Below are 115,343 nucleotides of genomic sequence, written 5' to 3' on the forward strand. Positions count from 1 at the left end.
ATACCGAGGGGGCGGTCGCCGGCGCCGGGGCCGCCGGCGCCGGCATCGCGACCGACGAGGACCCGGAGCCCGGACCCGCCGACGGGACGACGGCCGCCGGATCGAATCGGGCGGAACCCCTCGCCTCCGCCGAGGACACCGAGGCCGAGGAGCCTGCCTCCCCGCCGGAGGGCTGGGACCCGATGGATGAGCTCGCCGGGATCAGCGTCGATCAGATCGTCCCCGCACCGTCCTCGGGCTCCCGGGACGGCTCGCCGCTGCTGTATCGGGACTGCCAGGTCGAGGCCGCGGACGACACCGCCAAGCGCTGCGAGGACGGCGACCCGGACGCTGACACCACTGTCCTGCTGGTCGGTGACTCCCACGTCCACCACTGGTCTGAGGCGATCGTGGACGAGGCCCTCGAACGGGGATGGAACGTGGTCTCCTACGTCAAGGGCGCCTGCCCGATCACCACGCACACCGTGGAACTGTCCGAGGAGAACGGCGGACCGCGCCCGTTCACCGAATGCACCTCCTGGAACGAGAAGGTGATCAAGGAGGTCGAGGCCGAGCAGGCGGACGTCATCATCACCTCGGCGAGCTTCTACCGTGACGCGGACGGTTCCTCCGCCGCCGACGGCATGGCGGAGGGATGGAAGAAGCTCGTCGCCCACGCGGACCACACCGTGGTGCTGGCGGACCCGCCGCATGCGAGCCGGCCCGTGCCGGAGTGCGTCGAACGCCACAGCGACGACATCGCGGCCTGCTCCTGGGACCGCGAGGAGGGCCTGGCGGACTCCGGCACCCCGGACATCCTCGCCGCTGCCGAGCAGGTGCCCGAAGTCGAGGTGATCGACCTCAACGACTTCATCTGCCCGGGCCCGGTCTGCGCGCCCGTGGTCGGCAATGCCCTGGTCTACATGGACTCCCACCACATGACGGCGACCTTCTCCCATTCACTCGACGACGCGTTGTGGGAACGGCTCGACCGCGTCATCGCAGACTGACACCCCTCAGCAAAGAGAAGATGCGTTCCACTGATAAATGGATCTGTATCAGTAGAACGCTTCTTCGCTAGGGTCCTCGTTCGATCGGCGCCACCGTCGCGTCCGCAACCCGCACGAGGTCAGCGGGCGCGATCTCGATGTCCAGCCCCCGCTGCCCGCCGGACACGAACACCGTGGCCCAGTTCAGGGCGCTCTCGTCCACCAGCACCGGGCACCGCTGCCGCTGGCCGAACGGTGAGATCCCGCCGCGGACGTATCCGGTCCTGCGCTCGGCCTCCTCGCGGTCCGCCATCACGGCCTTCTTCGCCCCGAGGGCCTTCGCCGCGGCCCGCAGGTCAAGCCGCCCGGACACCGGGACCACGCAGGCCGCCAGCGAACCATCCGGCACCTGCACCATCAGAGTCTTGAACACGCGGGCCGGCTCCACGCCCAGCGCCGTGGCCATCCGCTCGCCCACGCCCACGGCGTCCGCGGCGGTGTGTCCGTCGTCGATCTCCACGCGGTGCAGGGTGTGAACGGCATCCGCCCGGGTCAGTGCGGCGACGGCCGGCGTCGGCGCATCCCCGGCGTCCTTCCTGCGCGCCATCGTCAGCCTTCGGCCGTCAGGTCCCTCACGTTGCGCTTGATGCGGCCGAGCATCGCGGACATGCCGCGCAGGCGAAGCGGCGTCAGCGCCTGGGCCAGGCCGAGGCGATTCGGGATGTCGTCCGGTACGCCGAGGATCTCGGCGGCGGTCAGCCCATCGAGTCCCTGCGAGAGCACGGAGGCGAAGCCCCGCGTGGTCGGCGCCTCCGGGGGTGCGGTGATGAACAGGCGCATCACGGACTGTCCGCCGGCGGGCTCGCCCTCGATCTCCACGGCCAGGAAGAGCGGGGACTGGCACTCCACGACCTGCTCCATCTCCTCCTCATGCCCGTCGTAGCGGGCCGGCAGTTCCGGCAGCTCGTCGGAGAACTCGAGCAGCAGCTCCAGCTTCTCCGGGTCCGGGACCGCGGTGAAGTCGTCGACGATCTCGGCCAGGGCGGTGGGCAGCGCGGTGTTCTCGGTCATGGCTCACCATCCTAGGACCCCATGCCGCCGCCGGCAGGCCCAGAGAACGTCAGCGGAGGCGTCCTTCAGCCCAGGGCCACCGGTTCTCCGGGCCGCAGACGGACGACGACGGCCGGTCACCTTCGTGCGGAAGGCGACCGGCCGCCGTCGGGAAGTCCCTGAGATCCCAGGCAGTGAGGCGGGGCAGGCGGACGCCGCTCCGGGCGAGTCCGCCGGGCGCAGGTCAGCGCTGCGGGGCCTGGCCGGGCTCGTCGCCCATGACGATCGGCACGCGCACGGCGTTGCCCCATTCGGTCCAGGAGCCGTCATAGTTGCGGACGTCCTCGTAGCCGAGCAGGTGCTTGAGCACGAACCAGGTGTGGGAGGAACGCTCGCCGATGCGGCAGTAGGCGATCACCTTGTCGGTCTCACCGAGTCCGGCCTCGTCGCGGTAGATCGTCTCGAGCTCGGCACGGGACTTGAAGGTGCCGTCCTCGTTGGCGGCCTTCGCCCACGGCACGGAGGCGGCGGTCGGGATGTGGCCGCCGCGGAGGGTGCCCTCCTGCGGGTAGCCGTCCATGTGGGTGGTCTCGCCGGTGTACTCCTTGGGGGAGCGCACGTCGATCAGCGGGGTGGAGCCGAGGGCGGCCAACACGTCCTCGCGGGCGGCGCGATCGGTGGTGTCGTCGCGGTCGGTCACCGGGTAGTCGACCGGGGTGACGGACGGGACCTCGCGGGTGGTCTCGCGGCCCTCGGCGATCCACTTGTCGCGGCCGCCGTTCATCAGGCGGGTGTCCCTGTGGCCGTAGAGGGTGAAGACCCAGAGGGCGTAGGCGGCCCACCAGTTGGACTTGTCGCCGTAGAACACCACGGTGGTGTCCGGGCCGATGCCCTTGGAGCCGAGCAGCTCCGCGAAGGCCTCCGGACCGACGAAGTCGCGGGTCACCGGGTCGTTGAGCTCGGTGTGCCAGTCGATCTTCACGGCACCGGGGATGTGACCGGTGGAGTAGAGCAGGGTGTCCTCGTTGGACTCGAGGACCACGACGTCCTCGTCGCCGATGTGCTCGGCGACCCAGGCGGTGGAGACGAGCTTCTCAGGGTGGGCGTACTCGGCGAACTCGGTGGAGGTCTCGGCCATCAGGGGCACCTCTTCCTGTCGATGGGGTCTGGCCTGCGGGCCCTCTCCGGTGCCGTCCTCCGTGCGGAGACGCCGCGTTCGGCGGCCGGCGTCCGGGCCGGGCCCTCGGCCGTCAGATTACGCGAGGGCGGCGGGTCCTAATAGGCAGGCTGTCCTAAACCGTCATCGTCGGTGCAGGCGGCGGACGGTACAGTGAACCGGGACAACGCACGCCGAAGGAAAGGGAGTCCGCCGTGGCCCAGACCGTCCATCTGTCCGAGCGCTCCCCGCAGGTCTCGGCAGACGAACTGCTCGCCGGCTTCCAGCCGTCCTACCGCTTCGGTGAGGTGTCCTTCGACACCTACATCCCGGACCCGGCCCATCCGTCGCAGGCGGAGGCCGTGAACCGGCTGAAGGACTTCGCGGCCTCGATCGGCGGCGGGCGCGGCGGGCATGGCGGCTCCGGAGGCCTGTTCGGCGGCCTGTTCGGCGGGAAGAAGCGGGCGGCGGGGCCGGCCGGCATCTACCTGGACGGCGGCTTCGGCGTCGGCAAGACCCACCTGCTCGCCTCCACCTGGCACGCCGCTCCGGGCCCGAAGGCCTTCGGCACCTTCGTGGAGTACACCAACCTGGTCGGCGCCCTGTCCTTCCGCAAGGCCGTGGACGTGCTCAAGGAGTACACCCTGGTCTGCATCGACGAGTTCGAGCTGGACGACCCGGGCGACACCGTCCTCATGTCCCGCCTCATGCGCGAGCTGGCCGACGCCGGTGTCCGCCTCGTGGCGACCTCCAACACCCTGCCCGGCGCCCTCGGCGAAGGCCGGTTCGCCGCACAGGACTTCAAGCGCGAGATCCAGGTGCTCGCCGAGCAGTTCGAGGTGATCCGCGTGGACGGCGAGGACTACCGCCACCGCGGCCTCTCCGAGGCCCCCGCCCCGCTCGACGACGCCGAGGTCATGGACACCGTGGCGAAGAACTTCCCGCACGTCGGTGTGGTGGCCGAGGACGACTTCGCCGACCTCACCGCCATGCTCTCCCGCGTGCACCCCTCGCGCTACCGGGAGCTCGTCAAGGACGTGGACGTCATCGCCCTCCACAACGTGGAGACCATCACCGAGCAGGCCACCGCGCTGCGCTTCGTGGTGTTCGCGGACCGGCTCTATGACAAGGACGTCCCAGTGGTCGCCTCCGGCACCGCCTTCGACGAGCTGTTCACGCACGAGATGATGCACGGCGGATACATGAAGAAGTACTTCCGCACCGTCTCCCGCATGACCGCGCTCGTCCGCGAGGGCCAGCTCGGCATCGCCGAGGAGAAGTGACGCCGCGGTGACCGGCGCGGGGGACCGCCGATGAGCGGCTCCGTGCCCTCGCCCGGCGGCACCGACCCGGACGGCAGGCAGGCCCTGTCGGCCGTCGAGGCCGCCGTCCGCCGTGCCCTCCGCGTCCCCGGCGTCCGCGTGGACCGGGAGCGATTCCTCCTCAGGCAGGCCCGGGGCCTGCTTCCCGACGACGGCGCACGCCGCCGGGTCCTGACCGAGGGCCTGGCCGCCGTGCTCACCGAGCCCGAGATGCGCGCCCTGGGCCTGCGGCGGGTCCTGCAGCTGACCGCCTGGTCCTCGTCGGCCGCCGTGGTGTCCGCCCTGCCTGCAGGGCCGGTGGCGATGACCGCCGGCGCCGGCGCCGATGTGATGCAGCAGCTCGTCTTCGGCCTGCGCCTGTCCCAGGAGCTCGCCTATCTCTACGGGCACCGGCTCTCCGGCACCGACCACGAGGGCGCCCCGCCGACCGACGCGGAGCTCGAGCAGCTTCTCCTGCTCTTCGGCGGCCTGCTGGAGGTGGAGGGCGCCGCGGCCGCCGTCCGGCTCACCGGTCCCCGCCTCGAGCGCGACGGACGTCCCGTCGGCTACGGCGACGGCGACTGGGGTCGACGCAGCGGAGGCGAGTCGACCGGCGGAGGGCTCGACGCCGATGCCGGCATCGGTGCTGACGCCGGCTTCGGTGCCCGGACGGGGGCTGGTGCCAGGGCAGGTGCCGCGGGCGCTGGGCTGCCGGCCGACCTGCTGGGCCGCAGCGTCATCGGACCGATCTGCCGACGGGTACTCGCCCGGTTCGCCTCCCGCATGCAGTCCGTGGTGCTGCGCCGCGGGGTACTGCGCGCTGTGCCGGTGCTCGGCGCGATCGGTGCCGGGGGAGCGGCCTTCTCCGCGCTCCAGGCCCAGGGGCGCATCCTCAACCACGAGCTGGCCGAGGGACTCGACTACACGCCGGACAAGGTGATGGACGATGTGGAGGCGCTGCGGCGGGCGCTGGGCGCCGGTTGACCGAGGACGTAAGAGGCCCTGCCGGCGTCGCCGGCAGGGCCTCGAAGATGAATGGAGCGGATGACGGGATTCGAACCCGCGACCTCCACCTTGGCAAGGTGGCGCTCTAGCCAACTGAGCTACATCCGCAGAACCGGTCGGCCACTGAAGACCACCGTCCGTGCGCGATACTGGGTTCGAACCAGTGACCTCTTCCGTGTCAAGGAAGCGCGCTACCACTGCGCCAATCGCGCTCATCAGCCTCACGACTGCTGAGTACAGGTCCTTCCATCTCTGGAGGAGCCGCGAGGTCGGGACGGGATTCGAACCCGCGTATACGGCTTTGCAGGCCGCTGCCTCGCCTCTCGGCCACCCGACCAGGGTTGAAAGGTCATGCGAGCGGATGACGGGATTCGAACCCGCGACCTCCACCTTGGCAAGGTGGCGCTCTAGCCAACTGAGCTACATCCGCATGGATCGACGCGGCGATCGTCTTCCTCATCGGAACCGCTCGCCGCGTTTTCCAACGAGAAAGAACTCTAGACCATGTCGTCGGCGGATGCCAAATCGGGGGCAAGCGCGCCCTGCAGGGCAGGAGGTGTCGGCCGTCTCACCTGTGGAGACCCGACGCCCCGTCCGGACCGCCTGCCAGAATGGTGGACCATGACCCAGCCACGCCTCGCCCACGCCACAGAGCGCGGGCGCATGTACTCGCGCAAGCTCGGCGGCCTGCCGGAGGTGCCGTCGATCACCACCGTCATCGGCCTGGAGAAGGCGGACCTGGACGGCTGGGTCGGTTGGATGGCCGCTGACGCCGCCACGAAGGACGCCCGGCTCGGACAGGCGCTGGGCTCCTCGGCACGGCTGCGCCAGATCGCTCGGCAGAACGCGGACGCCGCCGCCAAGTACCGTGACGCCGCCGCCGAGCGCGGTGACCGGGTCCACGACTACGCCGAGCAGGTCTCCCTCCGCGCCCTCGGCAGGCCGCACCGCATGGCCGAGTGCCGTCAGCGGCTGATCCAGCACGGCGAGGGCGCCTACGCCGACCGCTTCGACGAGTGGTGGGACCTCTACGGTGTGCAGCCCGTGGCGGCCGAGGTGACCGTGTGGAACGACTCCGTCGGCTACGCCGGCACCCTCGACCTCGTGGCGCGCATCGGCGGACGCCTGTGCCTGATCGACTTCAAGACCAAGACCACCGGCCGTGACGGCCGGGTCAAGCCGCTCGACGCCAAGGTGGTCATGCAGCTCGTGGCCGGCCTGCAGGCCGAGGAGTCCCTGGTCGACCCCGTGGCCGGCACCTGGGAGCCCTGGGCCCATGGGGGCGCCGAGATGCTGCTCGGCGTGGCCATCGGCGAGACCGAGGTGGCCGTGCACCAGGCCAACCCCGCCGTGCTCAGGCAGCACTGGCACAAGTTCTGGGCGCTCCGCCAGCTCTGGACCCACCAGGAGGCCGCAGCCGAGGCCGGCCCCGCCCTGCGCGAGATCGGCCCGCCGCCGGTGCAGCGTGCCGGTGCCGGCAACGGTGCCGATTCCGCAGCCCCCGGCAGCGGCGCACCGGCCGGCGGGGCGCCGTCCCGGGCCGGATCCCACGCCGCCACGGCAGCTCCGGCGGGAGCCGAGGGGCCGGCAGCCCGATGACCAGCCTGCCGGTCCGCACCGGGTCGGACCCCGCCCCGGGGCCGAGGACGAGGAGGTGCCGGAGCCGGGCGACGGCCTGCCGGACCCTGAGCCGGGTGACGGCGTGCCGGACCCCGAGCCGGGCGACTGACTGCCGGCTCGGTGCCTCCACCACGCGGTGGAGCACCTGGATGGCATGCTGTCCGTGGGCCGTCTCGTCGCCTCCGTCCTCGGAAGGCGCCGACGTCCCACGGCCACCGCAGCATCCGTGTCCGCACCGCCCGTCGGTGCGCCACCGGCCAGACACCCCAGGAGACCATGACTGACCACGCCGCCCCGCCCGCCGCGCAGGCGACTGCGCAGACCACCGCCCATCCGGCCGAGCCGGCGTCCGCCCAGGACGCGGGCGCACCGCTGCGTGTCCTCTACGCAGGCACCCCCGAGACCGCGGTGCCCGTGCTCGAGGCGCTCGTGGCCTCCCGCCACCGGGTCGTCGGCGTGCTGACCCGGCCGGACGCCCCGCTGGGCCGCAAGCGGGTGCTCACCCCGTCCCCGGTGGCCGCGGCCGCCGAGGCCCACGGCATCCCCACCGTCAAGGCCGACCGCCTCCGCGGGGAGGCCGGCGCCGAGGCCGCCGAGGCGATCCGTGCGCTGGGAGCGGACGTGGCCGTCGTCGTGGCCTACGGTGCGCTCGTGCCGGCCGAGCTGCTGGACGTGCCGAAGCACGGCTGGCTCAACCTGCACTTCTCCACGCTGCCCGCCTGGCGCGGCGCCGCCCCCGTGCAGCGCGCCATGATGGCCGGCGAAACCCGCATCGGCGCCGACGTGTTCCAGCTCGAGGAGGGCCTGGACACCGGTCCGGTCTTCGCCAGCATGCACCGGGACGTCGAACCCGGCCAGACCTCCGGAGACCTGCTCGCCGCGCTGGCCGTGGACGGGGGACCGCTGGTGGTCGAGGTGCTGGACGGACTCTCTGCCGGCACCGCCGTCGCCACGCCGCAGCAGGGCGAACCGACCCACGCCGAGAAGCTCTCCCACGCCGACGGGCTCGTCGACCCCGCCGGTGACGCGGACGCGGTGGGCGCGCTGGTCAACGGGGTCACCCCGGAGCCCGGCGCCTGGGGCTGGATGATCGCCGACCCCGCCGACGCCCCCACCCGCTTCAAGCTCGACGCCGTCCTGCCGCACGCCGAACAGACCCTGCCCGCCGAGGTGGCCGAGGCGTCCGCCGGAGACCTGCTCGTCGCCGCCCGGAAGGCGTGGCTGCGCACCGGCCCGGGTGCGCTCGAGCTCACCCGCGTCCAGCCGGCCGGCAAGAAGCTCATGGCCGCCGCCGACTGGGCCCGCGGCGCCAACGGCTCGCCCCGCCTGCTGGCCGGTCCCGAACTCGCCGCCCACACGGCTGGGCTGCAGGCCGCCCACGCGGCCCGGCTCGCCGCCCGCACCACCGCCGAAGGGAACACCCGCGCATGAGCGATCGACGACAGGGACACGGATCCGGCCGGGACGACCGGCGCGGCCGCGGGCGAGGGCGTCAGGACCGCCGCGACGCCCGGGGCCGTACCCGCAACCGCGGCCGCTCCGGCGCCGGGAAGCACTACTCGGCGGCGGCCCCGTCGCAGCGCTCGCGACAGGCCGACCCGGCCCGCGCCGTGGCCTACGAGGTGGTCCGCGCCGTCCACCAGGACGACTCCTACGCCAACCTCGTGCTTCCGCAGCGCATCCGCGCCCGCCGCCTGGACCGCCGCGACGCCGGCTTCGCCACCGAGCTGACCTACGGCACCCTGCGCGGCATCGGCCTGTACGACGCGATCCTCGCCGAGTGCGTCGACCGTCCGCTGGAGGACCTGGACGCCCCGGTGCTGGACGCCCTGCGCCTCGGCGCCCACCAGCTGCTCGGCATGCGGGTGCCCGCCCACGCCGCGCTCGACGCGACCGTCGCCCTGGTGCGCGAGAGGATCGGCGCCGGCCCCTCCGGCTTCGTCAACGCCGTCCTGCGCCGCATCTCCGAGACGCCACGCGAGCAGTGGCTCGACCGGGTCGCCCCGGAGGACGGGTCCGAGAAGTCCCTGGGCATCCGTCACTCGCACCCGGCGTGGATCGTGCGCGGCCTGCGCCAGGCCCTCGTCAGTCACGGCGCCGACGCCGCCGAACTCACCGATCTGCTCGAGGCGGACAACGCCGCCCCCGTCGTCAACCTCGTCGCGCTGCCCGGCCTCGGGGACATCGGCCCGGTGCTCGCCGCCGGCGCCGACCCCAGCCCCCTCGCGCCCGACGCCGCCCTCCACGCCGGCGGCGATGCGGCCCGCCTGCCCGGCGTCCGCGACGGCGTCGTCCGCGTCCAGGACGTCGGCTCCCAGCTCACCGCCCGTGCCCTGGCCGCCGTCCCGCTCGGGGGCCAGGCCCACGACGACGGCTCCGTCGCCGCCGGGGCGCCCGGCGCCTGCTCGTCGGCCTCCTCGCCGAGGGCCGAGCACTGGCTCGACCTCTGCGCCGGCCCCGGCGGCAAGGCCGCCCTGCTCGCGGCTCTGGCCGCCGAGCGCGGCGCCCACCTGCTCGCCAACGAGGTCGCCGAGCACCGTGCGGACCTGGTCCGCGGTGCCCTGACCGCGGTGCCGCAGCAGGCCTGGACCGTGCGCACCGGCGACGGCCGCCGGATCGGCGACGCCCCTGAGGGCGCGACCGGATTCGACCGCATCCTCGTCGACGCCCCGTGCACCGGCCTCGGCGCCCTGCGCCGCCGGCCGGAGTCCCGCTGGCGCCGCACCCCGGCCGACCTCGCCGTCCTCACCGACCTGCAGGCCGAGCTGCTCCACGCCGCGGTCGGCGTCCTGGCCCCCGGCGGCGTCCTCGCCTACGTGACCTGCTCGCCCCATCCGGCCGAGACCGTGGTGCAGGCCGACGACCTGCTGCGCCGCCATCCGAAGCTCGAGCAGCTCGACGCGGCCCAGGCCCTGCAGTCCGTGGCCGTCGGCGACCTCGGCCTTCCCGAGACGAAGACCGCCCAGCTGTGGCCTCACCGCCACGGCACCGACGCGATGTTCCTGGCCCTGTTCCGGAAGCCGGCCTGAGCCGGCCGGACCCACCCGCATACTCCGCCCGTCCCCACCACAGGAGCCCGCCATGACCGCGACGTCCCCGACCGTCCACCTGCACCCGTCGATCCTCTCGGCCGACTTCGCCCGGCTGGCGGACGAGCTGGGCCGGATCGGCACCGCCGACGCCGTCCACGTGGACGTCATGGACGGCCACTTCGTGCCGAACCTGACCCTGGGCCTGCCGGTGGTCAAGGCGATCGGCAAGGCGACCGACCTGCCGCTGGACCTGCACCTGATGATCGAGGACCCGGACCGCTGGGCCCCGGACTACGTGGACGCCGGCGCCGCCTCCGTGACCTTCCACGCCGAGGCCGCCAAGGCCCCGGTGCGCCTGGCCCGCGAGCTGCGCGCCCGCGGCGCAAAGGCCGCCATGGCGCTCAACCCCGGCACCGCCCTCGAACCCCACCTGGGCATGCTGGGGGAGCTGGACATGCTCCTGCTCATGACCGTCGAGCCCGGCTTCGGCGGCCAGCCGTTCCTGGACCTCGTGCTGCCGAAGATCCGTGCCGCCCGGAAGGCCGTCGACGACCTGGGCGGTCAGCTCGCCCTCCAGGTGGACGGCGGCGTCAACGCGGACACCATCCACCGCGCCGCCGAGGCCGGCGCCGACGTCTTCGTGGCGGGCTCCGCTGTCTACGGCGCGGACGACCCGGACGCGGCCATCCGCTTGCTGCGTGAGACGGCGGCCCGCGCCTGCGCCCACGGCAGGGCGTGACGTGGCATACTCGATCCCAGCTAACGTGCTCCGGGGTCGGTGAAAGTCCGAACCGGCGGTGACAGTCCGCGACCCGCGAGCGTGAGCCAGGCGAGAGCCCCGGCCCACGCGGACGGTTGAGCCGGTGGAATTCCGGCACCGACAGTAAGAGTCTGGATGGGAGAAGCACGCAGCCGACGCCTCGGCAGAGGTCTCTTCGCAGCACCCTGCCCTGTCCGTCCCCACATGCCCCCGGAGCGCGCCTCCGGGTGAGGGCCACCCGGAGCGCCGAGCGCACGGGAGGACGCAGATGGAGCACCTCACGGACGAGGCCGCCATGGACCTCGCCGTCGCCGCCGCCCTCGAGGGCGTCCGGGGCGCCAATCCGCTCGTCGGCGCCGTCCTGACCGCTCCCGACGGACAGCTCCTCGCCGTCGGCCGCCACCGCGGCGCCGGCACCCTGCACGCCGAGGCCGACGCCCTCGCCGCCTGGGCCGCCCTGCGCGAGACCGACCCGCAGGCCGCTGCGGTCGACCCGGCCGCCTGCACCCTCCACGTCACCCTCGAACCCTGCGACCACACCGGGCGGACCGGACCCTGCACCGGCGCCGTCCGCGCCGCCGGCATCGGCCGCCTCGTCTACGCCGTCGCCGATCCGACCGGCACCTCCGGCGGGGGAGCACAGACCCTCCGGGCCGCCGGCCTCGACGTGTCGGGCCCGACCGGACACGCCGGATCCCTCGCCCTCACCGACCGCTGGCGTCGCGCCCGCGCCGCGGGCCGTCCCTTCGTCACCGCGCACCTGGCGCAGTCCCTCGACGGCTGCGCCGCCGCCGCGGACGGCACCAGCCAGTGGATCACCTCGCCCGCCTCCCGCGCCCACGCCCACGCCGTGCGCGGTCGGGTGGACGCGATCGTCGTGGGCACCGGCACCGTGCTCGCGGACGACCCCCGGCTCACCGCCCGGGACGACGACGGCTCCCTCGCCTCCGTCCAGCCGGTCCCCGTGGTCATGGGGCACCGTCGGATCCCCGCGGGGGCCGCCCTGCGCGGCCACCCCGCCCTGGCGGCGGGGGAGGAGCCTCTGCACGTGCGCTCCCACGACCCCGCCGAGGTGCTCGCGGCGATCGCCGCCCACCCCGGCCCCTGGCCGCACGGCCGCGGCGGATGCGAGCACCTGCTGATCGAGGGCGGTCCCACCGTGCTGGCCGCCTGGATCGCCGCCGACCTCGTCGACGAGCTGCACGTCTACACCGCGCCGACGTTCCTCGGCGCCGGCCTGCCCGCCGTGTCCGGCCTGGCCGTGGACACCCTCGCCCACGCCGTGCGCTGGACCCCCGACTCCGCCGAGGGCGGCCCGGTCCGCCCGCTCGGCCCCGACACCTGGACCCATCTGCGACCGGCGACGGCCGCAGGGAAGGAGTGACACCGTGTTCACCGGGATCATCACGCACATCGGCACCGTCCGGGAGCTGGTGCACCGTCCGGAGGCGGACGTCGCGACGATCGTCGTGGACGCCCCCGGCGTGCTCGACGGCCTGCCCGAGGGCGGCTCGCTGGCCGTCGACGGCGTCTGCCTCACCGCGCTCCACGACGCCGACGCCGAGCCCGGCGTCTTCCGCGCCGACCTGATGGGCCAGACCCTGCGCATGACCGCCCTCGGCGACCTCGCGCCCGGCTCCCGCGTCAACCTGGAGCGGTGCCTGCTGCCCCACCAGCACCTGGACGGCCACCTGGTCCAGGGCCACGTGGACGGCGTCGGCACGGTGCTCGAGGTCGCGGACGAGGGCGCCTGGCATCGGGTGCGCGTCGGCGTCCCCGCCCGTCTCGCCCGATACCTGCCCGCCCAGGGGGCCGTCGCCCTCCAGGGCGCGTCCCTGACGATCACCGCGGTGTCCTCCCCGGACGCCGCCGAGCACTGGTTCGAGGTCGGTCTCATCCCGGCCACCCTCGCCGCCACGACCTTCGACGGGCTCGAGGCCGGCCGCCGGCTCAACGTCGAGACCGACGTGATGGCCCGCTATGCCGAGCGCCTCGCCCAGATCCCCGCACCGCGGGACGCCACGGCACCGGCAGACCAGGAGGAGCCGCCAGACCAGGCGCAGCCGGCAGAACAGGCGAAGCCGGCACACGAGGAGGAGCGCGCATGAGCCACGGACAGGACCTGCAGCAGACCGTCGGTGTCGACCCCGTCCGCCTCGACCCCGTCGAGGAGGCGATCGCCGCGATCGCCGCGGGACGGGCCGTCGTCGTGGTGGACGACGAGGACCGGGAGAACGAGGGCGACCTGATCTTCGCCGCCTCCCGGGCCACCGCCGAGCTGACCGCCTTCACGATCCGTCACACCTCCGGCGTGCTGTGCACCCCGATGCCGGCGGCCTGGGCCGAGCGGCTCGCGCTGCCGCCGATGACCGACACCAACGAGGACCCCAAGGGCACCGCCTACACCGTGTCCGTGGACGCGGCGGCAGGCGTCACCACCGGCATCAGCGCCGCCGACCGCGCCCGCACCCTCCGCGTGCTGGCCCACCCCGGCTCCGCGGCCGGCGACCTCACCCGCCCTGGCCACGTCTTCCCGCTGCGCGCGGTGGACGGCGGCGTCCGCGAGCGGGCCGGCCACACCGAGGCCGGCGTGGAGCTCTGCCGCCTGGCGGGCCTCGCCCCGGTGGCGGCCATCGCCGAACTCACCCACGACGACGGCACCATGATGCGACTGCCCGCCCTCCGCGAGTTCGCGGACGAGCACGGCCTCGTCCTTGTCTCCATCGAGGACCTGGCCGACTTCCTCACCCGGATCGACGACGTGCCCGCCGAGGCCTGCCTGCCCACGGCCCGCGGGCCCCTGCGGATCGCCGTGCACCCGGACCCCGCCACCGGCGCCGAGCACGTGCTGCTCACCTCCCCGGACCTCGATCCGTCCGCCGGCCCCGTGACCGTCCGCGTGCACTCCGAGTGCCTCACCGGCGACGTCCTCGGCTCCCTGCGCTGCGACTGCGGCCCCCAGCTGCAGCGGTCGCTGGAGGCCACCGCCCGGCACGGCGGCGCCGTCCTCTACCTGCGCGGCCACGAGGGGCGCGGCATCGGCCTGGCCAACAAGGTCCGCGCCTACCGTCTGCAGGAGCAGGGACTCGACACCGTAGACGCCAACCTCGCCCTCGGGCTGCCCGCCGAGGGCCGCGACTTCCGCGCCGCGGCCCGGATCCTCGCCGACGCCGGGATCACCTGCGTCCGGCTGGTGACCAACAACCCGGTGAAGCTCACGGCGCTGCGCCGGGCGGGCATCGACGTCGTCGAGCGCGTCCCCGCCCCGGCACCGGAGAACGAGCACAACCGCGCCTACCTCGCCGCCAAGCGCGAGCGCATGGGCCACCTGCCGGCCCTCGGCGAGAGCGCCCCGGAGATCCCCGGCCGCCCCGCAGACCCGCTGACGCCGTCCCCCGCGGACGCCGCCGGCGCCATCACCCGTCCCTCCGAGACCGAGGAGCACCACGCATGAGCGGAGCAGGAGCCCCGACCTTCACCCACGACCGCGAGGCCGCCGCCGGCCTGCGGGTCGCCATCGTCGCCGCCCAGTGGCACGAGCAGATCATGGACGGCCTCGTCTCCGGCGCACAGGCCGCTGCCGCGGACTTCGGCCTCGAGGCGGACCTCGTCCGCGTCCCCGGCACCGTCGAGCTCACCGTGGCCGCCGCCCGCCTGACCCGCACCCACGACGTCGTCGTGGTCCTGGGGGTCGTCGTCCGAGGGGACACCCCCCACTTCGACTACGTCTGCTCCGCCGTGACCCAGGGTGTCACCGAGGTCTCCGTCCGCACCGGCGTGCCGGTCGGCTTCGGCGTCCTCACCGTGGACACCGAGCAGCAGGCGATCGACCGGGCGGGCCTGCCCGGCTCCCGCGAGGACAAGGGCCGTGAGGCCCTCGAGGCCGCCGTGCTCACCGAGCTCGCCCTGCGAGCGGTCTCCGGCGCGGCCCCGGCCCCGCATGCCGGCGAGACCGCCCCCGGGCCGACGGCCGACGCCACCGCCGACGCCGAGGAGGCGACCGCCTGATGCAGTGGCTCGTGGACCTGTTCAACTGGTACATCCCCGTCGGCGGAGGCGGCCTGCTCGTCCGCGAGGTCGTCGGCAACGTCTTCGGGCTCGCCTCGGCCCTCGGCGGCATGCGCCGCAAGGTCTGGGCGTGGCCGGTGGGCATCATCGGCAACCTGATCCTGCTGACCGTGTTCCTGTCCTCCCTGTTCGGCGGCGCCGACCATGCCACGCTGCTCGGGCAGGCCGGCCGCCAGGTCATGTTCATCGCCGTCTCGGTCTACGGCTGGGTCCGCTGGCGCCGGTCCCAGGCACACGGCGGCGGTCAGGACGGCGGCGCCATCACCCCGGAGTGGGCCGGCTGGGGCGGCCGCACCTTCCTGGCGCTCGGCATGGTCGTGGGCACGATCGCCCTGACCCCGGTGTTCCGGGCCCTCGGCTCCTGGGAGCCGGTGTGGGCGGACGCCTGGACCTTCGTCGGCTCGCTGCTGGCCACCTACGGCATGGCCAAGGGCTGGGTCGAGTTCTGGCTCATCTGGGTGGCCGTGGACGTCGTGGGTGTGCCGCTGCTGTGGTCCTCCGGCTACTACGCCTCCGCCTTCATGTACCTCTTCTACGGGGTGTTCACCCTCATCGGGTTCTTCGTCTGGGTGCGCGCCAAGGCCCACGAGAAGCCCCACGTGGAGACGCTCCTGCCGGACGGTCCGGAGGAGGAGCGCGCCGCCCGCTGACCGGCGTTCTCGCTCCGCTGCGCGTCACATAGAGTCCGGGCACCGCACACGCGGTGCCCGGCCTCGCTACGCTGGCCCCCGTGAAGACCTTCGACACCCTCTTCGACGAACTGACCCGCAAGGCCCGGGAACGCCCCGCCGGCTCACAGACCGTGGCCGAGCTGGATGCCGGCATCCATCAGATCGGCAAGAAGGTCGTGGAGGAGGCCGCCGAGGTCTGGATGGCCTGCGAACACGAGACCGACGAGGCCGCCGCCGAGGAGATCTCGCAGCTGCTCTACCACCTGCAGGTGATGATGATCGCCAAGGGCCTCACCCTCGAGGACGTCTACCGCCACCTCTGAGTCCAGGAAGGACACCCCCATGCTCCGCATCGCCGTCCCCAACAAGGGCGCCCTGTCCGAACTGGCCATCGAGATCCTCACCGAGGCCGGCTACCACCAGCGCCGCTCGTCCCGCGAGCTCGTCCTCGTGGACCCGGAGAACCAGGTCGAGTTCTTCTACCTGCGTCCCCGCGACATCGCCGTGTACGTCGGCCAGGGGTCCCTCGACGTCGGCCTGACCGGCCGCGACCTGTTCGCCGACGCGCGCGTGAAGGACACGGCCGAGGAGATCATGGCCCTCGGCTTCGGCGCCTCCACCTTCCGTCTGGCCGCCCCGGCCGGCACCTTCACCGCCACCGCGGAGCTGACCGGGAAACGGATCGCCACCAGCTACGACGGCCTGCTCGCCGCCTACCTGGAGAAGATCGGCCTCGACGCCGAGATCGTCCACCTGGACGGCGCCGTCGAATCGGCCGTCTCCCTCGGCGTCGCCGACGCGATCGCCGACGTCGTGGAGACCGGCAACACCCTGCGTGCCGCCGGCATGGAGGTCTTCGGCGAGCCGATCCTCGCCTCCGAGGCCATCATGATCGGCCAGACCGGCAAGCACCCCGAGGGCCTCGACGTCCTCCTGCGCCGCCTGCAGGGCGTCCTGGTCGCCCGTCGCTGGCTGATGATCGACTACGACGTGGACAAGTCCCTGCTCGAGCAGGCCACCGCCGTCACCCCCGGGCTGGAGTCCCCGACCATCTCGCCGCTGCAGGACGAGTCCATGGTCGCCGTCCGCTCCATGGTCCAGAAGGACGACGTCCACCGCGTCATGGACGAGCTGTACGTTCTCGGCGCCCGCGCCATCCTCGTGTCCGAGATCCACGCCATCCGTCTCTGAGCCGCCGACCCACAGGAGCGCCACCATGACCGTCGCCGTCCGAGTCATCCCCTGCCTGGACGTGGACGCCGGCCGCGTCGTCAAGGGCGTCAACTTCGAGAACCTGCGGGACGCCGGCGACCCGGTGGAGCTGGCCCGCCGCTACAACGCCGCCGGCGCAGACGAGCTGACCTTCCTGGACGTCACCGCCTCCACCGCGGACCGGCAGACCACCGCCGACGTGGTGACCCGCACCGCCGAGGAGGTCTTCATCCCGCTCACCGTCGGCGGCGGAGTGCGCACGGAGCAGGACGTGGCCCGCCTGCTCCGCCTCGGCGCGGACAAGGCCTCCATCAACACCGCGGCCGTCGCCCGGCCGGAGGTCATCACGCAGATCACCCGTCGCTTCGGCTCCCAGGTGCTCGTGCTGTCCCTGGACGCCCGCCGCACCACGGACCCCGGCTGCCCCTCCGGCTACGAGGTCACCACCCACGGCGGCCGCACCGGCACCGGCCTGGACGCCGTCGCCTGGTGCCGCGAGGCCGCCGAGCGCGGCGTGGGGGAGATCCTCCTGAACTCGATCGACGCCGACGGCACCCGGGACGGCTTCGACCTCGAGATGATCCGCGACGTGCGCGCGGTGACCCGGGTGCCGCTCATCGCCTCCGGCGGCGCCGGCCGTCCGGAGCACTTCCCGCCGGCCGTCGCCGCGGGCGCCGACGCGGTCCTGGCCGCCTCCATCTTCCACTTCGGCCCGGACCACATGATGGGCTCCGTCAAGGACGCCCTGCGCAAGGCCGGGCACGTCGTGCGCTGAGCGCGTCGCGGCCTGCGTGGACGGACCCCGGCGGTCGCCGCGTCCACGCCGAGTGCCCTCGGCTCAGGCGTCGACGACGTCCTCGAGGACCAGGGCGGCCGTGCGGCGGCCGAAGGCGTGCATGACGAGCTCGCCGGCGGGGCCGGCCACGTGCACGGACCGGCCGTCGTCGCCGGGGGCCTTCACCATGACGGGGGAGTTGTCCACGCGCGAGGCCGGACGCGCCCGACGCTCCAGCTCGATCCCGGTCTCCTCGGACCGGTAGAGCAGCTTCGCGCGGCGCTTCAGATGCGTGTAGAGCATGTCCGCGTAGTCGTCGGCGAGGATGCGCGGGGCCCAGCGGTCCTTCGCACGGCGCACGTCCTCGGTGTGCACGAAGAACTCCAGCAGCTGCACCTCGTCGGCCACGGTCGAACCCACCGGGGTGCGGCGCAGCAGTGCCGCGGCACGGCTGACCAGGCCGGCGACGCGCCCTCGACTGCGACGACGGCCGCCCGCCTCCGGTGAGGCGTCGGCGGTGCCGTGGGCGCCGGAGTCGACGGGGCCGTCGTCCTGGGCCCGCTGCCCGAGGGAACCCTCCAGCGGGCCGGCGGCCACACGCTCCACCAGACGGGCGTAGCCGGCCTCGTCCGCGTGGGCGTCGCCGAGGGCGATCGTCTTCTCCTGCAGTCGCTTCGCCGCCGGTGGGAGCAGCAGTCCGACGGCCAGCGGGGAGGTCTCGCGCAGCACGATGTGCGCGGCCAGGTGTTCGGTCCGCCAGCCCTCGCAGAGCGTCGGCTGCCCCGGTCCGGCATGCGTCAGCGCCTCGACCAGGGCGGCGCGCGAGGCGGCGGCGTAGTCGGTCTCGGTCACGGCGTCGCCGGGACCCTGCTGGGGGCGGTCGGAGGCAGTCACCGCCTCAACGTAGCACGGTGTCTCCAGGCCCCGGCAGGGCCCGTCGACGCCCTTAGAATGGCGGGATGACCACCGCCTCCACGCCCCCGTCCGGCGACGACGTCGCCGCCCTGGTCGAGAGCCTGTCCTTCACCGCCGACGGGCTGGTGCCGGCCATCGCGCAGCAGCATGACACCGGTGAGGTCCTCATGATGGCGTGGATGGACGCCGAGTCCCTGCGGCTCACCCTGGAGACCGGCTGGGCCACCTACTGGTCCCGCTCCCGCGCAGAGCTCTGGCGCAAGGGCGCGACCTCCGGACACCTGCAGCGCGTGCTCTCCGTGGCCGCCGACTGCGACCGGGACACCCTGCTGCTGCAGGTGGACCAGACCGGGCCCGCCTGCCACACGGGGACCGCGTCCTGCTTCACCGGCCGCGTCGTCGCCGAGCCGGCCGACCCGCGGTCCGACCGATCCGCCGCCGACGAGAACCGAGGAGAGACCGCGTGAGCCAGCACACCGACACCCGCACCGACGCGACCGTCTCACAGGAGGCCCTCGCCGCCGCCCGCGTGCCCACCGGGGCCGTGCACCCGTCCCGCGAACGGTTCCTCGCCCTCGCCGGTGAGGCCCGCGTCATCCCCGTGATCCGCACCGTCCTGGCCGACGGCCTCACCCCGTTGGCCCTGTACCGCCGCCTTGCGGACGACCGGCCCGGCACCTTCCTCATGGAGTCCGCCGCACCCGGCGGCGTCTGGTCGCGCTACAGCTTCATCGGCGCCGGCTCCGTCGCCACCCTCACCGCCGTCGGACAGCAGGCCCACTGGCAGGGCACCCCGCCGGCCGGCCTGCCCGCCGAGGGAGACGCCCTGGAGGTCCTCGAGCAGACCCTGGCCGCCCTGGGCACCGGGGTGCGCTCTCGTGTGGGCGACGGGCTGCCCCACTTCCTCTCCGGCCTCACCGGCTTCCTCGGCTGGGACGTCATCCGCCACCTCGAGCACCTGCTGGACGGCCCGGAGGACCACCTGGGCCTGCCCGAGCTGGCGATGAACCTCGTCACCGACCTCGCGGTCCACGACGCCGCCGAGGGCACCATCACGCTCGTGGCCAACGCGATCAACGTGAACGGCCTGGCCACCGGCGCGGACGCCGCCTACGACGACGCCGTCGCCCGCCTGGAGGCCATGTCCGCGAAGCTCTCCGCCGGCGTGGACGACCCGGTCACCGCCGTCCCGGACCGCTGGCTGACGGCCACCGCCGAGCAGGTCGCGGCCGAGGCCGAGGACCGCTGGGGCGACGACGGCTTCACGGACGCCGTCGCGAAGGCCAAGGAGGCCATCGTGGACGGCGAGGTCTTCCAGGCCGTCGTCTCCCGCCGCTTCAGCGTGGACACGCAGGCCGACGGGCTGGCGGTCTACCGCGTGCTGCGCATGGTGAACCCGAGCCCCTACATGTACCTGTTCACCTTCGAGACCCCCGAGGGCGAGCCCTATCAGATCGTCGGATCCTCTCCGGAGGCCCTCGTGACCGTGCAGGACCGGCACGTGGTCACCCACCCGATCGCCGGCTCCCGGCGCCGCGGCCGCACCGCCGAGGACGATGCGCTGCTGTCCAAGGAGCTGGCCGAGGACGAGAAGGAGCGGGCCGAGCACGTCATGCTGGTGGACCTGTCCCGCAACGACCTCTCCCGGGTCTGCACGCCGGGCACGGTGAACGTCTCCCAGTTCATGCAGGTCGAGGCATTCAGCCACATCCTCCACCTCGTCTCCCACGTCGAGGGTGATGTGGCCGCCGGCCGCAGCTCCCTGGATGTGCTGAAGTCCGCCTTCCCGGCCGGGACCCTCTCCGGGGCGCCGAAGCCGCGTGCGCTGCGGCTGCTGGATCGGTGGGAGCCCACCCGGCGCGGCCCCTACGGCGGTGTGGTCGGATACTTCGACCTCGCCGGGAGCATGGACATGGCCATCAACATCCGTTCCGTGACCCTGCACCGCGGGCAGGCCCATGTGCAGGCCGGAGCCGGCATCGTGGCCGACTCCGTGCCCCAGTCCGAGGCCGACGAGACCGTCACCAAGGCCACGGCGCCGCTGCGTGCCGTGCTGACCGCGTCCGAGATGGAGGAGCTCGCATGAGCCTGGGCCGCCGCACCGTCGTCCTCGCCGCCCTGGCCGCCGGAGGACTCGTGTTGCTCGCCGCCGGGCAGACCTGGGTCCACGCCACGCGCCTGGGTTCCGGCGCCGTCGCCGAGGTCACCGCGGACGGATCCGACGCCTCGGGTGTCATCAGTGCCATGGCCTTCGTCGTCCTCGCCGCCGGACTCGCCCTGACCATCGCCCGCCGCATCGGCCGCTGGGTCGTGGGCATGCTGCTCGTCCTCGCCGGGGCCGCTCTCGCCGTCACGGCCGGGCAGGCGGTCCTCGACCCCGCCGCGGCCGCCGCGCCCGCCGTCTCCGCGGCCACCGGCACCACCGAGGCCGCCGCCGCCTACACCGTGACCTTCTGGCCGTGGATCGCCGTCGCCGGCGGCATCCTCGCCGTCCTCGCCGGCCTGGCCTCCCTGGTGGCCGGGGGCCGCTGGTCCCACAGCCGCCGCTTCGAGGCGCCCGCCGCGGAGGGCGGCGGTGCCCTGCCGACCGGCGACGGCGAGGCCCGGGCGGCGGGCGAGGGCCGGCGTCGGGGTGCCGGGGAAGGCAGCGGGGGAGCGGACGGCGACGAGGAGGAGCTCGATCCCATGGACGCCTGGGACGAGCTCTCGGCCGGCAACGACCCCACCGGCTGATCGCGTCCGCCTGCGCGGGAGGCCGTGCGCCCTGACACCGGCCGACGCGCATTCGCGCCCCGCCGTGCCCGGCGTGGCACAATGAGAGACAGTCATCCGTCGCCGACATCGATCCACAGGGAGAGTGCCCGATGAGCCACCCCGCCCAGTCCGCCCAGACCGCCACCACCCAGGTGACCGTCACCGAGGACGGCCGCGTGCTGAACGACCCGACCCACGCCGAGGTGCCGGGCCACGGCAACTCCCCGGGCGCCTGGGCCATGTGCGCCCTCGTGGTGGTCGGCTTCGCCGCCGGGGCCATCGGCCTGTTCATCGACCAGATGATGATCGTCTGGATCGGGATCGCCGTCGCCCTGGTCGGCGTCGTGGTGGGCGTGGTGTCCGGCAGCGCCGGCTCCGGCTCGCGCCACTGAGCTCGGCCGTCGTGACCGTACTCGACGACATCATCGCAGGAGTCCGCGAGGACCTCGCCGCGCGTGAAGCAGCCGTGCCGCTGCCGGAGATGATCCGCCGCGCGGCGCAGGTGGCCCCGGCGCGCGACGCCGTGGCCGCCCTCGTCGGCGGCCGCGCCGACCCGGAGGGCATCCGGGTCATCTCCGAGGTGAAGCGGTCCAGCCCCTCCAAGGGCGCGCTGGCCGACATCGCCGAGCCCGCCGAGCTGGGCCGCGCCTACGAGCGCGGCGGCGCGTCAGCGGTGTCCGTGCTCACCGAGCGGCGGCGCTTCAACGGCAGCCTCGCCGACTTCGACGCCGTTCGCGCCGCGATCGACCTGCCCATGCTCCGCAAGGACTTCACCGTCGCGGAGTACCAGATCCACGAGGCCCGCGCCCATGGCGCCGACCTCGTGCTGCTCATCGTGGCCGCCCTGGACGACGCACAGCTGCGCGACTTCCTCCAGCTCACCCACGAGCTCGGCATGAACGCCCTCGTCGAGGCCCACACCCACGAGGAGATCGCCCGTGCCGTGGACGTGGACGCCCGCATCCTCGGCGTCAACGTGCGCAACCTGAAGACCCTCGACGTCGACCCGGACCGCTATGCCCGACTCGCCGCAGACCTGCCCGAGCACGTCGTGCGCGTCGCCGAGTCCGGCGTCGAGTCCGCTGCCCAGGTGGAGCAGTACGCCGCCGCAGGCGCCGACGCGATCCTCGTCGGCGAGGCCCTCGTCAGGCACGGCGCCCCCGAGCAGGCCCTGCAGCAGTTCCGCGCCGCCTCGGTGCGCGCCCGCTGACCCAGACACCACCCACGCAGGAGGACCCGCCTTGTCCACCGACCCCGCCGGCACCCCCGAGCGCCCCGAGAGTCCCGAGCGCCCCGAGAGCCCCGAGAGCCTCGGCGACCAGCCGGGCCCCTACTTCGGCCGGTACGGCGGCACGTGGATGCCCGAGTCGCTCATGGCCGCCCTCGCCCAGGTCACCGAGACCTACGAGGCCGCCCGCAGAGACCCGGAGTTCCGGGCCGAGCTGAAGGACCTCTACCGGGACTACATCGGCCGCCCGTCCCTGCTCACCGAGGTGCCGCGCTTCGGCGCGGACCTGCCGGGCGTGCGGATCTTCCTCAAGCGCGAAGACCTCAACCACACCGGCTCGCACAAGATCAACAACGTCATCGGCCAGGCGCTGCTGGCCCGTCGCATGGGCAAGACCCGTCTCATCGCGGAGACCGGCGCCGGCCAGCACGGCGTGGCCACCGCCACCGCGGCGGCCCTGTTCGGCATGGAGTGCACCGTCTACATGGGCGAACAGGACACGCGTCGCCAGGCCCTCAACGTGGCCCGCATGCAGATGCTCGGCGCGGAGGTGGTCCCCGTGACCATCGGTGCCCGCACCCTCAAGGACGCCATCAACGAGGCGCTCCGAGACTGGGTGGCCTCGGTGGACACCACCCACTACCTTCTCGGCACCGTGACCGGCCCGCATCCGTTCCCCGCGATGGTCCGCTGGTTCCACTCGGTGATCGGCGAGGAGGCCCGCGCACAGGTGCTCGAGCAGACCGGCCGACTGCCGCACGCGGTGGCCGCCTGCGTCGGCGGCGGCTCCAACGCCATGGGCCTGTTCGCCGGCTTCCTGGACGACCCCGAGGTGGAGCTGTACGGCTTCGAGGCCGGCGGCGACGGCGTCGAGACCGGCCGCCACGCCGCCTCCATCACCCTGGGCCGCACCGGCGTCCTCCACGGCGCCCGCACCTACCTGATGCAGGACGAAGACGGCCAGACGATCGACTCGCACTCGATCTCGGCCGGCCTGGACTACCCGGCGGTCGGCCCCGAGCACGCCTGGCTCAACGACACCGGCCGGGCCTGCTACGAGCCCGTGACGGACACCGCCTGCATGGACGCCATGCTGCGCCTGACCCGCACCGAGGGCATCATGCCGGCGATCGAGTCCGCCCATGCGCTGGCCGGCGCCCTGTCCCTGGGCCAGCGCTGGATCGACGCCGGCGAGGTGGGAGAGCACACCCCGGCCGGCGAGGAGCGCATCATCGTCGTGAACCTCTCCGGCCGCGGCGACAAGGACGTCTCCACCGCCGCCGCCTGGTTCGGCCTCGGCACGGCCTCCGCTGCCCCGGCCTCCGACGGCGAGGACGACGGCGACGCGGATGAGACCATCCGCACCGAGGCCGGGCTCGCGCCGGGCGAGGATCCCGCCGGAGACCAGGACGACGCCCGCACCGACGCCGACGAGGAGGTCCAGCGATGAGCACCGAGACCATGTCCGGCACCGCGGCAGCCGGCGAATCCAAGACCGCGGCCGCGATCGAGCGGGCGCGCGCCGCCGGCCGCACCGCCTTCATCGGCTATCTTCCGGCCGGCTACCCGTCCGTGGACGAGTGCGTCGAGGCCGCCGTGGCCCTGGTCGAGAACGGCGCCGACGTCGTCGAGATCGGCCTGCCCTACACCGACCCGGTCATGGACGGCCCGGTCATCCAGGCCGCCACGCAGGCGTCCCTGGCTGCCGGCTTCCGGGTGTCCCAGGTGTTCGACATCGTCCGCCGGATCACCGAGCGCACCGACGCGGCCGTGCTGGTCATGACCTACTGGAACCTCGTGGACCGCATGGGCGCCGACGAGTTCGCCCGCCGCCTGGCCGCCGCCGGCGGCGCCGGGCTGATCACCCCGGACCTCGTGCCGGAGGAGGCCGCCGAGTGGCTGGCCGCCTCCGACCGCCACGGACTGGACCGCGTCTTCCTCACCGCCCCGTCCTCCCCGCAGTCCCGGGTGGAGCGCACGGTGGCCGACTCCCGCGGCTTCGTCTACGCCGTCTCCGTCATGGGCGTCACCGGCGCCCGCAAGGACATCTCGGACGCCGCCGCCGAGGTGGTCACGCACGCCAAGGCCGCCGGCGCGGAGAACGTCTGTGTGGGCCTGGGCATCTCCCGCCCGGAGCACATCGCCCAGATCGGCGAGTACGCCGACGGTGCGATCGTCGGCACCGCCCTGGTCAAGGCCCTCGGGGAGGGCGGCCCCGAGGCCGTGGGCCGTCTGGCCGCCGAGCTCGCCGCCGGCTGCGTCCGGGACGCCGCCGGCACCGCCGCCGATCCGAAGGCAGGAGAGTGACCTCCATGACCGGAGTCCCGACGACGGCCGCCTCCCGGGCCGACACCCTCGCCTCGCCGTTGCTCGCCATCCCGTCCCCCGGCTGGTCCGGCTTCGAGATCGGGCCGCTGACGATCCACGCCTACGCACTGTGCATCATCGCCGGCGTCATCGCCGCGCTCTGGCTGGGCTCGATCCGGTGGCGCCGCCGCGGCGGCCCGGCCGGCCGTGTGCTGGACGTCGCCATCTGGGCGATCCCGTTCGGCTTCGTGGGCGGACGCCTCTACCACGTGTTCTCCTCGCCGGACCGGTACTTCGGGCCGAACTATGACGGCACGGGCGACCCGATCCAGATCCTCTACGTCTGGAACGGCGGTCTCGGCATCTGGGGCGCGATCGCCCTCGGCGCGGTCGGCGCGTGGATCGGGACGCGCCGCTACGGGTATCGGCTCACGGCCTTCGGCGACGCCGTCGCCCCGGGCATCCTGCTCGCCCAGGCGATCGGCCGGTGGGGCAACTGGTTCAACCAGGAGCTCTTCGGCGGACCCACCGACCAGCCCTGGGGCCTGCAGGTCGATCCCGAGCACATCCCCTCCGGCTACGCCGAGGACACCCTGTTCCACCCGACCTTCCTGTACGAGAGCCTGTGGAACGTGATCGGCGTCGGGGTGTTGCTCCTGCTGGACCGCCGCCTGCGCCTGCGCCGTGGAGCGATGATCTGGGCCTACGTCGCCTGGTACACCCTGGGCCGCGTGTGGATCGAGATGATGCGCATCGACGACGCCCAGATGATCACCCTGTTCGGCACCACCCAGCGTCTCAACGTGTGGACGTCACTGCTGCTGCTCGCGATCGCCCTGGTCATGTTCGCCGTCTGCCGGGTCCGGGCCCGCCGTCTCACCCAGGCCGAGGCGGACGACGTGTGGCTGCCGGGCCGCCGCGCCGAGGCGGAGGCGGCAGACCAGGACGAGCCGCGTGCCGTCGTCGGGACGAGCACCGACGAGCGGAACGACGGGGATGCGGACGACGGATCCGCGACGGGCGGCTCCCACGCGGCCGACCGCGGCTGAGGACCGGACGCCGCAGCAGCGCCGACGGCGACGCACACCTGGACCGGGTCGGTCCGTCCTCTGGCGGGGCGGGCCGACCCGGTCCACATTCTGGGACCGGTGCCGTCACCGCGCGGTCTCGCGGCCTGAGGGGAGTAACGTCACTCACATCGCGGACGGACTTCGCCGTCTGGACCACCACCGCCTCTGAGGGGCCAGCGTCGTCCCCTTCCACCGCCACGCACACCGTGGCCGTCAGGAAGGAAGCGTCATGCACGACGTGCTCGACCCGTTTCTCCGGTACTCGGCTCTGCCCCCGGCGCAGGGTCTGTACGACCCCGCGAACGAGAAGGACGCCTGCGGACTCGCCGTCGTGGCCACCCTGCGCGGCACCCCGGGCCACGACATCGTCGAGCACGCCCTCACCGCCCTGCGCGCCCTGGAGCACCGCGGCGCCGTCGGTGCCGACGAGGGCACCGGCGACGGCGCAGGCCTGATCACCCAGATCCCCGACGCCTTCTTCCGGGAGGTCTCCGGCATCGAGCTGCCGGCCGCGGGTGAGTACGCCGCCGGCACCGCCTTCCTGCCGACGGACGAGGAGCGCTGCGCGGCGGCGAAAGCGGAGATCGGCCTGCTCGCCGAACGCGAGGGCCTCCAGGTCCTGGGCTGGCGCACTGTCCCCACGGACGACTCTGTGATCGGTGACGGCGCCCGCAGCGTCATGCCCGCCTTCGAACAGCTCTTCGTCTGCCGCCTGGACGACGGCGAGCTCGACGAGTCGGGGCAGTCCCTCGACGCCCGCGCCTGGCGCCTGCGCCGTCGCGCGCAGACCGCCGGCGTGTACTTCCCCTCCCTGTCCTCGAAGACGATCGTCTACAAGGGCATGCTCTCCACCGCGCAGCTCGAGCCGTTCTACCCGGACCTGTCCGATGACCGGTACACCACCACGCTCGGCATCGTGCACTCGCGCTTCTCCACGAACACGTTCCCCTCCTGGCCGCTGGCCCAGCCGTTCCGCACGATCGCGCACAACGGCGAGATCAACACCGTGAAGGGCAACCGCAACTGGATGCGCGCCCGGCAGGGCGAGCTGCGCCACCCGCTGCTCGGGGAGGTGCCGGAGGAGATGTTCCCGCTGGTCACCGGACACGGCTCCGACTCCGCGTCCTTCGACGAGGTCGCCGAGCTGCTCATGCTCGCCGGGCGCCCCCTCTCCCACGCGATCATGATGATGGTGCCGGAGGCGTGGGAGAACCATCCCACCATGGACCCGGCCCGCAAGGCGTTCTACCAGTACCACTCGATGCTCATGGAGCCGTGGGACGGTCCGGCGGCCATCGCCTTCACCGACGGTGTCCAGGTCGGCTCCGTCCTGGACCGCAACGGCCTGCGACCCGCCCGCTACTGGCAGACCGAGGACGGCCTCGTGGTGCTCGCCTCCGAGGTCGGCGTGCTGCCGATCGACCCGGCCACCGTGGTCCGCAAGGGCCGCGTGAAGCCCGGCCGCATGTTCCTGCTGGACACCGAACAGGGCCGGATCATCCCGGACACCGAGCTCAAGGCCGAGATCGCCGCGTCCCAGCCGTGGGCGCAGTGGGTGCAGGAGTCGCTCCTGGACCTGGACTGCCTGCCGGCCCGCGAGCGCGTCAGCCACGGCGCCGACTCCGTCCGCCTGCGCCAGCGCATCTTCGGCTACACGCTCGAGGACCTGCGCCTGCTCATCAAGCCGATGGCCACCACCGGCGCCGAGCCGCTGGGCGCCATGGGTACGGACACCCCGATCGCCGCGATCGCCGAGCGCCCCCGCCTGCTCTTCGACTACTTCACGCAGTCCTTCGCGCAGGTGACCAACCCGCCGCTGGACGCCATCCGCGAGGAGCAGGTCACCTCCATGCGCACCTGCATCGGCCCGCAGGCGAACCTGCTGGCGCAGGGCCAGTCGCGCACCACGGCGATCGACCTGCCGTTCCCCGTGATCGACAACGATCAGCTGGCCCGCATCGCCCATGTGCGCTCCTCCGACGGCACCCGCCGCGCCCTGAAGGTCAAGGGCCTCTACCGGGTGGCCGGCGGCGCCGAGGAGATGCGCACCCGCATCAAGGAGATCTGCGAGCAGGTCTCCGCAGCCGTCCAGCGCGGCATCGCGTACGTGATCCTCTCCGACCGGGACGCCAACGCACAGTGGGCGCCCATCCCGTCCCTGCTGCTGACCTCCGCCGTGCACCACCACCTGCTCGCCTCCGCCTCCCGCACCCGCACCTCGCTGCTGGTCGAGGCCGGCGACGTCCGCGAGGTCCATCACGTGGCCGTACTCATCGGCTACGGCGCCTCCGCCGTCAACCCGTACCTGGCCATGGAGTCCGCCGAGGAGCTCGTGCGGGACGGGTCCCTGCCGGGCGTCACCGCTCAGCAGGCCGTGAACAACCTCATCACGGGCCTCGGCAAGGGCGTGCAGAAGATCATGTCCAAGATGGGCATCTCCACCGTGGCCTCCTACTGCGGCGCCCAGACCTTCGAGGCGGTCGGCCTGTCCCGGCGCTTCGTGGACCGCTACTTCACCGGGACCAGCTCACCGATGGACGGCGTGGGCCTGGCGTACATCGCCTCGGAGGTCGAGGCCCGCCACGCGGACGCATTCCCGGCCGACGGCAACGACCCGCGGCCGGACGCCCCGCTGGACGCCGGCGGCGAGTACCAGTGGCGCCGCGAGGGCCCGCCGCACCTGTTCGACCCGGAGACCGTCTTCCGGCTGCAGCACTCCACGCGCGAGCGCCGCTACGACGTGTTCAAGGACTACACGCGCCGGGTGGACGACCAATCCGCAGAGCTCATGACCCTGCGCGGCCTGATGCGGCTGAAGACCGGACAGCGCCCGCCCGTGCCGGTCGCCGAGGTCGAGCCGGTCGAGTCGATCGTCACGCGCTTCTCCACCGGCGCCATGTCCTACGGCTCCATCTCCCAGGAGGCCCACGAGACCCTGGCGATCGCCATGAACCGCCTCGGCGCCCGCTCCAACTCCGGCGAGGGCGGCGAGGACCCGGAGCGCCTTCTGGACCCCGAGCGCCGCTCGGCCATCAAGCAGATCGCCTCCGGCCGCTTCGGCGTCACCAGCCTCTACCTGGCCACCGCCTCGGACCTGCAGATCAAGATGGCCCAGGGCGCCAAGCCCGGCGAGGGCGGCCAGCTCATGGGCTCCAAGGTCTATCCGTGGGTGGCGACCACCCGGCACTCCACCCCGGGCGTCTCCCTGGTCTCCCCGCCGCCGCACCACGACATCTACTCCATCGAGGACCTGGCGCAGCTGATCCACGACCTGAAGCGCTCCAACCCGAAGGCGCGCGTCCACGTGAAGCTCGTCTCCGAGTCCGGCGTGGGCACCGTGGCCGCGGGCGTGACCAAGGCGAAGGCCGACGTCGTGCTCATCTCCGGCCACGACGGCGGCACCGGCGCCTCCCCGCTGAACTCCCTCAAGCACGCCGGCACCCCCTGGGAGCTCGGCCTGGCCGAGGCGCAGCAGACCCTCATGCTCAACGGGCTGCGCGACCGCGTCACCGTGCAGGTGGACGGCCAGCTCAAGACCGGCCGCGACGTGGTGGTGGCCGCCCTGCTCGGCGCCGAGGAGTTCGGCTTCGCCACCGCCCCGCTGGTGGTCTCCGGATGCATCATGATGCGCGTCTGCCACCTGGACACCTGCCCGGTGGGCGTGGCCACCCAGAACCCGGAGCTGCGCACGCGGTTCACCGGCAGGCCCGAGTTCGTGGTCAACTTCTTCGAGTACATCGCCCAGGAGGTGCGCGAGCTGCTCGCCGAGCTCGGCTTCCGGAGCCTGGACGAGGCCATCGGACACCGCGAGCTGCTCGAGGTGGACGAGGCGCTGCGCCACTTCAAGACCCGCGGCCTCGACCTGTCCGGGGTGCTGGGCTCCGGCGCCGCCGACTCCTTCGACGAGTCCGTGGCCCACCGCCGCACCGGAGGCCAGGACCACGGACTCGCCGAGCAGCTGGACAACAGGTGGCTCGAGGCGGTCGCCCCCGCCGTCGAGACCGGCGAGGCGGTGTCCGTGGAGGACACCGTGAAGAACACGGACCGCTCCGTCGGCACCCTGCTCGGCTACCACGTGACGAGTGCCCGGCTGCAGGACGAGCTGGCCGAGGACACCATCACGGTGTCCCTGACCGGCGAGGCCGGCCAGTCCTTCGGAGCCTTCATCCCGTCCGGCGTCACCCTGCACCTGGAGGGCGACGCCAATGACTACGTGGGCAAGGGCCTGTCCGGCGGGCGCATCGTGCTCCGCCCGGACCGCCGCGCCCCGCTGGTGGCGGAGGACAACATCATCGCCGGCAATGTGGTCGGCTACGGCGCCACGAGCGGCGAGATGTTCCTGCGCGGCCGCGTGGGCGAGCGCTTCCTGGTCCGCAACTCAGGCGCCACGGCGGTGGCCGAGGGCATCGGCGACCACGGGCTGGAGTACATGACCGGCGGCCGAGCCCTCGTGCTCGGCCCGACCGGCCGCAACGTGGCCGCGGGCATGTCCGGCGGCGTGGCCTGGATCCTGGACCTGGACGAGACGCGGATCAACCCGCTGGCCGTCAAGGAGTCCGGGCTGCTGCTCGGCGTCCCCGAGGAGGCGGACCGGGAGCAGATCACGCAGCTGCTGCGCCGGCACCACGAGCTCACCGGCTCCGCCGTGGCGGCCGCGATACTCGAGACGATCGACGGCGGCGACGCCGACGCGGTCGAGGCGCTGTGGCAGCGGTTCACCACGGTGCTGCCCCGGCAGTACGCGGCCGTGCAGGCCCTGCGCGCCGAGTGCGAAGACAACGGCATGGACCCGGACGGCGACGCCGCCTGGGCTCGGATCCTGGAGGTGACCCGTGGCTGACCCGCGCGGATTCCTGAACCATCGCGAGCGCCAGGAGCGCCCGACCCGGCCGGTGCCGGTGCGCATCATGGACTACAAGGACGTCTACGTCCGCCAGGACGAGGCGATCGTGCGCACGCAGGCCACACGCTGCATGGACTGCGGCGTCCCGTTCTGCCACGCCGGCTGCCCCCTGGGCAACCTCATCCCGGACTGGAACGACCTGGTGCACCGCGGCCGCTGGGAGGAGGCGGCCGCGCGCCTGCATGCGACGAACAACTTCCCGGAGATCACCGGGCGCATCTGCCCGGCGCCCTGCGAGTCCTCGTGCGTGCTCGGCATCAACCAGCCGGCCGTGACCATCAAGCAGGTCGAGGTCTCCATCGCCGAGCAGATCTTCGAGAACGACTGGCTGCCCCCGCACCGGCCGCACCGCCAGAACGGGCACACGGTGGCCGTCGTCGGCTCGGGCCCGGCCGGCCTGGCCGCCGCCCAGCAGCTCACCCGCGCCGGCTACACGGTCGCCGTGTACGAGCGCGACGACCGCGTCGGCGGCCTGCTGCGCTACGGCATCCCGGACTTCAAGCTGGAGAAGGACGTCATCGACCGCCGCATCGCCCAGATGGAGGCCGAGGGCACCCGCTTCCGCACCGGTGTGGAGATCGGCACGGACATCGCCTGGGACGAGCTGAAGGACTCCTTCGACGCGGTCGTGGTGGCCACCGGCGCCCCGGTCGGCCGCGACCTGCCCATCCCGGGCCGGGGCCTCGAGGGCATCCACCTGGCCATGGACTACCTGGTCCCCGTCAACCGGCGGGTGGCCGGCGACGAGCAGGAGCAGATCAGCGCCGAGGGCCGCCACGTGGTCATCCTCGGCGGCGGCGACACCGGCGCCGACTGCATCGGTACCGCCCACCGCCAGGGCGCCGCCTCGGTCACCACCCTGGCGATCGGCAGGCAGCCGCCGTCGCAGCGCCCGTCCCACCAGCCGTGGCCGACCGTCCCGACCCCGTTCGAGGTCGCCTCGGCCCACGCCGAGGGCGGCGGGCGGACCTACCTCGCCAGCACCGTCGAGTTCCTCGGAGACGAGCGGGGCCGCGTGCGCGCACTGAAGGTCGCCGAGACCGAGTACCTGCCGGACGGCTCCCGCTCCCCGAAGGCCGGCACCGAGCATGAGATCCCGGCGGACCTGGTCCTGCTCGCCCTCGGCTTCACCGGCGTGGAGCAGGAGGCCATCACGGAGCAGACCGGGGTGCAGGTCATGCGCGGCGTGCTCGGCCGCGACGACGCCTTCCAGACCGCCGAGCCGGGCGTCTTCGTCTGCGGCGACGCCGGCCGCGGCGCCTCCCTGGTGGTCTGGGCCATCGCCGAGGGCCGTGCCACCGCCACAGCCGTGGACGAGTTCCTCACCGGCGAGCCCTCGGACCTGCCGGCCCCCGTGAAGCCGCGCGACCGCGGCCTCGTCCTCGGCTGAGCCGAGCCCGGCCGTCGGGCTGACCTGGTCCCTTCCGTCCCGGTCCGCCCGCAGGCCGGCCCCGTCCCGACGACGGCCGCGCGCCCCGGCGCGGGGCCGTCGTCGCCGTCTTCGCCCGCGGCGGAAATCGCCCGGGCGCGGACGGTGCCCCCTCCGTCCCTCGACTCGTAGGCTGGTGCCCATGCGACACGCGAAGATCATCGCCACCTTCGGACCCGCGACCGACTCCGACGACGTGACCCGACGACTCATCGAGTCCGGCATCGACGTCGCCCGACTGAACATGAGCCATGGCGACCATGCCATGCACGAGACGACCTACGAGCGGGTCCGCCGCCTCTCCGTCGAGGTGAAGCACCCGGTGGCGATCTTCGCGGACCTCCAGGGGCCGAAGATCCGCCTCGGCCGCTTCGCCGACGGGCCGCACCAGCTCGAGCAGGGGGACCGCTTCACCATCACCACCCGGGACGTGGAGGGCACCGCCGAGATCTGCGGCACCACCCACAAGGGCCTGCCCGGCGATGTGGACCCGGGGGACGTGCTGCTCGTGGACGACGGCAGGGTGCGCCTGCGCGCCGTCGAGGTCACCGACACCGACGTGGTCACCGAGGTGGAGGTGGCCGGCCCCGTCAGCAACAACAAGGGCATCAATCTGCCGGGGGTGGCCGTCAACGTGCCGGCCCTCTCCGAGAAGGACGAGACCGACCTGCGTTGGGCGCTGCGCACGGGGGTGGACATGATCGCCCTGTCCTTCGTGCGCGACGCCGCAGACATCGAGCGCGTGCACGAGATCATGGACGAGGAGAACCGCCGCATCCCGGTGATCGCGAAGATCGAGAAGCCGCAGGCGGTGGAGAACCTGGAATCGATCGTGGACGCCTTCGATGCCGTCATGATCGCCCGCGGAGACCTCGGGGTGGAGCTTCCGCTCGAGGACGTGCCCGTGGTGCAGAAGCGGGCCATCGAGCTGGCCCGCCGCTGGGCCAAGCCGACCATCGTGGCCACCCAGGTCCTCGAGTCCATGATCGAGAATCCGCGCCCGACCCGCGCCGAGGCCTCCGACTGCGCCAACGCGGTCCTGGACGGGGCGGACGCCGTCATGCTCTCCGGCGAGACCTCCGTGGGCGCCTACCCGGTGGAGACGGTCCAGACCATGGCCCGCATCATCGAGTCGACCGAGACGAACGGCCTGGACCGCATCGACCCGCTGACCGCCCAGCCGCGCACCCGCGGCGGTGCCATCACCCGCGCCGCGGTGGACATCGCCCACCAGCTGGACATCCCGTTCCTGGCGACCTTCACCCGCACCGGCGACTCGGCCCGCCGCATCTCCCGCCTGCGTCCGAAGCAGCCGGTGTACGCGTACACGCACGTGGAGCACACCCACAACATCCTCTGCCTCGCCTGGGGCGTGTTCCCCAAGATGGTGCCGTTCGCGGAGACGACGGACGAGATGACGGGCCAGGTGGACCGCTCCCTGCTCTCCGAGGGCATCGCGAAGGAGGGGCAGTTCGTCATCATCGCGGCCGGCTCGCCCCCGGGCCAGGCCGGCACCACCAACACCCTCAAGGTGCACAAGGTGGGCGACCCGCACGACGCCGGCGGCACCCTCGACGACTCGGACCGCGAACCCGTGGGCAAGTGGGAGCTGGACCCTCAGGGCTGACCGGCTGACAGCACCGGGCCCCGACCGGATCGATCCGGTCGGGGCCCTGGCGTGCAGGCGACGGCGTTCCTCGCGCGTAGGCGCGGAGGTCTCAGCCCAGCTGGTCCACCACGGTCTGGGCGACCTCACGCATGGTCAGCCGGCGGTCCATGGAGGTCTTCTGGATCCACCGGAAGGCCTCGGGCTCGCTGAGGTCCATGTGCGACTGCAGCAGGGCCTTGGCGCGCTCGACGAGCTTGCGGGTCTCGAACCGCTCGGTCAGGTCCTTGACCTCCTCCTCGAGGCTGCGCAGCTCGTCGAAGCGGGCGACGGCCAGCTCGATGGCAGGCACCAGGTCCGCCTCGGTGAACGGCTTGACCACGTAGGCCATGGCGCCGGCGGTGCGGGCGCGCTCCACGAGCTCGCGCTGGGAGAACGCGGTCAGCATCACCACGGGGGCCAGGCGCTCGGAGGCGATCTCCTCGGCGGCGGACAGGCCGTCCATGACGGGCATCTTCACGTCCATGACCACCACGTCCGGACGGTGCTCGCGGACGGCGTCGACGGCGGCGCGGCCGTCCCCGGCCTGGGCGACGACCTCGTAGCCGGCGGCGGTGAGCGACTCGACGATGTCCAAGCGGATGAGGGCCTCGTCCTCGGCGACGACGGCGCGGACCCCGGGCCGGCCGGCGTCACCCGGCGCGGCGGAGTCCTCGGCGGCGGGGGAGTCCTGGGGGCGGTCTGCGGATTCCGGGGTGTTCGCGGTGTTCGCGGCGGTCATCGGGTGACGGCTCCTTCTCGGCGCACGGTCCTGGTGCGCCCTACGGCGTCGGCGCACACGGGCGGCGGGCACGCCGACGCGTGACGGTGCGCTGGGGTCTTTCGTCCCACTCTAGTCGCGCTGCCACCGCGCCCGTTCGCGACGGTCCGGCGGCCGCGCACGCGCTGGTACTGTGGAGTCCTCCACGCCGCCGCGTGGCCGCGCCCGAATGGTGGAATCGGTAGACACGCCGCACTCAAAATGCGGTATCGAGAGATGTGTGGGTTCGAGTCCCACTTCGGGCACGGGCCGTCCCCGTCCTCAAGGGGAGCCATGGCCGCGGCCGCCCATCCGGCAGGGTGGGCGGCCGTCGTCGTGGGACCGGCGGGCGCAGCCCGGCGTCAGCGCGGCTGCAGGACCATGTTGGTCATGCGGACGGTGGACAGGCGCCGCCCCTGCTCGTCCGAGACCACGATCTCGTGGCTGGTCAGCGTGCGGCCCAGGGAGATCGCGGTGCAGACGGCGCGGACGGTGCCGGAGGTCACGGCACGGTGGTGCGTGGCACCGATCTCGATGCCGACCACGTTCAGGTCCGGGCCGGCGTGGACCTTCGCGGCCACGGACCCGAGGGTCTCGCCGAGGACCAGGTGGGCGCCGCCGTGCAGCAGGCCGACCGGCTGCTCGTTGCCGGCCACGGGCATGGTGGCGACGATCCGCTCGGCCGAGACCTCCTCGAACACGATGCCCATCTTCACGGCCAGCGGGCTGATGCCCGCACTGCCGAGGGCCCTCCTCATGCCTTCGGGGATGCCGGCGGCCTCGGCGAGGCGCTCGACCTGCTCGGGGGAGAACTCGGGGGTGACGCCGGGGTGGAAGCAGAAGCCGGACAGCGGATGGGCGGCGTCGGCCGTGGCGCGCGTGTTGTCGGTCATGGCCACTAGGCTTGCACAGTCAGCCCTCGAGAGGAGCATCATGCCCAGCGACGAGACCGCCGCGCCCGCCGCAGGACCGCACCGCCTGCTGGTGCTGGACGGCCACTCCATGGCCTTCCGTGCCTTCTACGCCCTGCCCGCCGAGAACTTCGCCACGGACACCGGCCAGCACACCAATGCGGTCTACGGCTTCACCTCGATGCTGCTGACCATGATCCGCCAGCAGCGGCCCACACACGTGGCGGTCGCCTTCGACCTGTCCGGCCCGACGTTCCGCTCCGAGGAGTACACGGAGTACAAGGCCGGCCGCTCCGAGACTCCGGAGGAGTTCCACGGCCAGATCGACCTGATCGGCAAGGTCATGGAGGCCCTCGGCATCCCCACCGTCACCATGGAGGGCTACGAGGCCGACGACATCGTGGCGACCCTGGCCGCCCGCGCCGACGCCGCCGGCTGGCAGACCTGCGTGGTCTCCGGCGACCGGGACGCGTTCCAGCTCATCTCCGACACCACCACCGTGCTCTACCCGAAGAAGGGCGTCTCCGACATCCCTCCGATGAAGGCCGCGGACGTGGAGGCCAAGTACGGCGTGCGGCCGGAGCTCTACCCGGACCTCGCGGCGCTGGTGGGCGAGAAGGCGGACAACCTGCCCGGCGTCCCCGGCGTGGGTGCCGGCTTCGCCGCCAAGTGGCTCGAGAAGTACGGGGACCTGGACGGCGTGATCGCCCACGCGGACGAGATCACCGGCAAGAAGGGCCAGGCCCTGCGGGAGCACCTGGACGACGTGCGCCGCAACCGCCGCCTCAACGCGCTCGTGCGGGACCTGGACCTGCCGGTGACCGACGAGGCCATGCAGCTGTCCATGCCGGACCGCGCTTCGGTGGCCGAGCTCTTCGACGCCCTGCAGTTCAACCGCATCCGCGAGCGCGTCTTCGAGGTGTTCTCCGAGCGCCTCTGGGCCGACGCACCCGCCGATCACGTCGAGGAGGCCCCCGCTGCCGTGGTGGTCACGGACCGGGCCGGGCTCGAGGAGTTCGTCTCCCGCCACGCCGGCTCCCTGCTCGGCGTCCACGTTCAGGTGGACGGTCCCGCGCTGCTGCCCAGGCGCAAGGTCCCGGTGCCGGGGGAGTACGGCGTGCCCGTGACCCTCGGCCTGGCCGTCGAGGACGACGCCGTCGCGGTGGACCTCACGGCCGTCGGCGAGGATCTCGCCGCCGCCGTCCGCGAGCTGCTCGAAGACGCGGCCGTCACCAAGGCCGTCCACGACCTCAAGCGTGCCCTCAAGGCCCTGCGCACCGCCGGCGTGGGCGGGCAGCCCTGCGACGTGCTCGGCGTGGAGGACGACGTCTTCCTCGGCGCCTACCTGATCCAGCCGGACCGCCGGGACATCGGCCTGGACTCCCTGGCAGGCGAGGACCTGCACACCCCGCTCGAGGCGCCGGCCGACGACGACGAGGGCCCGGCCCAGGGCGAGCTCGACCTGGACGGCGCCGCCGGCGCCGCCGAGGCGGCGGCCCGCGCCCGCAACGCCGTGCGCGCCGCCTGGATCGTCCGCCGCCTGTCCGAGGACTACACCCCGCGCCTGGTGGACCGCGGCGCCCAGGCGCTGCTGCGCGAGATCGAGATCCCGCTGTCCCGACTGCTGGCGGACATGGAGCTCGAGGGCATCGCCGTGGACCGCGAGCACCTCGAGGCCCTGCGCGCCGACTTCACCGCGGCCGCCGACGCCGCCAAGGAGTCCGCCTGGGCGTCCGTGGCGGAGGAGACCGGCGGAATGCAGGTCAACCTCGGCTCGCCCAAGCAGCTCCAGACCGTGCTGTTCGAGCACCTGGACATGCCGAAGACCCGCAAGACGAAGACGGGCTACTCCACGGACGTGGACTCCCTGAACTCGCTGCTGGAGCAGACCGGCCACCCGTTCCTGGAGAACCTCATGGCCCACCGCGACGCCACCAAGCTGCGCCAGACCGTGGACGGCCTGCTGGAGACCGTGGCGGAGGACGGCCGCATCCACACCACCTACTCGCAGACCGTGGCCACCACCGGCCGGCTGTCCTCTCTGCACCCGAACCTGCAGAACATCCCGGTCCGCACCACGGAGGGCCGCCGCATCCGCGAGACCTTCGTGGCCGGCGAGGGCAACGTGCTGCTCTCGGCGGACTACTCCCAGATCGAGATGCGGATCATGGCGCACCTGTCCGAGGACGCCGGCCTGATCGAGGCGTTCCGCACCGGCGAGGACCTCCACGACTTCGTGGGCGCCCAGGTGTTCGGCTGCGAGCCGTCCGAGGTGACCGCCGAGCAGCGCTCCAAGGTCAAGGCCATGAGCTACGGCCTGGCCTACGGCCTGTCCTCGTTCGGCCTGTCCAAGCAGCTGAACATCGGCGTGGACGAGGCCCGCACGCTGATGAAGGGCTACTTCGACCGCTTCGGCGGCGTCCGCGACTACCTCCGCCACGTCGTGGCACAGGCCCGCCGGGACGGCTTCACCGCCACCATCGAGGGCCGCCGGCGCTACCTGCCGGACCTGAACTCGGACAACCGCCAGCTGCGGGACATGGCCGAGCGCGCGGCCCTCAACGCTCCCATCCAGGGCTCGGCGGCCGACATCATCAAGCGCGCCATGCTGGACGTCGCCGCCGGCCTGGCCGAGGAGCGGCTGCGATCCCGCCTGCTGCTGCAGGTGCACGACGAGCTCATCCTGGAGGTCCCCGCTGACGAGCTGGAGGCCGCCACCGCACTGCTGAAGGAGCGCATGGGCCGGGCCGCCGAGCTGTCCGTGCCGCTGGACGTCCACGTCGGACAGGGGGAGAGCTGGCATGCCGCAGCACACTGACACGGTCGGCGGCGTCGCCGCCGCGGACACCACGACGACGGCCGCGCGCCCGGGTGCGTCCGGAGCCTCGGCCGTGGGCTCGCATCAGGCGGCCCTCGCCGCCCACGGGCTGCGGCTGGAGGTCCTTCCCACCCCGGTGCGTCCGGCCGACGGGTCCGACCCGAAGGCCGCCGACGTCCCGGCCCAGGCCCTGTTCACCCGCGCCGTGGAGAAGGGCTTCTACGAGAAGGTCCCGGACGGCAGGGCCATGGACCAGTCGCTGGGCATGGACGCGGACGACGCCAAGCGCAGCCTCGGCGTCTACGCGGACGGAGACGACCCGGCCGCCCGCGAGCCGGTCGGCACGTTCGTGGACTGGGCCTCGACGCTCACCGTCTCCCCGGGCATCGAGCTGCCGGCGTGGCTGATCAGCAACGTCACCGTGTCGCCGGGACACCGCCGCCGCGGGATCCTCAGGGCGATGATGGGGCGCTCCCTGACCGACGCCGTCGCGGCCGGCATGCCCGTGGCCGCGCTGACGGTCTCCGAGTCCGCCATCTACGGCCGCTTCGGCTTCGGCGTCTGCTGCCACGCCCGCCGGGCGCAGGTCCGCACCACCGGGCATGTGCAGATGCGCGGCCCGGCCGCGACCGGCACCGTCACCCGTGAGGACCCGCGCGAGGTGATCGATCAGGTCGACGCGCTGCAGCGCGAGCTGCAGCTGCTCACGCCCGGCAGCCCGCGCCGGCCCCAGACGCACCGCGTGATGTGGAAGGACGCGCTGGCCTCGGAGAACGACGGCAAGGCCGAGGGCTCCTTCGTCGGCCTGTACCGGGACGCCGAGGGCCGGGCGCGCGGAGCCGTGGTCTACCGGTTCAAGGGCTGGGAGACTGAGCCCGCCACCGTCCGGGTGCAGGCGTTCATGGCCGCCGACCCGGAGGCCTGGCGCGGCCTTGTCCGCTACCTGCTGGACCTCGACCTGATCGAACGCGTCGAGTTCGCCCGCCTGCCGGACGACGGGGCCCTGGAGGCCGTGCTGGAGAACGCGCGCCTGGTGACGGTCACCGACCACTGGGACGACCTCTACCTGCGCATCCTCGACGTGCCGGCCTGCCTCGAGGGGCGGGCCTACGTCCCCGGCGTCGCCGGTGGTCTCACCCTGGCCGTGTCCGACCGGCACGGGTTCGCCGACGGCACGTGGCGGCTCACGGTGGCGGAGGGCCGCGGCCGGGTGGAGCGGCTGGCCGACGGTGCACAGGAACAGGCCGATCTCGCCCTCGACGTCGCGGAGCTGTCCGGCCTGTGGCTGGGCGGGGTCTGTGCCGTCACCGGCGTCCGCGCCGGCACGGTCCGGGAACGGACCCCCGGCGGGGCGGTCCTGCTGGACACGCTGCTGTCCTCCGCGGCACCCGTTCACCTGCTCACGGGATTCTGATAGGCTGGACGAGCACTTTCGTGCGCTCACAGTATTGTCCGTTTTCAACCCATGCCGGGTCGCAGGCGCCGCTGTGTGTCCAGCTGCCTCGGCATGATCCACAACCCATCGGAGTCCCTCCTACATGACCACCACCTCCCACGCCCCGCAGGTCGCCATCAACGACATCGGCACCTCCGAGGAGCTGCTCGCCGCCATCGACGCGACCATCAAGTACTTCAACGATGGCGATCTCGTCGAGGGCACCGTCGTCAAGGTCGACCGCGACGAGGTCCTGCTCGACATCGGGTACAAGACCGAGGGCGTCATCCCGTCCCGCGAGCTGTCCATCAAGCACGACGTCGACCCGGACGAGGTCGTCGCCGTCGGTGACTCCGTCGAAGCCCTGGTCCTCACCAAGGAGGACAAGGAGGGACGCCTGATCCTGTCCAAGAAGCGTGCCCAGTACGAGCGCGCCTGGGGCGACATCGAGAAGATCAAGGACGAGGACGGCGTCGTCGAGGGCACCGTCATCGAGGTCGTCAAGGGCGGCCTCATCCTGGACATCGGCCTGCGCGGCTTCCTGCCGGCCTCCCTGGTCGAGATGCGCCGCGTCCGCGACCTGGCCCCGTACATCGGCCAGAAGCTCGAGGCCAAGATCATCGAGCTGGACAAGAACCGCAACAACGTGGTGCTGTCCCGCCGCGCCTGGCTCGAGCAGACCCAGTCCGAGGTCCGCTCCAACTTCCTCCACAAGCTGGAGAAGGGCCAGGTCCGCCAGGGCACCGTGTCGTCCATCGTCAACTTCGGCGCCTTCGTCGACCTGGGTGGCGTGGACGGGCTCGTGCACGTCTCCGAGCTGTCCTGGAAGCACATCGACCACCCGTCCGAGGTCGTCGAGGTGGGCCAGGAGGTCACCGTCGAGGTCCTCGAGGTGGACATGGACCGCGAGCGCGTCTCCCTGTCGCTGAAGGCGACCCAGGAGGACCCGTGGCAGCTGTTCGCCCGCACCCACGCCCTCGGCCAGGTCGTGCCGGGCAAGGTCACCAAGCTCGTCCCGTTCGGCGCGTTCGTGCGCGTCGAGGACGGCATCGAGGGCCTGGTGCACATCTCCGAGCTGGCCTCGCGCCACATCGACACCGCCGAGCAGGTCGTGTCGGTCAACGACGAGCTGTTCGTGAAGGTCATCGACATCGACCTCGAGCGTCGCCGCATCTCCCTGTCCCTCAAGCAGGCCAACGACGGTGTGGACCCGGACGGCACCGAGTTCGACCCGGCCCTGTACGGCATGGCCGCCGAGTACGACGACGAGGGCAACTACAAGTACCCCGAGGGCTTCGACGTCGAGACCAACGAGTGGATGGAGGGCTACGAGGCCGAGCGTGCCGCCTGGGAGCAGCAGTACGCCGACGCCCAGGCCCGCTGGGAGGCCCACAAGGAGCAGGTGCGCCGCGCCCTCGAGGAGGACGCCAACGCCGGCGCCTCGCACGACACCGGGGCCTCCTCCTACGTCTCCGAGGCTCCGGCCTCCGACGGCGGCACCCTGGCCTCCGACGAGGCCCTCGCCGCCCTGCGCGAGAAGCTCACCGGCAACTGATCCGCATCGGTTCGACAGGTCCTCGCTGAGGTCCTGACCGGACAGACGGCGCCCCGTCCCTCCTTGTGAGGGACGGGGCGCCGTCGTCGTGTGCCGACGGAGACGATCAGGCCCGGGTGGAGACGGTGACCGTGAAGGTGCGGTCGCGGGCCACCTGCCGCGTCGGGCCCACGGCGGACTCGAGCACCGGGCGGTGGCGCAGGTGCGAGTTCCACACGCACCACAGCTGGCCGCCCGGTGCCAGCACGCGTCCGGCGGCGGCGATCATCCGGTGGGCGACCGTCGGGTCGACCGCCGTGCCGTCGTGGAACGGGGGATTGAGCAGCGCCAGGCGCACCGAGGCGTCCGGCACGGTGGACAGGGCGTCGTCCTGCTCCACCCTGATGCGGTCCTGCAGGCCGTTCGCCGCCGTCGTCGCCGACGTCGAAGCCACGGCATCGGCCGACTGGTCCGAGGCCAGCACGGTCGCCTCCGGCCAGAGCAGCGCCGCCACCGCGGCCAGGGCGCCGTTGCCGCAGCCCGCGTCCAGGACGTCCGGTGCCGGAACACCGGTGCGGTCCACCGGGGCGGTCCACGGCACCTGCACGCTCAGGCCGGAGTCGGTTCTCACCACGCGGCTGTGCGGTTCGGGGACCGGCGGGCGGCGCTCGGCCAGTGTCTCGGCGAGCAGCCTGCTGCCCGGGTCCAGTGCGGCGCCGCCGAAGGTGGCCGGCCCGCCGACGAGCGTGAGCGGGCCGAGTCCCTTCACCCGATGGACGCCGGTGGCCGGCCCCGGGACCGCCACCTCCCGCCGGGGCCCGGCCGCCGTGAGCACCCGGGACTTGGACCGACCGCGGCCGGGCACCACCGTGGTGAAGCAGCCGGCGAGCACCTCGTTCATGGACGGGCTCATGTGCTTGTCGCGGCCTCCGGCCAGCACGAGCACGTCGGCCGCGGCCCAGCGGGCGATCCGCGCCGCCGTCAGGCGCAGCGCGTCCAGGGAGCGGGGCAGTGCCATCACCACCGTGTCGGCGCCGGACAGGGTCTGCCGGTCCACGCCGCCGATCGTCAGCCGTCCCCAGCCCTCGGCGCGCAGACGCTCCAGGTTCCCCGCCGAGGACGCAGCGGCCGAGGCCTCGTCCACACCGAGCCGCACGTCACGGCCGGCGGCGAGCAGCGGCAGTGCGAGCGCCCCATGCTGGTCGTGGAGCACCACGATGCGTCCGGACTGGCGGCCGGTCGCCTCCCAGCCGGCCAGGGTGTCCAGCAGAAGCAGGTCGGCCGCGTCGTGGGCCTGCCGCTGGCGGGAGCCGTGCAGCGGCTCGCGGCTGAGCCGGCCGAAGTCGAAGTCCGCGGTGAAGGCGTCCGGGAGGGCACCCAGGACGACGTCCGGGGTGCGGAGGCGGCCGTCGTCGGGGCGGGAAGCGGCGCGGGGCGCGGCGCCGTGCGAGGCAGGGCCGGAGGGGGCGGCGGAGGTCTCGGGCATGTCCTCCATCCTAGGAACCGGCAGGTGTGCGCTGTGCCCCGCTGACGGGCCCACGAGGGGTTGTGGACGTCACAGCGTCCCCCTACGGTGGGGCAGAGGTTTTCACAGAATCGCACGTCAACTCCACCTTCTGGAAGGCAGCTGAATGCTCACGAGACTGCACAACAGCCTCGGACTGCGGACCAACCCGCAGATCTTCTTCGTCTCGGCGGCCATCGTGGTCGTCTTCTCCGCGCTCATGGTGCTCGTCCCCGGCGCCATGCAGGCCGGATTCGGCGCGGTCGCCGCGTGGATCGCCGGCAATCTCGGCTGGTTCTACGTCCTGGCCATCACCGGCATGATCCTCTTCGCGTTCGGCATCGCCTTCAGCCGCTACGGCCGGCTGAAGCTCGGCGACGACGACGCCACCCCGGAGTACTCCGGCCTCGCCTGGTTCGGCATGCTCTTCGCCGCGGGCATGGGCGCGACCCTCATGTTCTGGGGCGTGGCCGAGCCGGTCAGCCACTTCGCCGACCCGCCCATGTACGGCACCGAGCCGGAGACCGTCCAGGCCGCGTCCGAGGCCATGGGCATCGCGAACTTCCACCTCGGACTGCACATGTGGGGCATCTTCATCGTCCCCGCGCTGGCCTTCGCGTACTTCACGTACAAGCGCAAGCTCCCGCCGCGCATGTCCTCGGCCTTCCAGCCGCTGATCGGCGAGAAGATCCACGGACCGATCGGCAAGGCCATCGACATCCTCGCCGTCGTCGCCACCATCTTCGGCATCTCCGTGTCCGTGGGCCAGGGAGCCCTGCAGATCAACAGCGGCGCCAACATCATGTTCGGCGTCCCGATCGCCGGCTGGGTGCAGGCGGCGATCCTCGCGATCATCACCGCCGTCGCCCTGATGTCCGTGGTCGCCGGCCTGGACAAGGGTGTCAAGCGCCTGTCCTACATCAACATCACCATCGCCATCGCCCTGCTGATCTACATCCTCATGTTCGGCGCGACCACGCAGGCCGTGCAGGGCACCGTGGAGTCCATCGGCCAGTACCTGACGATGATCCCGGCGCTGGCGTTCTTCAACACCACCTGGAGCGAGTCCGACTGGACCGGCGACTGGGCCGTGTTCTACTTCGCCTGGACCGCCACCTGGGCGCCGTTCGTGGGCATGTTCATCGCCCGCATCTCCCGCGGCCGCACCATCCGCCAGTTCGTGCTCGGCGTGCTGCTGCTGCCGACCGCCTTCACCTTCATCTGGCTCGGGGTCATGGGTGTGAACGCCTTCAAGCTCGAGCTGGCCGGCGAGGCGAACTTCGTGGAGACCATCGTGGAGGAGGGGGACATCCCCGGCTCCCTGTTCCAGTTCCTCGGCCACTTCCCGCTGCTCGAGGTCACCTCGATGGTGGCGCTGATCTGCATCACCGTCTTCTTCATCACCTCCATCGACTCGGCCGCCCTGGTGATCGATTCGATGTCCTCCGGCTACGACGACGTGGGGCCGACCCGCCAGCGCGTGTTCTGGGCCATCTCCATCGGCCTGGTCTGCACCGTGCTGCTGACCACCACCGGCGAGGAGTCGCTCTCCGCGCTGCAGGAGGTCATCAAGGTGATCGGCCTGCCCGTCACGATGATGATGTTCCTGCAGGCGCTCTGCCTGGTGCGCGCGGTCCGCGAGGACTACGGCGGACTCGCCCCGATCCGCACCCGCCAGTGGAAGCCGGTGATCCCGATCGAGGAGTATCACCGCCGTGCCGGGGAGGACGAGCACGACATCAGCGACTACTCCATGCGACCGGCCTACGAGGAGGGCACCGAGCCCGAGTTCGACCGCTGGGAGCCCAGAGGCGTGCCGACCGCCGGCCCCGCCGACCGGGTCCGCAGCGAGCACCCGACCGGCAGCGACGCCGCGGACAAGACCAGCGGCTGAGCGCAGCGGCAGTCGGACGACGACGGCCCCGCACCGTCACGGTGCGGGGCCGTCGGGGCGTGTCAGGTCGGGTCCGCTCCGTCCACGTCCACCCAGTCGTGGCCGACCGGCACGGCCGTGCCGGCGCCGGAGGTGACCGAGGCGAGTGAGGCCTGAAGGGACTCGATGCGGGTGGGGGAGTCCGGCACGGCGACGCACAGCACGGCGGCGTCCGCCTCGTAGCGCACGTCGTGGACGTGATGCCCGGCGGAGTCCAGCTCGTGCTGCCAGCGGCCGGCCTCGGCGTGGGGGGCATCCACCTCGAACAGGGCCATGCGGGAGCGGGTGACCAGGGGTGCGGCGTCGAGGGTCGCGCTCACCGTGTCCGAGTAGGCGCGCACCAGCCCGCCGGCGCCGAGCTTGACGCCCCCGAAGTAGCGGACCACCACGGCGCAGACGTCGGTGAGGTCGCGAGCGCCGTCCGGACCGGTCTGGCGCTGCATCAGGGCCTCGAGCATGGGTACACCGGCGGTGCCGGCCGGTTCGCCGTCGTCGTTGGAGCGGGCCTGGCGACGGTCCGGCCCGAGCACGAACGCGCTGCACACGTGCCGGGAGTCGTGGAAGCGCCGGCGCAGGGCCGAGATCATCTCGCGTGCGTCGTCCTCGGAGTCCACGCGGGCCACGAAGCCCAGGAACCGGGAACGCCTGATCTCCAGCTCCACATGGGTCCACCCGTCCTCCGGGCGGGTCCGCGCGGCGGGCACCGTGCAGCGCACCACGCCGGCGGCGGCGTCGGATGCGGCAGGGGAGACGGCTGGGTCTGAGGCGGACATGGGCTCCACTCTAGGGCGGCTCCACTCTAGGCCCGTGACACCCCGGCCTGACACAGCCGGTCTCGACCTGTGCCGAGCTTCTGCCTAGGATCGTCGGCAGTGCTCTTCCGGCACCGCACCCGGCCGCGGGCCCTTTGGACCGGCCGCCCCGGGTTTCGACGACACCACCCCACTCGAATGAACTCATTCCTGACGCGCCTTCACGACCGCCTGGGGCTGCGCACCTCGCCCGCGATCTTCTTCGCCTCGGCCCTGGTCATCATCGTCTTCACCGTCGCCATGGGAGCGTTCCCGGGCCCGGTCCAGCAGGTCTTCGGCGTGGCCGCCCAGTGGCTGCGCTATGACATCGGCTGGTTCTACACCGCCTCGGCGACCTGCCTGGTGGTCTTCGCCTTCGGTCTCGCGTTCTCCCGCTTCGGCCGCGTCAAGCTCGGCGACGACGACGCCACCCCGGAACACTCCGGCATCGCCTGGTTCGGCATGCTCTTCGCCGCAGGCGTCGGCGCCGTGCTCATGTTCTGGGGCATCGCCGAGCCGATGAACCACTACGCCAACCCCCCGCTGGAGGGCACCGATCCCTACACGGACCAGGCCCTGATGCAGGCGATCAACTTCGCCAACCTGCACTTCGGCATCCACATGTGGGGCATCCTCCTGGTGCCGGGCCTGTGCTTCGGGTACTTCACGTACAAGCGCAAGCTTCCCCCGCGCGTGTCCTCCGCCTTCCAGCCGATCCTCGGCGACGGCATCCACGGACCCATCGGCAAGACCATCGACGTCGTCACCATCGTCTCCACGGTGTTCGGCATCGGCGTGTCCACCGGCCTGGGCGCCCTGCAGATCAACGCGGGCATGAACTACGTGTTCGGCACCCCGATCGCCGGCTGGGTCCAGGCGCTGATCATGGCCGTGATCACCGCCGCCGCGCTCACCTCCGTGCTGGCCGGCATGGACAAGGGCGTCAAGCGCCTGTCCTACATCAACATCTGCATGGCTGTGGCCTTCATGCTCTACTGCCTGATGTGGGCGGAGTCCTCGCTCAACGTCCTGCGCGGCATGGTCGAGTCCGTCGGCCGCTACGTGCAGGCGCTGCCCATGCTCACCACCTTCAGCGACACCCTGGGCGGCGGCGCCTGGTCCGGTGACTGGACCGTCTTCTACTGGGCGTGGACCGTGTCCTGGGCACCGTTCGTCGGCCTGTTCGTCGCGAAGATCTCCCGCGGCCGCACCATCCGCGAGTTCGTCTTCGCCGGCATCGGCATCCCGACCGCCTTCGTGATCATCTGGATGGGGGTCTACGGCTTCTCCTCCTACCAGCTGGACCGGTCCACCGCGTCGGCGCCCGGCGCCCCGGGTGAGATGACCCAGACCATCGTGGTGGACGGCAACGTCCAGGCCGCGCTGTTCCAGTACCTGCAGCACATGCCGCTGTACCTGCCGGTCGCCACGTTCGCCCTGCTGATCATCGTCATCTTCTTCGTCACCTCCATCGACTCCGGCGCCCTCGTCATGGACGCCATGGCCTCCGGGCACGAGGAGGAGACCACCCGGCGCCAGCGTGTGTTCTGGGGCCTGTCCATCGGCCTGGTCTGCACGGCCATCATCACCACCGCCGGCGAGGACGGCCTGGACGCCCTGCAGGAGGTCATCATCGTCATCGGCTTCCCGGTGATGGTCCTGACCCTCATGCAGGCCGCCCTGCTGCTGCGCGCCCTGCGCGAGGACGCCGGCTCCCTCAAGCCGATGCGCACCCGTCAGTGGAAGCCCGTGCTCCCCGCGGAGGAGTACCACCGCCGTGCCCAGGAGGGCGGCGTGGACATCACCGACTACTCCATCCGCCCGCAGTTCGAGGTCGGCACCGAGCCGGAGTACGACACGCACACCCCGAACACCTGGCACCAGCAGAAGACGGTCGCCGAACGCGCCGCCGTCACCATCGGCATGTCCGGTGCCGTGGCGTCCGGCAAGTCCCTCGTGGCCTCTGAGTTCGCGCGCCACGGTGCCGTCGTCGTGGACTACGACGACCTCATGCACGAACTGCTCGTGGCCGGCCACCCCGCCGTCCGGGAACTCGGCGGCGTGTTCGGCGAGGACATGGTCCGCGCGGACGGCTCCGTGGACTGGACCGCCGTGGACGCCCTGACCGCTGAGTCCACCGCCGCCCGCACCCGCCTCTACGAGGTCGTCGACCCGCACGTGAAGGCCGAGGCGAACCGCCGGGCCGCCGCGATCGGCGACGACGCGGTCCTCGTGGTGGACCTGGCCCTGCTGGACGAGTCCTCCTCGGCCCGCGACTTCGACCGCGTGATCGTGGTCGAGTCCTCGGTGGAGTCCCGCGTGGAGCGGCTCATGGCCGAACTCGGCCTCACCCGCGAGCAGGCCTGGGCCGAGATCGACGCGGATGCCCAGGACGCGGACCCCAGCGACGCTCCCGGCTGGACCACCATCGAGAACTCCGGCACCCGTGAGGAGCTCTCCGCTGCGGTGGACGCCTACTGGTCCGAACATGTCCAGCCCGTGCTGGACCAGGTGAAGGCGGCGTCCACCGACGCCTGATCCGCCGCCGTCCCGGACACCGGGACGAAACGCCGCCGGCCGGTGTCGCCCTCGGGCGGCCCCGGCCGGTAGCGTGCTGTGGGCCGGAGCACAGCGGCCCGCCTCGCGCGCGGCCTCTCGGGGACGGCGCCCTTGACGACGACGGCCCCCTCGCCTCCGCCTTCCGACCCACCGAGGAGAGACTTCCGTGACCGAGACCGTCGCACCCCACCCCTCCCGTCCCCGTCTGCACGTGGGCCTGACCGGCGGCATCGCCGCCGGCAAGTCGACGGTGGCCCGGGTGTTCGCCGAGCGCGGCGCCATCCTGGTGGACGCGGACAAGATCGCCCGCGACGTGCTCGCCCGAGGCACCGAGGGCCTCGCCGCCGTCCAGGACGAGTTCGGCGACCGCGTCATCACCGCCGAAGGGGACCTGGACCGTGCCGCCATGGCCGAGATCGTCTTCACCGACCCGGCCGCCCGCGAGCGCCTCAACCGGATCGTCCACCCGCGCATCCGCGCCTTCGGCCGCCGGCTCGTGGCGGAGGCCGGCCCGGACGCCGTGGTGGTCCAGGACGTGCCGTTGCTCGTCGAGTCCGGCCAGGCCTCCGCCTACGACCTGGTCGTCGTCGTCGAGTCGCCGGTGCAGGAGCGCATCCGCCGCATGGTGGAGGACCGCGGCATGACCGTGGAGGACGCCCAGAACCGCATCGCCGCCCAGGCGAGCGACGAGGAGCGCCGCAAGGCCGCCGACGTGCTCCTGGTCAACGACGCCGACCTGGATGCGCTGAAGCGCGCGGCGAACAAGGTCTGGGACCGCTTCATCGCCGTCGACGGCGACGGCTTCGACCCGGACTCCACCCAGGGCCGGGACGAGCCGGCCGGCGAGGCACCGGCTGCCGACGCCGCCGAGCCGGCCGAGGACCGCGGCGAGGGGCGCGCCCAAGGCCGGTGACGTCGTCGGGACGGCGGGCGAGGACCGCACCGCGTCCGCCGACCCGCGTAGGCTGGCTGGCATGAGCCTGGCCCAGCAGATCAACCGCGTCGTCGCACCCTTCGAGGTCGTCAGCCCCTACCAGCCCTCGGGGGACCAGCCGACGGCGATCGCCGAGCTGACCGAGAGGATCCAGGCCGGCGAGAAGGACGTCGTCCTCATGGGAGCCACCGGCACCGGCAAGTCCGCCACCACCGCGTGGCTGATCGAGTCCCTGCAGCGGCCCACCCTGGTGATGGTCCAGAACAAGACGCTCGCCGCGCAGCTGGCCAACGAGTTCCGCGATCTGCTGCCGCACAACGCGGTTGAGTACTTCGTCTCCTACTACGACTACTACCAGCCGGAGGCATACGTCCCGCAGACGGACACCTTCATCGAGAAGGACTCCTCCATCAACGAGGAGGTCGAGCGTCTGCGCCACTCGGCCACCAACGCGCTGCTGACCCGCCGTGATGTGGTCGTGGTCGCCACCGTCTCCTGCATCTACGGCCTCGGCACACCGGAGGAGTACATCGAGCAGATGGTCACCCTCCGGCAGGGGCAGGAGATGGACAGGGACGCGCTGCTGCGCCAGTTCGTGGCCATGCAGTACGTCCGCAACGACACCGACTTCCACCGCGGCACCTTCCGCGTGCGCGGCGACGTGGTCGAGATCATCCCCATGTACGAGGAGCTGGCCGTGCGCATCGAGTTCTTCGGCGATGAGATCGAGTCCATCCAGACACTCCACCCGCTCACCGGCCAGGTGATCCGGGAGGAGGACGAGATGTACATCTTCCCGGCCTCCCACTACGTGGCCGGCGACGAGCGCATGGCGAAGGCCATCACGTCCATCGAGGACGAGCTGCGCGAGCGCCTGCAGGAGCTGGAGTCCCAGGACAAGCTCCTCGAGGCCCAGCGGCTGCGGATGCGCACCACCTACGACCTCGAGATGATGCAGCAGATGGGCTACTGCAACGGCATCGAGAACTACTCCCGGCACATCGACGGCCGACCCGCCGGCTCCGCCCCGCACTGCCTGCTGGACTACTTCCCGGACGACTTCCTCCTGGTGGTCGACGAGTCCCACGTGACCATCCCGCAGATCGGCGCGATGTACGAGGGGGACATGTCACGCAAGCGGACCCTGGTGGAGCACGGGTTCCGGCTGCCGTCGGCCATGGACAACCGGCCGCTGAAGTGGGACGAGTACCTCGAGCGCATCGGCCAGACCGTGTACCTGTCCGCGACCCCCGGACCCTACGAGCTCTCGCAGGCCGACGGCTACGTGGAGCAGATCATCCGCCCCACCGGCCTGGTGGACCCCAAGGTGGTGGTCAAGCCCGTGCAGGGGCAGATCGACGACCTGCTCGAGCAGATCCGCATCCGCACGGCCAAGGACGAGCGCGTCCTCGTCACCACGCTGACCAAGCGCATGGCCGAGGACCTCACCGAGTACCTGCTCGAGCACGGCGTGAAGGTCGAGTACCTGCACTCGGACGTGGACACCCTCCGGCGTGTGGAGCTGCTGCGTGAGCTGCGCAAGGGCACCTTCGACGTGCTCGTGGGCATCAACCTGCTCCGCGAGGGCCTCGACCTGCCCGAGGTGTCCCTGGTGTCCATCCTCGACGCGGACAAGGAGGGCTTCCTGCGCTCCACCACCTCGCTCATCCAGACCATCGGCCGCGCCGCCCGCAACGTCTCCGGCGAAGTCCACATGTACGCGGACAACGTCACGGACTCCATGCGCCGGGCCATCGACGAGACCGAGCGCCGCCGGGCCGTGCAGATCGCGTACAACCGGGAGCACGGGATCGACCCGCAGCCGCTGCGCAAGCGCATCGCGGACATCACGGACCAGCTGGCCCGCGAGGACGCGGACACCGCGGACTTCCTCTCCGGCATGGGCGGCGTGAAGTCCGGCTTCGACTTCGGCATGGGCCGCCGCGGCATCACCTCCGCGCGCGCCGACGCCGCCGAGCAGGGCGAGGGCGAGGACGGAGCGAGCCCTGCCGTGGACGCCGCCACGCTGCCGGCGAAGGACCTCGAGGACCTCATCACCCAGATGTCCCGGCAGATGCACCAGGCCGCCGCCGAGCTGCAGTTCGAGCTGGCCGCGCGCCTGCGCGACGAGGTCGCAGAGCTGAAGAAGGAGCTGCGTCAGATGAAGCGGGAGGGCTGAGCATGGGCCGGGACCACGGGGTCGCCCGGGCACGTCATCAGCGCAGGGTCGTCACCACCCTGTCCCTGAGCCAGGTCTTCTCCGGCATCGGCAACGGCGCCGCCCTGGCCGTCGGCTCCCTCATGGCGGCCGAGCTCTCGGGCAGCGACGCGCTGGCGGGCACGACCACCATGGCGCTGTCCCTCGCCGGTGCGCTGTCGGCGCTGCCGCTGGCCCGGCTGGCCCTGGCCAAGGGGCGGCGCATCACGCTGTCCACGGCCTACGGCATCGCGGCGTTCGGTGCGCTGGGCATGATCGTGGCCCCCATGCTCGAGGGGCCGTTGCCGGGGATCGGCTACCCGGTGCTGGTGCTCGCGGCGCTGCTCATCGGCCTCGGGGGTGCCGGCAACCTGCAGGCGCGCTTCGCGGCCACCGACCTGGCCGAGGACCGCACCCGCGGGCGGGACCTGGGCATCGTGGTCTGGTCCATCACCGTCGGCGCCGTCTCCGGGCCGAATCTCATCGGACCCGGCTCGGCTGTCGCCGAGGCGCTCGGGCTGCCGGAGACCTCCGGACCCTTCCTGTTCTCCCTGGTCGGCATGGTCCTTGCGGTGACCGTCCTGCAGATCGGGCTGCGGCCGGACCCCCTGCACCTGCGCCCGGACGTGGAGGTGGGTCAGGAGGCCGCCGAGAAGGTCGCCGCACCCCGGCTCCGCGACGGCCTCAAGGTGACCGTGGCGAGCCGCAGGCTCCTGCTCGGCGTGGGCTCCGTGGTCGCCGCGCACACCGTGATGGTCGGCATCATGGCCATGACCTCGGTGCACCTGTCCCAGCTGGCCGCCGCCGAGCACGCGGGGCATGCCGGTCAGGCGGCGGCCGGACACCATCACACGGACGCGGACACCCTCGTGGTGATCGGGCTGGTCATCTCGCTGCACATCGCCGGCATGTACGCGCTGTCCCCGCTCGTGGGCCTGCTCGCCGACCGTTGGGGGCGGCTCAGGACCATGGCGCTGGGCGAGGGCGTGCTGCTGGGCTCCTGCGTGACGGCCTTCGCCTGGCCGGGCAGCCGGGGGGCCGTGACGGTCGCGCTCATCCTCCTGGGTCTGGGGTGGTCCCTGGTGACGGTGGCAGGCTCCGCCTACGTGTCCGAGCATGCGGCCGGCCCGCGCAGGGTGCTGGTCCAGGGCGTCACGGATGCCGGGATGGGTGCCGGTGCCGCGGTGGCGGCAGCGCTGTCCGGGCTGATCATGGCCGTCATCGGATTCCACGGGCTCGCCGTGGTGGGCGGTGTGATCTGCCTGGCGGGCCTCGCGGGAGTGCTCGCCACCCTGCGCCATGATCGTCATGCTTATACTAATGTCAGTATCAGTCAGGAAGTGATGTCATGACCGAGCAGGGGGCCGTGCCGGCCGTGGCGGTGATCGCGGATCTGGTCGGGTCGCGGCTGCTCCCGGACCGTGCATCCGCGCAGGAGCAGGTGCTGCACGCCTGGGCCGAGGCCCATGGGCAGGTCTGCGGATCGGCTTCGTCGCATGCGGACGGGCAGGCGGGGACGGACGAGACGAGTGCCGGTACAGCCGGGGACCAGCCCCCGGCCCCGGGCGCGGGGCAGGTCCCGCCGTGGGCGACCGTCGGCGACGAGTTCCAGGCCGTCTACCCGGACCTGCCCACCGCACTGCGCGCCCTGCTCCGGGTGATGCTGGCCCTTCGGGAGCCGGTGCGCCTGCGCTTCGGCATCGGGCTCGGACATGTGACCGCGCTGGCCGACGGCCAGGGCGGACCGATCCAGGACGGCGACGCCTGGTGGTCCGCGCGCGCCGCGATCGAGGCCGGGCACGAACGGGATGCGAAGGCGGCCACGCTCGAGGTGCGCTCCGCCGCCGGGGACGCTGCGGAGGACGGGGAGGCGGTGCCCGGACTGGAGGCGGCGGCGGCCCGCCTGCTGGAGCACCTCATCGGAGCGATGAAGCCGCGGGAGCGGCGGATCGTCCGCGCCACCTTGGACGGCGTCTACCAGAAGGACGTGGCCGAGGCCGAGGGCATCAGCCAGTCCGCCGTGTCGCAGTCGCTGACCCGCTCCGGCGGGCGGATGCTCGTGGACGTGGACCATCTGCTGGCGCAGGCCGCCGGACGGCCGGCCCGGACGGGGCAGGAGCACCGATGATCGGCGTCGTCCTGCTGTGCCTGGCCGCCACCGAGTTCACCGTGGCCCTGCTGGCCGGTCGCGGGCCTGGGGCGGTCCCCACCGCACGCCACCGGCTCATCGGTCTCGGCGTCGGCGCGGTGGTCGTCCTGCTGACCCTGGTGTTCGTGGCCCTCACCTCGTCCCTCGGAGGGCACGGCGGCTCCGGAGGAGCCGACGCCGCCCCCGTCCTCCTCGCCGGCGCCCTGGCCCTGGCGGCGGGCTGCGCCTGGACGGCCGCCGGGACACGCGCCTGGGCCTCGCCCGTCCTCGTGGCGGTGCTCGTCCTGCTGGCCGGCCTCGAGCTGGTGGCCTACGGCGGCCTCCACGTGGCGCTGGGGTCCGGATGGCCGGTGGTGCTCGGCGCCTTGGCGTTCCTCATCGAGCCGGGCAACCGGATCACCCGTGACGTCCTCGTCCTCGCCGGCCGTCCGTCCACCCAGGACGGGCCGCCAGCCCCCGCCCAGGCACCTGCAGACGACCCTCGCGACGACGCCGTATCCGAGACCACCGGCGAGGCCGCCGTCGCGGCCGCCGTCGAGGTGCCCCCGGACGCTCCCACAGCCGGGGCCGACGCGTCCACCGGCACCACAGAAGAGTCCGGCGCCCCGGACTCCGGCCTGCGCGGCGGCCGCTGGATCGGCCCGGTCGAGCGTCTGCTCCTGGCAGGTCTGGGCCTGGCCGGCGCCTATCAGGTGGTGGCGGCACTCATGGCCGCCAAGGGAATCGTCCGCTTCCCGGAGATCTCCGCGGACGCGGGCAAGGGCTCCCGCGCCGAGGAGTTCCTCGTCGGGTCCCTGACCAGCTGGGGCCTGGCCTTCGTCTCCGCACTGCTGATCTTCGCGGCCGCCCACGGCCCGCTTCTGGAGGTGCCCTCCCCATGACCGACCCGTACACGTCCGCCGCCGACGCCCTCGCACAGGAGCCGCAGGCCGCCTCCGAGGCGCCCGCCGCCCATCGCGCTCGCTTCCGGGGCGGCCTCGTCCGGCCCACCTCGGGCCTGGCACCGGGGTTCACCCAGGCGAACTTGATCGTCCTGCCCGCGGACTGGGCCTACGAGATGCTCCTGTTCGCCCAGCGCAACCCAGCCCCCATGCCGCTGCTGGACGTCACCGACGCGGGCGATCCCACCACGCCGTGGGCACCGGGCGCGGACCTGCGCACGGACCTGCCGCTGTACCGGCTCTGGCGGGACGGTGAACTCGTGGGCGAGGTGGCGGACGCCACCTCCCACTGGACCGGGGACGCCGTGGCCTTCCTCATCGGCTGCAGCTTCGGGTTCGAGTCGGCGTTGCAGGCGGCCGGCGTGCCGGTGCGGAACATCGACCAGGGCCGCAACGTCGCCATGTACCGGACCGACGTGCCGCTGCGCTCGGCCGGCCGCATGAGGGGGGAGCTGGTGGTGTCCATGAGGCCGGTGCCGCCGCGGCTGGTGGCGCGGGCGGCCGTCGTGTCCGCCGGCGTGCCGCGGGCCCACGGTGAGCCGGTGCACGTCGGCGATCCGGCGGCCCTCGGCATCGCAGACCTGGATGCCCCGGACTATGGCGACCCCACCGAGATGCACCCGGGTGACGTCCCCGTGTTCTGGCCCTGCGGCGTCACCCCGCAGCGCGCGCTCGAGCTGTCACGCCCTCCGTGGGCGATCACGCACGCCCCGGGGCACATGTTCGTCACGGACCAGCCGGACGGGCGGCGCCCCGCCTGAGCGGTTTCCGTGAACCTGCGCCGACCTGACCACCGCACGCGGAGCGCTTCGCTACACTGGTCGGCGTCGTAGGGGAGTATCCCGAACACTGCGGACGTCAGCACGCGACCGGAACGCGTGACCATGGACGGTCACCTGTCGCCGGGAGCCGGACGCAGCGGCCTGAGAGCGCCATGGAGCGCCGGGCGGAGAGACTTGCGGTCGTTTCCACCTGTCCTGGAGCTGAAAGGCACCGACGATCATGGAGATCAACGGATTGACGTGGGGGCTGACGATCGCACTGATCGTCGGCCTGCTCGCGTTCGACTACTTCGCCCACGTGCGCAAGGCGCACACCCCCACCATCCGCGAGGCCGCGGTCTGGTCCGCCATCTACATCGGAGCGGCCCTCGTGTTCGGCCTCGTGTTCTTCGCCTTCGGCGACACACAGCACGCGGTCGAGTACTACACCGGCTACATCCTGGAGAAGGCGCTCAGCGTCGACAACCTCTTCGTGTTCCTGGTGATCATGGCGTCCTTCAAGGTGCCCCGCGACTACCAGCAGAAGGTGCTCCTGTTCGGCATCACCTTCGCCCTGATCTCGCGCACAGTGTTCATCCTGCTCGGTGCGGCGATCATCAACGCCTGGTCGGACGTCTTCTACATCTTCGGCATCTTCCTGCTCCTCGTGGCCGGCTCCCAGCTGAAGGGGGAGCTCGCCGGCGACGAGGCCGAGGACGAGGCGGACAACATCATGGTCCGCCTGGCCAAGCGCTTCCTCCCGGCGTCCGAGAACTACGACGGCGACAGGCTCTTCAGCATGGTCGACGGCAAGAAGGTCATGACCCCGATGCTGCTGGTCATGGTGGCCATCGGTGCGACCGACATCCTCTTCGCCTTCGACTCCATCCCGGCGATCTTCGGCGTGACGCAGGAGGCGTACATCGTCTTCAGCGCCACCGCGTTCTCTCTCATGGGCCTGCGCCAGCTGTACTTCCTCATCGACGGCCTGCTGGACCGTCTCGTGTACCTCGCCTACGGCCTGTCGGCGATCCTCGGCTTCATCGGCGTGAAGCTCATCCTCCATGCCCTGCATGAGAACAACCTGCCGTTCATCAACGGCGGCGAGAACGTGCCGGTCGCCGAGATCCCGACCACCGTGTCCCTGCTCGTCGTCGTCGGCGTCCTCGCACTGACCGTGGTCGTGTCCCTGTACTCCCCGAAGGGCAAGGCGCTCATCGCGCTGCAGAACGCCGAGAAGTTCGCGCACCGGTACTCCAAGCTGCCGGCGGACGCCCCCGCCGAGGAGCGCCGCAGGGCGGAGGAGAAGATGGACGAGTGGACCGAGCGGGCCGAGAACCTGGACCAGAAGTGGAAGGACGAGCTGCTCGACCACAAGGACACGTTCTCCTCGATCATCCGCTCCGCCCACGAGGCCCGGCTGCAGGACGCCTCGGCCACGGACTCGCGCGGCGTGTCCCGGAAGATCGTGGCCCAGGACGGCCCGGACGTCTGAGGCCCGCACCGGCTCCGCCGGCTGCACGACGACGGCCGCCCACCTGCTCGAGGTGGGCGGCCGCTTGCGTCATGGGTGAGTCGCGGGGGTCAGGACGTCGTGTCGGTGGGGTCGTCGTTCGGGGCGGGGCGTCCGCCGGCGAGTTCGAGGAGCTCACGGAGGATCCGTGCGCCCTCGTCGCCGATGCCGTCGTGGTGGAACTCGCCGTACTCCTTGACCTTCAGCCCCTGCACGGCCTCGGCGGTCTCCAGGGAGAGGTCGCGGTCCACGTACACGTCGTCGGTGTACACGGCGGCGGCCACCGGCACGGTGTTCTCCGCCAGGGCCTCGACGTCGTAGAGCGGGCCCCAGTCCTGCTTGGCGGCGAGGATCTGCGTGGCCTCGGCCAGTGGGGCGAGGTCGGAGTCCGCGGCGACCTGCCAGGCGAACACGTGCTCGCCGGTGGGCACCGGGGCGGCGTTCTCGGCGGCGGTGGCCTCGGGGTCGAAGTCAGGGTGCTCGGCGAGCACACGCGCGGCCGCCCAGTCCGTGGCGGCGGAGCCGGTGGCCTCGCTGACGGCGTCGGGCTGTGCATAGATCGCCTCGTGCAGCACGGTGTAGAGCGGATGGGTGCGGCGCTCGACCATGCCGGCCACCGCCGCGCGGAACGCCTCGGACAGGCGAGGGGTGCCGCCGGTGGTGTCCAGCCCCTCGGTGAGCAGGTACACGAGCGTGTCCAGGCGGGTGTTGCCACCGAAGTACATGCCGAGCATCTGGGCGCGGGCCACGGTCAGCTCGCTGCCGTCCGGGAGCATCTCCGGCTCTCCTGCGGCGGCCCGGGAACGCAGGTGGGCCACGATGCGCTTCCAGCCGTCCTCGGCCTGCGGCACTCGGCCGAAGAACTCCTCGGCGCGGGCGCGCATCCGGGCGTAGGTGGCGCGGTAGACCCGGTCCGCGTGACCGGTCACGGGGGCGAGTCCGCCGGTGACCAGCGAACGCTCGAGGGACTCCGGGTACCAGGACAGGTAGGACAGCGTGCAGAACCCGCCGAAGGACTGGCCGAGCGTGGTCCAGCGCTCGACCCCCAGGGCCAGGCGCATCATCTCCGCGTCCCGCACGATCCCCGGGGCACGCAGGTGGACCAGGTAGTCGGCCTGGGCCTGCGGGGACAGGGCGGACAGGGAGGCCACGGTGGCCGGGGTGGAGGCGCCGGTGCCACGCTGGTCCAGCATGAGCACCCGGTGGGTGCGGCACGCCTCCTTCATCCATCCGCCCAGGCGTGCCGGACGGGTGCCGCCGGAGCCCGGACCTCCCTGCAGGTAGAGCAGCCACGGCTTCTCGGCGTCCTCCGCCGAGTCCGAGGCACGGAACTCCCGGGCGAACACGGTGAGGGTTCCGGCGCCGCCGGGGCCCGGGCCCGTGCCGTCCGCGGTGTGCTCCCGGGCCTCGGCCAGGGTCTGGGAGTGGTCCACCGGCACCGTGAAGCGGTGCTCCACGGTCACAGTGCCGTCCAGCAGTGCGATCGTGTCGCCCTGCTCGTGGGCGGCGGGCTCGAGCGCGGCGAAGCCGCGCGGATCGCCGGGCACGAAGGTCTGCTCGGTCATGGTGCTCCTTCTGTCGCCTCGGCCGGGCGAGCGCGACGGTCGATGGGGCGGGGGGCGAGGGGCCGTCGTCGGGAGGGAAAGGGGGAGGGACGGGCGGCCGGTGCCGGTCAGCGGGTCTGCCAGCCGGACTCCGGGCGGCCGACGGAGACGACCGTGATGACGGGGCCGGCGGCCTCGTCCGAGGCGTCCAGGTCCACGACGGCGTTGATGCCGTGGTCCAGGTCCCCGTCGCGGTCCACGAGGACCTGGCGCACGCCCCACCAGCGGGAGCCGGTGAGCTCCACCGGGGACGGCACCTCGGGGGAGCGGTCCACCAGGAAGTACTGGGGGCCGCGGGCCCCGGGGCCGTCGTCGATGTCCTCGTGGTCCTCGAAGAAGTCGTCGAGGGCATCGGCCCAGTCGTCGGCAGACAGGTCACCGGAGAGCTCGGCGAGCGCGTGGTCCTGTTCGTCGCCGAAGAGGCGGACCCGGTGGAACATGGCGTTGCGGACCATGACGCCGAAGATCTGTTCGTTGTCGGTCAACCGCGGCGGGGTCGGCGGGGCGATGGACTCGTGGTCCTTGCGGAGTTCGTCGATGTCCCCGGCCACGAGGTCCTCCCACTCCTCGAGGAGGGAGGAGTCGGTCTGCTTCACGGTCTCGTCCAGCCAGTCGAGCATGATCTGCAGTTCGTCCGTGCGGGCCTCCTGCGGGACGGTGTGCCGCAGGGCCTTCACGGCGTCGGTCAGGTAGCGCAGCAGCACGCCCTCGGAGCGGGCCAGGCCGTAGAACTGCACGTAGTCGCCGAATCCCATGGCCCGCTCGAACATGTCCCGGACCACGGACTTGGGGGTGAGTTCGAACTCGGCGAGCCACGGGGCGCCGGCCCGGTAGGTCTCGAACTGCTGTTCGAGCAGCTCGGCCAACGGCATGGGGTAGGTGACCTCGTCGAGGGCGCGCATGCGCTCGGTGTACTCCATGCCCTCGGCCTTCATGGCGGCCACGGCCTCCGTCTTGGCGCGCTTGACCTGGCCGGTGAGCACCTGGCGTGGCGGGTCCAGGGTGGCCTCGATGACCGAGACCACGTCCAGCGCGTGGTTCGGGTCGGCCGGGTCCAGCAGGTCCAGGGCGGCCAGGGCGAAGGGGGACAGCGGCTGGTTCAGTGCGAAGTCCGGCTGCAGGTCCACCGTGAGGTCCACGGTGCGGCCCTCGGCGTCGGGCTCGGGCAGGCGTTCGACGACGCCGGTGGCCAGCAGCTCGCGGAAGATGCCCAGGGCGCGGCGCATGAGGATGGCCTGGCGGGCCGGCGTCTCGTGGGTGCTGCGCAGCAGGCGGCGGACGGCGAGGACGGGGTCGCCGGGGCGGTCGAGGATGTTCAGCAGCATGGAGTGCGTGATCTGCATGCGGGAGACCAGCGGCTCGGGCTCGGCGGCCACGAGCTTGTCGAAGGTGGCCGGTCCCCAGGAGACGAAGCCGGCCGGCGGGGTCTTCTTCTTGGATCCCTTCATGGACTGCTTCATGCGCTTGGCGCGCTCGGCCTCGTCCTTGACGTTCGCGAACTTGGCGGCGGCCTTGCGCTCGGCCGCCTTGTTCTCGATCACGTGCTCCGGGGCCTGGACCACCACGTAGCCCTGCGTGTCGAAGCCGGCGCGCCCGGCGCGGCCGGCGATCTGGTGGAACTCCCGGGCCTGCAGGATGCGGGTCCTCTCCCCGTCGAACTTGGACAGGGCTGTCAGGAGCACGGTGCGGATGGGCACGTTGATGCCCACACCGAGGGTGTCCGTGCCGCAGATGACCTTCAGCAGTCCGTCCTGGGCCAGCTTCTCCACCAGGCGGCGGTACTTCGGCAGCATGCCGGCGTGGTGGACACCGATGCCGTTGCGGACCAGACGGTTCAGGGTCTTGCCGAAGCCGGCGGAGAACCGGAACCCGGCGATCCGCGCGGCGATGGCCTCCTTCTCCTCCTTGGAGGCCACGGAAACGGACGCCAGACCCTGCGCCGTCTCCACGGCGTCCAGCTGGGAGAAGTGCACGATGTACACCGGCGCCTGGTGTGTGGCGACCAGCTCCTCCACCTTCTCCTGCAGCGGGGTCTCGGAGTACTCGAAGCTCAGTGGGATGGGCCGTTCGGCGTGGGCGACGACGGCGACCTCGCGTCCGGTGCGCTCGTTCAGGTCCGCCTCGAGGCGGCTGGTGTCGCCGAGGGTGGCGGACATCAACAGGAACCGGGCCTGGGGCAGCTCCAGCAGGGGGACCTGCCAGGCCCAGCCGCGGGAGGGGTCCGCGTAGTAGTGGAACTCGTCCATCACCACGGTGCCGATCTCCATGCCCGAGCCCTCGCGCAGGGCCCGGTTGGCGAGGATCTCGGCGGTGCAGCAGATGATCGGGGCGTCCCCGTTGACGGTGGAGTCGCCCGTGACCATGCCGACGTTGTCCGCGCCGAACACGTCCACCAGGGCGAAGAACTTCTCCGAGACCAGCGCCTTGATCGGCGCCGTGTAGTAGGAGACGGCGCCGTGGGCGAGCGCGTCCGCGTGGGCGGCCAGCGCCACCATCGACTTCCCGGAGCCGGTGGGGGTGGCCAGGATGACGTTGTGTCCCTGGACCAGCTCCATCACGGCCTCCTCCTGGGCCGGGTAGAGGGTGATGCCCCGGGACGTGGTCCAGTCCGTGAAGGCGCCGAACACCGCGTCCGGCTCGGGGGAGGAGCCGAGGGACGTCAGGGTGTCTGTGAAGGAAGAAGTCGCGGAGCTCATCGCGCTCTACCCTATCGGCGGCGGGCGGACCTACGGTGGGGCCATGGCCGATCAGCATGCTTCCGCCGGCACCGCCTCCCACGACGACGGCCCGGTCCCCTCCGGTGCCCCCGGCGCCGGCTTCCGCTGGGATCCGGCGCAGTACGAGGTGTTCGCCGACCACCGCAGACGCCCCTTCGCGGACCTCACCGCCCGCATCGGTGCCACGCACCCGCGCCGTGTGGTGGACCTGGGCTGCGGCCCCGGCACCATGACCGAGGCCCTGGCCTGCCGCTGGCCCGAGGCCGAGGTGGTCGGCCTGGACTCCTCGCAGGAGATGGTGGACGCCGCGAACGCCCGTGCGGACCGGCCGGCGAACCTCCGCTACGCCACCGTGGACGCCCGCGCCTGGTCCCCGGAGCCGGACACCGACGTCCTCGTCACCAACGCGATGCTCCAGTGGATCCCGGAACACCGCGAGCTCGTCCGCGGCTGGCTGGCCGACCTGCCCGCCGGCGCCTGGTTCGCCGCCCAGGTCCCGGCCCAGCACCGCAACCCCTCGCACGCCGAGCTGCACCGCCTCGCCGCCGAGGAGCCCTTCGCCGCCGTGGTGTCCGGCGAGCGCTCCACGGACACCGTGGCGGAGCCGGCCGACTACGCCGGTGACCTGCTCGCCGCCGGCTGGGAGGCCGACGTCTGGGAGACCACCTACCAGCAGGTGATGCGCGGCCCGGACCCGGTCCCGGCGTTCACCGGCGCCACCGTGGCCAAGCCGTTCGTCCACGCCCTCACCGCCCACGACGAGGCCCACGGCCTCACCGGCACGCCCGAGGCCCTCGCTCCGCGGTACCGCGCCGCCTACGCCGAGCGCATGCGTGCGGCCTACCCGCGTGTGCCCGGCACCGGCGAGGGAGACGATGCCGCCGTGCTCTTCGCCTTCCGCCGGATCTTCCTGGTGGGCCACCGCCCCGGCTGAGGCCGTGGGCGCGCATCCCGGATCCGGCGGAACGTCGTGAGCGGTCTGACGTCCCGCGGCCCGATGCCCGTCCGACCGAGTCCGGGGCGACGTGGCCGATAGTGTGGAGCCCATGCCCACGACCGCCTCGGCGCCCCCACGCCCCCGTCTGCTCTGGATGGACGTCTACCGCGGCCTCGCCGTGCTGCTCGTGGTCCTCCTGCATGCGCAGACGGCCCTGGTGGACTCGGGCCTGGAACGCTCGCCCGTACTGTCGGCGGTGAACGCCGCGGTCGGCTCGTTCCGCATGCCGGGCCTGCTGCTGGTGTCCGGCATGCTGCTGACCCTCTCGCTGCGCCGCCCTGCCGGGGAGTACCTTGCCGGGAAGCTGCGGCGCATCGCGTGGCCGTGGCTGCTCTGGACGGCCGTGATGCTGCCCCTGTTCGGCTGGGAGGCGGGCCTCGAGCCCACCTGGTGGTTGAACGGCGCCCACACCTGGTTCCTGACCGTGGTGTTCGTCGGCTACGTGCTGGGACTGCTCCTGAAGCCCGTCCCGCCGTTCGTCATCGCCGCTATGCTCTTCGGCGCCGCCATGCTGGTGGACCCGGAGGCCGCCGCGGGCAGTGCCGGCGAGTGGCTGCTGGTGCTCGAGCGCATGACCTGGTTCGGCGGCTTCTTCTTCGTCGGTGCCGGGCTCGGCCGGTGGCGCGAGGACCTGCCGCGCATCCCGTGGCCGTTCATGGTGCTCCCGCTGATCGTCACCGGGGACTGGGCACGCCGCGCCGTGGAGGCGGGACGGTTCCCGGCCGAGGAGACCTGGCCGGTGATGACCATGTCCGTCATCGGCGTGGTCTCGATCCTCTGGCTGCTCGCGCAGATCCCGGACAACCCGGTCATGCGGGCCTTCGCCTGGGTCGGCCGCCACTCGATCGTGCTGTTCGTGGTCCACTACCCGGTGATCCGTCTGCTCCGCCGAGTCGAGGCCATCCCGGACGGACTGCCCGGTGCGCTGCTGCTCTTCGGCGCAGGCACCGGCGTGTCCCTGCTGCTCGCCGCGGCCTATCCGTGGACCAGGTACCTGTTCGAGTGGCCCCAGCGTTCGGGGACCTCCGGGGCTTCCCGACGACGGACGCGCACCTCAGCCTGACCCCTCTCTGTTGTCCGGTGCCGGGTACCGTGGCCCGCCCCTCCGTCAGCGGCGCGTGCCCAGGGCCAGCAGATGGGCGGACAGGTCGGCGACCCCCGGCCGGGCCTGACCGCCGTCCGCGTGCAGCACGTCCAGTCGGTCGGCCAGGGCCACGGCTGCGCCGGAGAGCTCGGCGTCAGGTGCCTCGGACTGCAGGGCGACGGCCGTCGGCGCCTCGAGTCCGCGCACGGAGACGTCCGCGAACCCGGCGGCGCGCAGCTCGTCCGCCAGTTCCGAGGAGCTGTGGAAGTGCCCGCCGGGGAACCCGGGGCCAGGATTGGTCCAGGCGCCGTCATTGAGCAGGGCCACATCGTCGGCGTCCACGTGGGGGTCACGGGAGGCGACGCGCTCGAGCACGCCGTCGAGGAACGCCCCGAGCCGGCTGATGCCCGCGGCGAAGACCAGGCCGCCGGAACGCAGCACGCGGTGGGCCTCGGCCAGGGCGCGCAGCCGGTCCGCGCGCGAGGGCAGGTGGTAGAGCGACCCGAAGAGCAGGACGGCGTCCGCAGAGGCGTCGGGGAAGGGCAGGTCGCGGGCGTCGCCGACCAGGGCCTCGACGCCAGACAGGGTGGCGGCCGCGGCGACCTGTTCCGGGACCGGGTCCAGGAGCGTCACCGCGTGCCCGTCCTGGGCGAGCCACTCGGCGTGCACACCGGTTGCACCGCCGACGTCGAGCACGCGGGAGCCGGGGGCGAGGCGGCTCCGCAGCAGGGACTGCACGCGGAGGAGCTCGACGGCGCTCTGCGCGCTCTGGGTCCGTAGCCGGGCGTCCTCGTCGAAGTCCTGTCCGTAGAAGCGCAGGACCTTGTCCTCGAGGCGTTCGTGCCGGCGTCCGTCCTCGGCCGCGCCGGCGGTGCTCACGCGGTCACCAGCCACGCTCGGCCCACTCGTCCAGGTGCGGGCGCTCGGCGCCGAGGGTGGTGGAGTTGCCGTGACCGGGGTGGACGACCGTGTCGTCCTCGTAGACGCCGAAGAGGCGCTCCGTCACGTCCGCCAGCAGGGAGCGGAAGTCCTCGTCCGACCAGGTCTTCCCCACACCGCCCGGGAACTGGCTGTCGCCGGAGAAGACCACCGGCGGCTCGTCCGGGCAGGGCTGCAGCACCAGCGCGACGGAGCCGGGGGTGTGGCCGCGCAGGCCGATCACGTCCAGGTCGATGCCGTCCACGCCCACCGTGTCGCCGTGCTCCAGGCGCTCGGTGACCTCGGTGCCGGTCTCCTTCTCGATCTCCTCGGCGTCCGCCGCGCCGGCGGCGCTGCGCGGGGAGTGGCGCTCCACCACGGCGGCGGTGGCACGGATGTGGTCCCAGTGCCGGTGCGTGGTGATCAGCAGGTCCAGGTGCGGCTCGCACGGGGTGTCGTCCGCCGCCGCGGCCAGCAGCGCCTCGATCGACTCCGGCTCGTCCGCCGCGTCGATGAGGATCTGCGCGCCCGTGGTCTTGGAGGTCAGCAGGAACACGTTGTTCTGCATCTCGGAGACGACGCACGTGCGCACCGTGACGGCGGGCAGATCGTGCAGGAGACGGGGAGCGGCGGGGGACGCGGACATGAGCTCGAGTCTACGTGCGGACTGTGCTGCAGGACAGCTCGATCTCCCGGACCGCCACGGCGGGCGAGGGCAGAGGCGAAGGGCGCGCGGCCGTCGTCGGGAAGCGGCCGGCGGGAGCCGCGGCGGGCGGCAGCGACGTCCGCCCTGGGCGGAACAGTCGGCAGGATCACGCCTGCGGGCCCTGGCGGGGGCCGCGTCCGCCCCTAGACTGGAGCGCGTGTCGAACACAAATACGAACAGCCCCGCCCCCACCGGACTCGCCGCAGGACCGCACGGCCACGCGGGCGGCACGGCCGACCCGGACCGGATCGTGGTCCAGGGAGCGCGCGAGCACAACCTCAAGGACGTGGACGTCTCCCTGCCCCGCGACTCCATGGTCGTGTTCACCGGCCTGTCCGGCTCCGGCAAGTCCTCCCTGGCGTTCGACACGATCTTCGCCGAGGGCCAGCGCCGGTACGTCGAGTCGCTGTCCTCCTACGCCCGCATGTTCCTCGGACGGGTGGACAAGCCGGCCGTCGACTTCATCGAGGGCCTGTCCCCGGCCGTGTCGATCGACCAGAAGTCGACGAACCGCAACCCGCGCTCGACCGTGGGCACCATCACCGAGATCTACGACTACATGCGCCTGCTCTGGGCCCGCATCGGCGTGCCCCACTGCGCGGACTGCGGCGAACCGGTGGACCGGCAGACCCCTCAGCAGATCGTGGACCGGCTGCTCGAGCTGCCCGAACGCACCCGCTTCCAGATCCTCGCCCCGGTCGTCCGCGGCCGCAAGGGCGAGTTCGTGGACCTGTTCTCCTCCCTCTCCGCGCAGGGCTACGCCCGTGCCGTGGTGGACGGCGAGCTCGTCCAGCTCTCGGACCCTCCGACACTGAAGAAGCAGGTCAAGCACACCATCGCCGTGGTGGTGGACCGCCTCGCCATGAAGGAGGGCATCCGCCAGCGCCTCACCGACTCGGTGGAGACGGCGCTGAAGCTCGCCGACGGGCTCGTGATCGCCGACTTCGTGGACGTGGAGGTCGTCGAGGAGAAGGGCAAGAAGAACACCGGAGAGTTCTCCGGCCGCGGCGCGGACGGCACCCCGCGCTACCGCCCCTTCTCCGAGAAGCTGTCCTGCCCGAACGGCCACGAGCAGACCGTGGACGAGATCGAGCCGCGCTCCTTCTCCTTCAACAACCCGTTCGGCGCCTGCTCCGAGTGCACCGGCATCGGCTCCCGTCTGCAGGTGGACGAGGAGCTCGTGGTCCCCAACGACGAGCTGTCGCTGGCCGAGGGGGCCATCGCCCCCTGGTCACTGGGCAAGTCCACCGCCGAGTACTGGCAGCGCATCCTCGCCGGGGTGGCCAAGGACGTGGGCTTCTCGCTCACCACGCCCTGGAGGGACCTGCCGGAGAAGGCCCGTCACGCGGTCCTGCACGGCAAGGACTTCAAGGTGGAGGTCGCCTTCCGGAACCGCTTCGGCCGCGAGCGCCGCTACACCACAGGCTTCGAGGGCGTCATGCCGTACATCGAGCGCAAGCACGGGGAGACCGAGTCGGACTCGGCCCGCGAGCGCTACGAGTCCTACATGCGCCAGATCCCGTGCCCGGCCTGCGGCGGCGCGCGCCTGAACCCCACCGTGCTCAACGTGCTGGTGGAGGGCCGGTCCATCGCGGATGCCACGGGCCTGCCGCTGCGCGAGCTGCTGGACTTCTTCGAGTCCCTGGAGCTGACCGAGCGTGAGCGTCGCATCGCCGATCAGGTCCTCAAGGAGCTGCTGGCCCGCCTGAGCTTCCTGCTGGACGTGGGCCTGGAGTACCTGAACCTGGAACGCTCCGCCGGCACCCTCTCCGGCGGCGAGGCCCAGCGCATCCGCCTGGCCACCCAGATCGGCTCCGGCCTGGTGGGTGTGCTCTATGTGCTGGACGAGCCGTCCATCGGCCTGCACCAGCGGGACAACCGGCGCCTGATCGACACGCTCCTGCGCCTGCGCGACCTCGGCAACACCCTGATCGTGGTGGAGCACGACGAGGACACGATCGCCGAGGCGGACTGGATCGTGGACATCGGCCCCCACGCCGGCGAGCGGGGCGGCGAGGTCGTCCATTCCGGCTTCCTGGAGGACCTGAAGGCCAACACCCGCTCCATCACCGGCGACTATCTGGCCGGCCGACGGAGCATCCCGGTGCCGGCCCAGCGCCGCGAGATCGACCCGGACCGCGTCATCACCGTGCGCGGCGCCCGAGAGAACAACCTGCAGGACGTGGACGTCACCATCCCGCTCGGCGTCCTCACCGCGGTCACCGGCGTCTCCGGATCCGGCAAGTCCACGCTGATCAACGAGATCCTCTACAAGGTGATGGCCAACCGCCTCAACGGGGCCAAGCAGGTGCCGGGCCGCCATCGCAGTGTGGAGGGGCTGGACCACCTGGACAAGGTGGTGCACGTGGACCAGAGCCCCATCGGCCGCACCCCGCGCTCGAATCCGGCCACCTACACCGGTGTGTTCGACGCGATCCGCAAGCTCTTCGCCGAGACCCCCGAGGCGAAGGTCCGCGGGTATCAGCAGGGCCGCTTCTCCTTCAACATCAAGGGCGGCCGCTGCGAGGCCTGCGCCGGGGACGGCACCCTGAAGATCGAGATGAACTTCCTTCCGGACGTCTACGTCCCCTGCGAGGTCTGCCACGGTGCGCGCTACAACCGCGAGACCCTCGAGGTCCACTACAAGGGCAAGAACATCGCCGAGGTCCTGGACATGCCGATCGAGCAGGCCGCGGAGTTCTTCAGCTCCTACACGAAGATCTCGCGCTACCTGAACACCCTCGTGGACGTCGGTCTCGGCTATGTGCGCCTGGGGCAGCCGGCCACCACGCTCTCCGGCGGCGAGGCCCAGCGCGTGAAGCTGGCCGCCGAGCTGCAGCGTCGCTCCAACGGGCGCACCGTCTATGTGCTGGACGAGCCCACCACCGGCCTGCACTTCGAGGACATCCGGAAGCTGCTGCACGTGCTCCAGTCCCTCGTGGACAAGGGCAACACCGTGATCACCATCGAGCACAACCTGGACGTCATCAAATGCGCAGACCACATCGTCGACCTCGGCCCCGAGGGCGGCTCCGGCGGCGGCGAGGTGGTGGCCGTCGGCACCCCGGAGGAGGTCGCACGGGTGCAGGCCAGCCACACCGGACGGTTCCTGAAGGAACTGCTCGGCTGACCCGCCCCGCCGCCTGTGTCGTCGGCCGACCGCGCTGACGTAGCATGACGGGGACCACTGACGGGGCGGACCCAGCCGCCCGCCGTCGGGAAGCACCATGACCGGGAGGGACGGCTCGATGGCCACGACGTCGGATCCGCTGCGCCGAAGCGCCGGCCTCGGGATCAGGGCCGTGTGCCGCCCCACCGTGGAGGGGGTGGCGAACGTCCCCGCGGCCGGGCCGTTCATCGTCGCCTCCAACCACCTGTCCTTCCTGGACTCCGTGATCCTGCAGGCGCTGTCCCCTCGCATGGTGCACTTCTTCGCCAAGGCCGAGTACTTCACCGCGCCCGGCCTGAAGGGCAAGGCGATGAAGTGGTTCTTCGAGTCGGTCGGCTCCATCCCCGTCCAGCGCGGTGAGCAGGCGGCCTCCGTGGCCGCCCTCGACTCCCTCGTGGAGCTGCTGGAGACCGGCAGCGGGGTCGGTATCTACCCCGAGGGCACCCGGTCCCGCGACGGCCGCCTCTACCGCGGCCGCACCGGCGTCGGCTGGCTGACCCTGACCACCGGCGCCCCGGTCGTGCCGGTCGGGCTGATCGGCACCGAGCGGCTCCAGGCCCCGGACGACCGCCTCCCGAAGCCGCATCGGTTCACCGTGCGCTTCGGCGAGCCCCTGCACTTCGGCCACCCCGGCCGCCGGCACACCCTGCCGGCGCGCCGCGAGGCCACCGCCGCCGTCATGGACGCGATCGCCGCGCTCACCGGCCAGGAGCGGGTGGACTCGTACAACGCTCCGCCTGCGTCCCGTGGCTGACCCGGCCTCCTACCGTCCCGCCGCCGGCGAGATCCCCACCCGTCCCGGCGTCTACCGCTTCCGGGACCGGGACCGCCGCGTCATCTACGTGGGCAAGGCGAAGAACCTGCGCGCCCGCCTGTCCTCCTACTTCCAGGACCCCGCCCGCCTGGCCACGAAGACCCGCACGATGGTGTTCACCGCTCAGGCCGTGGAGTGGACCGTGGTGGGCTCCGAGGTGGAGGCCATCCAGCTCGAGTACTCCTGGATCAAGGAGTTCCGGCCCCGGTTCAACATCATGTACCGGGACGACAAGTCCTACCCGTACCTGGCGGTCACCATGAACGAGCAGTTCCCACGCGTGCAGGTGATGCGCGGGGACAAGCGCCCGGGCGTGAAGTACTTCGGCCCGTTCCATCCCGCCAAGGCCATCCGCGAGACCGTGGACCTGATGCTGCGCGTGTTCCCCGTGCGCACCTGCTCCGCCGGCGTCTTCCGCCGTGCGCAGGCCCAGGACCGGCCGTGCCTGCTCGGCTACATCGGCAAGTGCTCGGCGCCCTGCGTCGGGCGGATCTCCCCGAGCGAGCACCGGGCGCTGGCCCAGGACTTCTGTGACTTCATGGCCGGGGACGCCGGCCGCTTCATCCGCGAGCTGGAGAAGGCCATGGCCTCCGCCGTGGAGGACCTGCGCTACGAGGACGCCGCCCGGCTGCGGGACGACATCGCCGCCCTGAAGCGCGTGTTCGAGCGCAACGCCGTGGTGCTGGCCGAGAACACCGAGGCGGACATCTACGCGTTCCACTCGGATGAGCTGGAGACCGCCGTCCAGGTGTTCCACGTCCGCCAGGGCCGTATCCGTGGCCAGCGCGGCTGGGTGATGGAACGCGTGGAGGACGTGGACGACGCCGCCATGGTCCAGCAGCTGCTCCAGCAGGTCTACGGCGACGCCGCAGACGAGGACGTCATCCCGCACGAGGTCCTCGTCCCCGTGCTGCCCGAGGAGCCGGAGGAGACGGCCGCCTGGCTGTCCGGCCGCCGCGGCTCCAGGGTCCACATCCGGGTGCCCCGGCGCGGGGACAAGGCCGAGCTGATGGACACCGTCCGTCAGAACGCCGAGATGGCCCTGAGCCTGCACAAGTCCCGGCGCACCGGCGACCTGACGGCGCGCTCGGCTGCGCTGAAGGAGCTGCAGGAGGCGTTGGAGCTGGACGAGCCGCTGCTGCGCATCGAGTGCTACGACATCTCCCACTCCCAGGGCACCAACGTGGTCGGCTCCATGGTGGTCGTCGAGGACGGCCTGCCGAAGAAGTCCGACTACCGCCGGTTCAACGTCACCGGCGAGGCGGCCAGGGACGACACCGCCTCCCTGCGGGACGTGCTCCGCCGCCGCTTCGCGCGGCTCGCCGCCGAGCGCGCCGAGGGTGCCCCGCTCACCGGCCAGGTGGAGGAGGGGGACGACGACGGCGCCCGCCGCTTCTCCTATCCGCCCTCCCTGGTCGTGGTCGACGGCGGTCCGCCGCAGGTGGCCGCCGCCGTGGCCGTGCTCGCGGAGCTGGGCCTGGACGACCTTCCCGTGGTGGGCCTGGCCAAGCGGCTCGAGGAGGTCTGGCTGCCGGACGACGAGTTCCCGCTCGTGCTGCCGCGGAGCTCGCAGGGCCTCTACCTGCTGCAGCGGCTGCGCGACGAGTCCCACCGCTTCGCCATCGCCGGCCATCGCAAGCGCCGGTCCAAGGCGATGACCGAGTCAGCCCTGGACGGGGTGCCCGGCCTCGGCCCGGCGAAGCGGGCCGCTCTGATCACCCACTTCGGCTCGGTCGCGAAGGTGCGCCGCGCCGGGGTCGACCGGCTGACCGAGGTCGCCGGCGTCGGCCCGAAGCTGGCCGCGGCGATCGACGCCGCCCTGAACCCGGGGACGGGCGACGCGGCGTTGAACCCGGGGACGAGCGACGCGGACGAGGTGGCGGGGTCGTCGTCGGCAGGCGCGGAGGCGGGCGACGCGGACGAGGCGGCGGGGTCGTCGTCGGCAGGCGCGGAGGCGGGCGACGACGGCTGAGGCCGGCGTGGACCCGGGGGAGTGGGCGCGGCGGCGCGCGGATAGAGTGGAGGCATGAGCGAGCAGCCCCTGCCCCCGGCCGCGTCGGAGACGAGCGACTCGTCTGCGGCGGTGGACAAGCCCCAGCATCCCGAGGTCCTCGTCATCACCGGCATGTCCGGCGCCGGGCGGACCACCTCCGCCCATGCGCTGGAGGACCACGGCTGGTACGTGGTGGAGAACCTCCCGCCGCAGCTGCTGCCGACCCTCTCGGCGCTCGTGGCCAAGTCGCCTGAGGCGTTCGCCAGGCTGGCGATCGTGGTGGACGTCCGTTCCCGCACGCATCTGCCGGACATGCGCCAGGCCTTGAACAATCTGCAGAACCAGGGGCTCGAGTACCGCATCCTCTTCCTGGAGGCCGACGACGACGTGCTGGTCCGCCGCTTCGAGGCCGGGCGGCGTCCTCACCCGCTCCAGGGCAACGGCACGCTTCTGGACGGCATCCGCGCCGAGCGTCAGCTGCTGCGGGACCTGCGCTCCCACGCCGACCTCGTCCTGGACACCACCGCGCTCAACGTCCACGGCCTGGCCGGCCAGGTCACCCAGCTCTTCTCGGACGACGGTCCGCTGCGCCTGCGGCTGAACCTCGTCAGCTTCGGCTTCAAGTACGGACTGCCCACGGACGCGAGCTTCGTGGCAGACATGCGCTTCATACCGAACCCCCACTGGGTGCCGAAGCTGCGGCCGCACACGGGGCTGGACTCCGCCGTCAGCCGGTACGTGCTCGGCCGTGAGGGCGTCATGGACTTCGTGGAGACCTACGCACGCATGCTGGAGCCCGTCTTCGAAGGCTATCTGCGGGAGAACAAGCACTATGCGACCATCGCCATCGGCTGCACCGGAGGCAAGCACCGCTCGGTGGCCGTCACCGAGGAGCTGGCCCGCCGCCTGCGCCTGCTCGACCAGGTGACGGTGGAGGTCAAGCACCGGGACATGGGGCGCGAATGACCGAGCACCACACCTCCCAGCTGCCCCTGCCCCCTGTTCTCGGGAGTCGCCCCCGCCCCGTGGACGGACAGCCGCCCGCGCCGGCCCGTGGCGTCGGGGAGTCTCGCGGGGCCTCCGGTCCGAACGTCGTCGCCCTCGGCGGCGGTCACGGGCTGTCGGCCTCTCTGCGGGCCCTGCGCCACGTGGCCGGGGACCTGACCGCGGTGGTCACCGTGGCCGACGACGGCGGCTCGTCGGGCACCATCCGCCGCGAGATGGACGTCCTGCCTCCGGGTGACCTGCGCATGGCGCTGGCCGCCCTCTGCGACGACAACGACTGGGGACGCACCTGGGCGGCCGCGATGCAGCATCGATTCCGTGCGACCAAGGTGCCCGCCGAGGAGGCCACGCTCGAGAACCACGCCCTCGGCAACCTGCTGATCGTGGCGCTCTGGGAGCTGCTCGGCGACCCGGTGGACGGTCTGCTCTGGGCCGGAGCGCTGCTCCGGGCCGAGGGACGTGTGCTGCCGGCCTCCCGCACTCCGCTGACGATCGCGGGTACGGTCCTGACCGAGGCGAACGGGTCTCTGCGTCGGCAGCAGGTGGAGGGCCAGGTCTCCCTCGCCGAGGCCGCGCGCACAGGCCAGGTGCTGGGCGTGCGTCTGACCCCGGAGGACGCCGACCCGACCGCTGAGGCCCTGACGGCCATCGCCGAGGCGGATCTCCTGGTGCTGGGACCGGGCTCCCTGTACACCTCGGTGCTGCCCCACCTGCTCATGCCGGCCATGCGGGAGGCGCTCACCGCCTCCGCGGCGAAGAAGGTGTTCGTCACCAACCTGCACACCGGAACACAGGAGACCACCGGCATGACGCATGCGGACCAGCTGCGTGTGATCCGCTCCTATGCGCCGGAGCTCTCGTTCGACGCGATCCTGGCCTGCCCGCGCTCCGTGCGGGATCGCGAGGACTTCGAGGCCGTGGCCGCCGAAATGGGCGCCCAGACCCTGTTTAGTAAAGTGTCCCGAGGCCGCGACCGGGCCGTCCACGACCCGCTGCTGCTCGCCGTGGCCTTTGAGGAGGCCATGCACCGGATCCGCTGCGCCGGTGACGCCGCCCGCCCCGACACGAGCCCTGAAGGAGACGACCCCGCATGGCCCTGACCACCGACCTGAAGGACGAGCTGGCGCGCGTGCCGGTGACGACCACGTCGGAGCGTCGGGCCGAGGTCGCCGCGCTGCTGCGCTTCGCCGGGGGACTGCACATCATCTCCGGCCGCATCGTGGTGGAGGCCGAGCTCGATCACGGCGCCACCGCTCGCCGCCTGCGCCAGTTGATCGTCGAGCTGTTCGGCTACGCGACCGAGGTCGTGGTCGTCTCCGGCGGCAACCTGCGCCGCGGCCAGCGCTACGTCATCCGCGTGGTGGAGGACGGCGAGGCACTGGCCCGCCAGACCGGACTGCTCGATCAGCGCGGCCGCCCCGTCCGCGGACTGCCCTCCGCCCTGGTCAACGGGTCCCTCGCGGACACCGCCGCCGTCTGGCGCGGGACCCTGCTCGCCCACGGCTCGCTCACCGAGCCGGGACGCTCCGCCAGCCTCGAGGTCACCTGTCCCGGGTCGGAGGCCGCCCTCGCCCTGGTCGGCGCGGCCCGTCGTCTCGGTGTGGCGGCCAAGGCCCGCGAGGTGCGTCAGGCCGACCGCGTGGTGGTCCGCGACGGCGAGGCCATCGCCTCCCTGCTCGCCCGCGTCGGCGCGGGGCAGACCGCACAGAAGTGGCAGGAGCGCCGCACTCGCAAGGAGGTGCGCGCCACCGCGAACCGCCTCGCCAACTTCGACGACGCCAACCTGCGCCGTTCCGCCCAGGCGGCGGTGGCCGCCGGGGCGCGCGTGCAGCGGGCCCTGGAGATCCTGGACGAGGACGCGCCGGAGCACCTGCGCTACGCCGGCATGCTGCGCATCCAGCACAAGCAGGCCTCGCTCGACGAGCTGGGCCGGCTCGCCGACCCGCCGATGACCAAGGACGCCATCGCCGGCCGCATCCGCCGCCTGCTCGCCACCGCGGACAAGCGGGCGGCCGAGCAGGGCATCCCGGGCACCGCCGAGGCCGTCGTGCCGGAGCTCGAGGACGTCCTGGACGAGGACACCGCACTTCACGACTGACCGCCTGCCGTTCGCGGTGCGCGGAAGCCGTGCACGCCCGCCGACCGAGGCTGGCGTGCACGGCCGAGGCGTACAAGGATGGACGCGGAAGGGATGCCGCAGGCGCCCGGGCACGCGTCCCGGACGGCGGCATCGGACCGTACACAACCGAGGAGGACTCATGGCTGAATTCACCCTGCCGGAGCTGGACTACGACTACGCCGCCCTGGAGCCGCACATCTCTGCGCGCATCATGGAGCTGCACCACTCCAAGCACCACGCCACCTACGTGAAGGGTGCCAACACCGCCCTCGAGAAGCTGGCCGCCGCCCGCGAGGCCGAGGACTTCGGCGCGATCAACCAGCTGTCGAAGGACCTCGCCTTCAACCTGGGCGGCCACACCAACCACTCGATCTTCTGGAAGAACCTCTCCCCGGACGGCGGCGACAAGCCGACCGGTGAGCTCGCCGCCGCGATCGACGAGTACTTCGGGTCCTTCGAGAAGTTCCAGGCGCACTTCACCGCCGCGGCCCTCGGCATCCAGGGCTCCGGCTGGGCCGTCCTGGCCTACGAGCCGGTCGGCGGCAACCTGGTCATCGAGCAGTTCTACGACCAGCAGAACGGCGTGCCGGTGGCCACCATCCCGCTGTTCCAGCTGGACATGTGGGAGCACGCCTTCTACCTCGACTACCAGAACGTGAAGGCCGACTACGTCAAGGCCGTCTGGAACATCGTGAACTGGGAGGACGTGCAGGCCCGCTTCGAGGCGGCCCGCAACGGCGCCTCGGGCCTGGTCCTGCCGGCCTGATCCGACGCACCGCTCGCGACCCCGGGGCATGCCACCGCCCCGGGGTCCGGGCGGACCCGCAACCGGCGCCGCCCGCCGGCGCAGCCCCACGTCCGTCCCCACCGTCAACAACCAGCATGCGCCCGTCCGAGGGCGCGAGGAACAGAGGCACGCATGACCAAGATCGCCATCAACGGATTCGGACGCATCGGACGCAACGCCCTCCGCGTCATCCTGGACCGCACTCCCGACCTCGAGCTCGTGGCCATCAACGATCTGGCCGACAATGAGGACCTGTTCTACCTGACCAAGTACGACACCATCCTCGGCACCTTCCCGGGGGAGCTCGAGCTGGCCGACGACGGCCTGGTCGTCAACGGCCGGACCGTCAAGATGTTCGCCGAACCGGACCCGTCTGCGCTGCCGTGGGGCGAGCTGGGGGTCGAGATCGTGATCGACTGCACCGGCATCTTCACCTCCGGCGAGAAGGCCAAGGCCCACCTGGACGCCGGCGCCAAGAAGGTCGTCATCTCCGCCCCGGGCAAGGACGTGGACGGCACCTTCGTCATGGGCGTGAACGAGGACAAGTATGACCCGCAGACCATGCACATCGTCTCCAACGCCTCCTGCACCACCAACTGCCTGGCCCCGATGGTGAAGGTGCTGAACGACGAGTTCGGCATCGTCGACGGCATCATGACCACCATCCACGCCTACACCGGCGACCAGAACCTGCACGACAACGTCCACAAGAAGGACCGCCGCCGTGCCCGCGCCGCCGCGCAGAACATGGTGCCGACCTCCACCGGTGCAGCCAAGGCGATCGGCGCGGTCATCCCGGAGCTCGAGGGCAAGCTGGACGGCTTCGCCATGCGCGTGCCGACCATCACCGGCTCCGCCACCGACCTCACCGTCGAGCTGACCCGCCACGTGGACGTCGACGAGGTCAACGCCGCCTTCAAGAAGGCCGCCGAGAGCGAGAAGATGAAGGGCCGCCTGGTGTACTCCGAGGACCCGATCGTCTCCTCGGACATCGTCACCACCGAGGCCGCCTGCACCTTCGACGCCCCGCTGACCAAGTCGATCGGCCAGACCGTCAAGATCATCGGCTGGTACGACAACGAGTACGGCTACACCTGCCAGCTGCTCGACCTCACCTCGCACATCGCCGCCACCCTCTGAGCGCGGCAGTGACAGCCACGGCCCGCACCGACCGCACGTCGGTGCGGGCCGTTGCCTAGACTCGACCTGACGGCACCGTCGCCGACGAGCGCGCGTGTGCCCCCTCACGACCCCATCCCGGTTCCCGTCGCGCCAAGGAGGACGCCCGATGACCGCCCAGACCCTGAACGACCTGCTCTCCGCGGGAGTGCGCGGACGCACCGTGCTCATCCGGTCCGATCTGAACGTGCCGCTGGACGGCTCGACCGTCACCGACGACGGCCGCATCCGTGCGTCCCTGCCGGCCATCAAGGAGCTCGCCGACGCCGGCGCCAAGGTGATCGTCATGGCCCACCTCGGCCGCCCCAAGGGCGAGCCGGATCCGACGTTCTCCCTCGCCCCGGTGGCCGCCCGCATGAGCGAGCTGCTCCGCGCCGAGGTCGCCCTGGCCGACGACGTCACGGGCTCCTCCGCCCGGCAGAAGGCCGCAGCCCTGGCCGAGGGCGAGGTCCTCTTGGTGGAGAACGTGCGCTTCGACGCCCGCGAGACCTCCAAGGATGCAGCCGAGCGGCAGGAGCTCGCGAAGGAGATGGCCGCCCTCGCCGGCGCGGACGGCGCCTACGTGGGCGACGCCTTCGGCGCCGTGCACCGAGCCCACGCCTCCGTGGCGGACATCGCCTCCCTGCTGCCGGCCTACCAGGGCCCGCTCGTGGCGACCGAGCTGGAGGTCCTCACCCGTCTCACCGAGTCCCCGGAGCGCCCGTACGTGGTGGTCCTGGGCGGGTCGAAGGTGTCGGACAAGCTCGCCGTGATCGACAACCTGCTGGAGAAGGCGGACACCCTGCTCATCGGGGGCGGGATGCTCTTCACCTTCCTCAAGGCCCAGGGGCATGAGGTCGGCTCCTCCCTGCTCGAGGAGGACCAGCTGGACACCGTCAAGGGCTACCTGGAGCGCTCCGGCAAGGGCGCGGCCACCATCGTGCTGCCCACCGACATCGTGATGGCCTCCGGCTTCGCCAAGGACGCCGAGCACGAGGTCCTCCCGGTGGACGCCCTGGCCTCCGGGACTCACGGCGACAAGGCCATGGGCCTGGACATCGGCCCCGCGACCGCCCAGGCCTATGCCGCCGAGGTCGCCGGCGCCAAGACCGTGTTCTGGAACGGTCCGATGGGCGTGTTCGAGTTCCCGGCCTTCGCCGAGGGCACCCGCGCCGTGGCCCAGGGTCTCACCGAGGCCACGGCGGCCGGCGGCCTGTCCGTGGTCGGCGGCGGCGACTCGGCCGCGGCCGTGCGCACCCTGGGCTTCGAGGACGGCCAGTTCGGCCACATCTCCACCGGCGGCGGCGCCTCCCTGGAGTACCTCGAGGGCAAGGAGCTGCCGGGCGTGTCGGCCCTGTCCGGCGGGAAGGCCTGAGCCATGGCAGGGCAGACTGCGCGCATCCCGCTGATCGCGGGCAACTGGAAGATGAACCTGGACCACATGCAGGCCGTGGACCTCGTCCAGAAGGTCGCCTGGGGCCTGAAGGACGCCGGCCACGACCAGGACCGGGTGGAGGTGGCGGTCTTCCCGCCGTTCACCGACCTGCGCAGCGTCCAGACCCTCGTCAAGGGCGACCGCCTCGAGCTCGCCTACGGCGGCCAGGACCTGTCCCCGCACGCCTCCGGCGCCTACACCGGCGACGTCTCCGGCGCCTTCCTCGCCAGGCTGGACTGCACCTACGTGATCGTGGGGCACTCGGAGCGACGCGAGATCCACGCTGAGGACGACGCCGTGGTGGCCTCCAAGGTGGCCGCCGCGCTCGAGCACGGCCTGGTGCCGGTGCTCTGCGTCGGCGAGGGCCTGGAGGTCCGCCAGGCAGGCCGGCACGTGGACCACACCGTGGCCCAGCTGACGGCGGCCCTGGACGGGCTGTCCGCCGAGCAGATCGGCCGGGTCGTGGTGGCCTACGAGCCGGTGTGGGCCATCGGCACCGGCGAGGTCGCCGGCGCCGACGACGCCCAGCAGATGTGCGCCGCCCTGCGTGCCGAGCTCGAGCGCCTCGCCGGGGAGGAGACCGCCGCGTCGGTCCGCATCCTCTACGGCGGCTCCGTCAAGGCGGCCTCCGCGCCCGAGCTGCTCGCGCAGCCGGACGTGGACGGCGCGCTGGTCGGCGGTGCCAGCCTCGACGCGGACGAGTTTGTTAGGATCGTCCAGTTCGACTCCGCCTCCTGAGCAGGCGGGATTCCCGAGCCGAGAACATCACGGCGCAGGGGCCGGATGTGGTCCCTCCGCCCTCTCACGAGGAGTGATCCGTGGACATCCTGATGGTGATCCTGCAGGTCCTGGTGGCGCTGTCCAGCGTCCTGCTGATCCTGCTGGTGCTGCTGCACAAGGGCCGCGGCGGCGGCGTCTCCGACATGTTCGGCGGCGGTGTGTCCTCCTCGATGTCCGCCTCGGGGGCCTCGCAGAAGCTGCTGGCGCGCGTCACCGTGACGACCGCGGTGCTCTGGGCGGTGATGATCGTCCTGATCGGACTAATCGCCCGCCTCAACGTGGAGTTCTGACCGAAGGACCTCGACGACGGCCCCCTCCGTGCCCGGCGCTCTCGCCGCGCACGGAGGGGGCCTTCGCGTCTGTCAGCGCTCACTGGCCTGCACAGCCTCCAGATCGGTCCGGGGCAGGCCTTCCGAGAGGACCCGGCCCAGGATCTCGTCCGGGTCCAGGCGGCGTAGCTCCTCGGCCAGGCAGTCCTGGTCGGTGCGGCGGGGCAGAGAGATGCGCTGCACGGGACGGCCGGCCTGGTAGAGCCTGGCCACCGCGGACTGTGAACGCGAGAGCACGATGTCACCGCGGTGGCGGCGCAGGCGGACGGCGCGGATGCCGTGGCCGCGCTTCGTGTGGGCGATGGTCACCGGGACCCGCAGCGCCTGGGTGAGCCAGGCGGCCAGCAGCAGCGTCGAGGGGGAGTCCGGGGCGCCGTCCACGGTGACTGACCGGATCTCGCGCGGATCCTGGTCGTCCAGGATCGCGGCGAGCTGGTTCCGCCACAGGGTGAGGCGGGTCCACGCCAGGTCGGTGTCCCCGGCCCGATGGCCGTCTCGGCGGGCCCAGAGGGCGCGTTCGGCATAGGGGGACGCGGCGGTGTCCGTGATGCGGCGGTGCGCCAGCCGGCCCAGCGGGGTCTCGGAGGGCACGTGCGGAGCGACCCCCGGCCACCAGACCACGATCGGCGCGTCCGGCAGCAGCAGGGCGGAGACGAGGGCCTCGGTCGGCTCTGCATTGGCGCCGTGGCACGCCAGCACCACCACGTCCGAGGCGCCGGCGTCCCCGCCGACGCGGATCTCGGCGTCGAGCCGGTTCTGCGCGGTGCGGTCGCCGAGGGCCAGCACGATGATGCGGCAGGGGTGTTCGAGGGACGCGGCGTTCGCGGCATCGAGCGCCTTCTCGACGCCGTCGAGATCCGTGCTGATCACGAGGGTCAGCACGCGGCCGAGGGTGACCACCCCGCCGGCCTCGCGCAGCCGGGTGATGCGCTTGGCCACCTCCGAGGTGGTGGTGTCCTCCATGCGGATCTTCACGGGCGCCTCCATTGCCGGCCGTCGCGGATGAGCAGGTCGTGTGCCGAGGGCGGCCCCCAGGAGCCGGGGTCGTAGGGCTCGGGCTGGCCGGGCATCGATTCCCAGTGCTTCACGAAGGGGTCCACGATGCGCCAGGACAGCTCCACCTCGGCCTGGCGGGGGAACAGCGGCGGCTCGCCCAGCAGGACGTCCAGGATCAGCCGCTCGTAGGCCTCCGGCGAGTCCTCGGTGAAGGCGTGGCCGTAGCCGAAGTCCATGGTCACGTCACGGACCTCGGACTGGGTGCCGGGCACCTTGGAGGCGAATCGCAGGGTCACGCCCTCGTCCGGCTGCACGCGGATCACCACGACGTTCTGGCCGAACTCGTCACCCGGGCGCACGGGGAACAGCAGGTGCGGCGGCTGCTTGAAGACCACGGCGATCTCGGTGACGCGGCGCCCCAGGCGTTTGCCGGCGCGCAGGTAGAACGGCACGCCCTGCCAGCGGCGGGTCCGGATGCCGACCTTGAGGGCGGCGTAGGTCTCGGTGGTCGATGCGGGGTTGAAGCCCTCCTCGTCCAGGAAGCCGGTGACCTGCTCGCCGCCCTGCCAGCCGGAGGTGTACTGGCCGCGTGCCGAGGCGGCCTCGATCTCCCGCGGATCGGAGGGCACCTCGACCGCGGCGAGGACCTTCTCCTTCTCGGCCCGCAGGTGGTCCGCGTCGAAGGAGAGGGGCTCCTCCATGGCAGTCAGGGCGAGCAGCTGCAGCAGATGGTTCTGGATGACGTCGCGGGCGGCGCCCACGCCGTCGTAGTAGGAGGCGCGGCCGCCGATGCCGATGTCCTCGGCCATCGTGATCTGCACGTGGTCCACGTGCTCGGCGGACCAGAGCGGCTCGAAGATCCGGTTCGCGAAGCGGAAGGCGAGGATGTTCTGGACCGTCTCCTTGCCCAGGTAGTGGTCGATGCGGAACACCGACTCGGGCGGGAACACGCGCTCGATGACCTCGTTCAGCTCGCGGGCGCTGTCCAGGTCATGGCCGAAGGGCTTCTCGATCACCACCCGACGCCAGGCGGCGTCCCGGTCCCCGGAGTCCTCTGCCAGGCCGACCTCCGCCAGCTGGCGGCAGACTTCCTCGAACCAGCTCGGAGGGATGGAGAGGTAGAACGCCGTGTTGGCCCGGGTGCCGCGCGAGGACTCCAGCTCCGTCAGGACCTCCACGAGCCGCTCGTAGGCCGCGTCGTCGTCGAAGGCCCCGGAGATGAACCGCAGGCCGCCGGAGAACTGCTGCCAGACGGTCTCGTTGAACGGCGTGCGGGCCCCGGCCTCCACGGCGGCGCGCACGTACTCGGCGAACTCGGCGTCGGACCACTCACGGCGGCCGAAGCCGACCAGCGAGAATCCCGGGGGCAGCAGGCCCCGGCCGGCGAGGTCGTACATCGCCGGGAGCAGCTTCTTGCGGGCCAGGTCGCCCGTGACGCCGAAGAGCACGAGGGACGACGGACCCGCGATACGGGTCAGCCGGCGGTCCAGCGGGTCGCGGAGCGGGTTGGACACGGTGGCCCAGCGCTGCGCGCGGGAGGGCTCAGAGCGCATCTGCGGCGGTGCGCAGGGCGGCGATGCCCGCGGTGCGGTCGGTCAGGTGCAGGCGGACCACCGGCAGGCCGTGGTCGGCGAGCACGGCGGCGTCGCCCGAGGCCTGGGCGGCGATGAGACGGCCGAGGGTGAACGGACGCTCCGGGACGTCGAGGTCCGCGGCGGCATCGGCGGTCAGCTGGAGCACCACGGCGTTCGGCCTGCCGCCCTTGTGCAGCTGGCCGGTCGAATGGAGGAAGCGGGGGCCCCAGCCGAACGTGACCGGACGGCCGGAGGCCTGCGCCAGGACGGGGCGCAGGGCCTCCAGATCGGCGTCGGCGTGGCGGTCCATGTAGGCCTGGACGGTCAGGTAGCCGTCCTCGGGCAGCAGGGCCAGGGTGGAGCGCAGGACGTCGGTGAGCGAGCCGGCGTCGGCGTCGGCGGGCAGGCCGGAGACGGCGATGCCCTCCACCTCGTCGCCGCGCTCCTCGGCGACGACGGGGGAGTCCAGCAGCTCACGGGCGGCGGCCTTGGCGGCCTCCACGTCCGGCTGGTCGAACGGGTTGATGCCCAGCAGTCGGCCGGCGACGGCGGTGGCCACCTCGAAGACGAGCAGCAGGGCGCCGAGCGAGCCGGAGACGACCACGCCGTGGGCCGGGGCGGCGACGCCGTCCAGGTCTCCGGCGAGGACCACCTGGAGCAGGTCCGCGGCGTCCGACGAGGTCTCCGGGGCGCCGTCGTCGACGACGACCGGCACCAGGCCCACGCCCTGCTTGCCCGTGGACTCGGCGATGAGCTGCTCGGCCCAGTCGCCGAAGCCGACGATGCCCGAACCGGCGTCCGAGACGATCAGCTTGTCCCTCAGCGGCAGGGTGCCGCCGAGCGCGGCGCCGAGCTGCAGGCCCGGGTTGTCCTCGTCGTCCTCGGTGAGCAGGTCGAGCACGGATTCGGCGTCGTCGAGCAGGGTCTCGACGTCCACCCCGGCGAGCCCGGCCGGGACGAGGCCGAAGGCGGTGAGCGCGGAGTAGCGTCCGCCGACGGTCGGATCGGCCGTGAAGACAGCCCGGTAGCCGGCCTCCACGGCGGTCTGCTCGAGCGGCGAGCCCGGGTCGGTGACCACGACGATCCGGGAGGCCGCGTCGATGCCCGCGGCGGTGAACGCCTCGGCCATGATGCGGCGCTGGGAGTCGGTCTCCACTGTGGAGCCGGACTTGGAGGAGACCACCAGGACGGTGCGGTCCAGGTCGGTCAGTGCCGCGCGCACCTGGTCCGGGTCGGTGGAGTCCAGCACGGTGAGCTCCTTGCCGGCGGTGCCGGCGATGACCTCCGGGGCCAGGGACGAGCCGCCCATGCCGGCGAGGACGACCCGGTCCACGCCCTCGCCGCGCAGCGTCTCCGCCAGCTCGGAGATCTGCGGCAGCAGCGGACGGGAACGGGCGACCGCATCGATCCAGCCCAGACGCTTTGAGGACTCCTCCTCGGCGGCCGGCCCCCAGAGCGTCGGGTCCTCTGCGGCGAGGCGGGAGGCGAAGCGCTCCTCGACGAGGGTGGGGACGTGGCGGTCGACGGCGTCGAGTGCGGCGCCGGTGGCGCTCAGTCCGAGGGTGCTCATGGCGTGCTCCTTCTGGTTGCGCGGTGCGCGTGGCGAGTCGGTGCGGGCGGTGGGCGGTCAGCGGGTGCGGCGGGAGGCCAGGCCCTCGGACACGGAGTCCAGGAGCTGTTCCCAGGCGGTCTCGAACTTCTCCAGGCCCTCGGCCTCGAGGACGTCCACGACCTCACGATAGGAGACCCCGGCGTGGCCGATCGCGTCGAGGTGGGCGTCGGCGTCGGCATAGCCGCCGGGGATGACCGCCGGGACGATCTCACCGTGGTCGGCGACGGCCTCCAGGGTGGCCGCGGGCATGGTGTTCACGCAGCGCTCGGCGACGAGCTCGGTGACGTAGAGCGTGTCCGGCAGCGCGGGGTCCTTCACACCGGTCGAGGCCCAGAGCGGGCGCTGCACCGGGGCGCCGGCGGCCTCGAGGAGGCGCCAGCGCTCGGTCTGCAGGGACTCGTCGAAGATGCGGTAGGCCAGGCGGGCGTTCGCCACCCCGGCCCTGCCCTTCAGGCGCACGGCGTCGCCGCCGATCTGCTCGAGGCGGCGGTCCACCTCCGTGTCCACGCGGGAGACGAAGAACGAGGCCACCGAGTGGATCCGGGACAGGTCCCGGCCCCGGGAGCGGGCCTGCTCGAGTCCTGACATCCAGGCGTTGACGACCTCTCGGTAGCGTGGCAGCGAGAAGATCAGCGTGACGTTGACGCTGATGCCCTCGGCCAGCACGGCGGTGACGGCCGGCAGACCCTCCACGGTCGCGGGGATCTTGATCATGACGTTCTGCCGCCCGATCCTCTCGGCGAGCTCGCGCGCCTGGCGGATGGTGCCGGAGGTGTCCCGGGCCAGCCGGGGGTCGACTTCGATGGACACGAAGCCGTCGGCCCCCTCCGTGGCGGCGTGGACGGGCGCGAGCACTTCGGCGGCGCCGGCCACGTCGCGGGTCGTCAGGGCGGTGACGGCGGCGTCCACGTCCGCCCCGGCCGCGGCGAGCTCGTCCAGCTGCGCGGCGTAGACGTCGGCGTCCTCGAGGGCCTTCTGGAAGATCGCCGGGTTGGTGGTCACGCCGGTCACCGACCGGGTCGCCACCAGGTCCGCCAGCGAGCCGTCCACAAGGCGGGCGCGGGACAGATCGTCCAGCCAGACGGAGACGCCCGCGGCCGCGAGGGCCGCGGTGTTCGGGTTCTGTGCTGCCTGCTCGACCATGCTCAGGACTCCTTCCGCTCCGCCAGCAGATTCTGCGCGACGGAGACGATGTTCTCGGCGGTGAAGCCGTACTTCTCGAAGAGGCGCTCACCGGAGGCGGACTCGCCGTAGTGCTCGAGGCTGATCCTGGCGCCTCGGGAGCCTGCGGTGACGGTGTGCTCGAACCAGGGCTGGGCCACGCCGGCCTCGACGGACACGCGCACGGGGGCGTCCGGCCCGTCCGGCAGCACGGCGTTGCGGTACTCCTCGTCCTGCTCGGCGAACCACTCCAGGCACGGTGCGGACACCACGCGGGTGGGGATGCCGGCGGCCTGCAGCTGTTCGCGGGCCGCAACGGCGAGCTTCACCTCGGAGCCGGTGGCGATCAGCAGCACCCGGGCGTCGGCGGCGTTGCCCTCGGCATCGGCGCCGTCCACGAGCACGTAGGCGCCGCGGGCGACCTCGGAGGCCTCCGCGAATCCGTCGCCGCGGGGCAGGACCGGCAGGCTCTGGCGGGAGAGGACGAGGCCGGCGGGACGGTCCGGACGGTTCAGCACCGTGTGCCAGGCCCAGGCGGTCTCGTTCGCGTCGGCCGGGCGGACGACGTCCAGGTTCGGGATGGCCCGGAGGGAGGCGAGGTGTTCGACCGGCTGGTGGGTGGGTCCGTCCTCGCCCAGTCCGATGGAGTCATGGGTCCACACGAAGACGGAGCCGACGCCCATCAGGGCCGCCAGGCGCGCCGCGGGGCGCTGATAGTCGGAGAAGGTGAGGAACGTGCCGGCATAGGCGCGGGTGAGGCCGCCGAGGGCGATGCCGTTGACGATGCATCCGGCGGCGAACTCGCGGATGCCGAAGTGCAGGGTGCGGCCGTACGGGTGTCCGGTCCAGGCCTTCGTGGACCTGTCGGCCGGGATGAAGGAGGGCTCGCCCTTCATGGTGGTGTTGTTGGAGCCGGCGAGGTCAGCGGAGCCGCCCCAGAGCTCGGGCATGACGTCGGCGAGCGCGGTGAGCACCTCTCCGGACGCGGCCCGGGTGGCGACCTCCTTCGAGCCGGGCTCCCACCTGGGCAGCGCGTCCTCCAGGCCCTCCGGCGTCCGGCCGTCGGCGAGGCGGTCGTAGAGCCGGGCGTTCTCCGGGCACGCCTCACGCCAGGCAGCGAAGGCCTGGTCCCACATCGCGCGGTAGGCCGCGGACCGTTCGCCGATCGATCGGGCGTGCTCGAGGAGCCCCGGGTCCACCGCGAACATGGTGTCCGGGTCGAAGCCGAGCTGCTCCTTGACGGCGCGCAGCTCGTCCTCGCCGAGCTTGGAACCGTGGATGCCGCCGGTGTTCTTCTTCGTGGGGGCGGGCCAGCCGATGACGGTCCGCAGGATGATGATCGAGGGCTTGCCGGTCTCGGCCTTGGCCGCGACGAGTGCCTCGTGGAGGGCGGCGGTGTCCTCGGTGTACTCGGTGACCTCATGACCGTCGGCGCCGTTGGTCCAGTCCACCTCCTGCACGTGCCAGCCGTAGGCGCGGTAGCGGGCGGCGACGTCCTCGGTGAAGGCGATGGATGTGTCGTCCTCGATGGAGATGCGGTTCGCGTCGTAGACGACGACCAGGTTCCCCAGCTCCTGGGTGCCGGCGAGCGAGGACGCCTCGGAGGTGACACCCTCCTGGATGTCGCCGTCGCCGGCGACGACGAAGACGTGGTGGTCGAAGGGCGAGGTTCCGGCCGGAGCGTCCGGGTCCAGCAGGCCGCGCACGCGACGCTGGTCGTAGGCGAAGCCCACGGCGGAGGCGAGACCCTGGCCGAGCGGACCGGTGGTCATCTCGACGTGGTCGGTGGTGTGGTTGACCTCGGGGTGGCCCGGGGTCTTGGAGCCCTCGGTGCGCAGTGCTTCGATGTCCTCGAGCTCGAGTCCTGCGCCGGCGGCGAACAGCTGCAGGTACAGCGTCAGCGAGGAGTGGCCGGCGGAGAGGATGAAGCGGTCCCGGCCGGCCCAGTGCGGGTCGGACGGGTCGATGTGAAGGACGTTCTGGAAGATCTCCCAGGCCACGGGGGCCAGGGACATCGCGGTGCCGGGGTGGCCGTGGCCGGCCTTCTCCACGGCGTCGGCGGCGAGCACGCGCAGCGTGTCCACCATGGCCCGGTCCTTCTCCCCGTAGACGTGGCCGCGGGCCGGCCGGGTACGGTCGCGGGCGGGGCGGGCGATGGACTCGTTCACGTCGGAACTCCTCACGGGCGGGCGATCTCTGTCCACGGCGCTCCCACCGGTCGCTCGGCCGGTGCGGACACGCCGCCGCGGCAAGCCTATCCCCCGAGACGGCGCGGAATCGCCCCCTGCCCGCCCGGCGGACACCATCCGCGGTACACTGGAGGTTGGCCCATCTGCACCCACCGCGCCTGCACGCCGGGAGCGCGTTCAGCGGGCCGCCCCCGTCCCCGCCCCGTGAAGAAGTCGATGTCATCCACCGTGGAGTCGCCCGTGACCGCCGTTGACCGCACCGCCGAAGCCGAGCAGCACCCCGGCCGCGTCGCCGGCGAGCCCGTGGGCTTCAAGCGCAAGGCGCGCGCCTACTGGGAGCTCACCAAGCCGCGTGTCATCGAGCTGCTGCTGGTGACCACGCTGCCGACCATGATCTTCGCCCAGCGCGGCTTCCCGGACGTGTTCGTCATGCTCTCCACCCTGGTGGGCGGCGCGATGGCCGCAGGCGCCTCGGGCGCGTTCAACTGCTACATCGACCGGGACATCGACCGCGTCATGAAGCGCACCGAGCGTCGTCCGCTGGTGACCGGTGAGGTGTCACCGCGCGAGGCCCTGGTGTTCTCGTGGGTGCTCACCGTCCTGTCCCTGGTGATCCTCACCTTCGGCGCCAACTGGCTCGCCGGCCTGCTGGGCGCGGCGGCGATCTTCTTCTACGTAGTCGTCTACTCGCTGATCCTCAAGCGCCGCACCGAGCAGAACATCGTGTGGGGCGGCATCGCCGGGTGCTTCCCGGTGCTCATCGCCTGGGCCGCGGTCCGCGAGACGATCGAGTGGCCCGCGATCATTCTGTTCGTGGTGATCTTCCTGTGGACTCCGCCGCACTACTGGCCGCTGTCCATGAAGTACAAGCGCGACTACCAGGCCGCCGACGTCCCGATGCTCGGCGCCACCGCCTCCGCGCACCACGTCTCCAACCAGGTCGTCCTCTACGCGTGGGCCACCGTGGCCTGCTCGCTGCTGCTCGTCCCGCTGGGCTGGGCCGGCATCGTGTACACGGTGGTGGCCGTGGGCGTGGGCGGCTGGTTCGTCTGGGAGTCGCATGTGCTGCAGCGTCAGGCGACCCGCAGCGACTTCGAGGACCGCAAGGCCATGAAGGTCTTCCACCTCTCGATCTCCTACCTGACCCTGCTGTTCATCGCGCTGGCCGTGGACCCGTTCGTGGGCGCCCCGCTGATGACCTTCGGCGGCTGAACCGCCCCTCCTGATCCCCGACGACGGCCCCCTCGCCTCCCGCAGGCAGGGGGCCGTCGCGTGTCCCCGACCCCCTGGAAGCCCTCGTTCCGAAACAGCGCACTCCTCGCATGCCCAGGATCGGATCGAGGGCAACCGGCCTGGCGCCGCAGACACGGCCCGGCGTCTTCGATCCGAAGGGGAGCGACCCTTGCATGCCCCGGATCGGATCGAGCGCACGTGTGTGGCGGGGCTGGGGTGGCACGGTGCCTTCGATCCGAAGGGGAGCGACCCTTGCATGCCCCGGATCGGATCGAGGGCACAGGTGTGGGAGGGCAGGCTGGGGCGGGTCGGTGCTCACCCCCCCCAACACACACGGACGGCGGTCAGCCTCCGGACGCGGACCCCCGGACGCGGGACGGCCCCTCAGCCGGGTGTGGGTGAGAGGCCGTCCTGCGGAGGTCGGAGCGCCGGCCTCAGGCGAGCGGGGCGCCCGGGGTGACGTAGCGGCTGGTCTGGCGCTGCCAGAAGGAGACGACGGCGCCGATGGTCAGCACGGAGCCGAGCAGGTGCAGGATCACGACGCCCTCGGGCAGTCCGGTCAGGTGCTGCCAGTACCCGACGGCGCCCTGGTAGACGATGACGCCGAGCACCATCAGGATCGTGGTGCGCTGGGCCTGGGAGGCGCCCGCGGTCTTGAGGACGAGCACGGCGGTGACGACGCAGGCGAACACCAGCGGGTAGACCGGCAGCGCGTGGAAGCGGGTCACGACGAGGGCGTCGAATCCGTGTCGCACGGCGTCCGGGTCCCCGGAGTGCGGACCGGTGCCCGTGACCACAGTGCCGAGGACGACCATGAGCACGGAGAGGGCGAGGATCGCCCAGGCGCCGCGGCGTGTGGCGGAGGTGGTGGTGCCGTCCACCAACGCGTACCCGGCGCCGTGGCGGTGCTCGTCGCGGACGCGCTGGCACAGCATCGCGGCGATCGCGATCATGATGCCGGAGACGATGAAGTGGCCGCCCACGATCCACGGGTTGAGCCGGGTCAGCACGGTGATGCCGCCCAGCACGGCCTGGAACACCACGCCCGCGAGGATGCCGACGGAGAGCAGGAAGACCTCACGGTGGCTCTGCCGCAGCCGCCACACCCAGGCGACCAGCAGAAGCGCGAGGATCCCGAGGACGCCGGTCAGGGTCCGGTTGCCGAACTCGATGACGCCGTGGATGCCCATCTCCGCGGTGTTCACGAGCGACTCGGGGGTGCACTTCGGCCAGGTGGGGCAGCCCAGCCCCGAGCCGGTGAGCCGGACGGCGCCGCCGGTGAGCACGATGCCCATGTTCGCGACCAGGTTGGCCACGGCCAGCACAACGGTGCTCTTGGTGATCGCCGAGGGCAGCCAATCGGGTCCGGAGGCGAGCCCGGCACCGTGGAGCGGTGCGGCGGGGCGGTCGGTGACGGTCACGTCTGCCGTCCTTTCGTGTCGGGTGCGGCGCTCGTGCACGCCGCGGTGGTCTGTTCGTTGGGGGCGCCGTCGTCAGGGGCGCCAGCGGAAGAGTCTTAGGCACAGCAGCACGCCGGCCGCGGACCAGAGGATCAGGACGGCCAGGGCGCCGAGGTCCCAGGCGCCGTCGAGGAACGCCGTGCGCAGACCCTGGCCGAGGGCGCCGGAGGGCAGCAGCCCGATCCAGTCCCAGCGCGGCGGGAAGACGGTGCCGCCGAGGGCGCCGAAGAGCACCCAGAGCAGGTTCGCCGCGGCCAGGGTCGCCTCGGGGCGTGCCGTTCCCGCCAGGAGCAGGGCCAGTGCGGTGAACGCCACGGCGCCCGTGCCGACGGTCACCAGGCCGGGGAGGACGCCGGACAGTGCGGGCGACCAGCCGAGGGCCAGCGCCACGCCGCCGATCACGACGACCTGCACCGCCAGCTGGGCCAGCACGGCCAGCGCCTTGCCGAGCACGAGCCCGGCGGTGCCCAGCGGGGTGGTGGCCAGGGCGGCGAGCACGTCGTAGCGGCGCTCGAAGCCGGTGGCGATCGCCGTCGAGGTGAAGGCCGAGCTCATGACGGCCAGCGCCAGCACACCCGGGGCGGCGACGTCCACGCCGCTGCGCCCCGGGGTGTCCAGCAGGCCGGTGACGTGGACGCCGAGCAGGGCCAGCAGCGGCAGCACGAGCGTGACCAGGAGCTGCTCGCCGTTGCGCAGCGCCGTCCCGGCCTCCAGGCGTGCCTGGGCGAGGATGCGGGCCGGCAGCGAGGCGGGGGCGGCCGTCGACGAGAAGGCGACGGGACCGTCGTCGTGCCTGAGGCGGTCACGGGCGGGGGCGCTCATCGGCTGACCTCCTCGAGGACGGCCTCCAGGCGCTGGGAGGCGCGGTCCCAGCGGCGCGGGAACAGGTCGTGACTGGCCCATCCGGCGGCCACGGCGGCCATGGCGGCGGGGGAGTCCACACCAACCACCCGGGCGGTGGTCCCGTCCTGCCCCAGGCGCACCTGGACCGCGGCGTGCGGGTCCTCGGCCCAGGCGGCCACGGTGCGCGGGTCCGCGTCGCCGAAGTCCACGTCCACCACGTCACCGGCGCCGATGCGGGTGAGCTCCGCGAGCGTGCCGCGGCGGACGATCCGGCCGTCGGCGAGGATGGCGACGTCGTCGGCCAGGCGTTCGGCATCGTCCAGCAGGTGGGTGGTGAGCACGACGGCGGCACCGCGCTCGGTCTGCTCGCGCACCACGTCCAGCACGAGCGGACGGGTCTGCGGGTCGAGGCCGGCGGTGGGCTCGTCCAGAAACAGCAGATCCGGCCGGCCGATCAGGGCGGCGGCGAGGGCCACACGCTGGCGTTGGCCGCCGGAGAGGCGGCGGATGCCGCGGTCGGCACAGGAGGTGAGGTCGAGGCGCTCGAAGAGGTCGCGGGCCGGGATCGGGTCCCGGTGGAGCCTGCCGACATGCTCCACGAACCGTCGCGCGGACAGCGACGGCGGCAGCCCGCCGTCCTGCCACATCACGCCCACCCGTGCGCGCAGGTCGGCTCCCGCCCGCCAGGGGTCACGGCCGAAGACCCGGACGGTGCCGCCGTCGGGCCGGTCGGTGCCGTGGCAGATCGCCAGGATGGTCGACTTGCCGGCACCGTTGGGTCCCAGCAGCACGGTGACCGTGCCTCGGCGCGCGGTGAGGTCGACGCCGTGGAGCACAGCGGTCCGACGCCGGCCGCGGCCCAGCGTGCGCTGCACGTCGTGCAGGCGCAGGGCGGGCTCGGCTGAGGGGACGTCCGAGGTCAGGGCGACAGAGGGCACCCACCCAGTCTACGTTCACCCTCCCGCGCGGGCGGGTGTGGGCCGCTGGTGTGGCAGGTCTCACGAAGGCCCCGCCGACCGGCGCGCTCACTCACCGCCGACTGGCGCGCTCACTCCCCGCCGCCGTCCGGTCGACCCTGCCACGGGCCGCCACACCGCCCCGCCGAGGGGATAGGCGCTCCTTACTTGGGCGACCCCCGTCGAATAGGCCACTATGGACTTGTGTATTCGGACGAGTCTGCCCCCATGCCGGGACCGTTTCCCGCGGAAGGCACGCGTGAGCGTGTCCTGCAGCTCGTGCTCACCCGCGGACCGGTCAGTGCGGCCGAGATCGGGCGTGAGCTCGAGCTGACCGCCGCCGCGGTCCGACGCCACCTCGACGCCCTCGAGACCGAGGGCCTGGTCGAGGTCAAGCTGGTCAAGCCCTCCCGGGGCGCCGGGCGTCCCTCGCGGCGCTACGTCGTCACCGAGCGGGCCCAGACCAGGCTGGCGGACGCCCATCTCGCCGTCGCCACCGACGCCCTCGCGCGTCTGGCTGAGCTCGGCGGGGAAGAGGAGCTGCGTGCCGTGGCCCGCCGGTCCTTCGCTGACGTCGAGGAGCGCTTCCTCGCCGCCGTCGGGGACCGGGACCCGGACCTGGGTGAGCGCACCGAGATCCTGACCCGGGTGCTGGACGGGCTCGGCTACGCCAGCTCGCTGCGCCATGTGGGCGAGGGCATGGCACCCACCCTGCGCGCCGCACAGGTCTGCCAGGGACACTGTCCCCTGCAGGGCCTGCCCACCCGGTTCCCGGAGTTCTGCGACGAGGAGACCGCGCTGTTCGCGCGCCTGCTCGACGTGGACGTCCGGCGCCTGTCCACCCTCGCGACCGGCGGCCACGTGTGCACCACGCACGTGCCCACCGGCCGCCACCTGACCGCCCCCGCCCACGACTGACCCGAGAAGAAGACGAGGAGAGGCTGAGATGACCGATCAGATCCTCCAGAAGGACGTCTCGGAGACCACCGATCCCGGTGTGATCCAAGAGGTCCTCGAGAAGAACCCCGAGCTGAACGCCATCGGCGCGTACCAGTACGGCTGGCACGACGCCGACGCCGCGGGCGAGGCCGCCCGTCGCGGCCTGAACGAGGAGGTCGTGCGCGACATCTCCGGCAAGAAGGACGAGCCGGAGTGGATGCTCAAGACCCGCCTCAAGGGCCTGAAGTACTTCGACCGCAAGCCGATGCCCGCCTGGGGCCCGGACCTGAGCGGCATCGACTTCGACCAGATCAAGTACTTCGTGCGGTCCACCGAAGGCCAGGCGAAGACCTGGGAGGACCTGCCGGAGGACATCCGCAACACCTACGAGCGCCTGGGCATCCCGGAGGCCGAGCGCGACCGCCTGGTCGCCGGCGTCGCCGCCCAGTACGAGTCCGAGGTCGTCTACCACCAGATCCGTGAGGACCTGGAGGAGCAGGGCGTCATCTTCCTGGACACGGACACCGGCCTGAAGGAGCACCCGGAGATCTTCGAGGAGTTCTTCGGCTCCGTGATCCCGGTGGGCGACAACAAGTTCGCCTCCCTGAACACCGCCGTGTGGTCCGGCGGCTCCTTCGTGTACGTCCCCAAGGGCGTCCACGTGGAGATTCCGCTGCAGGCCTACTTCCGCATCAACACGGAGAACATGGGCCAGTTCGAGCGCACCCTGATCATCGCCGACGAGGACTCGTACGTGCACTACATCGAGGGCTGCACCGCGCCGATCTACAACTCCGACTCGCTGCACTCGGCGGTCGTGGAGATCGTGGTGAAGAAGAACGCCCGCGTCCGCTACACCACCATCCAGAACTGGTCCACCAACGTGTACAACCTGGTGACCAAGCGTGCCGTCGTCGAGGCCGGCGGCACCATGGAGTGGATCGACGGCAACATCGGCTCCAAGGTGACCATGAAGTATCCGGCCGTGTACCTCACGGGCGAGCACGCCACCGGCGAGACCCTCTCGGTCGCCTTCGCCGGCAAGGACCAGCACCAGGACACCGGTTCCAAGATGGTCCACATGGCCCCGCACACCTCCAGCGCCATCGTGTCCAAGTCCGTGGCCCGCAACGGCGGCCGCGCGGCCTACCGCGGCCTCGTCCAGGTCAACGAGGGGGCGACGAGCTCCGCCAACTCGGTGGTCTGCGACGCCCTGCTGGTGGACACGATCTCCCGCTCGGACACGTACCCGTACATCGACATCCGCGAGGACGACGTCACCCTCGGCCACGAGGCCACCGTCTCCCGCGTCTCCGAGGAGCAGCTCTTCTACCTGATGAGCCGCGGCCTCTCCGAGGACGAGGCCATGGCGATGATCGTGCGCGGCTTCATCGAGCCGATCGCGCGCGAACTGCCCATGGAGTACGCCCTCGAGCTGAACAAGCTGATCGAGCTGCAGATGGAAGGATCGGTGGGCTGAGCCATGACCACGACCGACAACACCACCCTCGGCGCCGAGTCGCCGCTGATCCCGGGCATGGGCGAGGAGGGCGAGAAGCTCACCGTCACCCAGGCCACGGCCGCCCCGGCCCGTCGTGCCACCCAGGGTGTGGACTCCCGCGGCTCCCGCCCGGTGTCCCGCGAGCTCTCCGCCTTCCCGGTGCTCACCGGCCGCGAGGAGGACTGGCGCTTCACCCCGCTCAAGCGCCTGCAGGGCCTGCACCTGCCGGACGGCGATGAGGGCCGCCTCACCGGTGCCGCCCCGTCCGTGACCGTCTCCGAGCTGGAGGGCGTCCGCGTGGAGACCGTCTCCCGCGACGACTCCCGTCTGGGCACCGTCCACACCCCGGAGGACCGGGTCTCCGCCGCCGCGTGGAACTCGTTCTCCGAGGCCACCGTCGTGACCGTCTCCGGTGAGGTCTCCGCCCCGGTGCGCATCGACGTGGTCGGCACCGGCACCGAGGCCGCCGCCTCCCACCTCAAGGTGGTCGTGGAGGCGAACCGCCGTGCCGACGTGGTGATCACCCACAAGGGCTCCGCCGTGCTGGCCCAGAACGTCGAGTTCGAGCTGGCCCGCGATGCGGCACTGAACGTCACCTCCATCCAGGCCTGGGACGCCGGCTCCGTGCACGTGTCCTCCCAGCAGGCCTCGGTGGACACCGGCGCGCACTTCAAGCACGTCGCGGTGACCTACGGCGGCGACCTGGTGCGCCTGACCCCGACCGCCCGTTTCGCCGACGAGCGCGGCGAGGCCGAGCTCTACGGCCTCTACTACGCGGACGCCGGCCAGCACCTCGAGCAGCGTCTGTTCGTGGACCACAACCGTCCGAACTGCGTCTCCAACGTGCTCTACAAGGGAGCGTTGCAGGGCCAGGACGCCCACACCGTGTGGGTCGGCGACGTGCTGATCCGAGCCGAGGCCGAGGGCACGGACACCTATGAGAAGAACCAGAACCTGCTGCTGACCGACGGCGCCCGCGCCGACTCGGTGCCGAACCTGGAGATCGAAACCGGCGTCATCGAGGGCGCCGGCCACGCCTCCGCCACCGGCCGCTTCGACGAGACGCAGCTGTTCTACCTCATGGCCCGCGGCATCGGCGAGGACGAGGCCCGCAAGCTCATCGTGCGCGGCTTCCTGAACGAGATCATCCAGAAGGTCGGCGTGGCAGACGTGGAGCAGGAGCTCACGGACGTCATGGAGGCCGAGCTCAAGATCGCCTCGCTCTGAGGCCGCCCTCCCCACCACACACTTTCTTCAGAATCAGGAGTACACACACATGGCAACCCTGGAGATCAAGGACCTCCACGTCCAGATCGAGACCGAGAACGGCCCCAAGGAGATCCTCAAGGGCCTGACCCTCACCCTGAACACCGGCGAGACCCACGCCATCATGGGCCCGAACGGTTCGGGCAAGTCCACCCTCGCCGCCACCATCGCCGGCCACCCGCGCTACGAGGTCACCTCGGGCTCCATCACGCTGGACGGCGAGGACGTCCTGGAGATGGAGGTCGACGAGCGCGCCCAGGCCGGCCTGTTCCTGGCCATGCAGTACCCGGTCGAGATCCCGGGCGTCACCATGACGAACTTCCTGCGCACCGCCAAGACCGCCCTGGACGGCGAGGCCCCGTCGCTGCGCCACTGGACCAAGGACGTCAAGGGTGCCTTCGAGGCCCTGCAGATCGACCCGGCCTTCATGAACCGCAACGTGAACGAGGGCTTCTCCGGCGGCGAGAAGAAGCGCGCCGAGATCCTGCAGCTCGAGCTGTTCAAGCCGAAGTTCGCCGTCCTCGACGAGACCGACTCCGGCCTCGACGTGGACGCCCTGCGCATCGTGTCCGAGGGCGTGAACCGCGCCCAGGCCGCGAACGAGATGGGCACCCTGCTCATCACCCACTACACCCGCATCCTCAACTACATCAAGCCCGACCACGTGCACGTGATGGTCGACGGCCGTGTAGTGGAGTCGGGCGGCCCGGAGCTCGCCGACCAGCTCGAGGCCGAGGGCTACGCCCGCTTCGAGCAGGCCGTGGCCGCGGGGGCCTGACATGACTGCTGACCGTACCCCCGTCGAGGACGTGCGCGAGGCGATCAAGGACGTCATCGACCCGGAGCTGGGCGTGAACGTGGTGGACCTCGGTCTGCTGTACGGCCTCCACTATGCGGACGACGGCGCCCTGATCGTGGACATGACACTGACCACCGCGGCGTGCCCGCTCACCGACGAGATCGAGGACCAGGTCTCCCGGGCGATCGGCACGATGGTGGACGAGTGGCGCCTGAACTGGGTCTGGATGCCGCCGTGGGGTCCGGAGCGGATCACCGAGGACGGCAAGGACCAGATGCGCGCCCTGGGCTTCAACATCTGAGTGACCGCGTCACGACGACGGCCCCTCGCCTTCCAGCCGAAGGCGAGGGGCCGTCTCGTCGTCGGGCGGGCACAGCGACCTCGGTCCCGTGGCGGCGGCAGGTGTCGGGCCGTCGTCGTCCGGGGCCCGTCAGGGCCGGCTCAGAGCTGGTCTGCCGGGATGGAGAGGGTGTCGCACTGGTTGATGTCCGGGTTCGACCGGCCGGACTCGTAGCCGCGCATGAACCAGCGCTGGCGCTGCTCCGAGGTGCCGTGGGTGAAGGCCTCGGGGCGGACCTGGCCGGTGGAGGCCTGCTGGATGCGGTCGTCGCCGACGCTGGCGGCGGCGTCCAGGGCCTGGCGCAGCTGCTCGTCGGAGATCGGCTTGAGGAAGGTCTCCCCGGACTCTGGGTCCACGGTGTGCGCGGCGGAGCCGGCCCACATGCCGGCCATGCAGTCGGCCTGCAGCTCGACGCGCACGATGCCCGAGTCCGGGCCGGTGCGGCCGTCCTGGGAGTAGCGCAGCCAGCCGATGACCTGCTGGATGTGGTGGGCGTACTCGTGGGCCACGATGTACTGCTCGGCCAGCGGGCCGCCCTCGGCGCCGAAGTCGGTCTGCAGGGTGGAGAAGAAGTCGGTGTCGAAGTACATCGACTCGTCGCCGGGGCAGTAGAACGGGCCCATCGCGGAGGAGGCGGAGCCGCACGCGGTGTTCACGCCTCCGGAGAACAGCTCCACGCCCGGCTCCCGGAAGGAGACGTCGCGGTACTGGGACAGATGCTCCTCCCAGAAGGTGTCCGCGGCGATCGTGGTGGCCAGGACACGGCAGTCGGAGCGCTCGTTGGCGTCCGCGCCGGTGCGGCACGAGTCGATCTGCTCCCCCGGGCCGGAGTTCTGGCTCTCGCCGATCTCGCGCTGCTGGGAGGAGCCGCCGCCGATGGTGCCGTCCGGGTTGATGCCGACCTGCTCGGCGAATCCGGGGGCGATGAAGTAGATCAGCACGGCGAGCAGGCCCGCGCCGCCGCCGAGGGCGATGCCCCGGCCGCCGACCCGTCCGCCGCCGAGGACCGCGCCCCGGCCGCCGGAACGTCCACGGCTGTCCCGGGCGCGTCCCGGGTCCAGCTGGACATTGTCGTTGAAGCTCATGCGGTGAGTGTAGACGCACTAGACTGGCCCGGCCTGTGTCCTGCCCTCCGAGACGAAACGAGTGTCCGAGACCCCATGCTGACCGTGACTGACCTGGAGCTTCGCGTCGGTGCCCGCCTGCTGATGGACGAGGTCACCTTCCGGGTGGCGAAGGGCGACAAGGTCGGACTGGTCGGCCGCAACGGCGCGGGCAAGACGACCCTGACGAAGGTGCTCGCCGGCCGTGCCGAGCCCACCGACGGCACCGTGACCCGCTCGGGCCGCATCGGCTACCTGCCGCAGGACCCCAAGGTCGACGACATGGACCAGTCCGGCCGGGACCGGATCCTCTCCGCCCGCGAGCTGGACCAGACCCTGCGCCGGATGCGCGAGGCCGAGCAGCAGATGGCCGCCGCCGCAGACGCCGACCGGGACCGCGCCATGGCCCGCTACGCCCGGCTCGAGGCCGAGTTCTCCGCCCGCGGCGGCTACGCGGCCGAGTCCGAGGCGGCCCGCATCACCTCCAACCTGGGACTGCCGGACCGCGTGCTGGACCAGCCGCTGCACACTCTCTCCGGCGGCCAGCGCCGCCGCGTGGAACTGGCCCGGATCCTCTTCTCGGACGCGGACACGATGCTGCTGGACGAGCCGACCAACCACCTGGACCACGACTCGATCGTCTGGCTGCGGGACTACCTGAAGACCTTCGAGGGCGGGCTGCTGATGATCAGCCACGACGTGGAGCTGATGGAGATGACGGTCAACAAGGTGCTCTACCTGGATGCGAACCGTCAGACCATGGACGTGTACAACATGACGTGGAAGAACTACCTCGCCCAGCGACAGCAGGACGAGGCGCGCCGCCGCAGGGAGTTCGCGAACGCGGAGAAGAAGGCCACCGCGCTGATGGCGCAGGCGGAGAAGATGCGGGCGAAGGCCACCAAGGCCGTCGCCGCCCAGCAGATGATCCGGCGTGCCGAGCGCCTGATGCGCGGTGTGGAGGGCGAGCGTGCGCAGGACAAGGTGGCGGCCATCCGCTTCCCGACCCCCCAGGCCTGCGGCAAGACCCCGCTCACCGCACAGGCGCTGTCCAAGTCCTACGGATCGCTGGAGATCTTCACCGGAGTGGACCTGGCCATCGACCGCGGCTCCCGCGTGGTGATCCTCGGCTACAACGGCGCCGGCAAGACCACGCTGCTGCGTCTGCTGGCCGGGGTGGAGGCACCGGACTCCGGGCGCGTCGTGGAGGGTCACGGACTCAAGCTGGGCTACTTCGCCCAGGAGCACGACACCCTGGACCAGGAGGCGACCGTGCTGGACAACATGCGTCACGCCGCCCCGCAGCTGGGGGACACCCAGGCCCGGACGCTGCTGGGCTCGTTCCTCTTCCAGGGCGACGACGTGGACAAGCCAGCCCGTGTGCTCTCCGGCGGCGAGAAGACCCGGCTGGCCCTGGCCACCCTCGTGGCGTCCTCGGCCAACGTGCTGCTCCTGGACGAGCCGACGAACAACCTGGATCCGGCCTCCCGCGAGGAGATCCTCAACGCCCTGCGCACCTATGAGGGCGCCATCGTCCTGGTGACCCACGACGAGGGCGCCGTGGAGGCACTGGACCCCGAGCGGGTCGTGCTGCTGCCGGACGCCGTGGAGGACCTGTGGAACGACGAGTACCGGGACCTCATCACGTTGGCCTGATCGGCATCGGGGACGCTCCGGCCTGATCGGGCCCGCCGACCGGTGACGCCGGTCGTACCCGGTGGGCGGGCCTTCAGTCGAAGAGCGCGTCCTCGGCCTCCTCGTCCGTGATCCGCCCGGAGCGGCGGCGCTTCACGCGCTGCCGGCGCGGGTGGTGCTTGGCGGGGATGACGGCGTCGTCACCGGCCTCGGCGGCGTCCTCGAGGTCGTCCCTGTCGTTGCGGGCGCGGGTGTAGGCCATGTAGCCCCAGACGCCGAAGCCCATGAGTGCGAACAGGTACCACTGCAGGGCGTAGGACAGGTGTGGCCCCTCGTCCAGGGTCGGCTGGACCAGCGGCCGGGGTCGCTCGCCCGGGTCGTTGGACTCGGACACCATCTCCCCGTAGGCGCGGTCCGCGACCTCCAGGCCGGTCACGCGGCCGATCTGCCGCAGGTCGATGGAGGCCACCTGGCCCTCCGGGGCGTCACGGTCCAGGGTGGGCTCGCCGGGGCGCAGCCGCACCTCGATCTCCTGCTGTCCCTCGGCGGGCGCGGGGATGCTGTCCGGGCGGCCGGGGGAGTTGCCGATCGGCAGCCAGCCGCGGTCCACCACGACGACGGCCCCCTCCTCGGTCTTGAACGGCACCAGCACCTCGTAGCCGGGGCGGCCGGCCCGTGGCCGGTTCCGGACCACGAGGGTGTCCTCGACGAGGTACTCGCCGGAGAGGGTGACCGGGGTCCACTCGTCGTCGGCCTGGAAGTCGGCCACAGGGGCGTCGGCGAAGGGGACCGGGGCGTCGTCGTAGTTCTCCAGCACCCGGTTGATCTGGTTCATCACCTGGATGCGGCGGTCGATCTGCCACTGCGCCAGGTGGTGGCAGGCGAAGGCGAAGAGGATGCATACCACGAACCCGAAGATCCACGGGGCGGTCAGCAGGAAGCGGAAGTCCAGCTTGGTGCGCTGCTGCGCGCCGTACTGCGGCGCGTCGGGGCTCTGGCGGTGCGCCGCGCCGGTGCCGGGGGCGGTCACTCAGCGTCCCCTCCTCGGGTGCTCGGGGTCCGGTCCGCGGTGCTCGCGCGCCCCGCCGCAGCGTCGGCGGGGCAGTCCAGGCCGGGCAGCTCGGCCACGTCCACGGTCTCGCGCAGGAAGCCGCGGTCGGACAGGAAGGCGGTCAGGTGCTCGCGGTGGACGGGGCAAGCCAGCCACGTCTTGCGCCGCTCGGGCGTGTGGATGCGCGGGTTGTTCCAGCGCAGGCCGAACGCGGCCTCCGCGGAGCAGCCGCGGGCGGAGCAGGGCAGCGGGGCGCCGTCGGCGCCGTCAGCGGAGCCGGCCGCGCCGGCGTCCCGGCCACGGGAGGAGGAGCCGGGGGCACCCGGGTGCGCGGCCGTCGTCGTGTCCCGGGCGGCCTCGTCCGGGGAGGACCCGGACATGAGCGAGCCCAGCAGATCGAAGCCGCCGGTCATGCCGCCGGGCCCTTCGTCTGGGCGGAGTCCTCCGGACGGTGCCAGGAGCCGGCGGGCAGGGCGGGGGTGTCTTCGACGACCTCGCCGACCACCACGTCCTGAGCCGTACTCGGCGCGGTGGGCTCGGACGGCTCGGCGGCGAGGGCGGTCGCCTGCGTGGCCGGAGCCTGCATGGTGCCGGGGGAGTAGGGCCGGGCGTTGTTGCTGCCCACCACGGCCACGTAGGGCAGGACGGCGGCGGCTGCGAACAGCACGATCTGCAGCCAGCCGTCGGCGAAGAAGGCGCCGATGAAGCAGCCGGTGCGGATGATCATCTGGATCAGGTACTTCCGCATGCGCTGCTCCCGGTCCGCGGAGCTGGCCTGCGGCGCGGTGGTGACGGACTGGATCGCGGCGGGACCGCAGGCCTCGGCAGCGGACGCAGCCATGACAGCCTCCCTCAGGTCGGTGCAGACGAATCGGGCTCGGACAGGCGTCCATTGTCTCACGCCGGGCGCCACGTAGAGTGGACCCGTACGTCTGCGTGACGGACGCCTCCGCACGGCCCCGGGCCGTCCGGCGCCCGCCGCGCAGTGAACGACGACGTCACCGAACGTGCCGGTCACGGGCCGGCCCAGGATGCAGGAGGACCCGAGCATGGCCGCAGAGAAGACCACCACCGAGGGGCAGACCACGGGCCGCAGCGTCCTGGTCACCGGCGGCAACCGCGGCATCGGCCGGGCGATCGCCGAGGCGTTCCTGGCCAACGGGGACACGGTGGCCATCACCTCCCGCAACGGCGAGGGGCCCGCCGGCGCCCTGGCCGTCGCCTGCGACGTCACCGACTCCGCCTCGGTCGACGCAGCGTTCACGCAGGTCGAGCAGGCCCACGGCCCGGTCGAGGTGCTCGTGGCCAATGCCGGCATCACCAACGACCAGCTGCTGCTGCGCATGTCCGAGGACGACTTCACCTCCGTAGTGGACACCAACCTCACCGGCTCCTTCCGCGTGGTGCAGCGCGCCACCAAGGGCATGATGCGCCTGAAGCGCGGCCGCATCGTCCTGGTCTCCTCCGTGGTGGGCCTGCTCGGCTCGCCCGGTCAGGTGAACTACGCCGCCTCGAAGTCCGGCCTGGTCGGCATGGCCCGGTCCATCACCCGTGAGCTCGGCGCGCGCGGCATCACGGCCAACGTGGTGGCCCCCGGCTACATCGACACCGAGATGACCCAGGGTCTGGACGAGGACCTGAAGAAGCAGTACAAGAAGTCCATCCCGGCCGGCCGCTTCGCCCAGCCGTCCGAGGTCGCCGACGTCGTCACCTGGCTCACCTCGGACCAGGCCGCCTACATCTCCGGCGCCGTCATCCCCGTGGACGGCGGCCTCGGCATGGGCCACTGAGCCCGCGCCCCGCTCCGAGCAGACCCACCAGCCCAGACCACGTCCCAGGAGGGAACATGACCGAGAACACCACCACCGCCGCCTCCGGCGAGAAGGACCTGGCCGGCAAGGGCGTCGTCGTCACCGGCTCGTCCCGCGGCATCGGCGCGGAGACCGCCCGGCTGCTGGCCGCCCGCGGCGCCGGCGTCGTCGTCAACTACCGCCAGAAGGCTCCGCGCGCGAACAAGGTGGTCACGTCCATCGAGGAGGCCGGCGGCCGGGCCGTGGCCGTGGGAGGGGACGTCACCTCCGCCGAGGACCGCGCCGCGCTGCTGGACGCCGCGGTGTCGACCTTCGGCTCGCTGGACGTGCTGGTGCTCAACGCCTCCGGCGGCATGGAGTCCCAGTTCGGCGAGGACTACGCCATGAAGCTCAACCGGGACGCCCAGGCCGCGTTGGCCGACGCCGCCGTCGAGCGGATGTCCGCCGGCGGCCAGATCGTCTTCGTCACCTCCCACCAGGCGCACTTCATCAACGACGTGCCCACCATGGACTCCTACGAGCCGGTGGCCCGCTCCAAGCGCGCCGGCGAGGACGCCCTGCGTGAGCGCATCCCCGCGTTCACGCAGAAGGGCATCGGCTTCGTGGTGGTCTCCGGTGACATGATCGAGGGCACCATCACCGCCACCCTGCTCAACCGTGCCGAGCCGGGGGCCATCGAGGCCCGCCGCGAGGCCGCCGGCAAGCTCTACACCGTGGAGGAGTTCGCCGCCGAGGTCGCCGCCATGGTCGGCCGCACCGACCTTCCGGCCGGCCACACCGAGCTCGTGGGCGGCGCCCGCGACTTCCAGGGCGACCAGCAGGGCTGAGCTGCCTCACACGGGCGCGTAGCTGAGCTGCCTCATCCGGGCGCTGAGCTCGGCTGCCTCATCCGGGCGCTGAGCTGAGCTGCCTCATCCGCGCGCTTACTGGTGAGGACTCACCCTCTGCACCTCACGTTTCAGGTCGGTTGACGGTGTGTCCTCACCAGTAAGCGGGGAGGTGGAGGACCGGCGCCGCTCAGAGCCCGAGCATCCAGCGCACGACGGCCAGGTGGGGCACGTCCACGCAGGCGTCGGCGACCTCGCGCAGGGCGGGCTTGCCGCACAGGGCCACGCCGCACCCGGAGGCGGTGAGCAGGTCGATGTCGTTGGCTCCGTCGCCGCAGCCGAGGGCCCCGAGCAGCGGCATCTCGGCCTCGGCGGCCCACTGCCGCAGCATCTGCTCCTTCACGGCGCGGTCCACCACGGAGCCGGCCACCCGGCCGGTGAGGTGGCCGTCGGCGATCTCGAGCTCATTGGCGCAGAACCCGGACAGTCCCCACGCGGCGGCCAGGGGAGCCAGGACCTGGGTGAAGCCTCCCGAGACGGCATAGATCCGACCGCCCGCGGCGGTCACGGCGGCGATCAGGTCCCGGGCACCCGGGGTCGGGCGCACCCGGGCGACGACCTCCTCGATCACCGCCACCGGCAGTCCACCGAGGGCCTCCACACGCGCGTGCAGGGACTGCGCGAAGTCGAGCTCGCCGCGCATGGCGCGCTCGGTCACCTCGGCGACCTCGGCCTCGCGCCCGGCGTGGGCGGCGAGCAGCTCGACGACCTCGTCCTGGATCAGGGTGGAGTCCACGTCCGTGACTACGAAGGGCATCGGGGCATCCACCACGTCCGCGGGGACGCGGACGGCATGCCAGCCCTCGGGGGCCTCGGCGGCCGCGGCCCAGTTGTCGGACAGCCAGCGCCAGCCCTCCACGGCCGTGCCGCCGTCGGCTGCGGCCGTCAGGTGCTCGGCGTGCTCGGGCACGCCGGCGGGACGGTCGGGTTCCACGCCCGGCATCGTGCCCGGCGCAGCCTGCTCGGGCGCGCCGAGGGACCCGGCCACGGACGCTCCGGAGGGGAGGGCGCCGTCGTCGGGAAGGGGACGGTAGACCACATCACGGACCTGGCTCATACGGCCGATGGTAGGCGGATCGCAGGCCAGGCGGTCCCGTGCGTCGTGACCGGGTCCGCATGGTGGAGGCCACTACAGTGGTCCGCATGAGCACCTCCGCCTCGGACGCCCACTTCCACGACGACCTCTTCGCCCCGGACAGCGACGCCGTTCTGCAGCTGCGCGGGGTGACCGTGCGCCGCGGGACGAAGGCCCTCATCGAGGACGTGGACTGGACGGTCCGCGAGGGCGAGCGCTGGATCGTGATGGGCCCGAACGGGGCCGGCAAGTCGACGCTGCTGCAGGTCGCCGCCGCCCGCATGCACCCGACCACCGGCGACGTCGGCATCCTGGACGGGGTGCTCGGCGCGGTGGACGTGTTCGAGCTGCGTCCGCGCATCGGCCTGTCGTCGGCTCAGCTGGCCCAGCAGGTGCCGGACGGGGAGAAGGTCCAGGACGCCGTGGTGACCGCCTCCTACGGCGTGACCGGCCGGTGGCGAGAGGAGTACGAGGTCGAGGACGAGGGACGCGCCCTGGCCCTGATCACCCAGTGGGGCCTGTCCCGCCTGGCCCACCGCCGCTTCGGTACCCTGTCCGAGGGTGAGCGCAAGCGCGTGCTGATCGCCCGCGCCCTGATGACCGACCCGGAGCTGATGCTCCTGGACGAGCCGGCCGCCGGGCTGGACCTGGCTGGACGCGAGAAGCTCGTGGCCCAGCTGACCGAGGTGGCCGAGGACGAGTTCGCCCCGGCCCTCGTGCTGGTCACGCACCACCTCGAGGAGGTGCCGCCGGGCTTCACCCACGCCCTGCTGCTGCGCGACGGCCAGGTGGTCACGGCCGGTCCCATCGAGCAGACCCTCACCGAAGAGCACCTCTCCGCCGCCTTCGGCATGCCGCTGAAGGTCTCCCAGCACAAGGGCCGGTACGCGGCCGTCGCCGCCTGATGGAGTTGCTGACCGCGGACGTGCTGGGGCTGGAGCTCTGGCAGGTGATGGTGGTGCTGCTCGCCGGGTTCTGGGCCGGCACCATCAACTCGATCGTCGGCTCCGGCACGCTGGTCACCTTCCCGGTGCTGGTGGCCGTCGGCTTCCCACCGGTCACCGCTCAGATCTCCAACGCCATGGGCCTGGTGGCCGCCGGCTTCTCCGGCACCGTCGGATACCGGCGGGAGCTGAAGCAGTCGATGGCCGTCGTGCCCGTGCTGACGGTCGCGTCCCTGCTGGGCGGCGTCATCGGCGCCTTCCTGCTGACCGTGCTGCCGGAACGGGTCTTCGAGATCGCCGCACCGTGTCTGATCGTGGTGGCCCTGGGCTTCGTGGTCTTCCAGCCGCGCCTGAACCGCTGGGTGAAGGCCCGCAGGGCCGCCGAGCAGGGGGAGGGACAGCCGGTGGGTGCCTTTGCCGGACCCGTCGACCAGGCCGACGACGTCCCCCGCGGCCCCGTGTCCCCCCTGCTCTGGGCCCTGGTGTTCGGCGCCGGGGTCTACGGCGGCTACTTCGTGGCGGCCCAGGGGGTGCTGCTGATGGGCATCCTCGGTGTCTTCCTCACCGGTCTGCTGGTGCACGCCAACGCGGTGAAGACGTGGCTGTCCCTGTGCGTGAACCTCGTGGCCGCCGTGTTCTACCTGCTCTTCGCCTTCGACCGCATCGACTGGGTGGCCGTGCTGCTGATCGCCGCCTCCTCACTGGTCGGCGGCTCCGTGGGCGCGAGGATCGGCCGCAGGATCTCCCCGACGCTGCTGCGCGGCGTGATCGTGGCCGTCGGTCTGGTGGGTCTGGCCGTGATGCTCCTGCGCCTCGTCCAGGGCTGAGCCGGACGTGGTCGCCTCCGCCGGCACCGCCGCACCGCGTCCCGACGACGGCCGCCTCCGCGTGCTCCTCTCCCGCCGAGACCTGGACTCGCCCGAGCTCGCCCCCTACGTCTGCATGACCGATGCGGCGCTGCGCCGCGCCGCCGATGCCGAGCACGGCGTGTTCCTGGCAGAGTCCACGCCCGTGGTGCGCCGGGCCCTGGACGCCGGCTGCCGGCCGGTGTCCTTCCTGCTGCCGCAGCGGTACCTGGAGACGGCGGCCGAGCAGCTGGCCGACGCGTTCGAGACGTTCCCGGAGGCGCCGGTGTTCACCGGGGACGACGAGCTGCTCAGTCAGCTGACCGGGTTCCACCTGCACCGCGGTGCGCTGGCGGCGATGGAACGGCCGGCGCCGCGTCCGGTGGACGAGGTGCTGGCCGGCGCCCGCCGGGTGCTGGTGGCCGAGGACCTCACCGACCCGACCAACCTCGGGGCGATCGTCCGCTCCGCCGTGGCCCTGGGCTGGGACGGGCTGCTGCTCTCGCCACGAGCCGCCGACCCGCTGTACCGCCGCGCGATCCGGGTGTCCATGGGCACGGTGTTCCGGCTGCCCTGGGCGCGAGCGCTGGCGTGGCCGGGGGCCGGCCACCACGGGATGCCGGCCGGGCAGGTGGGGAAGCCGCACCGGGCGCCGGCCACGGACGGACTGGAGGCGCTGCGGCGGACGGGCTTCGTCGTCGTCGCACTCGAGGTGACGGATCAGGCCGTGGCACTGGAGGACCCCGTGCTCGAGCCACTGCGGTACGCCGAGCGGCTGGCGCTGGTGGTGGGTGCCGAGGGGCCAGGCGTGCGAGCCGAGACCCTTGCCCTGTGCGACGTCCACGTGAAGATCCCGATGCCTGCCGGCGTGGACTCGCTCAATGTCGGCGCCGCGGCCGCGGTGGCACTGTGGGAACTGCGCTGTCGTCCGGTATAGTGGTGCGGTGGCCGTGCGCGATGTACGGCTGACAGATGTGACCTCTCGAGCGCCCTGGCCAAAACCAGGGGCACTGAACGAAGGACTTTCCATGAAGGCTGACCTGCACCCCGAGTACCGCTACGTGATCTTCAACGATCTGGCCTCCGGCGAGAAGGTGCTGACCCGCACCACCGCCGACTCCGACAAGACCATGGAGTGGGAGGACGGCAACACCTACCCGGTGATCGACGTCGAGATCTCCGCCGCCTCGCACCCGTTCTACACCGGCAAGCAGCGCATCATGGACACCGCCGGCCGCGTCGAGCGCTTCAACGCCCGCTTCAAGGGCTTCGGCGGCAAGAAGTGATCTGAGGCGGCCTGAGCCGCTGGTCCGATCCGCGAAGGGTCCGTCTCCCGTGGAACCGGGGGCCGGGCCCTTCGCCGTGTCCGGGCTGAAACGCGGGTCACCGGGCCCGTGCCGTCCCCGCGTGGGACGGCGGCGCTCGAGCGATAGGCTCGAGGCATGAGCACCCAGCATCACGGCCAGTACAAGGTCCTCGGCGGCAAGCTCGTGCGCGTCGACCTCACCGTGGCGGGCGGCGCCGTCACCGCCGCGAGCCTCAACGGCGACTTCTTCCTCGAGCCGGACGAGGCGCTGGAGGACATCAACGGTGCGCTCGTCGGTCTCGCCGAGGACACCGGGCACGCCGTGATCGCCCAGCGGGTGCAGGCGGCGATCCGCCCGGGTGCCCAGCTCTTCGGCTTCGACGCCGACGCCGTGGCCACCGCCGTACGCCGCGCACTCGGCCGGGCCACGGCCTGGGAGGACCACGAGTGGGAGGTCATCGCCCCCACGCCGCTGCCGATCCACCAGCACGTGGCCCTGGACCAGATCCTCACCGAGGATGTGGCCGCCGGACGCCGCAAGCCGTTGATGCGCCTGTGGCAGTGGACCGAGCCGGCCGTGGTGATCGGTGCCTTCCAGTCCCTGGCCAACGAGGTCGACGCCGAGGGGGCCGCCGCCCATGACATCCACGTGATGCGCCGCATCTCCGGCGGCGGGGCGATGTTCATGGAGGCGGACAACTGCGTCACCTACTCGCTGTCCCTGCCGCGCTCCCTGGTGGACGGCATGAGCACCGAGGAGTCCTACCCGTTCCTGGACGACTGGACCATGGAGGCCCTCTCCCGTGTGGGCGTGGAGGCGTTCTACCAGCCGCTGAACGACATCGCCACGCCGCAGGGCAAGATCGGCGGTGCCGCCCAGAAGAAGGTCGGCACCCACGGCCTGCTGCACCACGTGACCATGAGCTACGACATCGACGCGGACAAGATGACCCAGGTGCTGCGCATCGGCCGCGAGAAGCTCAAGGGCAAGGGCGTCGCCTCCGCGAAGAAGCGCGTGGACCCTCTGCGCCGGCAGACCGGCAACATGACCCGCCCGGAGATCTGGGAGGTCATGATGCAGGTCTTCGAGGAGCGCTACGGTGCGAAGCGGGTGGAGCTGGACCAGGAGACCCTGGACCGTGCCCAGGCCCTGGCCGAGGAGAAGTTCCTCACCCAGACGTGGCTTCAGCGCGTGCCTTGACCGGCGCGCTACGGGCACGCCGCAAGGCCCCACGTGTTGCGCCGAGCCACCGGGTGAGGGATTGCTAGTTTTGGCGGTATGACACAGACCTCGAAGCTCTCGCAGTCCAAGCTCGAATCCACGCTGTGGTCCGCAGCGAACGCACTGCGTGGTCCGGTAGATCCGGGGGACTTCAAGGGCTACGTCTTCCCGGTCATGTTCTTCAAGTGGATCTCCGACACCTGGGACCACTGGCACGCCCACGCACTCGAAGTGTGGGGCGACGACCTCACTGACGAGATCGAGGCCGACTACCAGCCGTTCACCGTCCCCGACGGCTGCCACTGGGCCGACGTGCGCAACCAGGTCGTGAACGTGGGCGTCATGCTCAACGCCGCACTTCAGAAGATCGAGCAGGCTAACCCGGACCTGGTCGGTGTGTTCGGCGACGTGAACTGGGCGAACAAGGATCGTCTGCCGGAGACCGCCCTGGTGAACCTGCTGGACACCTTCCACGAGGTCAAGCTGGACCCGGACCACGTCGAGGGCGACATGCTCGGGCGCGCCTACGAGTACCTGCTGCGAGAATTCGCCGAGGCCTCGGGCAAGAAGGCCGGCGAGTTCTTCACCCCGCGGCATGTGGTCCACCTGCTGGTCAAGATCCTCGACCCGCAGCCCAGTGAGACCGTCGTCGATCCCGCCTGCGGCTCCGGCGGCATGCTCGTGGAGACCATGAACGCCGTGGAGAAGGCCGGTGGCGATCCGCGCACCCTCCGCCTGCACGGCCAGGAGATCAACCTGACCACCTCGGCCATCGCCAAGATGAACCTGTACCTCCACGGGCTCAAGGACTTCGCGATCAAGCGCGGTGACACGTTCCGCGAGCCGCGCTTCGTCACCAACGGCAAGCTGGACACGTTCGACGTGGTCATCGCCAACCCGCCGTTCAGCCTCCAGAACTGGGGCGAGGACCAGTGGGCCACGGACCCGTATGGCCGCGCCTTCTGCGGGGTGCCCCCGGCCAAGAACGGCGACTTCGCCTGGATCGAGCACATGATCGCCTCGATGAAGCAGGACACGGGCCGTGTCGGCGTGGTCATGCCCCACGGCGTGCTCTTCCGTGGCGGCAAGGAGGCCGCGATCCGCAAGTGCCTGCTGGAGAACAAGGACTACCTGGAGGCCGTCATCGGCCTGCCGAACAACCTGTTCTACTCGACCAACATCCCGGTCTGCATCCTCGTGTTCCGCAAGACCAAGCCTGCCGAGCGCCAGGACAAGGTGCTGTTCATCGACGCCTCGGCGAAGTTCAAGCCCGGCAAGAAGCAGAACAGCCTGGCCGGCACCGACGTCGAGGCGATCTTCAAGGCCTACACCGACGGCCAGGACATCGACGGTGAGGGTGGCCTGCACCTGCGCCTCGTGGACGTGGATGAGATCAAGGAGAACGACTACGACCTGAACATCGGGCACTACATCGAGACAGCGGCTGCAGCTGACGTCGATGTAGCCGCTGCGATGACCACGTACTACTCCGCTAGTGAAGCCGTTCGCCAGGCGGAGGCACGCCTCGACGAGAGGCTGAAGGCGGCTGGTTTCGGTGCGTGAAGGTTGGGTCGAGACCACCTTGGGGCAGGTCGCAACGCGTGTTGTAGGCCGGACCCCTTCGAGGAAGATCGCGAACTACTGGACCGCCGACACAACGTATCCGTTCTTCACGATCGCCGACATGTCGCATCGCCACGTCACCGCTGGGCGTGAAGGCGTGACGGAACAGGCCATCGCGGACGGTCAGGCCAAGCGTGTGCCTGCAGGGTCCCTCCTGCTGAGCTTCAAGCTCACGATCGGCAAGGTGGTCATCACCGACCGGGAGGTCTACCCGAACGAGGCGATCGCCTGGATCCGCCCCAATGCGACGGTGCTTCAGGACTTCCTCGCCCTGGCTCTGGAGAACGTGAACTGGGACAGGCTCGGTGGACAGGCCGTGAAGGGGAAGACCCTGAACAAGACGTCCTTGGACGCCGTTGAGCTGTTGCTGCCCCCCATCGAGAAGCAGCACAGAATCGTAGACCTCATGGCCTCCCTCGACGACACCCTCGAGGCCGCCGTCGCGGCCCGATCCGCCTCTGAAGCCCAGATCGAGCAGCTGAGCTACCAGGTCCTGCCCGCCCTCGGCACCGGCAAGACGCCCCTCTCCGACGCGTTCAGCCGCTCCATCGGTGGCGTCTGGGGCCAGTCCAAGGGCGAGGGGGATATCGATGTCGTAGCCTTCCGCAGCACCGAGTTCAGCGACTGGGGCGACGTTGTCCACAAGGAGCCCGCCGTCCGGTCGATCACCCATCGCGAGCACAGCACCCGTGCGCTGGAGCCGGGTGACATCCTCGTGGAGAAGTCCGGCGGCACCCCCACCCGTCCGGTGGGTCGCGTGGTCCAGTTCCACAAGCACGACCTGCAGGCCCCGTCCATCGGGACCAACTTCATGCAGATTGTCCGCCCGGAGCCCGCGCAGATCAACGCGCGCTACGCCTACTGGCTGCTCTGGGCCAACCACCGCCGTGGCGGCAGCGTCATCCACCAGAAGGCCTCGACCAACATCCGCAACCTGCAGACTAAGGCCTACCTGCAGCAGGGCGTAGACCTGCCCACGCTCACTGAGCAGGAGGAGACCGCTGGGCTGCTCGATGCCGCCCTCGACGTGCGGACCAACCTCAACCGCCACATCGACGGCCTCCGCGACCTCCGTGCCAACCTGCTCATGGCCCTACTGTCCGGTGAGCACGAGATCCCCGAGTCCTACGACGACATCAGGGAGGCCACCTCATGAGCTTGGGCGAGATCCTCAGCGTCCAGCGCCCCCTCGTCGATGCCCTCGCCGGTATCGGCTGGGCCCACGTCGAGGGCGAGGACCTGCCCCGCGCCGACGAGAACTACTTCATCCCCAGCGAGGTGGAGCGTGCTCTTGAGCGCCTGAACCCGGCGATCGCTGAGGACCCAAGCAGGGTCCACGAGATTACTCAGAAGCTGCACTTGCTTCCGTTGACGGCGCAGGACACGGGACTGGTCGAGGCAAACCGTGCGTTCGCGGACTGGCTCAAAGGTGAGATCACCCACGAGTACGTCGGCACCAAGGGTTCCGTGCCGGTAACCCTGATCGACTTCGAGAACCCGGCCAACAACACCTACATCGTTTCCGACGAGGTCCGCTATGGAACACCGGGAAAGATCAGCCGCTTTGACATCGTCCTCTGGGTAAATGGCTTCCCGCTGGTGGTGGGGGAGCTGAAGACTCCCGTCAACCGCAAGGTTTCCTGGGTGAAGGGCGCCACGGAGCTGACAGATGTCTACCAGGCCGGGTGGGCTCCGTTCTTCGTCTCCAACGTTCTCTGCTTCGCCACCGAGGGTAAGGAATACCGCTACGCGGGCGTCGGAACCCCCGTGCAGCATTGGCATGCCTGGGGCGGGCTGAAGGAGACCCCCAACCTGCAGACCGTGATCTCGGCCGCCACCTCTCAGCTGACGCCCGCCAACGTGCTGGACTACCTGGCCGACCTCACCACGTTTGAGAACGCGCAGGCGGACGACGGCGTCTCATCCGTGCACAAGCTGCTGGCCCGCTACACGCAGTTCGAGGCCGTGAACCTGATTGTGGACCGGGTGAAAGACCCGGACCGCAAGAAGGGGCTGATCTACCACACGCAGGGCTCGGGCAAGACGCTGGCGATGGTGTTCGCGGCCGGCAAGCTGCTGCGAGATCCGGAACTGGAGAATCCGACCATCGTGCTGGTCGCCGATCGCGTCCAGCTCGTCAGCCAGCTCTGGGACCAGTTCCGTACGACCTCCATGCCGCGTCTCCTGGTGCCGGACTCGGCGGCCGAACTGCGCCGGCTGCTGAAGGATGATCGCCGCGGCCTGATCTTCACCACCGTTCACAAGTTCAAGGGTGCCGGTGTGTTGTCCACCCGGGAGAACATCGTGGTCATGGTCGACGAAGCCCACCGGACCCAGGAGGGTGACCTGGGGCAGACCATGCGCGCCTCGCTGCCGAACGCGAACCTGTTCGCGTTCACCGGCACGCCGATCGCCAACATGGACCGCAATACGTTCAAGACCTTCGGGGACGACTCCGACCCGGGCAGCGCCCTGCATACCTACGGCACGGACGAGGCGATCCGGGACGGCATGACAGTGCCGATCCACGTCTCGCCGCGTCAGGTGGACTTCAACCTGGACAAGGAAGCCCTGGACGAGGCCTTCGCCGTAATGGCCCAGGACGAAAACCTGGACGACGCCGAGCAGGACCGACTCGCACGCCGGGCCTCACGAGCGACCACGTTCTTCCTGAACCCCGAGCGGGTGAAGAAGGTCTGCGCGGACATGGTGGACCACTTCTACGACACCGTGGACCCGCTGGGCATGAAGGCCCAGGTCGTGGTGATCGACCGGGCCGCCTGCGTGGCCTACGTCGAGGAGATCGACCGGCTGCTGCAGGCCCGGTACGAAGCGCAGCTGGCTGCCGGCGACGAGCACGCGGACGCCCCGCAGCGGGACGAAGTCGCCGTCGTGATGACGGTGGGCACCGCCAAGGGCGAAGACCCCTCCTGGCAGAAGTACAACCTCACCGATGCCGAAGAGGCTGCCCTGCTCAAGCGCTTCCGAGCCTACGGTGACCCGCTGAAGTTCCTGGTCTGCACGTCCAAACTCGGAACCGGATTCAACGCGCCCATCGAGGGCGTGATGTACCTGGACAAGCCGTTGAAGGAGCACACCCTCTTCCAGACGATCACCCGCGCCAACCGCACGTGGCGAAACCCGGAGACCGGCGCGGATAAGCGCTACGGCATCATCGTGGACTACGTGGGCCTGGGCGCCGGATTCGCACGCGCCATGGCTCCCGCCGACCCGGACAAGGCCGCGCCGGAGATCGAGGTCGACGGACTCGTGGGGACCTTCGAGTCCCAGCTGGAGGCGACGCTCGCCCGCTTCAGCGGCATTGACGTCAACCAGCAGGGTCCCCAGACCCTGATGGACGCACAGGCCCGCATGCCAGGTGTCGCAGAGCAGCAGGCCTTCGCGGTGGACTACGCGATGCTCGAGGGTATCTGGGAGTCCCTCTGGCCCCATCACGACCTGCGCCCTCACCGCGCGGAGTATCGGTTCGTCTCCCAGGTGTACGCATCGTTGCAGCCGTCCACCGGGCATGAGGACCATCTCTGGCATCGCCTCGGCGTGAAGACCCTGCAGCTGGTACACGACCATATGGGCGACATCCGTGTCACTCGAGCGGACGAGGTCGTGGTCGCGGATGCGGACACCGTGAAGACGCTACTCGAGGAGGGGCTCATCGACGAGCCAAAGGAGGTCGAGGGCAAGACCGCCGAACAGATCATCGACTCGATCGCCGAGCGGCTCAAGGCGCGGATGGCCAAGGACGGCAATGCGGAGAAGCCGCAGTTCGTGGAGCTCTCCGTGCGCCTGGACCGCCTGCGGAAGAAGCAGCTGCAGGCCGCTCAGGAGTCGATCGAGTGGCTGCGTGAGGCGTTCACCCTTGCCAAGGACCTCAAAGCTGTCGAGAAGGCCGACGACGAGGGCACTCTCGACCTTCTCCCCGATCCCCGCATCGGTGCACTCACCCAGATCTTCCTGGAGTATGCGCCGAAGGACGCACCCCTTCTGGTCGAGAACGTGGTGAAGCAGATCGACGAGATCGTCCGCGAGGTCTCCTACGAGGGGTGGTACGCGACCCAGGAGGGCGACCGCTTGGTCCGCCGGCACGTGCGCGAGGTGCTCCACAAGCACCAGCTGCACAAGACCAAGGGGCTCTTCAACCGCGCCTACGAATACATCGCCGAGCACTACTGATCAGATGTACACTGTGAGGCATCAAGGCAGGCCCGCATCTCCGTTGGAGACGCGGGCCTGTTCTTTTCGGAATCTCCGCACCACAGGCCATCCTCGATACAGTGACGACGTGACTGTCGACAGCACCTACTCCAAGCCGTTCCTGTCCGTGGCAGACCAGATCAGGCGGCTGCGGGTACGGGGCATGGACTGCGGTGACCCTCACGTTGCAGCCCTGGCACTGGAGCGCTGTGGCTACTATCGGCTCTCCGGCTACTGGCACACTTCGCGTGAGTGGGACAGCGCCGACGGACAGCCGTCCTATGACGAGGATGGACGTGAGCGGCGCCGGGATGAATTCGTGTCCGGTGCGAGCCTGGAGCATGCTGTCCGAGTTCACGACTTTGACCACGACCTGCGTTCACGTGTCTTGAAGGTCCTGGAGACCATCGAAGTCGCATTTCGGTTCTACATCGGCCACCGCGCCGGAGCCATCGACCGATTCGCCCATCTGCGACCCGAGCTCCTCGATGCCCTGCGCCTCACCCCTGGTGGGGAGAAAAGTACCCCGACGACCAGGTACAAGGAGTGGCGCGAAGAGTATCTGCGTGAAGAGAACCGCGCACGAGGGCAGTTCGTAGACCACTTCCGGCGTCGGTACGGCCCGTCGCTGCCCGTCTGGGTCGCCACGGAGGTGATGTCGTTCGGCACGCTGACGCGGCTGTACGCATTGATGCCGCGAAGGGACCGCGAGGTCTTGGCAGGGAGATTCCAGGTGTTGCTCGGTGACGGCCGAGAAGACGACGGGACTCTGGGAAAGTGGCTGAGCGCATTGCGCCTGGTGAGGAACATCTGTGCCCATCACGGCCGACTGTGGAATCGAACGCTCGACCGGACACTGAGCGTGCCCGGTCGATGGGCGGCAGAAGCCGGTCCCCTAGAGACTGTCTTCGTCCCTGGCACGGTGTACAACAAGCTCTACCACGTGCTCGTGGTCATGCGGTATCTGATGCTCACCATTGACCCACAGGACAAGCGAGTCCTCGAGATCACCACGTTCCTCGAAAAAGAGGCCGCCAAGAGCGGCGTGGGACTGGATCAGATGGGGTTTCCCGATGGCTGGCAGAGCCAGCCACTCTGGATGGGCGCCTGCGAGCTGAGCACGTCTGCTGGCCGGGCGGCGCGGATCCTCGACCGTGTCGATTGTTGGTCCAAGACCGCATTGAAGGAGTGGATGGCGACGACGCGAACCTGGCCACCTGCTGATCACAGCGGGGGAAAGACGAAGAAGACTCCCCACGCGGAGCTGAAGTCGTACGTGGACTACGGAGCGGTCCTCACCGTGACTCTGACGACGGCGCCGACCTTTCCCCGGTTTCAGTTCCGTGACGGCCTGATCATCGCGCCTGCCGCAGAGCTGCACCGCAGGGCAAGGGAGCTCCTGCACGGCGACGACGACCTCAGCCAGACCGAGAGAATCATCGACTGGTGGCATCGCCCCCACCCTGACACAGCAGGAAGTGCCGCCGACCTTCGATCCCCACGTGAACTCCTGGAAGAGATGACCGATCGAGAATTCACAGAGTGGTCAACGGCCAACGACGTCCTGCGTACCTTGCTCTCCAGCTGCTGACTGCCGCCCATCAGCCCCACAGAGTGACGGGCCGACACGGTCACGTTGGTCGATCTCATCACCGTGTCTTCCCCTCACAACGCAGTGATCAGCACCAGAGACGGCCCGCCGCCTTCGACTGAAGAAGGCGACGGGCCGTCGTCGTTGTCGACCCAGGCACAGGATCAGATGTGCCGCAGCTCCTCCTGGCGGGACTGGACGCGCAGGCTGCGGCGCAGTGCGTCCGTCTCCTCGATCACCAGGCGGCGCAGGGCGCCCGGGGCGTCCGGGTGTCCGTCGATCCACGCCTGCGCGGCGGCCAGGACGGGGTGCTGCTCCTGCGCGGCCTCGTCGCCGTCCACGGCGTCCTGGTGCAGCGGGAACAGGCCGTGGATGGCACGCGAGGCCAGGCCGTTCGAGCGGGAGGACCACAGCGGCTCGAGCTCGCCGAACAGCTTCTGGCCGTAGCCGGCGGTCAGCTCGCCGGCGTCGGTGGCGAAGCCCTCCGCGGTGGCCGAGAGCAGGTCATTGGACAGGGGCGTGCCCGCTGCGTCCACGCCGGAGATCACGGCGTCCCATGCGGCCTGCTTCACCTGCGCCTCCGGCAGGGCGTTCACGGCCAGGGTGTGGCCGACCACGGTCTTGGCGGTGCGCTGCTCGGCCAGGGCGGTGTCCAGACCGGCGCGGTCGATGCCGCCGGTGGCCGCCAACGCCTGCAGCACCAGCCAACGGATCTCCGTGTCCACGGCCAGGCCCGGCGCGGCGGTCTCGGCGTCCTGCACGAGGGCCTGCTCCACCTGACCGGCGAGCTCGGCGTCCTTGCGGGCCAGAAGGGCCAGGACGCGGGCGGCGGCGCGCTGCCGGTCCGAGCCGGCCTCGAGCCCGGCCACGTGGCGCAGCAGCAGCGAGCCCAGGCGGGTGCGCAGCCGGGCGCGCTCGTCGGCAGCGGAGTAGAGGGACACGGCC

At 71.6% G+C, this 115,343-nt stretch carries 94 protein-coding genes, 5 tRNA genes, 1 pseudogene and 1 riboswitch (2 of these 101 only partly in view); of the genes and pseudogenes, 70 read left to right on the forward strand and 30 right to left on the reverse strand.

Annotated elements, in window-relative coordinates; translation table 11 throughout:
- A protein-coding gene (locus CEQ11_RS07375) for an acyltransferase family protein (protein ID WP_227718793.1) crosses the window boundary here: on the forward strand, positions 1–989 show its final stretch. Its footprint begins 1,339 nt before the window's first position; the window shows 989 of its 2,328 coding nt (coding positions 1,340–2,328); its start codon lies beyond the left edge, outside the window; its stop codon occupies positions 987–989.
- Positions 990–1,056: 67 nt separating this feature from the next.
- Here the strand turns inward: CEQ11_RS07375 and ybaK are convergent, their stop codons facing one another.
- The 3 genes from ybaK to CEQ11_RS07390 all read right to left on the reverse strand — a co-directional run bounded on the left by ybaK (position 1,057) and on the right by CEQ11_RS07390 (position 3,156).
- Positions 1,057–1,575: a Cys-tRNA(Pro) deacylase gene (ybaK, locus tag CEQ11_RS07380; RefSeq protein ID WP_088478221.1), complete on the reverse strand. Its 519-nt coding sequence runs from the start codon at positions 1,573–1,575 to the stop codon at positions 1,057–1,059.
- A 2-nt stretch (positions 1,576–1,577) separates the two neighbouring features.
- Complete coding sequence (locus CEQ11_RS07385; protein ID WP_067188875.1) at positions 1,578–2,039, reverse strand: SufE family protein; 462 nt, start codon at positions 2,037–2,039, stop codon at positions 1,578–1,580.
- 223 nt (positions 2,040–2,262) lie between these two features.
- Positions 2,263–3,156, reverse strand: coding sequence for a sulfurtransferase (locus tag CEQ11_RS07390; RefSeq protein ID WP_088478222.1), 894 nt, complete (start codon positions 3,154–3,156; stop codon positions 2,263–2,265).
- A 233-nt stretch (positions 3,157–3,389) separates the two neighbouring features.
- On the opposite strand from CEQ11_RS07390, the gene zapE reads away from it, so the two are divergent.
- Both zapE and CEQ11_RS07400 read left to right on the forward strand, forming a co-directional pair.
- The gene (gene zapE, locus CEQ11_RS07395) at positions 3,390–4,457 is read left to right on the forward strand and encodes a cell division protein ZapE (RefSeq protein ID WP_087133454.1); all 1,068 of its coding nucleotides are present in this window, start codon (positions 3,390–3,392) and stop codon (positions 4,455–4,457) included.
- Between the two features lie 30 nt (positions 4,458–4,487).
- Positions 4,488–5,459 carry a hypothetical protein gene (locus tag CEQ11_RS07400; protein ID WP_088478223.1) on the forward strand — a complete coding sequence of 324 codons (972 nt, stop codon included), beginning with the start codon at positions 4,488–4,490 and terminating at the stop codon, positions 5,457–5,459.
- A 52-nt stretch (positions 5,460–5,511) separates the two neighbouring features.
- Here CEQ11_RS07400 and CEQ11_RS07405 read toward each other — a convergent pair.
- The 4 genes from CEQ11_RS07405 to CEQ11_RS07420 form a co-directional block, all read right to left on the reverse strand.
- Positions 5,512–5,588, reverse strand: a tRNA-Gly gene (locus CEQ11_RS07405).
- 32 nt (positions 5,589–5,620) lie between these two features.
- A tRNA-Val gene (locus tag CEQ11_RS07410) sits at positions 5,621–5,692 on the reverse strand.
- A gap of 54 nt (positions 5,693–5,746) precedes the next feature.
- Positions 5,747–5,817: transfer RNA gene (locus tag CEQ11_RS07415), tRNA-Cys, on the reverse strand.
- 19 nt (positions 5,818–5,836) lie between these two features.
- A tRNA-Gly gene (locus CEQ11_RS07420) sits at positions 5,837–5,910 on the reverse strand.
- A gap of 191 nt (positions 5,911–6,101) precedes the next feature.
- On the opposite strand from CEQ11_RS07420, the gene CEQ11_RS07425 reads away from it, so the two are divergent.
- The 12 genes and pseudogenes from CEQ11_RS07425 to hisF all read left to right on the forward strand — a co-directional run bounded on the left by CEQ11_RS07425 (position 6,102) and on the right by hisF (position 17,618).
- Entirely contained in the window at positions 6,102–7,079 is a 978-nt protein-coding gene (locus CEQ11_RS07425) for a cytochrome (RefSeq protein WP_227718794.1), read from the forward strand.
- A 393-nt stretch (positions 7,080–7,472) separates the two neighbouring features.
- Positions 7,473–8,531 (forward strand): methionyl-tRNA formyltransferase, encoded by a 1,059-nt coding sequence (locus tag CEQ11_RS07430; RefSeq protein ID WP_193763044.1) that lies wholly within the window; start codon positions 7,473–7,475, stop codon positions 8,529–8,531.
- Positions 8,528–10,129, forward strand: a complete 1,602-nt coding sequence (locus CEQ11_RS07435; protein ID WP_102957507.1) for an RsmB/NOP family class I SAM-dependent RNA methyltransferase — start codon at positions 8,528–8,530, stop codon at positions 10,127–10,129. The genes CEQ11_RS07430 and CEQ11_RS07435 overlap by 4 nt, the downstream gene beginning before the upstream one ends.
- Before the next feature lie 52 nt (positions 10,130–10,181).
- A complete protein-coding gene (gene rpe, locus CEQ11_RS07440; protein WP_088478225.1) occupies positions 10,182–10,871 on the forward strand; it encodes a ribulose-phosphate 3-epimerase in 690 nt (229 codons plus the stop codon).
- 22 nt (positions 10,872–10,893) lie between these two features.
- Positions 10,894–11,043, forward strand: a riboswitch (FMN riboswitch).
- Between the two features lie 117 nt (positions 11,044–11,160).
- A complete protein-coding gene (gene ribD / locus CEQ11_RS07445) occupies positions 11,161–12,276 on the forward strand; it encodes a bifunctional diaminohydroxyphosphoribosylaminopyrimidine deaminase/5-amino-6-(5-phosphoribosylamino)uracil reductase RibD (protein WP_088478226.1) in 1,116 nt (371 codons plus the stop codon).
- A gap of 4 nt (positions 12,277–12,280) precedes the next feature.
- Positions 12,281–13,000 carry a riboflavin synthase gene (locus tag CEQ11_RS07450; RefSeq protein ID WP_067188890.1) on the forward strand — a complete coding sequence of 240 codons (720 nt, stop codon included), beginning with the start codon at positions 12,281–12,283 and terminating at the stop codon, positions 12,998–13,000.
- On the forward strand, positions 12,997–14,346 hold the full coding sequence (ribB, locus tag CEQ11_RS07455) for a 3,4-dihydroxy-2-butanone-4-phosphate synthase (RefSeq protein WP_083315213.1): 1,350 nt from the start codon (positions 12,997–12,999) through the stop codon (positions 14,344–14,346). Before CEQ11_RS07450 ends, ribB begins: the two co-directional genes overlap by 4 nt.
- Positions 14,343–14,804: pseudogene (ribH, locus tag CEQ11_RS07460) on the forward strand (6,7-dimethyl-8-ribityllumazine synthase); the annotation flags it as partial. The gene ribB and the pseudogene ribH, both read left to right, overlap by 4 nt.
- A 95-nt stretch (positions 14,805–14,899) precedes the next feature.
- Entirely contained in the window at positions 14,900–15,610 is a 711-nt protein-coding gene (gene pnuC / locus CEQ11_RS07465) for a nicotinamide riboside transporter PnuC (protein ID WP_067188892.1), read from the forward strand.
- 80 nt (positions 15,611–15,690) lie between these two features.
- On the forward strand, positions 15,691–15,954 hold the full coding sequence (locus CEQ11_RS07470) for a phosphoribosyl-ATP diphosphatase (RefSeq protein WP_088478967.1): 264 nt from the start codon (positions 15,691–15,693) through the stop codon (positions 15,952–15,954).
- A gap of 19 nt (positions 15,955–15,973) precedes the next feature.
- Positions 15,974–16,822: an ATP phosphoribosyltransferase gene (gene hisG / locus CEQ11_RS07475; protein WP_088478227.1), complete on the forward strand. Its 849-nt coding sequence runs from the start codon at positions 15,974–15,976 to the stop codon at positions 16,820–16,822.
- A gap of 25 nt (positions 16,823–16,847) precedes the next feature.
- Positions 16,848–17,618, forward strand: a complete 771-nt coding sequence (gene hisF / locus CEQ11_RS07480) for an imidazole glycerol phosphate synthase subunit HisF (protein ID WP_067188897.1) — start codon at positions 16,848–16,850, stop codon at positions 17,616–17,618.
- Between the two features lie 63 nt (positions 17,619–17,681).
- Here the strand turns inward: hisF and CEQ11_RS07485 are convergent, their stop codons facing one another.
- A complete protein-coding gene (locus CEQ11_RS07485; RefSeq protein WP_070638225.1) occupies positions 17,682–18,512 on the reverse strand; it encodes a maleylpyruvate isomerase family mycothiol-dependent enzyme in 831 nt (276 codons plus the stop codon).
- Between the two features lie 65 nt (positions 18,513–18,577).
- Between CEQ11_RS07485 and hisI the strand changes: the two genes are divergently transcribed.
- The 11 genes from hisI (at position 18,578) to pyk (ending at position 33,851) form a co-directional block, all read left to right on the forward strand.
- Positions 18,578–19,000 carry a phosphoribosyl-AMP cyclohydrolase gene (hisI, locus tag CEQ11_RS07490; protein WP_088478228.1) on the forward strand — a complete coding sequence of 141 codons (423 nt, stop codon included), beginning with the start codon at positions 18,578–18,580 and terminating at the stop codon, positions 18,998–19,000.
- 62 nt (positions 19,001–19,062) lie between these two features.
- Positions 19,063–20,619 (forward strand): chorismate-binding protein, encoded by a 1,557-nt coding sequence (locus CEQ11_RS07495; RefSeq protein WP_193763045.1) that lies wholly within the window; start codon positions 19,063–19,065, stop codon positions 20,617–20,619.
- Positions 20,616–21,266 carry a Trp biosynthesis-associated membrane protein gene (locus CEQ11_RS07500; protein WP_227718795.1) on the forward strand — a complete coding sequence of 217 codons (651 nt, stop codon included), beginning with the start codon at positions 20,616–20,618 and terminating at the stop codon, positions 21,264–21,266. Before CEQ11_RS07495 ends, CEQ11_RS07500 begins: the two co-directional genes overlap by 4 nt.
- Before the next feature lie 131 nt (positions 21,267–21,397).
- Positions 21,398–21,679 carry an HGxxPAAW family protein gene (locus CEQ11_RS07505; protein WP_070638231.1) on the forward strand — a complete coding sequence of 94 codons (282 nt, stop codon included), beginning with the start codon at positions 21,398–21,400 and terminating at the stop codon, positions 21,677–21,679.
- Positions 21,680–21,690: 11 nt separating this feature from the next.
- The gene (trpC, locus tag CEQ11_RS07510; protein ID WP_070638233.1) at positions 21,691–22,497 is read left to right on the forward strand and encodes an indole-3-glycerol phosphate synthase TrpC; all 807 of its coding nucleotides are present in this window, start codon (positions 21,691–21,693) and stop codon (positions 22,495–22,497) included.
- A gap of 148 nt (positions 22,498–22,645) precedes the next feature.
- Positions 22,646–23,965, forward strand: a complete 1,320-nt coding sequence (gene trpB / locus CEQ11_RS07515; protein WP_087133473.1) for a tryptophan synthase subunit beta — start codon at positions 22,646–22,648, stop codon at positions 23,963–23,965.
- The gene (gene trpA / locus CEQ11_RS07520) at positions 23,962–24,822 is read left to right on the forward strand and encodes a tryptophan synthase subunit alpha (RefSeq protein ID WP_227718797.1); all 861 of its coding nucleotides are present in this window, start codon (positions 23,962–23,964) and stop codon (positions 24,820–24,822) included. The genes trpB and trpA overlap by 4 nt, the downstream gene beginning before the upstream one ends.
- Before the next feature lie 5 nt (positions 24,823–24,827).
- Positions 24,828–25,871, forward strand: a complete 1,044-nt coding sequence (lgt, locus tag CEQ11_RS07525) for a prolipoprotein diacylglyceryl transferase (RefSeq protein WP_088478970.1) — start codon at positions 24,828–24,830, stop codon at positions 25,869–25,871.
- A 250-nt stretch (positions 25,872–26,121) separates the two neighbouring features.
- Positions 26,122–30,732: a glutamate synthase large subunit gene (gene gltB / locus CEQ11_RS07530; RefSeq protein ID WP_088478229.1), complete on the forward strand. Its 4,611-nt coding sequence runs from the start codon at positions 26,122–26,124 to the stop codon at positions 30,730–30,732.
- A complete protein-coding gene (locus CEQ11_RS07535; protein WP_088478230.1) occupies positions 30,725–32,185 on the forward strand; it encodes a glutamate synthase subunit beta in 1,461 nt (486 codons plus the stop codon). Before gltB ends, CEQ11_RS07535 begins: the two co-directional genes overlap by 8 nt.
- A 181-nt stretch (positions 32,186–32,366) precedes the next feature.
- On the forward strand, positions 32,367–33,851 hold the full coding sequence (gene pyk / locus CEQ11_RS07540) for a pyruvate kinase (RefSeq protein ID WP_067188911.1): 1,485 nt from the start codon (positions 32,367–32,369) through the stop codon (positions 33,849–33,851).
- A 91-nt stretch (positions 33,852–33,942) separates the two neighbouring features.
- Here pyk and CEQ11_RS07545 read toward each other — a convergent pair whose 3' ends face one another.
- Positions 33,943–34,611 (reverse strand): ANTAR domain-containing response regulator, encoded by a 669-nt coding sequence (locus tag CEQ11_RS07545; protein WP_088478231.1) that lies wholly within the window; start codon positions 34,609–34,611, stop codon positions 33,943–33,945.
- A 202-nt stretch (positions 34,612–34,813) separates the two neighbouring features.
- Here CEQ11_RS07545 and CEQ11_RS07550 point away from each other — a divergent pair.
- Positions 34,814–34,895 (forward strand) — tRNA-Leu (locus tag CEQ11_RS07550).
- 96 nt (positions 34,896–34,991) lie between these two features.
- Here CEQ11_RS07550 and CEQ11_RS07555 read toward each other — a convergent pair.
- Positions 34,992–35,522 (reverse strand): hotdog fold thioesterase, encoded by a 531-nt coding sequence (locus tag CEQ11_RS07555; RefSeq protein ID WP_088478971.1) that lies wholly within the window; start codon positions 35,520–35,522, stop codon positions 34,992–34,994.
- Positions 35,523–35,562: 40 nt separating this feature from the next.
- Between CEQ11_RS07555 and polA the strand changes: the two genes are divergently transcribed.
- From polA to rpsA, 3 genes are all read left to right on the forward strand, one after another.
- Positions 35,563–38,358, forward strand: a complete 2,796-nt coding sequence (gene polA, locus CEQ11_RS07560) for a DNA polymerase I (protein ID WP_088478232.1) — start codon at positions 35,563–35,565, stop codon at positions 38,356–38,358.
- Complete coding sequence (locus CEQ11_RS07565) at positions 38,342–39,772, forward strand: GNAT family N-acetyltransferase (RefSeq protein WP_088478233.1); 1,431 nt, start codon at positions 38,342–38,344, stop codon at positions 39,770–39,772. The genes polA and CEQ11_RS07565 overlap by 17 nt, the downstream gene beginning before the upstream one ends.
- A gap of 124 nt (positions 39,773–39,896) precedes the next feature.
- Complete coding sequence (gene rpsA, locus CEQ11_RS07570) at positions 39,897–41,348, forward strand: 30S ribosomal protein S1 (RefSeq protein WP_070638248.1); 1,452 nt, start codon at positions 39,897–39,899, stop codon at positions 41,346–41,348.
- Positions 41,349–41,454: 106 nt separating this feature from the next.
- On the opposite strand, the gene CEQ11_RS07575 is transcribed toward rpsA, so the two are convergent.
- The gene (locus CEQ11_RS07575) at positions 41,455–42,813 is read right to left on the reverse strand and encodes a class I SAM-dependent methyltransferase (protein WP_088478234.1); all 1,359 of its coding nucleotides are present in this window, start codon (positions 42,811–42,813) and stop codon (positions 41,455–41,457) included.
- A gap of 145 nt (positions 42,814–42,958) precedes the next feature.
- Here CEQ11_RS07575 and CEQ11_RS07580 point away from each other — a divergent pair, with 145 nt between their 5' ends.
- Entirely contained in the window at positions 42,959–44,725 is a 1,767-nt protein-coding gene (locus CEQ11_RS07580) for a BCCT family transporter (RefSeq protein ID WP_067188921.1), read from the forward strand.
- A 62-nt stretch (positions 44,726–44,787) separates the two neighbouring features.
- Here the strand turns inward: CEQ11_RS07580 and CEQ11_RS07585 are convergent, their stop codons facing one another.
- Positions 44,788–45,537, reverse strand: coding sequence for a YigZ family protein (locus CEQ11_RS07585; protein WP_067188923.1), 750 nt, complete (start codon positions 45,535–45,537; stop codon positions 44,788–44,790).
- 177 nt (positions 45,538–45,714) lie between these two features.
- On the opposite strand from CEQ11_RS07585, the gene coaE (CEQ11_RS07590) reads away from it, so the two are divergent.
- The 8 genes from coaE (CEQ11_RS07590) to CEQ11_RS07625 all read left to right on the forward strand — a co-directional run bounded on the left by coaE (CEQ11_RS07590) (position 45,715) and on the right by CEQ11_RS07625 (position 56,591).
- On the forward strand, positions 45,715–48,093 hold the full coding sequence (gene coaE, locus CEQ11_RS07590) for a dephospho-CoA kinase (RefSeq protein WP_067188925.1): 2,379 nt from the start codon (positions 45,715–45,717) through the stop codon (positions 48,091–48,093).
- 187 nt (positions 48,094–48,280) lie between these two features.
- Positions 48,281–49,027, forward strand: coding sequence for a dephospho-CoA kinase (coaE, locus tag CEQ11_RS07595; protein WP_082739533.1), 747 nt, complete (start codon positions 48,281–48,283; stop codon positions 49,025–49,027).
- Between the two features lie 61 nt (positions 49,028–49,088).
- Positions 49,089–51,227, forward strand: a complete 2,139-nt coding sequence (uvrB, locus tag CEQ11_RS07600; protein ID WP_102957508.1) for an excinuclease ABC subunit UvrB — start codon at positions 49,089–49,091, stop codon at positions 51,225–51,227.
- A gap of 2 nt (positions 51,228–51,229) precedes the next feature.
- On the forward strand, positions 51,230–52,597 hold the full coding sequence (locus CEQ11_RS07605; RefSeq protein ID WP_087133434.1) for an MFS transporter: 1,368 nt from the start codon (positions 51,230–51,232) through the stop codon (positions 52,595–52,597).
- Positions 52,594–53,373 carry a SatD family protein gene (locus tag CEQ11_RS07610; RefSeq protein WP_088478235.1) on the forward strand — a complete coding sequence of 260 codons (780 nt, stop codon included), beginning with the start codon at positions 52,594–52,596 and terminating at the stop codon, positions 53,371–53,373. Before CEQ11_RS07605 ends, CEQ11_RS07610 begins: the two co-directional genes overlap by 4 nt.
- The gene (locus tag CEQ11_RS07615; protein WP_067188933.1) at positions 53,370–54,275 is read left to right on the forward strand and encodes a hypothetical protein; all 906 of its coding nucleotides are present in this window, start codon (positions 53,370–53,372) and stop codon (positions 54,273–54,275) included. Before CEQ11_RS07610 ends, CEQ11_RS07615 begins: the two co-directional genes overlap by 4 nt.
- Entirely contained in the window at positions 54,272–55,096 is an 825-nt protein-coding gene (locus tag CEQ11_RS07620; RefSeq protein WP_067188935.1) for a putative hydro-lyase, read from the forward strand. Before CEQ11_RS07615 ends, CEQ11_RS07620 begins: the two co-directional genes overlap by 4 nt.
- A gap of 241 nt (positions 55,097–55,337) precedes the next feature.
- Complete coding sequence (locus CEQ11_RS07625) at positions 55,338–56,591, forward strand: TerC family protein (protein ID WP_088478236.1); 1,254 nt, start codon at positions 55,338–55,340, stop codon at positions 56,589–56,591.
- Positions 56,592–56,680: 89 nt separating this feature from the next.
- Here CEQ11_RS07625 and CEQ11_RS07630 read toward each other — a convergent pair whose 3' ends face one another.
- Together CEQ11_RS07630 and CEQ11_RS07635 are read right to left on the reverse strand one after the other, a co-directional pair.
- Positions 56,681–58,174 (reverse strand): alpha/beta fold hydrolase, encoded by a 1,494-nt coding sequence (locus CEQ11_RS07630; protein WP_227718798.1) that lies wholly within the window; start codon positions 58,172–58,174, stop codon positions 56,681–56,683.
- Positions 58,175–58,281: 107 nt separating this feature from the next.
- Positions 58,282–60,909, reverse strand: a complete 2,628-nt coding sequence (locus CEQ11_RS07635; protein ID WP_088478237.1) for an RNA helicase — start codon at positions 60,907–60,909, stop codon at positions 58,282–58,284.
- Between the two features lie 43 nt (positions 60,910–60,952).
- Here CEQ11_RS07635 and CEQ11_RS07640 point away from each other — a divergent pair, with 43 nt between their 5' ends.
- The gene (locus CEQ11_RS07640; protein ID WP_088478973.1) at positions 60,953–61,864 is read left to right on the forward strand and encodes a methyltransferase domain-containing protein; all 912 of its coding nucleotides are present in this window, start codon (positions 60,953–60,955) and stop codon (positions 61,862–61,864) included.
- 112 nt (positions 61,865–61,976) lie between these two features.
- Positions 61,977–62,990: an acyltransferase gene (locus tag CEQ11_RS07645; protein WP_088478238.1), complete on the forward strand. Its 1,014-nt coding sequence runs from the start codon at positions 61,977–61,979 to the stop codon at positions 62,988–62,990.
- Between the two features lie 45 nt (positions 62,991–63,035).
- On the opposite strand, the gene CEQ11_RS07650 is transcribed toward CEQ11_RS07645, so the two are convergent.
- Positions 63,036–63,890 (reverse strand): bifunctional 2-polyprenyl-6-hydroxyphenol methylase/3-demethylubiquinol 3-O-methyltransferase UbiG, encoded by an 855-nt coding sequence (locus CEQ11_RS07650; RefSeq protein ID WP_193763003.1) that lies wholly within the window; start codon positions 63,888–63,890, stop codon positions 63,036–63,038.
- 4 nt (positions 63,891–63,894) lie between these two features.
- The gene (locus tag CEQ11_RS07655; protein WP_088478240.1) at positions 63,895–64,575 is read right to left on the reverse strand and encodes an MBL fold metallo-hydrolase; all 681 of its coding nucleotides are present in this window, start codon (positions 64,573–64,575) and stop codon (positions 63,895–63,897) included.
- A gap of 307 nt (positions 64,576–64,882) precedes the next feature.
- Here CEQ11_RS07655 and uvrA point away from each other — a divergent pair, with 307 nt between their 5' ends.
- The 11 genes from uvrA to secG all read left to right on the forward strand — a co-directional run bounded on the left by uvrA (position 64,883) and on the right by secG (position 78,185).
- On the forward strand, positions 64,883–67,765 hold the full coding sequence (gene uvrA, locus CEQ11_RS07660) for an excinuclease ABC subunit UvrA (protein WP_227718907.1): 2,883 nt from the start codon (positions 64,883–64,885) through the stop codon (positions 67,763–67,765).
- 118 nt (positions 67,766–67,883) lie between these two features.
- Entirely contained in the window at positions 67,884–68,558 is a 675-nt protein-coding gene (locus CEQ11_RS07665) for a 1-acyl-sn-glycerol-3-phosphate acyltransferase (RefSeq protein ID WP_087134297.1), read from the forward strand.
- Entirely contained in the window at positions 68,551–70,590 is a 2,040-nt protein-coding gene (gene uvrC / locus CEQ11_RS07670; RefSeq protein WP_088478242.1) for an excinuclease ABC subunit UvrC, read from the forward strand. The genes CEQ11_RS07665 and uvrC overlap by 8 nt, the downstream gene beginning before the upstream one ends.
- 54 nt (positions 70,591–70,644) lie before the next feature.
- A complete protein-coding gene (gene rapZ / locus CEQ11_RS07675) occupies positions 70,645–71,577 on the forward strand; it encodes an RNase adapter RapZ (protein WP_088478243.1) in 933 nt (310 codons plus the stop codon).
- Positions 71,574–72,716, forward strand: a complete 1,143-nt coding sequence (gene yvcK, locus CEQ11_RS07680; RefSeq protein WP_070638275.1) for a uridine diphosphate-N-acetylglucosamine-binding protein YvcK — start codon at positions 71,574–71,576, stop codon at positions 72,714–72,716. Before rapZ ends, yvcK begins: the two co-directional genes overlap by 4 nt.
- Positions 72,707–73,714, forward strand: coding sequence for a DNA-binding protein WhiA (gene whiA / locus CEQ11_RS07685; RefSeq protein WP_088478244.1), 1,008 nt, complete (start codon positions 72,707–72,709; stop codon positions 73,712–73,714). Before yvcK ends, whiA begins: the two co-directional genes overlap by 10 nt.
- Positions 73,715–73,874: 160 nt before the next feature.
- On the forward strand, positions 73,875–74,501 hold the full coding sequence (locus CEQ11_RS07690; RefSeq protein ID WP_067188955.1) for a superoxide dismutase: 627 nt from the start codon (positions 73,875–73,877) through the stop codon (positions 74,499–74,501).
- Positions 74,502–74,654: 153 nt separating this feature from the next.
- The gene (gap, locus tag CEQ11_RS07695; RefSeq protein WP_067188957.1) at positions 74,655–75,662 is read left to right on the forward strand and encodes a type I glyceraldehyde-3-phosphate dehydrogenase; all 1,008 of its coding nucleotides are present in this window, start codon (positions 74,655–74,657) and stop codon (positions 75,660–75,662) included.
- A gap of 148 nt (positions 75,663–75,810) precedes the next feature.
- The gene (gene pgk / locus CEQ11_RS07700) at positions 75,811–77,055 is read left to right on the forward strand and encodes a phosphoglycerate kinase (RefSeq protein WP_067188959.1); all 1,245 of its coding nucleotides are present in this window, start codon (positions 75,811–75,813) and stop codon (positions 77,053–77,055) included.
- 3 nt (positions 77,056–77,058) lie between these two features.
- On the forward strand, positions 77,059–77,853 hold the full coding sequence (gene tpiA / locus CEQ11_RS07705) for a triose-phosphate isomerase (RefSeq protein WP_088478245.1): 795 nt from the start codon (positions 77,059–77,061) through the stop codon (positions 77,851–77,853).
- A gap of 80 nt (positions 77,854–77,933) precedes the next feature.
- On the forward strand, positions 77,934–78,185 hold the full coding sequence (gene secG / locus CEQ11_RS07710) for a preprotein translocase subunit SecG (RefSeq protein ID WP_067188963.1): 252 nt from the start codon (positions 77,934–77,936) through the stop codon (positions 78,183–78,185).
- Between the two features lie 72 nt (positions 78,186–78,257).
- On the opposite strand, the gene CEQ11_RS07715 is transcribed toward secG, so the two are convergent.
- Genes CEQ11_RS07715 through tkt form a run of 5 tightly spaced genes read right to left on the reverse strand, consistent with a single transcriptional unit; the run spans position 78,258 to position 85,654 of the window.
- The gene (locus CEQ11_RS07715; protein WP_067188965.1) at positions 78,258–79,199 is read right to left on the reverse strand and encodes a glucose-6-phosphate dehydrogenase assembly protein OpcA; all 942 of its coding nucleotides are present in this window, start codon (positions 79,197–79,199) and stop codon (positions 78,258–78,260) included.
- Positions 79,196–80,773 carry a glucose-6-phosphate dehydrogenase gene (zwf, locus tag CEQ11_RS07720; protein WP_088478246.1) on the reverse strand — a complete coding sequence of 526 codons (1,578 nt, stop codon included), beginning with the start codon at positions 80,771–80,773 and terminating at the stop codon, positions 79,196–79,198. The genes CEQ11_RS07715 and zwf overlap by 4 nt, the downstream gene beginning before the upstream one ends.
- Positions 80,763–82,364 (reverse strand): glucose-6-phosphate isomerase, encoded by a 1,602-nt coding sequence (locus CEQ11_RS07725; RefSeq protein WP_088478247.1) that lies wholly within the window; start codon positions 82,362–82,364, stop codon positions 80,763–80,765. The genes zwf and CEQ11_RS07725 overlap by 11 nt, the downstream gene beginning before the upstream one ends.
- 57 nt (positions 82,365–82,421) lie before the next feature.
- Complete coding sequence (gene tal, locus CEQ11_RS07730; RefSeq protein ID WP_088478248.1) at positions 82,422–83,549, reverse strand: transaldolase; 1,128 nt, start codon at positions 83,547–83,549, stop codon at positions 82,422–82,424.
- Positions 83,550–83,551: 2 nt separating this feature from the next.
- Positions 83,552–85,654: a transketolase gene (gene tkt, locus CEQ11_RS07735; protein ID WP_227718908.1), complete on the reverse strand. Its 2,103-nt coding sequence runs from the start codon at positions 85,652–85,654 to the stop codon at positions 83,552–83,554.
- A gap of 342 nt (positions 85,655–85,996) precedes the next feature.
- On the opposite strand from tkt, the gene CEQ11_RS07740 reads away from it, so the two are divergent.
- Positions 85,997–86,968: a heme o synthase gene (locus CEQ11_RS07740; RefSeq protein WP_227718799.1), complete on the forward strand. Its 972-nt coding sequence runs from the start codon at positions 85,997–85,999 to the stop codon at positions 86,966–86,968.
- A 455-nt stretch (positions 86,969–87,423) separates the two neighbouring features.
- On the opposite strand, the gene CEQ11_RS07745 is transcribed toward CEQ11_RS07740, so the two are convergent.
- The 3 genes from CEQ11_RS07745 to CEQ11_RS07755 form a co-directional block, all read right to left on the reverse strand.
- On the reverse strand, positions 87,424–88,410 hold the full coding sequence (locus tag CEQ11_RS07745; RefSeq protein ID WP_227718800.1) for a heme A synthase: 987 nt from the start codon (positions 88,408–88,410) through the stop codon (positions 87,424–87,426).
- Between the two features lie 72 nt (positions 88,411–88,482).
- Positions 88,483–89,271, reverse strand: a complete 789-nt coding sequence (locus CEQ11_RS07750) for an ABC transporter permease (protein WP_227718801.1) — start codon at positions 89,269–89,271, stop codon at positions 88,483–88,485.
- Positions 89,268–90,230 (reverse strand): ABC transporter ATP-binding protein, encoded by a 963-nt coding sequence (locus tag CEQ11_RS07755; protein WP_088478251.1) that lies wholly within the window; start codon positions 90,228–90,230, stop codon positions 89,268–89,270. Before CEQ11_RS07755 ends, CEQ11_RS07750 begins: the two co-directional genes overlap by 4 nt.
- Before the next feature lie 246 nt (positions 90,231–90,476).
- Between CEQ11_RS07755 and CEQ11_RS07760 the strand changes: the two genes are divergently transcribed.
- The 5 genes from CEQ11_RS07760 to CEQ11_RS07780 are packed head-to-tail and all read left to right on the forward strand — an operon-like array spanning position 90,477 to position 95,054.
- A complete protein-coding gene (locus CEQ11_RS07760; RefSeq protein WP_067192225.1) occupies positions 90,477–91,166 on the forward strand; it encodes a metalloregulator ArsR/SmtB family transcription factor in 690 nt (229 codons plus the stop codon).
- Between the two features lie 28 nt (positions 91,167–91,194).
- Positions 91,195–92,667, forward strand: coding sequence for a Fe-S cluster assembly protein SufB (gene sufB, locus CEQ11_RS07765; protein WP_087133338.1), 1,473 nt, complete (start codon positions 91,195–91,197; stop codon positions 92,665–92,667).
- A gap of 3 nt (positions 92,668–92,670) precedes the next feature.
- Positions 92,671–93,915 carry a Fe-S cluster assembly protein SufD gene (sufD, locus tag CEQ11_RS07770; protein ID WP_087133337.1) on the forward strand — a complete coding sequence of 415 codons (1,245 nt, stop codon included), beginning with the start codon at positions 92,671–92,673 and terminating at the stop codon, positions 93,913–93,915.
- 49 nt (positions 93,916–93,964) lie between these two features.
- Positions 93,965–94,732 carry a Fe-S cluster assembly ATPase SufC gene (sufC, locus tag CEQ11_RS07775; RefSeq protein ID WP_088478252.1) on the forward strand — a complete coding sequence of 256 codons (768 nt, stop codon included), beginning with the start codon at positions 93,965–93,967 and terminating at the stop codon, positions 94,730–94,732.
- Position 94,733: 1 nt separating this feature from the next.
- A complete protein-coding gene (locus tag CEQ11_RS07780; RefSeq protein WP_067190695.1) occupies positions 94,734–95,054 on the forward strand; it encodes a metal-sulfur cluster assembly factor in 321 nt (106 codons plus the stop codon).
- 140 nt (positions 95,055–95,194) lie between these two features.
- Here CEQ11_RS07780 and CEQ11_RS07785 read toward each other — a convergent pair whose 3' ends face one another.
- Positions 95,195–96,178 carry a neutral zinc metallopeptidase gene (locus CEQ11_RS07785; RefSeq protein ID WP_088478253.1) on the reverse strand — a complete coding sequence of 328 codons (984 nt, stop codon included), beginning with the start codon at positions 96,176–96,178 and terminating at the stop codon, positions 95,195–95,197.
- Positions 96,179–96,253: 75 nt separating this feature from the next.
- Between CEQ11_RS07785 and CEQ11_RS07790 the strand changes: the two genes are divergently transcribed.
- A complete protein-coding gene (locus CEQ11_RS07790) occupies positions 96,254–97,852 on the forward strand; it encodes an ABC-F family ATP-binding cassette domain-containing protein (protein WP_067190699.1) in 1,599 nt (532 codons plus the stop codon).
- A 73-nt stretch (positions 97,853–97,925) separates the two neighbouring features.
- Here the strand turns inward: CEQ11_RS07790 and CEQ11_RS07795 are convergent, their stop codons facing one another.
- The 3 genes from CEQ11_RS07795 to CEQ11_RS12925 are packed head-to-tail and all read right to left on the reverse strand — an operon-like array spanning position 97,926 to position 99,723.
- Positions 97,926–98,861: an SURF1 family protein gene (locus CEQ11_RS07795; protein WP_067190701.1), complete on the reverse strand. Its 936-nt coding sequence runs from the start codon at positions 98,859–98,861 to the stop codon at positions 97,926–97,928.
- Positions 98,858–99,295: a hypothetical protein gene (locus CEQ11_RS13150; RefSeq protein WP_070638311.1), complete on the reverse strand. Its 438-nt coding sequence runs from the start codon at positions 99,293–99,295 to the stop codon at positions 98,858–98,860. The genes CEQ11_RS07795 and CEQ11_RS13150 overlap by 4 nt, the downstream gene beginning before the upstream one ends.
- Positions 99,292–99,723 (reverse strand): DUF3099 domain-containing protein, encoded by a 432-nt coding sequence (locus CEQ11_RS12925; RefSeq protein WP_067190703.1) that lies wholly within the window; start codon positions 99,721–99,723, stop codon positions 99,292–99,294. The genes CEQ11_RS13150 and CEQ11_RS12925 overlap by 4 nt, the downstream gene beginning before the upstream one ends.
- Before the next feature lie 208 nt (positions 99,724–99,931).
- On the opposite strand from CEQ11_RS12925, the gene CEQ11_RS07810 reads away from it, so the two are divergent.
- Together CEQ11_RS07810 and CEQ11_RS07815 are read left to right on the forward strand one after the other, a co-directional pair.
- Positions 99,932–100,672, forward strand: a complete 741-nt coding sequence (locus CEQ11_RS07810) for a beta-ketoacyl-ACP reductase (RefSeq protein ID WP_070638314.1) — start codon at positions 99,932–99,934, stop codon at positions 100,670–100,672.
- A gap of 56 nt (positions 100,673–100,728) precedes the next feature.
- Positions 100,729–101,520: an SDR family oxidoreductase gene (locus CEQ11_RS07815; RefSeq protein ID WP_088478254.1), complete on the forward strand. Its 792-nt coding sequence runs from the start codon at positions 100,729–100,731 to the stop codon at positions 101,518–101,520.
- 190 nt (positions 101,521–101,710) lie between these two features.
- Here the strand turns inward: CEQ11_RS07815 and serB are convergent, their stop codons facing one another.
- Entirely contained in the window at positions 101,711–102,637 is a 927-nt protein-coding gene (gene serB / locus CEQ11_RS07820; protein ID WP_227718802.1) for a phosphoserine phosphatase SerB, read from the reverse strand.
- Positions 102,638–102,723: 86 nt separating this feature from the next.
- On the opposite strand from serB, the gene CEQ11_RS07825 reads away from it, so the two are divergent.
- From CEQ11_RS07825 to CEQ11_RS07865, 9 genes are all read left to right on the forward strand, one after another.
- Positions 102,724–103,560: an ABC transporter ATP-binding protein gene (locus CEQ11_RS07825; RefSeq protein WP_088478977.1), complete on the forward strand. Its 837-nt coding sequence runs from the start codon at positions 102,724–102,726 to the stop codon at positions 103,558–103,560.
- Positions 103,557–104,426: a sulfite exporter TauE/SafE family protein gene (locus CEQ11_RS07830; RefSeq protein WP_088478255.1), complete on the forward strand. Its 870-nt coding sequence runs from the start codon at positions 103,557–103,559 to the stop codon at positions 104,424–104,426. Before CEQ11_RS07825 ends, CEQ11_RS07830 begins: the two co-directional genes overlap by 4 nt.
- Before the next feature lie 115 nt (positions 104,427–104,541).
- Entirely contained in the window at positions 104,542–105,381 is an 840-nt protein-coding gene (locus tag CEQ11_RS07835) for an RNA methyltransferase (protein ID WP_088478978.1), read from the forward strand.
- 91 nt (positions 105,382–105,472) lie between these two features.
- A complete protein-coding gene (locus CEQ11_RS07840; protein ID WP_067190712.1) occupies positions 105,473–105,730 on the forward strand; it encodes a type B 50S ribosomal protein L31 in 258 nt (85 codons plus the stop codon).
- A gap of 156 nt (positions 105,731–105,886) precedes the next feature.
- Complete coding sequence (locus CEQ11_RS07845) at positions 105,887–106,951, forward strand: biotin/lipoate A/B protein ligase family protein (RefSeq protein WP_088478256.1); 1,065 nt, start codon at positions 105,887–105,889, stop codon at positions 106,949–106,951.
- Between the two features lie 78 nt (positions 106,952–107,029).
- The gene (locus CEQ11_RS07850) at positions 107,030–108,535 is read left to right on the forward strand and encodes a class I SAM-dependent DNA methyltransferase (protein WP_088478257.1); all 1,506 of its coding nucleotides are present in this window, start codon (positions 107,030–107,032) and stop codon (positions 108,533–108,535) included.
- Complete coding sequence (locus tag CEQ11_RS07855) at positions 108,528–109,751, forward strand: restriction endonuclease subunit S (protein WP_193763004.1); 1,224 nt, start codon at positions 108,528–108,530, stop codon at positions 109,749–109,751. Before CEQ11_RS07850 ends, CEQ11_RS07855 begins: the two co-directional genes overlap by 8 nt.
- A complete protein-coding gene (locus CEQ11_RS07860; RefSeq protein WP_088478259.1) occupies positions 109,748–112,786 on the forward strand; it encodes a type I restriction endonuclease subunit R in 3,039 nt (1,012 codons plus the stop codon). Before CEQ11_RS07855 ends, CEQ11_RS07860 begins: the two co-directional genes overlap by 4 nt.
- 109 nt (positions 112,787–112,895) lie before the next feature.
- Positions 112,896–114,398 carry an Abi family protein gene (locus CEQ11_RS07865; RefSeq protein ID WP_193763005.1) on the forward strand — a complete coding sequence of 501 codons (1,503 nt, stop codon included), beginning with the start codon at positions 112,896–112,898 and terminating at the stop codon, positions 114,396–114,398.
- A 164-nt stretch (positions 114,399–114,562) separates the two neighbouring features.
- Here the strand turns inward: CEQ11_RS07865 and pepN are convergent, their stop codons facing one another.
- Positions 114,563–115,343, reverse strand: partial view of an aminopeptidase N gene (pepN, locus tag CEQ11_RS07870; protein WP_088478261.1) — the end only. Its footprint extends 1,886 nt past the window's final position; 781 of the gene's 2,667 nt are visible here — the last part of the coding sequence; the start codon falls outside the window, past its right edge — the gene reads right to left on this strand; it ends in the stop codon at positions 114,563–114,565.

Origin of the sequence: Micrococcus sp. FDAARGOS_333, from assembly GCF_002206575.2 — a bacterium.
Classification (GTDB): Bacteria; Actinomycetota; Actinomycetes; order Actinomycetales; family Micrococcaceae; genus Micrococcus; species Micrococcus lylae.

What these genes read in the sequence shown, in the direction of transcription:
- ybaK (WP_088478221.1), bottom strand. Translation starts at nt 1,575, where the DNA reads ATGGCGCGCAGGAAGGACGCCGGGGATGCGCCGACGCCGGCCGTCGCC.
- CEQ11_RS07385 (WP_067188875.1), bottom strand. Translation starts at nt 2,039, where the DNA reads ATGACCGAGAACACCGCGCTGCCCACCGCCCTGGCCGAGATCGTCGAC.
- CEQ11_RS07390 (WP_088478222.1), bottom strand. Translation starts at nt 3,156, where the DNA reads ATGGCCGAGACCTCCACCGAGTTCGCCGAGTACGCCCACCCTGAGAAG.
- CEQ11_RS07400 (WP_088478223.1), top strand. Translation starts at nt 4,488, where the DNA reads ATGAGCGGCTCCGTGCCCTCGCCCGGCGGCACCGACCCGGACGGCAGG.
- CEQ11_RS07425 (WP_227718794.1), top strand. Translation starts at nt 6,102, where the DNA reads ATGACCCAGCCACGCCTCGCCCACGCCACAGAGCGCGGGCGCATGTAC.
- CEQ11_RS07435 (WP_102957507.1), top strand. Translation starts at nt 8,528, where the DNA reads ATGAGCGATCGACGACAGGGACACGGATCCGGCCGGGACGACCGGCGC.
- rpe (WP_088478225.1), top strand. Translation starts at nt 10,182, where the DNA reads ATGACCGCGACGTCCCCGACCGTCCACCTGCACCCGTCGATCCTCTCG.
- ribD (WP_088478226.1), top strand. Translation starts at nt 11,161, where the DNA reads ATGGAGCACCTCACGGACGAGGCCGCCATGGACCTCGCCGTCGCCGCC.
- ribB (WP_083315213.1), top strand. Translation starts at nt 12,997, where the DNA reads ATGAGCCACGGACAGGACCTGCAGCAGACCGTCGGTGTCGACCCCGTC.
- pnuC (WP_067188892.1), top strand. Translation starts at nt 14,900, where the DNA reads ATGCAGTGGCTCGTGGACCTGTTCAACTGGTACATCCCCGTCGGCGGA.
- hisG (WP_088478227.1), top strand. Translation starts at nt 15,974, where the DNA reads ATGCTCCGCATCGCCGTCCCCAACAAGGGCGCCCTGTCCGAACTGGCC.
- hisF (WP_067188897.1), top strand. Translation starts at nt 16,848, where the DNA reads ATGACCGTCGCCGTCCGAGTCATCCCCTGCCTGGACGTGGACGCCGGC.
- hisI (WP_088478228.1), top strand. Translation starts at nt 18,578, where the DNA reads ATGACCACCGCCTCCACGCCCCCGTCCGGCGACGACGTCGCCGCCCTG.
- CEQ11_RS07500 (WP_227718795.1), top strand. Translation starts at nt 20,616, where the DNA reads ATGAGCCTGGGCCGCCGCACCGTCGTCCTCGCCGCCCTGGCCGCCGGA.
- CEQ11_RS07505 (WP_070638231.1), top strand. Translation starts at nt 21,398, where the DNA reads ATGAGCCACCCCGCCCAGTCCGCCCAGACCGCCACCACCCAGGTGACC.
- trpB (WP_087133473.1), top strand. Translation starts at nt 22,646, where the DNA reads ATGCCCGAGTCGCTCATGGCCGCCCTCGCCCAGGTCACCGAGACCTAC.
- trpA (WP_227718797.1), top strand. Translation starts at nt 23,962, where the DNA reads ATGAGCACCGAGACCATGTCCGGCACCGCGGCAGCCGGCGAATCCAAG.
- lgt (WP_088478970.1), top strand. Translation starts at nt 24,828, where the DNA reads ATGACCGGAGTCCCGACGACGGCCGCCTCCCGGGCCGACACCCTCGCC.
- gltB (WP_088478229.1), top strand. Translation starts at nt 26,122, where the DNA reads ATGCACGACGTGCTCGACCCGTTTCTCCGGTACTCGGCTCTGCCCCCG.
- pyk (WP_067188911.1), top strand. Translation starts at nt 32,367, where the DNA reads ATGCGACACGCGAAGATCATCGCCACCTTCGGACCCGCGACCGACTCC.
- CEQ11_RS07545 (WP_088478231.1), bottom strand. Translation starts at nt 34,611, where the DNA reads ATGACCGCCGCGAACACCGCGAACACCCCGGAATCCGCAGACCGCCCC.
- CEQ11_RS07555 (WP_088478971.1), bottom strand. Translation starts at nt 35,522, where the DNA reads ATGACCGACAACACGCGCGCCACGGCCGACGCCGCCCATCCGCTGTCC.
- polA (WP_088478232.1), top strand. Translation starts at nt 35,563, where the DNA reads ATGCCCAGCGACGAGACCGCCGCGCCCGCCGCAGGACCGCACCGCCTG.
- CEQ11_RS07565 (WP_088478233.1), top strand. Translation starts at nt 38,342, where the DNA reads ATGCCGCAGCACACTGACACGGTCGGCGGCGTCGCCGCCGCGGACACC.
- rpsA (WP_070638248.1), top strand. Translation starts at nt 39,897, where the DNA reads ATGACCACCACCTCCCACGCCCCGCAGGTCGCCATCAACGACATCGGC.
- CEQ11_RS07575 (WP_088478234.1), bottom strand. Translation starts at nt 42,813, where the DNA reads ATGCCCGAGACCTCCGCCGCCCCCTCCGGCCCTGCCTCGCACGGCGCC.
- CEQ11_RS07580 (WP_067188921.1), top strand. Translation starts at nt 42,959, where the DNA reads ATGCTCACGAGACTGCACAACAGCCTCGGACTGCGGACCAACCCGCAG.
- CEQ11_RS07585 (WP_067188923.1), bottom strand. Translation starts at nt 45,537, where the DNA reads ATGTCCGCCTCAGACCCAGCCGTCTCCCCTGCCGCATCCGACGCCGCC.
- coaE (WP_067188925.1), top strand. Translation starts at nt 45,715, where the DNA reads ATGAACTCATTCCTGACGCGCCTTCACGACCGCCTGGGGCTGCGCACC.
- uvrB (WP_102957508.1), top strand. Translation starts at nt 49,089, where the DNA reads ATGAGCCTGGCCCAGCAGATCAACCGCGTCGTCGCACCCTTCGAGGTC.
- CEQ11_RS07605 (WP_087133434.1), top strand. Translation starts at nt 51,230, where the DNA reads ATGGGCCGGGACCACGGGGTCGCCCGGGCACGTCATCAGCGCAGGGTC.
- CEQ11_RS07610 (WP_088478235.1), top strand. Translation starts at nt 52,594, where the DNA reads ATGACCGAGCAGGGGGCCGTGCCGGCCGTGGCGGTGATCGCGGATCTG.
- CEQ11_RS07615 (WP_067188933.1), top strand. Translation starts at nt 53,370, where the DNA reads ATGATCGGCGTCGTCCTGCTGTGCCTGGCCGCCACCGAGTTCACCGTG.
- CEQ11_RS07620 (WP_067188935.1), top strand. Translation starts at nt 54,272, where the DNA reads ATGACCGACCCGTACACGTCCGCCGCCGACGCCCTCGCACAGGAGCCG.
- CEQ11_RS07625 (WP_088478236.1), top strand. Translation starts at nt 55,338, where the DNA reads ATGGAGATCAACGGATTGACGTGGGGGCTGACGATCGCACTGATCGTC.
- CEQ11_RS07630 (WP_227718798.1), bottom strand. Translation starts at nt 58,174, where the DNA reads ATGACCGAGCAGACCTTCGTGCCCGGCGATCCGCGCGGCTTCGCCGCG.
- CEQ11_RS07635 (WP_088478237.1), bottom strand. Translation starts at nt 60,909, where the DNA reads ATGAGCTCCGCGACTTCTTCCTTCACAGACACCCTGACGTCCCTCGGC.
- CEQ11_RS07640 (WP_088478973.1), top strand. Translation starts at nt 60,953, where the DNA reads ATGGCCGATCAGCATGCTTCCGCCGGCACCGCCTCCCACGACGACGGC.
- CEQ11_RS07645 (WP_088478238.1), top strand. Translation starts at nt 61,977, where the DNA reads ATGCCCACGACCGCCTCGGCGCCCCCACGCCCCCGTCTGCTCTGGATG.
- CEQ11_RS07655 (WP_088478240.1), bottom strand. Translation starts at nt 64,575, where the DNA reads ATGTCCGCGTCCCCCGCCGCTCCCCGTCTCCTGCACGATCTGCCCGCC.
- CEQ11_RS07665 (WP_087134297.1), top strand. Translation starts at nt 67,884, where the DNA reads ATGGCCACGACGTCGGATCCGCTGCGCCGAAGCGCCGGCCTCGGGATC.
- rapZ (WP_088478243.1), top strand. Translation starts at nt 70,645, where the DNA reads ATGAGCGAGCAGCCCCTGCCCCCGGCCGCGTCGGAGACGAGCGACTCG.
- yvcK (WP_070638275.1), top strand. Translation starts at nt 71,574, where the DNA reads ATGACCGAGCACCACACCTCCCAGCTGCCCCTGCCCCCTGTTCTCGGG.
- whiA (WP_088478244.1), top strand. Translation starts at nt 72,707, where the DNA reads ATGGCCCTGACCACCGACCTGAAGGACGAGCTGGCGCGCGTGCCGGTG.
- CEQ11_RS07690 (WP_067188955.1), top strand. Translation starts at nt 73,875, where the DNA reads ATGGCTGAATTCACCCTGCCGGAGCTGGACTACGACTACGCCGCCCTG.
- gap (WP_067188957.1), top strand. Translation starts at nt 74,655, where the DNA reads ATGACCAAGATCGCCATCAACGGATTCGGACGCATCGGACGCAACGCC.
- pgk (WP_067188959.1), top strand. Translation starts at nt 75,811, where the DNA reads ATGACCGCCCAGACCCTGAACGACCTGCTCTCCGCGGGAGTGCGCGGA.
- tpiA (WP_088478245.1), top strand. Translation starts at nt 77,059, where the DNA reads ATGGCAGGGCAGACTGCGCGCATCCCGCTGATCGCGGGCAACTGGAAG.
- zwf (WP_088478246.1), bottom strand. Translation starts at nt 80,773, where the DNA reads ATGCGCTCTGAGCCCTCCCGCGCGCAGCGCTGGGCCACCGTGTCCAAC.
- CEQ11_RS07725 (WP_088478247.1), bottom strand. Translation starts at nt 82,364, where the DNA reads ATGAGCACCCTCGGACTGAGCGCCACCGGCGCCGCACTCGACGCCGTC.
- tal (WP_088478248.1), bottom strand. Translation starts at nt 83,549, where the DNA reads ATGGTCGAGCAGGCAGCACAGAACCCGAACACCGCGGCCCTCGCGGCC.
- tkt (WP_227718908.1), bottom strand. Translation starts at nt 85,654, where the DNA reads ATGGTGGACACGCTGCGCGTGCTCGCCGCCGACGCCGTGGAGAAGGCC.
- CEQ11_RS07750 (WP_227718801.1), bottom strand. Translation starts at nt 89,271, where the DNA reads ATGAGCGCCCCCGCCCGTGACCGCCTCAGGCACGACGACGGTCCCGTC.
- CEQ11_RS07760 (WP_067192225.1), top strand. Translation starts at nt 90,477, where the DNA reads ATGCCGGGACCGTTTCCCGCGGAAGGCACGCGTGAGCGTGTCCTGCAG.
- sufB (WP_087133338.1), top strand. Translation starts at nt 91,195, where the DNA reads ATGACCGATCAGATCCTCCAGAAGGACGTCTCGGAGACCACCGATCCC.
- sufD (WP_087133337.1), top strand. Translation starts at nt 92,671, where the DNA reads ATGACCACGACCGACAACACCACCCTCGGCGCCGAGTCGCCGCTGATC.
- sufC (WP_088478252.1), top strand. Translation starts at nt 93,965, where the DNA reads ATGGCAACCCTGGAGATCAAGGACCTCCACGTCCAGATCGAGACCGAG.
- CEQ11_RS07780 (WP_067190695.1), top strand. Translation starts at nt 94,734, where the DNA reads ATGACTGCTGACCGTACCCCCGTCGAGGACGTGCGCGAGGCGATCAAG.
- CEQ11_RS07785 (WP_088478253.1), bottom strand. Translation starts at nt 96,178, where the DNA reads ATGAGCTTCAACGACAATGTCCAGCTGGACCCGGGACGCGCCCGGGAC.
- CEQ11_RS07790 (WP_067190699.1), top strand. Translation starts at nt 96,254, where the DNA reads ATGCTGACCGTGACTGACCTGGAGCTTCGCGTCGGTGCCCGCCTGCTG.
- CEQ11_RS13150 (WP_070638311.1), bottom strand. Translation starts at nt 99,295, where the DNA reads ATGACCGGCGGCTTCGATCTGCTGGGCTCGCTCATGTCCGGGTCCTCC.
- CEQ11_RS12925 (WP_067190703.1), bottom strand. Translation starts at nt 99,723, where the DNA reads ATGGCTGCGTCCGCTGCCGAGGCCTGCGGTCCCGCCGCGATCCAGTCC.
- CEQ11_RS07810 (WP_070638314.1), top strand. Translation starts at nt 99,932, where the DNA reads ATGGCCGCAGAGAAGACCACCACCGAGGGGCAGACCACGGGCCGCAGC.
- CEQ11_RS07815 (WP_088478254.1), top strand. Translation starts at nt 100,729, where the DNA reads ATGACCGAGAACACCACCACCGCCGCCTCCGGCGAGAAGGACCTGGCC.
- serB (WP_227718802.1), bottom strand. Translation starts at nt 102,637, where the DNA reads ATGAGCCAGGTCCGTGATGTGGTCTACCGTCCCCTTCCCGACGACGGC.
- CEQ11_RS07825 (WP_088478977.1), top strand. Translation starts at nt 102,724, where the DNA reads ATGAGCACCTCCGCCTCGGACGCCCACTTCCACGACGACCTCTTCGCC.
- CEQ11_RS07835 (WP_088478978.1), top strand. Translation starts at nt 104,542, where the DNA reads ATGACCGATGCGGCGCTGCGCCGCGCCGCCGATGCCGAGCACGGCGTG.
- CEQ11_RS07840 (WP_067190712.1), top strand. Translation starts at nt 105,473, where the DNA reads ATGAAGGCTGACCTGCACCCCGAGTACCGCTACGTGATCTTCAACGAT.
- CEQ11_RS07845 (WP_088478256.1), top strand. Translation starts at nt 105,887, where the DNA reads ATGAGCACCCAGCATCACGGCCAGTACAAGGTCCTCGGCGGCAAGCTC.
- CEQ11_RS07850 (WP_088478257.1), top strand. Translation starts at nt 107,030, where the DNA reads ATGACACAGACCTCGAAGCTCTCGCAGTCCAAGCTCGAATCCACGCTG.
- CEQ11_RS07860 (WP_088478259.1), top strand. Translation starts at nt 109,748, where the DNA reads ATGAGCTTGGGCGAGATCCTCAGCGTCCAGCGCCCCCTCGTCGATGCC.